Genomic DNA, 115343 nt, shown 5'->3' with positions numbered 1-115343 from the left:
GTGACTCCAGCGCCTTTTCCCCCAGGAGGCGGCGCAGCAGGCCGTCGACGGCGCGCAGCCGGGCGGCCAGCACGGTCTCGGGGGAGGCCAGTTCCCACACCGAGGGCAGGGCGCTGGAGACCAGGTCGTGGCGGAAGTTGTAGAAGGTGGCGGTCACCGCTCCGGGGCCGACGGCGCCCAGGGGAGCGGCGCGGGTGGCCACGTAGACCGCCGCCGGGTCCTCCACCCCGTAGGGCGCCAGCTCGGTGGCGAGTTCGGGGGTGAAGTACACGGCGGAGTGCAGTGGGTTGAGCGCGTGGTGGCAGTGGCGGCCGGCACGGGGCGGGAGTTCGGCGGTCATGGCCGAACGCTACTTGCCGGTAGTGCCCCATGTGAACCGTGGGGAGCGTCGTTCCAGATAGGCCGAGACGCCCTCGCGGGCCTCGGCGCCGTCCCCTTCCTCGCGACGCCAGTGCGCCACCCGCTCGGCACGGCTCTCGGCGTCGGGGAACCCGGCCACGAACTCCTTGGCGGCCCGCTGGGTCAGGGGTGAGCGCTCACTGAGGGTACGGGCGAACGCGGCCACCCGGTCGGAGAGCCGCTCGGCGGGGTGGACCTCGTCCACCAGGCCGGTGCGCAGGGCGTGCGGGGCGTCGACCAACTCCCCCGAGAACAGCAGGTACTTGGCGGTGGCCGGCCCCACCAGGTCGGCCAGCCGGCGGGTGGCGGGTTCGGGGTAGACGATGCCCAGCTTGGCGGGGGTGATCCCGAGCCGGGCGTCCTGGCTGGCGAAGCGCAGGTCGCAGGCCACGGCGAGCTGACAGCCCCCGCCGACGCAGTGCCCTCGTATCGCGGCGAGGGTGGGGTGGGGGAAGCGGGCCAGTGCCTCCTCGGCGGCGATGGTCAGCTCCTGTACGGCCCGTAGGGCTCCCGGCTCCTCCCGCAGGGAGCCGATGTCGGCGCCGGCGCTGAAGGTGTCGCCGGCGCCGGTGAGCACCAGCACCCGTACGGTCCGGTCCCGGGCCAGCTCGTCCAGCACGGTCACCAGGCGCCGCCACATGGCGGGGGTGAGGGCGTTGCGCTTGGCCGGGTTGCTGAGGGTGAGGGTCACCACCCCGTCGGCGTTCTCCGGGCCCCCGGCCCCGTTCGGCAGCCCGGTGCCCCGGGATTCGCTTACCAGCGGTTCTGGCTCCATGCGGAGGATCGTATCCACGCCACCAGTCAGGGGATGCCTACGCTGAGTACAAGTTCGATCACTCTCGCATGACCCTGGAAAACGTTCCGTCAATTGGGGTCGATAGTGCCTGACTTGTGTTCAGCTGGCTGGAACCGAGCTTGCGAGTACCAACACTCGGATGCAAGAACAGATGCAAGAACACTTTGAGGGAGAGTGGGGTACGGGACATGGATGTCCGCGGGAGCGTCTCACCCGGTGCCCAGGCCCGGCTCGCGGCGTCACCAGGGATCGAGACCCACCCCCCTCCGTACGAGGGGAGCTGGCGGTTCTCCGCCGTCGCCGAGGACGCCTCGGTGCCCCGACTGCGGCACGCCGTCCGGGACCTGCTGCGCCGACAGGGGGCGCCGATCGAGAGGGAACTGCTCCAGGAACTCCTGCTGATCCTCTCGGAGTTGGTCACCAACGCGGTGCGGCACGCGGCGTTGCTCTCCCCGGAGGTCGGGGTGCAGGTCTCCCTGGACGCCGACTGGGTACGGATCGGGGTCGAGGACAACCATCCGTACCGCCCCAAGGCCCTGGACGCCGACCCCGACCAGCAGCACACCGGGGGCCGTGGACTGCTGTTGGTGAAGGCGATGACGGCGGAGGCCGGTGGGGTCTGCGACATCGACCAGACCCTCACCGGCGGCAAGGTCATCTGGGCCGCGCTGCCGCTGAGACGGCCCTGAGCGGGAGGCGGTAGGCGATTATCAGCCCCCGTGTTCCGCTTACCACCCGACGGTGTCCCCGGTGACCGCGCGGATTCCCGGGCGGGCCGCGTCCAGCACGGTCAGGAACCAGGCCGAGAACGGGTCCTGGTCGAACCGCTGGGCCAGCTCCTCGGGAGTGACGAACACGGTCTCGGCGATCTCCTCCGGGGCGGGCCGTACCGGTGCCCGCACCTGGCCCGCGAACAGGTGGTTGTACTCCTGTTCCACCAGGCCGGAGGCCGGGTCGGGGTGCCGGTAGCGCACCGTGCCGGCCTCCCGCAGCAGGGCCGGGGCCACCCCCAGCTCCTCCACGATCCGTCGGGTCGCCGCCGCGAACGGCGGCTCCTGCGGGTAGGGGTGGCCGCAGCAGCTGTTGGACCACACCCCGGGGGAGTGGTACTTGGTCAACGCCCGGCGCTGAAGCAACATGCGGTTCCGCTCGTCGAACAGGAACACCGAGAACGCCCGGTGCAACCGGCCGGGAGGCTGGTGCGCGGCCAGCTTCTCCGAGGTGCCGATGGTCTCCCCCCGCTCGTCGACCAGTTCCAGCATGGTCACCGATTCCGAGCTGTTGGGCATGTGTGATCCTCCGCGATCGTCGACGGGCGACCAGTGTGCCCTGAGCCGACCGCGTTCCGTGACGGTCCTCGGTCGCGCTCTCGGCGACGCCGTGGCGGGCGCTTCAGTGGCAGAGTCGGGCCTCGTGCTCGGCGTGGCCGCGCGGCTCCAGTTGGAAGGTGCAGTGCTCCACCGCGAAGTGCTCGCCCAGACACTCCTGGAGTTCGTGCAGGACCTTCTCGTAACCGGCTTCCTCCAACGACCTGCGGGTGACCACCACATGGGCCGACAACACCGGCATCCCGGAGGTGATCGTCCACACGTGCAGGTCGTGCAGCCCCTCCACCCCGTCCACGGCCAGGATGTGCGACCGCACCTGGGCCAGGTCCACGTCCCGGGGCGCCGACTCCAGCAGTACGTCCAGCGCCTCCCGGGCGAGCCTGACCGTACGGGGGACGATCATCAGCCCGATCAGCAGCGAGGCCAGCGGGTCGGCGGCCTGCCAGCCAGTGAGCATGATGATCAGCGCGGACACCAGTACCGCCAGGGACCCCAGGGTGTCGGCCAGCACCTCCAGGAAGGCCCCACGGACGTTGAGGCTCTCCTTCTGTCCCCGCAGCAGCAGGGAGAGCGAGACCAGGTTCGCCACCAGGCCGACGGCGGCGAACAGCATCGCCAACTCGCCCTGGGTCCGCGCCGGGTGGAGGAACCGCTCGATGGCCTCGAAGAGGATGTAGCCGCCCACGCCTAGCAGCAGTACGCAGTTGGCCAGGGCGGCCAGGATCTCCGCCCGGGCGAAGCCGTAGGTGCGCCGCTCCCCGGCCGGCCTGTTGGCGAAGTGGATGGCCATCAGCGCCATGCCCAGCCCCAGGGCGTCGGTGGCCATGTGCCCGGCGTCGGCCAGCAGGGCCAGGGAGTCCGCCAGCAGCCCGCCCACGATCTGGAGCACCAGCACCGAGACCGTGATGCACAGCGCGGTACGCAGCCGTACGCGGTACGCCGCCGAGACCGTCTCCGGCGAGGAGTGCGCCCCGTGCCCGTGCTGGTGCCCCGCGCCCATGCTGTCTCCCGTCCGGTCGTCGAGCCCGCCGATCCACGAGGGCGGGCCCCGCCAGTGAACTACGCTCCCCGGGGGCCGAGCAACACGGGACTGAACACCGTTGTCATTGCTCTGACCTGGAGTTTTGGTTCTCCGGGGAGGAACGCCGGCTCCTGGGACGTACGCCCTTTGTGGGGACCGCGAGGGGGCCGGCCCACCGCCCGACCCGGTGGTGCCGTGGGCACGCCCGTCGGGGGAGCGCCGTGCGTCCCGGCCCGGGGTGGAGCGGCCGGAGTCTCCGAGGCTGACCTCGGGGTCGGGTGCGGCCCCGCACCAGGCCGACGCGGCGTGGCGCGGGGAGGCCCGGGCTCACCGCGAGCAGCCCAGTAGCACACAGCCGTCGGTGCCCTCCGTGCCGTCCTCGGACGCGGCCGATGCCGTACCGGCCGTGGCCAGCAACGACGGTGTGGCCGTCGCCACCGACAGGGTCGTGCTCCTCGGGGGCGGAGGGCCGAGCGGTTTCACGAACCGACCCCCTGAACACCAGTGAGACGCGGTCAGTTCGGACCCTGTCGCGCCGGCCGTCCTTTTCGCGTCTCACCGCACGGTGTTCACCGGTATGTGGCGGACTGGTCACGCGTTCCCATGGTCGGGGCGCCGCTCGCACCGGTGCGCCCGTCCGTGGACGCGCGTACACGTCCTGACCCGACTCCACGCCACGGCTCAAGCGGTGGCCGTCGGGCGGAACAGGAGTGCGCGAGCCCTACGACGGGTGCCACCGTCCACGCACCGCGACGCCCCGGGCATCGGACCAGGGGGCGGCCCGGCACGGTCCAGGCGCGCCCTACCCGTGGCGGAGGCGCCAGCCGGCCCAGGCCGACTCGACCATCTCCCGCACCCCGTACCGGGCCCGCCAGCCCAGGCGCTCACCGATCAGCGCGCAGGAGGAGACCACCCGCGCCGGGTCCCCGGGGCGGCGACCGGCCACCCGGGCCGGCAGGTCCGGCCGACCGGTCACCTCCGCCACCAGGTCGGCCATCTCGCGCACCGAGACACCCACTCCGGTGCCGATGTTGACCGTCAGGTCCTCGCCGGGAACCGCCTCCGGCCGCGCCACGTGGCGGGCCGCCGCCAGATGGGCCCGCGCCAGGTCCTCCACGTGCAGGTAGTCCCGTACGCAGGTGCCGTCGGGGGTGGGGTAGTCGTCACCGAAGATCACCGGAGGCTCGCCGGCGTCGATCCGCTCGAAGAACATCGGGATGATGTTGAACACGCCCAGGTCCGCCAGTTCGGGGGTGGCCGCCCCCGCCACGTTGAAGTAGCGCAGACAGGCCGTGCGCAGCCCGTGCCGCTCCCCGGTCGCCCGCACCAGCCACTCGCCGGCCAGCTTGGTCTGGCCGTAGGGGTTCATCGGTACACAGGGGGTCTCCTCGGTGACCAGGTCCACGTCCGGCATCCCGTACACCGCCGCCGAGGAGGAGAACACGAAGTGGGGCACCCCGACCTCCACCACCGCCTCCAACAGCTCGGTGAGCCCCTGGAGGTTCTCCCGGTAGTAGTGCAGCGGCCGTTCCACCGACTCGCCCACCTGCTTGCGGGCCGCCAGGTGCAGCACCCCGGTGACCTGGTGCTCGGACAGGGCCCGGCGTACCAGGTCACCGTCCAGCACCGACCCCCGCACCACCGGCACCCCCTCCGGCAGCCGCTCGGACACCCCGCTGGACAGGTCGTCGTAGACCACCACTCCGACACCCTCGGCCGTCATGGCACGCACCACGTGTGCCCCGATATATCCGGCGCCGCCCGTCAACATCCACGTCATGCACCGCACCCTAACGGCAGCCCGGGGACGGCGGTTTGTCCCAGGGGCCAAGATCGAAGATGCTGTGTGCCGACAGGGCTACCCACCCTCGGTGAATCCGGGGTGAACGACCGTCTCGAACGATCCGATAGCCTCTGCCGACATGGCGCCCGCCGCTCCACGGAGCGACGGCGGGCCCCACCGCCGCCTGCCGTCCCGGGAAACCCGGGCACCGGGAACGGGCCGGCGGACCACCCGTGCACTCAAGGAGTGAGTTCGACTGTCGACCGCCATCCTCACCGGTCTGCCGGTCACCGGCTCGCCCCTGGAGGACGACCTGCGAGCCCTGGGCTTCACGGTGCGGCACCTGTCCGAACCCTCCGACCCCGCCGCGCTGGCCGCCGAACTCGACGCGCTGCCCGACCAGTCGACCGTCGCCGTGGTCCACCCCGGCTTCGTCGGCCACCGCCACAGCCTGCGCCTGGCCCTCACCGACCCCCGCTTCGACGCCGCCGCCGTGACCGGGGCGCTCACCACCCCGGTCGCCCCGCTGAGGTCCGCGCTGACCTCCCCCGGCGCCCCGGGGTCGCTGGACCCGGACCGACTGGCCGACGCCCTGACCGGTACCGGCACCCCGGTCCACCGCCCCGAGTTGGGGACCCTGGTCGCCGAGGTGCCCTCCGGGGAGGAGGAGCGCCAGGACGCGCGGCGACGGGTGGCCGAGGTCGACGAGGAGGCCGTACGCCTGCGGAGCGCGGTCAAGGCACGGGACGGCTTCTTCACCACCTTCCTGGTCAGCCCCTACAGCCGCTACATCGCCCGCTGGTGCGCCCGCCGGGGCCTGACCCCCAACCAGGTCACCACCGCCTCCCTGCTGACCGCGCTGATCGCCGCCGGCTGCGCGGCCACCGGGGAACGGGCCGGCTTCGTCGCGGCCGGGCTGCTGCTGCTCGCCTCCTTCGTACTGGACGCCACCGACGGCCAGTTGGCCCGCTACGCGCTGAAGTACTCCACCCTGGGCGCCTGGTTGGACGCCACCTTCGACCGGGCCAAGGAGTACGCCTACTTCGCCGGGCTCGCCCTCGGGGCCGCCCGCGCCGACGGCGACGACGTGTGGGCGCTGGCCCTCGGCGCCATGGTGCTCCAGACCGTGCGCCACGTGGTCGACTTCGCCTACAACGAGGCCCACGCCCACGACGACGGCAACTCCAGCCCCACCGCCGCCCTGTCCCAACGCCTGGACAGCGTCGGCTGGACGGTGTGGGCCCGACGCATGGTCGTCCTGCCCATCGGTGAACGCTGGGCCCTGATCGCGGTGTTGACCGCCTGCACCACCCCCCGCGTCACCCTGACCGTGCTGCTGGTCGGCTGCGCCCTGGCCGCCTGCTACACCACCGCCGGCCGACTGCTGCGCTCCGTCAACCGCAAGGGCCGCCCCTACCCGCCGGCCGCCGCCCGCGCCCTGGCCGAACTCGCCGACAGCGGCCCGCTGGCCACCCTGGCCGCGCGACTGCCCAGGCCGGCCGCCCTGCCCGCGCCCGCGCTGGTCCTCCTCGGGGGCGCCGCGCTGGTGGGCGTCAGCGCCTGGACACCGCTGGGCACTTGGTGGCCGGTGGCCGCCGTCGTGGTCTACGCCCTGCTGTCCGGGCTGGCCGTCGCCCGCCCCCTCAGCGCCCCGCTGGACTGGCTGGTGCCGCCACTGCTGCGCGCCGCCGAGTACGGCACGGTGCTGGTCCTGGCCGCCCGTGCCCAGGCGGACGGGGTGAACGGATCGTTGCCGGCCGCTTTCGGCCTGGTTGCGGCGGTCGCCTACCATCACTACGACACGGTGTACCGCATCCGCGGTGGCACCGGTGCGCCGCCGGCCCTGCTGGTGCGGGCGATCGGAGGCCACGAGGGCCGAACCCTGGTGGTCACTCTCGCCGCCGCCTGCCTGCTGGGCGGCACGGGCCAAGGTTTCACCATCGCGCTGACGGCCCTCGCCGTCGCTCTGGCGCTGGCGGTGCTCTGGGAGAGCATCCGCTTCTGGGTGTCCTCTCAAGCACCCGCCGTACACGACGAATCAGGAGAACCCGCATGATCGGCCTCGTGCTGGCCGCCGGCGCCGGACGGCGTCTGCGTCCCTACACCGACACCCTCCCCAAGGCGCTGGTCCCGGTCGGCCCCGAGGGCGACGAGGAGTCGCTCACCGTCCTGGACCTGACCCTGGGCAACTTCGCCGAGGTCGGCCTCACCGAGGTGGCCGTCGTCGTCGGTTACCGCAAGGAGGCGGTGTACGAGCGGAAGGAGGCGCTGGAGCAGAAGTACGGCGTCAAGCTCACGCTCATCGACAACGACAAGGCCGAGGAGTGGAACAACGCCTACTCCCTGTGGTGCGCCCGCGAGGTGCTCAAGCAGGGCGTGATCCTCGCCAACGGTGACACCGTGCACCCGGTGTCGGTCGAGAAGACCCTGCTGGAGGCCCGGGGCCAGGGGCAGCGCATCATCCTCGCCCTGGACACCGTGAAGAACCTCGCCGACGAGGAGATGAAGGTCGTCACCGAGGAGGGCAAGGGCGTCCAGCGCATCACCAAGCTGATGGACCCGGCCACCGCCACCGGCGAGTACATCGGGGTGACCCTGATCGAGCCGGAGGCCGCCGAGGAGCTGGCCGACGCGCTGAAGACCACCTTCGAGCGGGACCCCGACCTGTACTACGAGGACGGCTACCAGGAGCTGGTGAACCGGGGCTTCGCCATCGACGTGGCCTCCATCGGTGACGTGCGCTGGGTCGAGATCGACAACCACGACGACCTGGCCAAGGGACGGGAGATCGCGTGCCAGTACTGACCCGGCTCATCCCGTCGCCGTTGGTGGTCGACATCAACGCCGGCGCCCTGGACGACCTGGCCGGTCTGCTGCACGACCAGCGGATCTCCCACTCCGGCAAGCTCGCCGTCGCCATCAGCGGCGGCTCCGGGCAGCGGCTGCGCGAGCGGCTGTCCCCGGCGCTTCCCGGAGCCACCTGGTACGAGGTCGGCGGCGGCACCCTGGACGACGCGATCAAGCTCGCCGACGCCATGAAGTCCGGCCACTACGACGCGGTGGTCGGACTCGGCGGCGGCAAGATCATCGACTGCGCCAAGTTCGCCGCCGCCCGCATCGGCCTGCCGCTGGTCGCCGTGGCCACCAACCTCAGCCACGACGGCCTGTGTTCACCGGTGGCCACCCTCGACAACGACGCCGGCCGTGGCTCGTACGGGGTGCCCAACCCCATCGCGGTGGTCATCGACCTGGACGTCATCCGACAGGCGCCGATCCGCTTCGTACGGTCCGGCGTCGGTGACGCCATCTCCAACATCTCCGCCGTCGCGGACTGGGAGTTGGCCCACCGGGTCAAGGGCGAGGACATCGACGGGCTGGCCGCCGCCATGGCGCGCCAGGCCGGCGAGGCGGTGCTGCGGCATCCCGGCAACTGCGAGGACGACGGCTTCCTGACCGTCCTGGCCGAGGGCCTGGTGCTGACCGGTATCTCCATGTCGGTGGCCGGCGACAGCCGGCCGGCCTCCGGGGCCTGCCACGAGATCAACCACGCCTTCGACCTGCTGTTCCCCAAGCGGGCCGCCAGCCACGGCGAACAGTGCGGTCTGGGCGCGGCGTTCGCCACCCACCTGCGCGGGGACAAGGAGACGGCCGACCTGATGGTGCGGGTGCTGCGCCGGCACGGACTCCCGGTGCTGCCGACCGAGATCGGTTTCCAGGAGGACGAGTTCGTGCAGGCGGTGGAGTTCGCTCCGCAGACCCGGCCCGGCCGCTACACCATCCTCGAACACCTCGACCTGTCCACCGACCAGATCAGGGACGCCTACGCCGACTATGTCCAAGCCATCCACAGCGCAGAAGCCCACGCTGGCTGAACTCCGCGCCGTCGTCCACCCCGAGGGGGTGAAGGACCGGCGCAGCGGTGAGCACTGGGCGGGCCGTCTGTACATGCGGGAGATCTCGCTGCGCTGCGACCCCTACCTGGTCAACACCCGCATCACGCCCAACCAGTTGACCTATCTGATGGTGGTGGCCGGCATCGCCGCCGGCGCGGTCCTGCTGGTCCCCGGACTGGTGGGCGCGCTGGTGGCGGCCCTGCTGATCCAGCTGTACCTGTTGCTGGACTGCGTGGACGGCGAGGTCGCCCGGTGGCGGGGCCAGACCTCCATCACCGGGGTCTACCTGGACCGGGTCGGCCACTACCTGGCCGAAGCCGCCCTGCTGGTCGGCTTCGGCCTCCGGGCGGCCGACCTGGTCGGCACCGACGGGGAGGGCAACTGGCTGTGGGCCTTCCTCGGCACCCTCGCCGCCCTGGGCGCCATCCTCATCAAGGCCGAGACCGACCTGGTGGACGTCGCCCGTTCCCGCAGCGGGCTGGCGGCGGTACGGGACGAGGCCGCGGTGCCCCGTTCCTCGGGGCTGGCGCTGGCCCGCCGGGCGGCGGCGGCCCTGAAGTTCCACCGGCTGGTCGGCGGGGTCGAGGCCTCGCTGTTCATCCTGCTGGTGGCGATCGCCGACCTGGTGCGGGGCGACCTGTTCTTCACCCGGCTCGGGGTCGTACTCCTCGCCGCCATCGCCCTGCTCCAGACGCTGCTGCACCTGGTGTCCATCCTCGCCTCCAGCAGGCTCAAGTGAACGGGGCACGGGAGATGAGGCTCGGGGCGGTCATCCTGACCATGGGCAACCGCCCCGAGGAGCTGCGGGCCCTGCTGGACTCGGTGGCCGCCCAGGAGGGCGACCCCGTCGAGGTCGTGGTGGTGGGCAACGGCGCCCCCCTGCCGGAGTTGCCGGAGGGGGTGCGCACCGTGGAGTTGCCGGAGAACCTGGGCATCCCCGGGGGGCGCAACGTCGGCATCGAGGCGTTCGGCCCCGGTGGCGGCGAGGTGGATGCGCTGCTGTTCCTGGACGATGACGGGCTGCTGCCCCACAAGGACACCGCACGGCTGTGCCGGGAGGCGTTCGAGGCCGATCCCCGGCTGGGCATCATCAGCTTCCGTATCGCCGACCCGGACACCGGGGTCACCCAGCGCCGCCACGTACCCCGGCTGCGCGCCGCCGACCCGATGCGTTCCTCCCGGGTCACCACCTTCCTGGGCGGCGCCAACGCCGTCCGTACGAAGGTGTTGGCCGAGGTCGGGGGGCTGCCGGAGGAGTTCTTCTACGCCCACGAGGAGACCGACCTCGCCTGGCGGGCCCTGGACGCGGGCTGGATGATCGACTACCGGGCGGACATGGTGCTGCACCATCCGACCACGGCGCCGAGCCGGCATGCGGTCTACCACCGCATGGTCGCCCGCAACCGGGTGTGGCTGGCCCGCCGCAACCTCCCGTACCCGCTGATCCCGGTCTACGTGGGGGTGTGGCTGCTGCTGACCCTGGCCCGCCGGCCGTCCCTGCCGGCGCTGCGCGCCTGGTTGGGCGGCTTCCGCGAGGGGTGGACCACCCCGTGCGGCCCTCGGCGGGCGATGCGGTGGCGTACGGTGTGGCGGCTGACCCGTCTGGGCCGACCGCCGGTGATCTGACAGGCTCGGATCTGAGAGCATCGGGCGGGGCCCACGACGGGGGAGGGGCCCGAACTTCTGATCCCGCTGGGCAGTGTGAGGACGAGAGTTTCAAAGTGAGTGAGACGACGCACGACGGTGCGGTGAGTTCCCCGCGTTCACCCGACGACGGCCTGTCCCCGGCCGAACTCGCGGCGAAGTACGGGTTGTCGCAGAGCGGGGCCCGGCCTCCTCTGCCGGAGTACGTGCGCCAGCTGTGGGGGAGGCGCCACTTCATCCTGACCTTCTCCCAGGCGAAGCTGCACGCCCAGTACAGCCAGGCCAAGCTGGGACAGCTGTGGCAGCTGATGACGCCGTTGCTGAACGCGGCGGTGTTCTTCCTGATCTTCGGGCTGATCCTGAAGGCCGGCCGGGGCATGACCATGACCATGTACATCCCGTTCCTGGTGATCGGGGTGTTCCTCTTCACCTTCACCCAGTCCTCGGCCCTGGCCGGCGTACGCGCCATCTCCGGCAACCTCGGCCTGGTGCGGGCGCTGCACTTCCCCCGGGCGTCCCTGCCGATCTCCTTCGCCCTCCAGCAGCTCCAGCAACTGCTGTACTCGATGGTGGTCGTCTTCCTGTTCGTGCTGGGCTTCGGCAACATGCCCACCTGGTCCTGGCTGCTGATCCTCCCCACGCTGGCCTTGCAGTTCGTGTTCAACACCGGGCTGGCCCTCATCCTGGCGCGGATGGGCAGCAAGATCCCCGACCTCGCCCAGCTGATGCCCTTCGTGCTGCGGACCTGGATGTACGGCTCGGGCGTGCTGTTCAGCATCCCGCTGATGCTCCGGGACCGGGACGTGCCGGTCTGGGTGGTGGACGTGCTCCAGTGGAACCCGGCGGCCATCTACATGGACCTGATCCGGTTCTCCCTGATCGACGGCTACGGTTCGGAGAACCTGCCACCCCACGTGTGGTTGGTCGCTCTGGGGTGGGCGGCCCTTCTGATCACCGTCGGATTCGTGTACTTCTGGAAGGCGGAGGAGCGTTATGGCCGTGGCTGAACCAATGAGCGCCGCTGAACCGAGGACCACCGGGGACCGCGTTCCCACGGTCATCGCCGACGACGTGCACGTGGTCTACCGGGTCTACGGCGGCGGCAAGGGCAGGGGCAGCGCCGTCGCCGCCCTGCGCCGCATCGTGCGGCGTTCGGCACCGGCCGGGATGCGCGAGGTGCACGCGGTCAAGGGCGTCACCTTCACCGCGTACCGGGGCGAGGCCATCGGGCTGATCGGCACCAACGGCTCGGGCAAGTCGACCCTGTTGAAGACCATCGCCGGACTGCTGCCGCCCGAGCGCGGCCGGGTCTACACCGACGGCCAGCCCTCCCTGCTGGGCGTCAACGCCGCCCTGATGAACGACCTGACCGGGGAGCGGAACGTGGTGCTGGGCGGGCTCGCCATGGGCATGTCCCGTGACCAGGTGCGCGAGCGGTACCAGGGGATCGTCGACTTCTCCGGCATCAACGACAAGGGCGACTTCATCTCCCTGCCGATGCGCACCTACTCCTCGGGCATGGCCGCCCGGCTGCGGTTCTCCATCGCCGCGGCCAAGGACCACGACGTGCTGATGATCGACGAGGCGCTGGCCACCGGGGACAAGAAGTTCCAGAAGCGTTCCGAGGCCCGGGTACGGGAACTGCGCGAACAGGCCGGCACCGTCTTCCTGGTCAGCCACAACAACAAGTCCATCCGCAACACCTGTGAGCGGGTGCTGTGGCTGGAGAACGGCAAGCTGCGGATGGACGGACCCACCGAGGAAGTCCTCAAGGAGTACGAGAAGTTCACCGGCAAGTGAGCTGACACCCCCGGCCACGCCAGTGGGCCCGGCCCCCTCACCAGGAGGGGACCGGGCCCACTGCCACGTGTGGCCGTCACACCCCGGCCGGCTCGCGCTTCTCGGCGGCGCCCTCCGGGACCGCCTCGGACAGCCCCACCCGCTGGTGCAGGCGCTTCAGCGGAGCGGGGGCGTACCAGGCGCCGCGGCCGAGCAGCCGCATGGCGGCCGGCACCAGCACCCCGCGCACCAGTACCGCGTCGATGAGGATGGCCAGCCCACTGCCCAGGCCGAACATCTGCAGGAAGCTGATCTGGCTGGTGCCGAAGGCGAAGAAGCTCACCGCCAGCAGCCCCGCCGCCATGGTCACGATGCGGCCGGTGTGGGAGAGCCCGTCGACCACCGCGCGCCGTGGGGCGAACCCGGCGTCGTGGTACTCCTTGATCCGGCTGGTGACGAAGACCTCGTAGTCCATCGACAGTCCGAACACGATGCAGAACATCAGCACCGTCATCGAGGTCTCCATCGGCATCGCGGTGAAGCCCAGGGCCGAGGACAGGTGGCCGTCCTGGAAGATCCACACCATGGCGCCGATGGACGCGGTCAGGCTCAGCGCGTTGAGCACCAGCGCCCGCAGGGGCTGGACCACGCTGCCGGTGAACAGGAACAGCAGCAGGAAGGTGGTCACCGCGATCCAGGTGACGGCGGCCGGCAGCCGGTCGCCGATGGCGGCCCGGGTGTCCACCAGGATGGCGTCGTTGCCGCCCACCAGTGCCTCGGTGTTCTCCGGCGGGGGGATGGCCCGGATCTGCCGTACCAGGTCCTGGCCGGCCGTGGACTTGGGGTCGGCGGCGCTGACGACCGTCAGCCGTTGGGCGTCGGGACGGCCCAGGGCGCGGTTGCCCGGCCCGGGTTCGGCGACCCGTCCGTCGCGGTAGTCGCCGTTGCTGGCGTGTACCCGCTCGGCGTCGTCCAGGCGGGAGACCGCCTCGGCGTAACGGCTCAGTTCGGCCTGTCCGACCGCGCCCGTGGTGACGATCTGCACCGCGTCGCTGTCCTGGGCGGCGAACTGGCTCCGCAGGGAGGTGGCGACCTGGCGGCTCTGCGCGTCCTTGGGCAGCACCCGCTCGTCGGGACTGCCGAAGGAGACGCCCAGCAGCGGGCTGGCGGCCACCAGCAGTACGGCGAGCACCGGCAGCGCGGTCAGCGCCGGACGCCGCATCACCAGGGCGGCCAGCCGACCCCAGGCCGGGGCGTCGGGACGGCGTACCGACTGGGCCCAGGGCAGGCTGCCGCTGTTCACCCGGCGTCCCAGCAGGGCCAGCAGCGAGGGGATGACGATCAGCGCGGCCAGCGCGGCGATGGCGACCACCCCGATGCCGGCGTACGCGAAGGAGCGGAGGAAGAACGGCGGGAACAGCAGCAGCGCGGCCAGCGCGGCGACCACCGTGGCGGCGGAGAAGGCGATGGTGCGGCCGGCGGTGCGCACCGTGGTGACCAGGGCGTCGGGTACCTCGTCCCCGGCGTCCAGCCGTTCCCGGAAGCGGCTGACCATCAGCAGCCCGTAGTCGATGCCCAGGCCCAGGCCGAGCGCGGTGGTGAGGTTGATGGCGAAGACGGAGACGTCGGTGACGCTGCCGAGGACGAACAGTTCGGCGAAGGTGCCGACGATGGCGACCAGCCCGATGGCCAGGGGGAGCAGGGCCGCGACGACGCTGCCGAAGGCGAGCACCAGCAGCACCAGGGTGAGGGGTACGGCGATGGCCTCGGCGACGGCCAGGTCCTTGGACACCTGGGTGCTGATGTCGTTGTTGACGCTGGCGCTGCCCCCGGCCTTGACCTCGACCGCCCCCCGGTCACCGGTCCACTTGTCGATGACCTCCTTGGAGCGGTCGGAGATCGCGGTGCTGTCGCCCTTCACATGGGCCAGCACCAGGGCCTGGTCGCCCCGTTCGGAGGTGAGGGAGGCGCCTCCCCTGTCCCAGTAGGAGGTCACCCCGGACAGGCCCTTCTCGTTCCTGAGGCCCTGGGTGAGGGCCTTGCCCTCGCGGGCGACGGCGGGGTCCTTGAGGTCGCCGTCCTTGGCGCGGACCAGCATCAGGAGGTTGGCCTCTCCGCCGAACCTGTCCTCGATGAGCTGGGTGGCGCGGGTGGAGGGGGCGTCGGGATCCTCGAAGCCCCCGGTCTGGAGCTTGCCGAAGGCACCCGCCCCCGCGGCGCCCATGGCTACCAGGGCGATCACGGAGATCACCAGCAGTGTTCTCGCTCTGCGGAGCGTCAGTTCGGCGAGTGCGCGCAGCATCGGTCTTCCCCTCATGCCATGTTTACGGCGTCAACATGAACTGTGGCGCGGAATGTTAATGCTGTCAACTTGGGGCAGGATGGGGGCATGGCGGAAACGGAGGAGAGCGCCCCCAAGCGGGGCGCCAAGAGCGGTTACCACCACGGCGACCTGAGGAACGCGCTGATCTCGGCGGCCACCGAACTGGCCCGACAGGAAGGGCCGGACGCGGTGGTGCTCCGAGCGGTCGCCCGCCGGGTCGGGGTCTCGCCCACCGCCGCCTACCGCCACTTCCAGGGGCAGGAGGAACTGCTCTACGCGGTGAAGGTGGTCGGCCAGGAGGGCATGGCCGACCGCATGGAGCGGGCGGTGGCCGACATCGACCCCCACGACGTACAGGAGCGGCTGTTCGCCCTCGGCCGGGCCTACGTCCACTTCGCCCTGGACGAGCCCGGCCTCTTCCGCTCCGCCTTCTGCCACGCGGCCATACCGCACGCCGCCCTCGGAATGGAGCAGGGCGGCGACGGCCAGCCCCAGCAGGGCAGTTGGGACTTCCGCTCCTACGGACTGCTGGTGGACGCCGTCGACGCGCTGGTGGCGGAGGGGGTGCTGTCCCCGGAACGCCGCGCGGGCGCCGAGGTGGTGCTGTGGTCCGTGGTGCACGGACTGGTGATGCTGATCCTGGACGGCGCGTTGTCCGGCCTGGACCAGGAGGTGCAGGACCGGCTGGCCCAGCAGGCCATGTCCTCCGTACTGCGCGGGCTGACCTCCTGAGGGCCGGGGCCCGGGCCGTACCGCGTGTCCCGGGAGCACCCCGACCGGCGGCGGTGTAGAAACGGTGCCGTGAGGGCGACGGCGACAGCACCCCGTGCTGACCTCCCCCGAGGGGAGCGACGCGCCCACCGGGTGCGCGACCCGTTCCGTGCCCCGGCCCGCCACACGTACGGCCACCGGCCGGCGAGCGGGACCTCCCACCCACCCCGAGCCACCCCTCCCGGGCGCGGGCCCGGCCTCGCGCGGGTGTGGGTGGCGCCGTGCAGAGAGGCTGACCCCCGATGGCGCGAAGGATCCCGTCCACACCGAGGCTTCCCCGGCCGGTACGCGCGGCGTACGAGCACTGCGCGGCGGTGACCGCCCAGCAGGCCCCCGACCTGCGGTACGGCGTCCGCCTGCTGCCGACCGCCAAGCGGCGCGCGCTGTGCTCCCTGTACGCCTTCCACCGGAGGGTGGACGACATCGCCGCCGCGCCCCTGCGCGCCGACCACAAGCGGGCCCGACTCCGCGCGGCGGCGCAGCTGGTGGTCGACCTCGGCCAGGGGCGGGTGGACTCCCGGCACCCGGACCCGGTCGCGGTGGCCCTCGGGCACGCCGTCGGCCGGTACCGCCTGTCCCACGAGCCGCTGGAGGAACTGGTGGACGCCGCCCGGGACGACCTGGACCGCGCCGGCTACCAGGACTGGGACCAGCTGGGCGAGTACTGCCGGCGGAGGACCGGCGCCCTGGGGCGCCTGGCGGTCGAGGTGTTGGGCACCCGTCCCGGCGCGCGGGACGAACCGCGCGCCGGGGAGTACGTCGACGCCCTGTGCACCGCCGTCCACCTCACCCACATCCTGCGTGACCTGGGGCGGGACGCGGTACACGGTCGGATCGCGCTCCCCCGGGACGAGGTGGAGAGGTTCGGCTGCGCCCACGCCCTGTGGTCGGGCTCGGGCTCCTCGGACGCCGACCTGGCCGGACTGGTCGGGTACCAGGTGGAGCGCGCCCGCTCCCTGTTCGCCCAGGGGTACGCCCTGTTCCCGCTGCTCGACCGGCGCGGCGGTGCCTGTGTGGCCGCCGTGGCCGGCATCCACCGCCGCCTGCTGGAGCGGATCGCCGCCCGCCCCACCGCCGTACTCCGGCGACAGCTCGACGTACCCGCGCCGCACAAGACGCTGATCACCCTGCGGGGCCTCGCCGGCCACCGTCCGCGCCAGCTCGCCCCGCACTGGGGGCAGGACTGAACGCTTGGGGCGACACCGGACGGTGGCTGTTGGGCAGAAGGCGACCCAGGGTGACATCATCCCGGGGACGCCGACCACGGTCCCCGGTGTCCGGCCCCGGGAGACGTGCACCGATACTGGCTGGCCAGCGACCATGAACAGTGCCGTCCGCGACGGGGCCACGCTCGCGACCGGTACCACCGGGCGCACCGCGAGCCGCCCCCGGAACGCCGGTGGGGGACGCTCGACCAGAGCAGAAAGGCAGGGCGGCATGACCAGCACCTCGACCACAGCCCAAGGAGCGCTCGTGACTCCGGCACAGCCCGCATCCGAGGACGTCGGAGTACGTCAACTCCTGGAGCGCGGACGGAGGTTGTCCACCCCGGCACTCCGCTCCGCCGTCGAGCGGCTGGCGGCCCCCATGGACACCGTGGCCGCCTACCACTTCGGCTGGATCGACGCCCACGGCAACCCCTCGGAGGCCGACGGCGGCAAGGCGGTACGCCCCGCGCTGGCGCTGTTGTCCGCCGAGGTCGCCGGGGCCGATGCCGAGGTCGGCCTCCCCGGCGCGGTGGCCGTGGAACTGGTCCACAACTTCTCCCTGCTGCACGACGACCTGATGGACGGCGACGAACAGCGCCGCCACCGGGACACCGTGTGGAAGGTGCACGGACCGGCCCTGGCCGTACTGGTGGGGGACGCGTTGTTCGGGCTGGCCAACGAGGTCCTGCTGGAGCTGGGCACGGTGGACGCCGGGCGGGCCACCCGACGACTGACCCGCGCCACCCGGCGGCTGATCGACGGACAGGCCCAGGACATCTCCTACGAGCACCGGGAACGGGTCACCGTCCAGGAGTGCCTGGAGATGGAGGGCAACAAGACCGGTGCCCTGCTGGCCTGTTCGACCTCCATCGGCGCGGTGCTGGGCGGCGCCGACGACGCCACGGCCGACGCCCTGGAGACCTACGGCTACCACCTGGGCCTCGCCTTCCAGGCGGTGGACGACCTGCTGGGGATCTGGGGCGACCCCAGCTCCACCGGCAAGCGGACCTGGAGCGACCTGAGGCAGCGGAAGAAGTCCCTGCCGGTGGTCGCCGCCCTGGAGGGCCGGGGCCCGGCGGCCGAGCGCCTGTGCCAACTGCTCACCGACGACGCCAAGAAGAGCCAGGAGCAGTTCCAGGAGTTCCAGGAGAGCGAGTTCGCCGAGCGTGCCGCCCTGATCGAGGAGGCGGGCGGACGCGACTGGACCGCCGAGGAGGCCCGCCGCCAGCACGCCACGGCTGTGGCCGCCCTGGACGACGTGCGGATGCCGGACCGGGTGCGTGCCCAACTGGTCGGCCTGGCCGACTTCGTGGTGGTGCGCGAACGCTGACTCTCCCTGGCCGGCCCGGTCCGCGTCAGTGGCCCGCCCATGCCGGGCTTCCGGTCTCCGGTGACTGGCGGGGCGCCCCTCGGTTCGGGGCGCCGGCCGGGGGCCCCGCCACCGCCGGGCTGCGGCAACAGGCCTCGGCGTCAACGGAGTTGGGTGGGGGCGTGTTCGTGGTTGCGGTGGTTGGCCCAGGGGGCCGCGAGGTCGGGGTAACGCGCCGAGGGTCCGGTCCGGGTCGCCGGAGGTCCCGTCACTCCTGGGTGCGGTAACGGGCCTCGGTGTCAACGGAGTTGGGGTCGGGGGTGTTGGTGGTGGGCCCACTCGTATGGGTGTGGGTGGGCTCGGGTTGGTGCCGAACCGGGGACGCCTGGCGTTCCCTGCCCTCCGTCACCTCGGCCCGGGTGACCAGGGGCCCCGGGGGCGCGATCCGTCCCGGGGCGTCGGGTCCCGCCCTGCTGGGGGTCGGCCCCCGGCCCACGGTGCGGGGCACCGAACTGTCCCGAGGGAAGTCCCGCTACCCACGGGTGCGGTAACAGGCCTCGGTTTCAACGGAGTTGGGGTCGAGGGCGTCCCTTCGGCTCCCGTAACGGTTCGCGTGCCGTAGCGGCGCACCGCATCCCGTCCCGCTGGGCCGCGTCGGGCCGGCCCCTCAGCGTTGCTCCCTCGGCCTGGTGGCGGGTGCTCGGGGCGCCGATCAGTTGCTCAGCCCCCTGCCCCGGCCCGTACTCCGCTCGACCCGTACCGTTCGGGCGGGCTCGCCACCCAGGCGGTCGCGCGGCCGGCGGAGGAAGCCGGTCCGGCGGCCCGGGCCCTACGTCCCCTCGGCGCGTCCCAGCATCCCGGCGCCCAGGAACAGCCCGGAGGCCAGGACGGTGACCACCACGAACGAGGCCGACAACGAGGTGGCCTGGGCGATGCCGCCCACCGCCGCCGGGGCGGCCAGCCCGGAGGCGTAGGCCAGGGTCGCCACACCGGCGATGGACTGCCCCGGCGAGCCGCTGGAGGCGCCCATCCGTCCGGCCGCCGCGAAGCACAGCGGCACCACGACCGCGATGCCCAGACCGATCAGGGCGAACCCGACGACGGCCCACACCGGGGTACGGGCGGCCACCACCAGGGCGCCGCCCAGGGTGGCCAGCGCGCCGGTCACCCGTACCGTCCGTACCGGCCCCCAGCGCCGCACCATCACGTCGCCGGCCAGCCGGGCCCCGGCCATGGTGCAGGCGAAGGCGGTGTAGGCGGAGGCGGCCAGGCCCGGGGCGGCACCGGTGACCTCCCGCAGGTAGATGCCGGACCAGTCCATCGAGGCCCCCTCGGCGAACACCGCGCAGAAGCCGACCAGGCCGACGGCCAGCACCCCACGGGAGGGCAGGGCCACCAGCGGCGGCTGGGGCGCGTCCGGGTCGGGGGAGTGGCGGATGTCCAGGGTCCACCTGCCGGCCCACACCGCTCCGGCCGCCAACAGCGGTGCCGCCAGGCCCAGATGGAGCCGCGCGTCCACCTCGAAGTGCGCCGCCAGCGCCCCCACGGCGCCCCCGGTGAGCGCCCCCACACTCCACATCCCGTGCAGCCCGGACATCACCGAGTGCCCGTACCGCTCCTCGATCTGTACGCCCTCGGCGTTCATGGCCACGTCCATCAGCCCCAGCCCGGCGCCGAAGACCAGCAACGCCAGGCACAGGGACCACAGCGAGTCCGCCAGGGCGGGAAGTACCAGCGCCGAACAGCACAGCGCGGACAGCAGCCGCAGCGCCCGCCGTGGCCCCATCCGGTGCGCCACCCGCGCGGCCAGCGGCATTCCCAGTGCCGCCCCGGCGGTGGCGCACACCAGCGCGAGCCCCAGCCATCCGGGACTCAGCGCAAGCCGTTCCTGGATCCAGGGGATGCGGGTCGCGTACCCGCCGCTGACCGCCCCGTGCGCGAGGAACACCGCCGCCACCGCCCACCGCGCCCGGCGTGTGGCGCGGTCGGGAGACCCCGGCACCCCGACCTCCAACTCCCTTGCCTCGCCAGGTGGTTGGCTCTGTGACCGATGCGCCTCGCTCATGCCCTGCCTTCGCCTCGTGGGGTGCGGTCTGGACCAGACTGAGGGTTCCCGGCCGGGATCTCCACCCCGTTTCGCACACCGGAGGGGCCGGTTCGTGGGCTCTCCGTGCCCACTCCTGTGAGTGACCGCACAGGACCCGAACGACCACCACTCCCGACCCCGTGGCAAACTGGGTCCGTATCAGTGACGTCAGCGCACTCCGGGGTCGGTGAAATTCCGAACCGGCGGTTACAGTCCGCGACCCGGCCGCCGCCAGCGGCCGGTTGACCAGGTGAAACTCCTGGACCGACGGTGAGAGTCCGGATGGGAGGCAGTGCGCGGCGGGCCGAGGTGTCCTCAGGCGGCTCGTGACGGTCGCGATGGTCGGAGCCGACCACGCGCGTCGCGTGACCTGTGCGTACCCGGTACCCGCTCGTTCGCCCTCGCGCCCCGGAGTCCGTGCCTTGAAGGCAGGAGGACCGGGTGCCCCTCATCCCCCCGGCAGCGGCCGAACGGTCGGCGATGCGCCGAGCCATCGAACTGGCCGACCGAGGCATGGGTTCCACCAGCCCCAACCCGGTGGTCGGCTGCGTGGTGCTGGACCCCTCGGGCCGCGTCGTCGGCGAGGGCTGGCACCAGCGGGCCGGCGGCCCGCACGCCGAGGTCCACGCCCTGGCCGAGGCCGGGGAGGACGCCCGGGGCGCCACCGTGGTGGTGACCCTGGAACCCTGCGCCCACACCGGCCGTACCGGGCCCTGCGCCGAGGCGTTGGTGGAGGCCGGGGTGGCCCGGGTGGTGGTGGCGGTACCGGACCCGACGGAACGGGCCTCGGGCGGGGCCGCCCGACTGCGGGGCGCCGGGGTCGACGTGACCGTGGGGCTGCTGGAGGAGGAGGCCGCCCGGGGCAACGCCCCCTGGCTCACCGCCCAGCGGCTGGGGCGCCCCTGGGTGCACTGGAAGTACGCGGCCACCCTGGACGGGCGGATCGCGGCGGCCGACGGCAGCAGCCGCTGGATCACCTCCGCCGAGTCCCGGGCCGACGTGCACCGGCTGCGCGCCCGCTGCGACGCGGTGCTGGTCGGAGCCGGCACCGCCCGGCTGGACGATCCCCACCTGGCGGTACGCAAGACCGAGGGCGCCGTACAGCCGCTGCGCGTGGTGCTGGACACCGACGCCCGGGTGGTGCGCCCCGGAGCCCGGGTGCTGGACCAGGCGGCACCCACCCTGGTGGCCGTCGCCGAGGACGCCGACGCCGGCCAACTCGCCGACCACACCGAACTGTTGCGGCTTCCACGCGCCGCCGGGGGCCGGGGCCTGGACCTGGCGGCCCTGCTGGCCGCGCTGCACACCCGCGAGGTGACCTCGGTACTGCTGGAGGGCGGGCCCACCCTGGCCGGCGCCTTCGTACGGGCCGGACTGGTGGACCAGGTCACCGGCTACCTGGCGCCTGTACTGCTCGGCGAGGGACCGGGCGCCCTCACCGACGCGGGAATCCAGACGCTCAGCCAGGCGCTGCGACTGGACGTGACCGACACCGAGCGGATCGGACCCGATCTGCGGATCACCGCGACGCCCCGGGGCGTTCCGGCCGAGGAGGAGAACCGCTAGATGTTCACCGGAATCGTGGAGGAACTGGGAGAGGTCCTGGAGGCCGCCGACCGTGGCGACTCCCGGGTCTTCCGGGTACGTGGCCCCCTGGTGACCGAAGGGGCCCGGCACGGGGACTCCATCGCCGTCAACGGTGTCTGTCTGACCGTGGTGGACGTCCACGACGGGGAGTTCACCGCCGACGTGATGGCCGAGTCGCTGGGTCGCACCAGCCTGGGCGCGCTGACCCCGGGGTCACCGGTCAACCTGGAGCGCCCCATGGCCCTGGGCGGACGCCTCGGCGGCCACCTGGTGCAGGGCCACGTGGACGGCACCGGAACCGTGGAGGAGCGCACCCCCGGCGACCACTGGGAGACCGTACGCGTCGGACTGCCCGCCCGACTGGCCCGCTACGTGGTGGAGAAGGGCTCCATCACGGTGGACGGGGTGAGCCTGACCGTGGTCGAGGCCGGACCGGAGCACTTCACCGTGAGCCTGATCCCCACCACCCTGGAGCTGACCACCCTCGGCCACAAGAAGGTCGGGGCGCCGGTCAACCTTGAGGTGGACGTGCTGGCCAAGTACGTGGAGCGGCTGCTGGCCGCCGGAGCGCCGGTCGCCTCCCCGCTGGCCCAGCCCGAGGAGGCGCACCGGTGAGCGCCCTGGACTGGCTGCACGGCACCGCCTTCGAGGCCGTGGGGCAACCGGTGATCTGGTCCGACATGATCGGCAACCTCATCGGACTGGCCGCCCTCGCCCTGGGCTGGCGCCGCTCGGTGGCCACCTGGCCGGTCCAGCTGCTGGCCGGGGTCATCCTGGTGACCGCGTACGCCTCCGCCCAACTGTCCGGCGGGGTGGGCAAACAGCTGCTGGTCATCGCGGTGGCCCTGTGGGGCTGGCGCCAGTGGCGGCGCGGCGACCGGCAGGCCCAGGACGGCCAGGTCGCCGTCCGCTTCGGCACCACCCGCGAGCGGCTCGTCCTGGTGGCCGGCACCGCCGCCGGCACCCTGCTGGTCGGCGGCCTGTTCACCGCCGTACCCCAACTGTCCTGGAACCCCTGGCCGGACGCGTACATCTTCGTGGGCACCCTGGCCGCCATGGTGGCCCAGGCACGCGGACTGGTGGAGTTCTGGTTCGCCTGGCTGCTGGTCGACGTGGTCGGCGTACCCCTGGCCTTCCACAGCGGACTGGCCTTCTCCGGCCTGGTCTACGTCATCTATCTGGTGCTGGTCCTGTGGGGACTGCGCGACTGGTGGCTCCGCTCGCGCACCCCCACCGCCCGGCCCCTGCCCGAAGGAGCGACCGCATGAGGACCAGCACCGCCCCACCCGCCGAACCCACCACGGTGCGCCCCCCGGACGCGGACGAGGAGTGGGAACGGCCGATGCTGGACCCCGTGGAACGGGCGATCGCCGACATCGCCGCCGGACGACCGGTGGTGGTCGTCGACGACGAGGACCGGGAGAACGAGGGCGACCTGATCGTGGCCGCCCAGATGGCCACCCCCGAGGTGGTGGCCTTCATGATGAGCGAGTGCCGGGGCCTGATCTGCGCGCCCCTGGAGGCGGAGGACACCGAGCGGCTGCGGCTCCCCCAGATGGTGGAGCGCAACGAGGAGTCCCAGGGCACCGCCTTCACCGTGTCCGTCGACGCCTCCGCCGAGTTCGGCGTCAGCACCGGCATCAGCGCCGCCGACCGGGCCGCCACCCTGCGGCTGCTGGCCGACCCGGAGGCCAGCCCCGAGAACCTGGTGCGCCCCGGTCACGTCTTCCCGCTGCGCGCCCGGGCGGGCGGGGTGCTGGCCCGGCCCGGCCACACCGAGGCCGGCGTGGACCTGGCCCGGCTGGCGGGACTGCGGCCGGCGGCGGCCATCGTGGAGATCGCCGACGAGCAGGGCGAGATGCTGCGCCTGCCCCAGCTGGTGGCCTTCGCCCGCAAGCACGACCTGGCCCTGATCTCCATCGAGGACCTCGTCGCCTACCGCAGGTCACGGCAGCCGACCGTACGACGTGAGGCGGAGACCCGACTGCCCACCCGGCACGGCACCTTCCAGGCCGTCGGGTTCCGCTCCACCGTGGACGGGGTCGAGCACGTCGCCCTGGTCGCGGGGGACCTCGGTGACGGCGAGGACGTACTGGTGCGGGTCCACTCCGAGTGCCTGACCGGCGACGTCTTCGGCTCCGCCCGCTGCGACTGCGGCCCGCAACTCCAGGCCGCCCTGGCCCGGGTGGCGGAGCGGGGCAGGGGAGTGGTGGTGTACCTGCGGGGCCACGAGGGCCGGGGCATCGGGCTGATGTCCAAGCTGCGCGCCTACGCCCTCCAGGAGCGGGGACGCGACACCCTGGACGCCAACCTGGAGCTGGGCCTCCCCGCCGACGCCCGGGACTACGGCGCCGCCGCCCAGATGCTCACCGAACTGGGCGTGCGCTCCGCACGGCTGATCACCAACAACCCCGAGAAGACCGCCGCCCTGGGGCGGTACGGGCTACGGATCACCGGCCGCGAACCCACCCCGGTGGAGGCGGGCGAGCACAACCTCCGCTACCTGCGGACCAAACGGGACCGGATGGGCCATGACCTGCCCTGGTTGGAGGACCGGCCGAGGACCGGGAGCCACTGAGCCACGGCCCGTACCACCGCCGCCGACCTGGAGACGGCGCCGGTCCAGCACACACGAGTACCGCAACACGGCAACACAGCACCGCACAGAGGGAGTTCACCGAAGTGAGTGGCGAGGGCGCGCCCCGTATCGAGCCGATCGACGGTAAGGGACTACGGGTGGCCGTGGTCGCGGCCAGTTGGCATCAGAGGGTGATGGACGGGCTGCTCACCGGCGCCCACCGGGCACTCCGGGAAGCCGAGGTCGGCGAGGTCACCGAACTGCGGGTGCCCGGGAGTTGGGAACTGCCGGTGGCCGCCAGGGCGGCCACCTCCGGGCACGACGCCGTGGTGGCCCTCGGGGTGGTGATCCGGGGCGGTACCCCGCACTTCGAGTACGTCTGCCAGGGCGTCACCCAGGGGCTGGCCCAGCTCGCCGTGGACAGCGGGGTACCGGTCGGGTTCGGGCTGCTGACCTGCGACACCGAGCAGCAGGCCCTGGACCGCGCCGGACTGCCCGGTTCCCAGGAGGACAAGGGCCACGAGGCGGTCACGGCGGCCCTGTCCACCGTGGTCGCGCTGCGTGGTCTGACCGGCGCCCGGGGGTGATCTCACAGTGCGGCGCCGCATGTCAGAGGGGCGTGGCCAGGACGTAGGCTAAGGGCACCATGGCGAACAAGACATTCGAGGAGCTGTTCTCCGAGCTCCAGCAGAAGGCCGCCACCGGCGATCCGCTCTCCTCCCGCACCGCCGACCTGGTCACCCAGGGGGTGCACGCGATCGGCAAGAAGGTCGTGGAGGAGGCCGCCGAGGTCTGGATGGCCGCGGAGTTCGAGGGCGAGGACCGCACGGCGGAGGAGATCTCCCAACTGCTGTACCACCTCCAGGTGATGATGATCGCCCGGGGTGTCTCCCTGGAGGATGTCTACGCCCACCTGTGAGCGCGCCCCTCGGCGCGCGAGCACCCTCCCTCCCACCGGTCACGTCCTGGAAAGGTCCCCCATGCTCCGCATCGCCGTCCCCAACAAGGGTTCCCTGTCCGAGCCTGCGACGGAGATGCTCCATGAGGCCGGATACCGCCAGCGCAAGGACCGCAGGGAACTGGTGCTGGTGGACGCCGAGAACGGGGTCGAGTTCTTCTTCCTGCGCCCCCGCGACATCGCCGTCTACGTCGGGTCCGGCAAGCTGGACGTCGGGATCACCGGTCGCGACATGCTGCTGGACTCCGGGGCGGACGCCGAGGAGATCCTCGCCCTGGGTTTCGCCGCCTCCACCTTCCGCTACGCCACCCTGCCCGGCACCGCCAAGGACGTCCGCGAGTTCGAGGGCATGTCCGTCGCCACCTCCTTCTCGGGGTTGGTGGCCAACCACCTTGCCGAGCAGGGCGTCAACGCCACGGTGGTGCACCTGGACGGGGCGGTGGAGACCGCCATCAAGCTCGGGGTGGCCGAGGTCATCGCCGACGTGGTGGAGACCGGCACCACCCTGCGCAACGCCGGCCTGGAGATCATCAGCGAGCCCATCCTGGAGTCCGAGGCGGTGGTCATCTGCTCCCGGGGGGAGGACGGCCGCACGGCCGCCGAGGACCCCAAGGTGCGGCAGTTCCTGCGCAGGCTCCAGGGCGTACTGGTGGCCCGGGGCTACGTGATGATGGACTACGACATCCGGGCCGAACACCTGGAACAGGCCGTGCGGTTGACGCCCGGACTGGAGTCGCCGACCATCTCGCCCCTGCACGACCAGGGATGGGTGGCCGTCCGGTCCATGGTGCGCACCAAGGAGGCCCAGCGCATCATGGACGACCTGTACGACCTGGGGGCGCGGGCCATCCTCACCACCGGTATCCACGCCTGCCGCATCTGAGCGTCCGAGTGTCCGTCGGGGCGCCGGAGCGGCGCCCCCAGCCCTGGAGTTCCCTTGGCGACACAGCCGTTGCCCAGCCTGCCGTACACCTTCCGCCCCACCCGTACCCGGGTGGTGCTGCTGACCCTCGGAGTGCTCCTGGCCGTCTCCATCTCCGGGGTGGGGCTGGTGTCCGACTTCGAACCGAGCCAGCGGGTGGCCTTCGTGTGTACGGGGCTGCTGGCGCTGGGGGTGCTGTGTCTGCTGAGCCGCCCCCGGGTGACGGTGGACCGCGAGGGGCTGTGGGTGGTCAACCTGACGACCCGACGACGGCTGGAGTGGGCCGAGGTGCTCCGGGTCAACCTGCGTAGCGGTGACCCCTGGGTCTCGTTGGACCTGTCCGACGGCACCACCCTGGCCGCCATGGGCATCCAGACCGGCATCGCCAGGGAGCGGGCCATAGCCGATGCCCGTACGCTGCGGGCGCTGTGCGAGGCCTACGGCGCGGGGGACGACCGGGGCTGACCGGACCCGGTTTTCTTTGGGAATCATTTTCATGTAGCTTCGGGTGGTCCCCGCCGGCCCGTCCGAGGAGCGCAGTCATGGCCGTACCCAAGAGGAAGACCTCCCGCAGCAACACCCGCCACCGCCGTGCCCAGTGGAAGGCGAGCCGACCCCAACTGGTGCCGCTCACCCTGAACGGCCGGACCTACCAGGTGCCGCCCCACCTGGTCCCCGCCTACCGCCGGGGCCTGCTGAGCGTCGAGGACCTCCCAGGGCAGAACAGCTAGGGCGTCTCGTTCGGATCACCACGAGGCCCGCGTACGGCACCCTCCTCGCGTACGGCACCACCCCTGGTCCTCCGAGCCCGGAACGCCACTCAGCCGCCGCACCTCACGCGGACGACCCGGGGGCTGTCCGCCGGGCCCCTTCGTGAGAGCGTCGTGCTCATGGGCGAGTCCTGGGTGATCGATGGCGACACGGTGCCGCTGTCGCCCGAGGCGGTGCTGGAGGCCCTCCGGGTGAGGATCGACAGCGGGCTGCGGGAAACCTGGCTGACCAGTTCCGTGGGGCGCATGGTGGTCCTGGTGACCAACACCGAGCGAGCGATGGTGCTCCTGCTCGAAGGAGTGGGCGATCCCGGCGAACACGCCGTGGACCCCGGAGCTCGGGGATGGAGCGAGGGGTTCGTCCTCTCCGACGGGCAGGACGACGCGTACCCGGACGAGGACACCGTTCCCCTCCACCAGGCATACCGGCTGGTCCAGCACCTCGTGGGCACCGGCTCCTGGCCGACGGACGCCCGCTGGGCGGCCGATCGCTGAACGGCGCGTGCCGTGTGCCTGGGCGGGCCGCCGATCCGGTGGGCCTCGAAGCCGGCACCCGCTCGAAGGGGGCCGCGCCCCGGCACCCGCCGCGACCCACCGCCTCCGCCCCCGGCTCAGGCCCAGGTCCAGCTTTTCCGGTCGGGACCGTTTCCCGACCGGAGGTGCTCTCAGGAGGCGCGCCTCGTGGCAGCCGCATCCGGTGGTGGCCGCCGGCCAACTCCCCCTCCCCGACGGGTGGTTGGAGCGGTGGCCCCGCCTCGGTGTGGAGCCGCCGTGATCACGCGGTACCTGATCACTCCCGGTTTCCGATCGGTAACTAGATAATTCCCCTGCAACTCGTGCCCGGACCTGTACCAGAGGGGTGACGTACCGTCAGAGTTCGCTGCCTGGGCGCCTTCCACGGGGGACCGACCACACCAACGGCGCCGCGCAGCACCATGGGGGAGCACGTGTCGTACGTCCACGTCCCCACGGCCCCTCCGGGGGCGGGGGGACCGTCCGCGCAGGCGGGCCGCACAGGGGGAGTCAGCCGGACCGGGGGCGCGCGGAGCCCGTACACCCGGCGATGTCCGCGCGGGGGTGCCGGATGACACCGCCCGGCCCCCGGGCCACCGTGCCGGGGCCCAGCCGGCCGGGTGCCCGCGTCCACGGGGGTGCCGCACGCCCGTTCACCGTGCTGCTGGGGCCCGACTACGCCGGCAAGTCCTCCGTACTCCGCCGCTTAGCCGACGACCCCTCCTGGACCGTGGTCTCCTACGACCGGGGGCTGCTCGACACCGGCTCGCCCCTCGTCGGACGGGTACGGGACGAGTTCCTCGCCGAGGCCCTGTGCGACCCCGGGCGCTACTCCCCGGACCTGGTGCTCAGCCTCCTCCAGGTCGCCGTGGTCCACCTGCGGGACCGGGTGGCCACCGCGCCCCGGGACACCCACGTCCTGGTGGACTCCTACTACTTCAAGATCCTGGCCAAGTGCCACCTGCTGGGCCTGCGCAACGAGGCGCTGTTCTCCTGGTGGCGGGGCTTCCCCCAGCCCGAGCGGGTCCTCTTCCTGGACGTCACCCCGGACCTCGCCTGGCGCCGCAGCGGTCACGGCGCGGACGCCAACAGCCTGGAGCACTACGGCGAACGGCCCACCGCCCAGACCTTCCAGAGCTTCCAGACCGACCTGCGGCGCACCCTGCTCACCGAGGTCTCCCACCTGGACGTCACCACCATCGAACCCGGACACACCATCGAGGAGACGGTCCGCGCCGTCGAGGCCGCGACCGTGGAACGAGTGAACAGGAACCCCCAGCATGTCTGACCGCGCGGACGAACAGTCCCTCTCCGCCTACCGCACCCGGGTACTCGACGAGCGGGACCGACTGCGCACGGCCCTGGGGGACCTGAGGGCCAGCCAGGCCGAGGCACTGCGGCACCTGCTGTCCGCCAACGCCGACACCGAGTTCGGCCGCGAGCACGGGTTCGCCGACCTGAGCACCCCCGACCACTACCGTGCGGCCGTACCCATCCGCGACTACGACGGGCTCGCGCCCTGGATCGAGGCCGCGGCGGCCGGACGCAGGGGCGTGCTCAGCGCCGACGACCCGGTGGTGTTCTTCAAGAGCAGCGGCAGCACCGGGGAGAGCAAGCAGGTCCCCATCACCCGCGCGTTCATGAAGCGGTCCTTCTTCCCCTTCTTCTACGCCGCCTGGGCCCACTTCACCGAGCACCACCCCGAGGCCGTACGACGTCAGGACGCCACCCTCAACCTCAAGCACGACCCGGCCCCGGTGGCCGGTACCACCCGGTCCGGCCGGCCCCATCTGGGCGCCAGCCAGGTGGACTTCGGCTCCGCCTTCGGCGAGCCCCTGGCCGCCGAGCCCGGCAGCCGGGCGCCCTGGCAGCACCTCCCCGAGTTCGTCGACCCGGCTGACCACCTCGCCCGCAGCTACTTCCGCCTCCGCCGGGCGGTCCAGCACGACGTACGGGCGGTCATCGGCATCAACCCCGCCATGGTCGCCGCCGTCCCGTACCAGCTCGACCAGTGGTCCTCCCGGCTGGTGAAGGACCTGTTCGACGGTACGGTCGACGGCCACCCCGGGTTCGAACCCGACCCCGACCGCGCCCGGTTGCTGGAACGGCTGGCCGAACGCGGCGGGGCCCTGCGGCCCTCCCACGTGTGGCCCCGTATGGAGCTGCTGTACTGCTGGACCACCGGGCTGGCCTCGCTCTACCTGCCCCGCCTGCGCGAGTCCTTCGGCCACCGGGTGTCCGCCCTGCCCGCACCCGTCGCCGCCTCGGAGGGCTTCGTCGGCGTCGCCCTCGACCGGCACCCGACCGCCTGCCACCCGGCCGCCACCGGCGCCTTCCACGAGTTCGTCCACGCCGACGAGGAGATCCGGCCCGACAGCGACACCCTGCTGTTCCACGAGCTGGAGGCCGGCCGCGAGTACCACGTGGTGATCAGCCACGTCGGCGGCCTCTACCGCTACGCCCTCGGCGACGTGGTCCGGGTCGTGGACCACGCCGGAGGGGTGCCCCGCGTGGAGTACGCCGGACGCCGCACCCTCTCCGACACCGCCGGGGAACGACTGCGGGAGTCCCACGTCATCCGCGCCCTGCACACGGCGGTCGCCGCCACCGGACTCGACCTGCGCAACGCCACCTGCCGCGCGGTCACCGACACCCCCGACCGCTACGCCTTCGCCGTGGAACCCTTCACCGACGACTGGTCGGAACGGGAGACGGCCGCCTTCGGCCGGGCCCTGGACCAGAGCCTGCGCCGGGACGCGGCCGGCTACCAACGGGCCCGCCAGGAAGGGCGGTTGGGGAACGTACGGGTGCACCGCGCGGCCCAGGGCGCGTTCGCCCGGGCCTGGCAGGAACGGGTCGCCTCCGGCATCCGCCCGGCCCAGGTCAAGGACCGGGTCTTCCAACACGACGACCACGCCTGGCAGGCCCTGGTCACCGGCCGCCCCGCCACCGCCGCCCTCGGCCACGGCGACCTCTGAGCCACCCCAACCCCGCGAGGAGCACCTCCATGGACGGATTCGACGCGGTCGCCCGTACCGCGCTGCTGACCACCGCCCTCAGGGCCCGGGAGACCGCACGCCCCGACCGCCTCTACGAGGACCCGCACGCCGCCCGGCTCGCCGGCGCCATGGGCGTCGACCTCTTCGACCAGCTGGCCGACAGCGGCCCACCCAGCAGCCCCGGGCCGGACGGACAGGTGCCCAACACCGTCGACTACAACGCCATCCGCACCCGCTTCTTCGACGAGTGGCTGCCCGCCCGGGCCGGTGCCCTGGGCGACCGGGCCCAGGTCGTGATGGTGGCCGCCGGGATGGACACCAGGGCCCACCGGCTGCCCTGGCCCGGGCCGGTGCGCCTGTTCGAACTGGACCGCGCCGCCGTCCTGGAGGCCAAGGACGCCGCGCTGGCCGACGTACCCCTCCACCCGCACGTCACCCGGCACACCGTCCCGGCCGACCTGACGCGCGAGGACTGGCCCGAGGACCTGCGCCGCGCCGGCTACCGCCCCGACGTCCCCTCGGTGTGGCTCCTGGAGGGGCTGCTGTACTACGTACCGGAGGAGGACTCCCGCGCGCTGTTGGACCGGGTGGCCCGGATGATGGCGCCCGGCAGCGAACTGGGCGCCGACCTGGTCAGTGCCAGCGCGCTCACCGCACCGGTCATGGCACCCCTGCTGGAGAGGTTCCAACAGTGGGGCTGCCCCTGGGTGTTCGGCCACGACGAGCCCGAGACCTTCTTCGCCGAGCACGGACTGAAGGTCGAGGCCCTCCAACCCGGCGAGGAGGGCGCCGACTACGGCCGCTGGGCCGACCCCGTACCGCCCCGTGACCTGCCCGGGGTACCCCGCGCCTTCTACGTCCACGGCCGACGGGTGTGAACGGCCACCACCGAACGCGCCCGGTGGCCGGGGGCCGACCCCGGCCACCGGCTTCCGCCCGTTCGCGATCCCGGAACCGGCCGGGCCACCCGTCGACCCCAGGTGAGCGCCCGAGGGAGAAGAGACCATCAGCACCACCGCACCACACCCCGACACCCGGCCCCGGGTGCTCATCGCGCCGGTCACCATCACCCCGACCAAGGCCCTCGGCTTCAGCCACCTCAAGGGCCTGCTGTGGGTGGACACCATGTACCGCGCCAGCCGGCTGCTGAACCGGGCGGACTACCTCTACGACGACAGCGCCTTCCACGTCACCCGGCAGACGTCCGGGTTCTGGGAGTACCTGGACCGCACCTGCGCCGACATCGACCCCGAACACTGCACCGAGACCGACGTCGGCCGGCTCTACGTCGACTACCAGCGCCAGCCCGAACACCCCACCGACGAGGCCCTGCGCCCCTACGTGGACGCCGTCGAGGAGCACGGCTGGACCCACCCCGTCAGCCGCCGCGTCCTCGACCTGTGGCGGGACCACCGCCACCACCTGGGACTGGTCGACCCGGAACTCGGCGTGCCCCGCCCCGCGCGCATGAGCCTGGAGGAGACCGTCGACCACCTCGCCACCCGGGGCTTCTGCCTGGACACCCGCCCCGACGGCGGCCCGGTCTACCTCGACCCCACCGCCCTCGGACTGCCCCTGCGCGGCATCGCCTCGCCGAGCGGCCACCCCAACTACCTCGCCTGCACCCTGCGCGGCCTGCTCCCACTGTTGCCGCACTACGACGAACTCGTCCTGGTCCACGACCGCGAACTGACCGAGGACCACGTGCTGTTGCAGAAGGTGTGCGGTGCCCTGGGCACCGTCACCCACCGGATGGCCGTGGACCGCGTCGCCCTCGACGGGGTGGTCCGCTCCAGCCGGCACGGCGTCGACCCGGTCCACACCGTCGCCCACCTCGTCGACGCGGTGAAGGGCACCGCACCCGAGGAGGCGGTACGCCTGGGCCTGCGGCTGTACTTCATCGCCGGCCTCGGCAAGGGCACCGGCCAGTCGTTCCGCATGGACCTGCTGCGCGGATGCGTGGAGCGGGCGCACGGACTGCTGTCCCGCCCGGACCCCGAGCGGGCCGGCGACCTGTCCTCCTTCCTGGACCGGCACACCGGCGGCCGGGGCTGGGTCGACCCCTACCGGCTGACCTCCGCGCTCCTGAGCCGCCACCGCCCGGCACCCACCCGCGCCCTGGCCCCCCGGATCTACGGATGACCCGCCCGGTCACCCCCACCCGCCGGACGCGGCCGGGACGGTACGGGCCGGGGGCGGCCGTACCCTCCGAACCCGGCCGGCCGGCACGGACGGGGGCCGGCCCCCCGCCGGCCCATCGCCACCGCGCCCGTGCCGCACACCAGCCACCGCACCACCCAACAGCCGCCACCACGAGGGGAGTCGCGGATGTTCACCCAGGAGTTCCTGCGCGCACAGGTCGCCGACCGCTTGCTCGCCGCCCGTCCTGACCAGGCCCCGGTCACCGGCGTACCGGACACCACCGCCCTCGCCGAACTCGCCGCCCGGGCCACGGCCGAACCCTCGCCCACCACGGTGACCGTGGTGCTGCGCCGGTTCGCCCCCGCCACCTTCGCGAAGGCGGCGGTCGAAGCCGTCGCGGGCTACCTTGAGCCGCAACGGGACGCCTGGTTCCGCTCCTACACCCGGGCGGTCTTCCTGTGCGGCGACCCGGACAACCTGCGGGAACGCTTCACCTTCGCCCATGTCAGCGAGGACGGTTCCATGGCCTGGACGGCACCGGGGGAGAGGGGCGAACAGACCGCGCTACGCCGGCTGTTGCAACTGTTCCCCGACTCCCCGCTCCCCGCCCTGCCGGGCCGGCAGCCACTGGTCGAGTCCGGCACCACCAGGCCCCCGACCCGTCTGCACCTGGCTACCTCGGGCGTCACCCGCGCCGGATACCTGGTGCACCTACACCACCTGCTGGCCGAGGCGGTGTTGACCGGCCGGCTCAAGAACCCCTCGGAGCTGACCCTGTGTCACCTGCCCCAGCTGGACCCGGCCGAGGGCCCGTACGCCCTGCTGCGGGTCGCCCCCGAACCCTCCGCCGCCGACGGCCGGTTGCGGGCCTTCGCCGGGCTGGCGGCCACCCGGTAGGGAGGGCGACCGGGGCGGGCGCCCCCTCTGGTGCGCGCTCACGAGGGTGACGCCGGGTCCCGAGGAGGGGGGGAGCCTACCCGTAGCGGGGGCCTCCACATGTGAATAACCGCAGGTGAGGGGCTCGCGGCTCGTTAGCCTTCCGCAACGGGGACGTGATGTCCCCGGGCTCTCGGGACGGCACGATGAGCGGATTCACCGTCGGTTCCGAGGAGTCACCCCACATGCCTGGGACACAGGTCCTGTTATCCCACTCCCGCCTCGCGAGGGTGGCGGCCCGGGTATCCGGCGCCCTCCCGGGACTCCTGACGGTGGCGCTGGTGACCGTCCTCGTGACGCTCCTCGGACTCCCCGGCGGCGCCACGGAGGCGTGGGCCGCTGACGGGCGCGCCCCGGGGAAACCGAAGGAGGAGCGGTTCGACCTGAAGGCGCCGGGGACCACCCACCTCGCCCTGGACCGGGTGCGGAAGGAGTCTCCCGAGCCGTACCAGGAACGCCTGGAGGTCAAGGTGCGTACACGGGGCAGGAGCGGTGCCCTCCAGCACGAGGGGGGCCGGATGACGGCGGACATCAGCCAACTCGCCGACAGGGTCCGCTTCAAGGGTTCCTACCGCTGCGAGAAGCCCACGAAGACGAGGATCGACTGCGGTGCCGAAGTCCTCGACAAGCTGGTACGGGCGCAGTTCGACCTGCTGGCCCGGAAGTCGGCACGCGCAGGTGACTCCGGCCCGGTCCGCTTCACCTACACCTCACCCGAGGGCACGGTCCGCACCGCCACGACGACGGTGGTGATCGGCCAACCGCGCCTGGGCGTCCAGAAACTTCCGGTACGGAAGGACGTCGCTCGCGGGGACGTTGTCAGGCTGCCGATGGTCTTCAAGAACACCGGTGAACTCCCCGTCCACGGCGTGGGGGTGTGGATCACGGGCGGGGTGAACATCCCGCCCGAGAAGCGGCACCGCAACTGCCGCTACCACTACGACAGCAGCGGGGTGTGGTGCTTCCTCCCCGACGTCCACGTCAACCCCGGCGAGGTCTGGAGGCTGAGCCCCGGGCCCGGGGTGCGGAACCTGGGCTCCTCGCTGTACGAGAAGTTCGACTACGGCGTCTTCCCGATGAACCACAGGTTCGGCGGGTCGCCGGGCGACCGGACGTACGAGGGAGGCGAACGCGGCCGGGGTGGCCCGGTACGGGCCGTCAGGACCTCCGAGAAGAAGGGCGACGTGTTCCACACCGGCCCCGACGGACCGGACATGTACCAACTGACCCGGGGGAAGGCCGTCCACGCCGACTACCAGGTGCGCGGCACCATGGTCACCGCCCCTCCCGGCGAGACCGTCCGGGTCCGGGTAGGCGCCCGGAACAACGGCCCCGGAGTCTTCGACCCGGAGGACCCGGAGGTGAGCGTCGCCCTGACGGTGACGTTCCCGCCGGGCACCAAACTGGTGCGTGGCCCCCGTGAACTGATCGACAGCGAGGAGCGCTACTCCCCGCTGTGCGAGCGGCACGACAGGTCCTACACCTGCGAGGTCGGGGCCCTGAGGAAGGGGAAGGCCTACACCACCTTCGACTTCCTGGTACGTCCCGGGAAGGACGGCGTCGGCAAGGTGCGACTCAGGAAGGACGAGGGGGAGTTGCCCCGGAACGACCCCAAGCCCGACAACGACACCGCGAAGATCGTCATCCGCACCGGACCGGACCACATCGCCACGACACCCTTCGTCGTGCTCGGGTGCGTGGCGGTCGGCATCGCCCTGCTGTGCACGCGCCGCCACTGGTGGGCGTTCCTACGCCGGACCGTGCGGGGCCGCGCCCCCACCTCGTAGCGGGTGGGGGACCGGTGCCGGTCACCTCGGGCCACGGCTCGCCGCCCCCTGACCTCGCCGGGCCCGGAACCGCACCCGGGCCGGTACGCGCACCGGGAACGGTCACAGCACGTCGTCCGGGCGCCGTCCCTCCGGGCCCCGACCGGAGAGCACCTCACCGTAGGCCTGCATCAGGTCCGGCAGCCGGAGGGTGGCCAGGTCCTCCCGGCCCGGGGTGCTGCCGTAGCCGGACAGCCTCAGGTCCCGGTAGGCGCAGCTCTTCTCGTACAGGGTCCGCAGGAAACGGCCGTTGCCCAGGTCGTCGATCCACCCCTGGTCGACCACGTGGCCGGCGATGCTGCGCAGCTCCTCCAGCGCCTCCTCGTCCCAGCGGTCCCCACCCTCGGAGGCCAACACCTCGCCGATGGCGGTCAGTTCGAGCGGGCGGTAACTGGGGAAGTCGACACGCGTAGTGAAGCGGGAACCCAGGCCCGGGTTGGCGGACAGCAGGCGGTCCATGCCCTCCGGGTAGCCGGCCAGGATCACCACCAGCCGGTCGCGGTTGTCCTCGGCCCGCTTCAGCAGCACCTGGAGCGCCTCGTCCCCGTAGGCGTCGCCCTTGGAGTAGCCGGAGTTGGACAGGGAGTACGCCTCGTCCACGAACAGCACACCGCCCATGGCGGAGTCGATCAGCTCGTTGGCCTTCACCGCCGTCTGCCCGAGGAACTCCCCGACCAGATCGGCCCGTTGGGCCTCCACCAGGTGGTCGCCCCCCAGCAGGCCCAGGGCGTAGAAGACCCGCCCCAGGATGCGCGCCACCGTGGTCTTGCCGGTACCGGAGGGGCCGGAGAAGACGAAGTGCCGCTTCGGCGGGCGGACCGGCAGCCCCTGGCCCGCGCGCAGCCGGGCCATGTGTAACTGGGCGGACAGCGCCCGTACCTGGCGCTTGACCGGCTCCAGGCCGACCATCCGCTCCAGTTCCTCCAACGCCCGCTCCAGCAGCACCGGATCGGACGGCCCCATCGGCAGGCCCTGCGACCCCGGGGGTGGCCCCACCGGTCCGTCCAGCCGCGCACCGGCGACCGGCCCACCGGTGCCGCCGACCTCGGGGGTCCAGCCGAGGGCCTCCAGAGCGGGGTCGGAGGGGGCGCCGGTCGGGTCGCCGGGCTCTCCGAGTCCGCCGAGCAGGCCGGGGCGGGTGCCGTCGGCCGACCCCGGGGCGGTCGTCACACCGCCCCACTCCACCGCGCCCTCCAGGTCGTCGCCCTCGGCGATGGTGGTGAGCCGGGCGGCGGTGTCCATGAAGGCGGCGTCCACGCTGAGCACCGCCCGGTACAGGGGGAGGGCCGCCGCGCTGCGTCCGGTGCCCTCCCGGGCCCGCGCCAGCCAGTAGCGCAGTTCCTTGCGCTGCGGCTGCTCACTGCGGCACCGCATCAGAGCGGCGGCGAGTACCGGTTCGGCCTGGGCGTACATCTCCAGGCGGACCCGAGCCATACCGGCGAAGAGTCCGGCCTCGATGCCCAGCACCGGGTCGTTCAGCAGCGGCTCGGTGTGCCGCAGCAGCTGGTCCCAGTCCTTGGTGAGATAGGCGCGGCAGGCGTGCAGGAACCGCACCTGGGGGTCGGTGTCCACCGGCGGGCACTCGGCCAGGGCGCGGTCCAGCTCGCCCACGTGGCGGCCGTCCAACCAGTGCGAGGCGTGGGCCAACAGCAGGTCACGCTCGTTCTCCAGCACCGGTTGCACCCACCACCCCAGCCAGTACCAGGAGTTGAGGGACCGGTGGTGACGGGACCGCTGCTCGCCGAAGCGCTGACGGCTGGCGTACATCCGCAGCAGCGCCCGGGGGGCGTCCACCCGCAGCGCGTGCAGCCCCAGCCAGGCGTCGGCCATGCCGGGGTCGAGGCGTACGGCGGTGGCGAACTCCTCCTCGGCCTGGGGGTAGCTGCCCACGGTGTACGCGTCGAGCCCCCGCAACCAGGCCAGGTCCGCCGGGCCCGATGCCGCTCCGGCCGTGCCCGACGATTCGAAGTCCCTCTCGTGCCCCACGCGTCTCTCCCCTGTCCTGCCTTCGCACAACCGTCCTGCCTGCCGAGTGCGCGCTCCCAACTGTCGTAGGGGATCGGGGAGTTGGCGCCGGATGAGGGAATCACGGCGCGTCCTGACACCGCTTCGCATCGTACCCGCGCCGGGCACGCCAACGAAGAGCGTGGTAGGGCCACGCGGGGCGGTGGAAGGGGACCCCGGGCCATGGGCCGCGATCACGGAGGGTGAGAGCGGGTGCCCGCCGGTGGGGTGCGGACAGAACGAAGCCCCCGATCACGGGGGAACAACCGGGGGCTCCGCGTCTCTGGGTGCGTATCGGTAAGACCGCACCTAACGAACGTAATCCCGGGGTCGAGGCGCGGTCAAGCGGATGGCGGAACGCCCGGGTGCCCCGGATCCGCCGCGCCACCGGCGCGTTCTCACTCAGCGTGACACTGCTGTGGGGCCCCTTGTCCCACCGGCCCCACCCGCCACAGATACCCCTCCGGGGATTCACGCACCCGCAGCCGCGCGAAGGGTTCACTGGGGTCCTCGGCGAAGTGCTGACGCTCCCGGGGCACCCAACTCGCCCAGAACTCCCGCTGCTCCGCGCCGTCCCGTGCCCGCCCCCGATCCCAGGAGGAACGCGCGTCCCGGTCCATCCACAGCACACAGGCCAGCCACTCCCGCAGCGCCCGGCGCCCCGCGCCCACCCCCTCGACCAGCACCACCTCGCTCACCGGCAGCCGGGCCCGGTGGGTGAAGGCCCTGGCCCGCCAGTCGTACACCTCGTACCGGGCCTCCTCCCCCCGCAACAGGGGCCGGAGCACCTGCTCACGTAGCCGGTCGGTCCAGCCGAAGTACGAGCCGTGGTGGGCCAGTTGGTCCAGGCCCAGCACCGGCGCCCCGCCCAGCGCCTCGGCCAGCCGCCCCGCGAAGGTGCTCTTGCCCGAGCCGGCGTGCCCGTCGACGGCCACCAGCCGCACCGGCCCACAGGACGGCGGCAGCGCCCGCAGCCGCGCGGCCAGTTCCCCCAGGTCGGTACTCCGCTCGCCCTCACGCCACGCCGGACCCGGCATCCCGTCTCCTCCTCGTGGGCCGAGTGTGATCTTCCGAACGTGGACCGGCCACCCGTCGGTGACGACCGGTCGGCGCCCGGTGACCAGTGTGGCAGGAGGGGCAGGTGGGACGTGGTAAGGCTTTCACAGGTCCACTCCAATATTGGGGACGGCCATACGGCTCTATCGCTGGCCCAGCGCAGCTCAAGCCGCGATAGTGGGTTCTTCCTGGAAGGCTCTGCCCGTACCCGATCATCTTGGGGGACCCTCTGCCATGAACAGACCCGCCAGCCGCCGAACCGTACTGGCCGCGGCGCTCGCCGCCACCGCCGGAGCCGTGGCCGTGCCCACGGCCCTCGCCTCCGCCAACACCACCGGTCACCGCCCCACCGGACACCACCACCCGCGGGAGTCGTTCGTGGATTTCCGCGCCTGGCGCAGCAAGGCGGACTGGGCCAAGGGTGAGGGGAAGGGCGTGAAGGCCGCCAAGGGCGCCCGCCCCGGCATCGTGATCGGCAAGTCCCAGGGCACCGTCGAGTACACCGACCCGCACACCAAGAAGAAGGCGGAGTGGGAGTACGCCAGCTGGACCTCACCCAGCTACTCGCCCTCGGTCCCCGCCTCCCAGCTGATCGCCTCCTGGAACGCGCACACCCCCGCGGGCACCTGGATCCGCGTCGAGGCGCAGGGCACCTACACCGACGGCGCCACCACCCCCTGGTACACCCTGGGCGTGTGGACCTCCGGTGACGGCGACGACGTGGTGCGCCGCACCTCGGTCGACGACCAGAGCGACGACAAGAGCAGCGTCGGCACCGACACCCTGGCCATCGACGACCCGGCCAGCGGCGTACGCCTGACCGGCTACCAGCTGCGCGTCACCCTCTACCGCACCCCCAAGAGCGACGCCACCCCGACCGTGTGGCGCCTGGGCGCGATGAGCTCCGACGTACCCGACCGCTTCGAGGTGCCGGCCAGCAAGCCGGGCCCGGCCGCCGGGGTCGAGCTGAAGGTGCCGCGCTACTCGCAGAACGTCCACGAGGGCCAGTACCCCGAGTACGACGGTGGCGGCGAGGCCTGGTGCAGCCCCACCTCCTCGCAGATGATCCTGGAGTACTGGGGCCGCAAGCCCACCAAGAAGGACCTGGAGTGGGTCAACCCCGACTACGCGGACCCCCAGGTCTGCCACGCCGCCCGCCACACCTTCGACTACCAGTACGAGGGCTGCGGCAACTGGCCGTTCAACGCCGCCTACGCGGCCACCTACAAGGACATGCAGGCCGCCGTCACCCGGCTCGACAGCCTGCACGAGATCGAGCTGCTGGTGGCCGCCGGCATCCCGGTGATCACCTCCCAGTCCTTCCTGGAGTCCGAACTGGACGGCGCCGGGTACGGCACCGCCGGTCACCTGATGACGGTCATCGGCTTCACCAAGAAGGGCGACGTGATCGCCAACGACCCGGCCTCGCCGGACAACCCCTCGGTGCGCCACGTCTACAAGCGACGGCAGTTCGAGAACATCTGGCTGAGGACCAAGCGCAAGAACGACGAGGGCGAGGTCGTCGGCGGCTCCGGCGGTGTCGTCTACGTCTACTTCCCCACCGAGCTGAAGGCCGGGCAGGCCAAGGTGCTCAAGAGGCTGGGTCTCCTCTAGGGGCTCGGCCCCCGGGGCCACCGCTTCACCGGGAGGGGCTCCCACCGCACCACGGTGGGAGCCCCTCCCGTACGCGTGCCACGGCCACGCCCCTCGTCGGACGGTGCCCCGGGAGTGGGGGAGGCCGTGGTGCTGGGGTTGTTCCGGGGGCTGTCCCCGGAGAGGAGACGGGTGGCCCGCATACGGACGTGCGCCGGACCGGAGGGGTGCCCCCGGGAGTCCCAGCCGATGCCACGGTCCTGCGACCACGAGCCGGGCTCGCCGGAGCGGGCGTGGTCGGGTTCCGCCGAGGGCCTCATCCCTCCGGGGCACACCGCCCTACCCGGTCCGTGCCCGCGAGGGTGCCGACAGTGCGTGGTCGTACGCGGCCTTGCCGCTACTCCGTGACGAACGGTGCGTACCCGAGCGGGACCTCACTCACCCGACGGTCGGAGAAGAGCAGGGTCAGCTGGTGCGCGTTGGTCTCCACGGACCTCCATCCCGATCCCCCCACGGAGGGCCGCGAGAGCCGCGACGGGGGACAGCGCCGGAGCGGACGAGGGGGCGGGCGGAACCCGGAAGAGTGGCCCCGCCGGACCCGGAAGGGTGGTCAGGCTTCGCGCGGAACGGACTCCAGGAACTCCCGCACGGCCCGGTACGGGGCCTTCCCGGACCAGAGGGCGGTGAGTGGGCGGGAGATCCGAAGGCCCTCGACCGGGACACGTACCAGCCGTCCCGCGCGCACGTCCTCCGACACCGCCAGGGAACTCAGCGCGCCGGGGCCGACGCCGCCCATGACCGCGCTGCGGACCCCGAGCGTCGTGGACGCGACCGCCGCCGGCTCGGCGGCCAGGGGGTGGCCCGCTTCGGCGAGGGCGTCCTCCAAGGCCTGTCGGGTACCGCTGCCGGCCTCGCGCAACACCAGGCCGGTGGCGGACAGTTCCCGCAGCGACACCCGGGCCCTGCGGGCCCACCGGTGTCCCCGCCGTACGACCACCTCGATGGTGTCGTGGGCGACCACGGCGGAGCCGAGATCCGTGGGGAGGGTCGGCGCCTCGATGAACCCCAGGTCGGCGGCCCCCTCCCGTACGGCCTCCACCACGGCGCTGCTGTTCGCCGCCGTGAGTTGGGCGACCGGCCCCGCGTCGCCGACCGCGTCGCGCCAGCGGGCGATCCAGTCCGGTAGGAGGTGCTCCGCGAGCGTCAGGCTCGCGGCGATGCGCATCCTCTTCGCGTGGTCGGAGCGGAGCGACGCCGTGGCGTCCGAGAACTCGTCCACGGCCGCCAGCAGCGTCGTCGCCCACCCCACGATCAACTCGCCGGCGGGCGTCAGCCGGGAACCGCGCGCCGAGCGCACCAGCAGCCGCAACCGCAGTTGCCTCTCCAGGCCCCGGATACGCAGGGAGACCGCCTGCTGACTCACGCCGAGGCGTGCGCCCGCCGCCGAGAGGCTGTTCTCCTCCGCGACGATCGTCAGCGCGCGCAACGCCTTCAGGTCCGGTTCGTCGCCCATGCCCCCTCAATCGGTCAGCCACAAGGATAACTTGTGGCACGCGCGTGATCTGCCCCTACCCGTACGTGATCAGCGGCGGAACGATGAAGGGCATGACACCCACCCGGAGCGACCCGACGACCCGTCAGGAGCGGTTCCGTGCCCTCCTGCCGGGGCTGACCCTGTGCCTGGTCGCGGCCGGGACGTCGTACGGGATCAGCCTGCCGCTGCCGGGGGTGAGTCCGCTCATCGTCGCGATCGTGCTGGGCGTGCTCCTGGCCAACGTCGCACGGGTCCCGCCCCGGGCGGCGGTGGGCGTCGACTTCTCCGCCAAGAAGCTGCTGCGCGCCGGCATCCTCCTGCTCGGGCTTCACCTGGTACTCGCCGACGTCCTCGCCCTCGGAACCCCGACGCTGGTCGTCGTCGCCTGCATCGTCGGTGCCGGACTGTTCGGCACCGTGCTCCTGGGCCGGCTGCTACGGGTCCCGCCCGGGCTCTCGCTCCTCATCGCCTGCGGGTTCTCCATCTGCGGCGCCGCCGCCGTGGCGGGAGCGGCGGGAGTGACCGACCCGGACGACGAAGCCGAGGAGGACACCGTCACCGCGGTCGCCCTGGTGGTGGTCTTCGGGACGCTGATGATCCCCCTCGTACCCCTGGCCGCGAGGTCACTCGGGCTCGGGCCGGAGGCCGCCGGGATGTGGGCCGGCGGGGCCATCCACGAGATCGCCCAGGTCGTCGCCTCTGGAGGAGCCATCGGCGGGGGAGCCCTCGCCGTCGCGGTCGTCGTCAAGCTCTCCCGTGTGCTGCTGCTCGCGCCCGTCGTGGCCACCCTCAGCCTCCGGCAACGCCGGCTCAGCCGGGGTGCGGCCGAGTCGGGCCAGCGGGAATCTGCCGCGAAGTTGCCGCCGGTCGTGCCACCGTTCGTCATCGGCTTCGTCGCGATGGTGCTCCTGCGCTCGTTCGTCCCCCTGCCCGACGTCGTTCCGACCTTGGGCGGGGTGCTACAGACCGGTCTGCTGGCGGCGGCCATGTTCGGGCTCGGCTGTGGCGTGAAGGTCCGCGACCTGGCGGCGGTGGGGCTCAGGCCCTTCGCGTTGGCCGCCCTCTCCACCGCTCTGGTCGCCACCGTCGCCTACCTCGGCGTCACGCTCGTGACCTGACGAGGTGTCCCTATGCCTTCCCCGCCCGGGAGGCGTAGGGACACCTGGGCTGAACGTCGGGCCCGCGCAGGGAAGTTGGGGAGCCGTGGCGCTCCAGCGGCCACGTCCCGACCGACGGGCCGTACTCGTACGGGCGTGAATGCGGGCTGCCCACCTCGGCGGGCCCCCTGGTGAGCCCCGTCGGGGCGCGGACAGGACCGGCAGAGGCCCACACGAAGCCCCGTACCCGGAACCGGAACCCCACTCCCGCGTACTGGCCCGCTGTTCCGGGCTCCGCCGCCGAACGCCTCCCGCCCATGGGTAGAAGCACCGATGATCACCGGAGGCCGTACCGCGCCCACCACCGGGGCCTCGGTCATGCGGAGCGATGGACTCCCGTTGCATAACGGGATCGGTCCGACACCCTCCGTTCATGTTCCCCGACTGGGAATGTTGGATTCCGAGAGCATCCTCCTCCACGTGAGACGTATCGCAGGGATCGTCCTCGCGCTGTTGCTGCTCAGCGGTGTGGTGGTCGCCGCCATCGCGGGCCGGCAGGACGAGGACCAGGGCACGGCAACGAAGACCGTGCGTGCGGTGATCGGTTCGGAGAAGGCCGACTTCTTCGCCGATCCAGACGTGGTGAAGGCCCTCGCCGACAGGGGCTACACCGTGACGACGGAGACCTCCGGGTCCTGGGCCATGGAGGGGCTGGACCTCAGGGGGTTCGACCTCGCGTTCCCCTCCAGCCAGGCGCCCGCCGAGGCCCTCGCCGCCAGGCTCCGGGTACGGCGCCCGCTTCCGAGGCCGTTCCACTCCCCGCTGGTGGTGGTCGCCCATCGTGGTGCCGCTCAGGTGCTCGCGTCGAACGGGCTGGCCACCCTGGACCGGCACCGGGGCGTGCTGCGCATGGGCGCCTACCTCGACGCGGCCCGGCGCGGACGGACCTGGCAGCAGCTCAAGGGGAGTGAGAAGTACGGCGAGTTGACCGGCACGCTCTTCGTCACCAGCACCGACCCGAAGACCTCCAGTTCCGGCGCCCTCTACCTCGCCGCCGCCTCCTATGTGGCCCAGGGCGGGAAGGTGGTGGCGAGCGGCGCCGACGTGGACCGCACCGCCCCGCTGATGCGCCGTCTGGTCAGCGTCCAGGGCGCCCAACAGTCCAGTTCCGACGCCCCGTTCCGGGACTTCGTCAGCAACGCGGGGAACCCGCTGGTCCTGGTGTACGAGTCCCAGGTCGCCTCCCTACTGCTCGGCGAGCGGGACCCCGGCGACCTCACCGTCCTCTACCCGGACAACACCGCCACCAGTGACCGCACCGTCGTACCGCTCACCCGGAACGGCCGGGACCTCGGCGAACTCCTCGCCACCGACCCGGCGTTGCGCGAGCTGGCCGTACGGCACGGGTTCCGGCCCCAGGGCGACGCCACGGAGTTCACGACGGCCACCGCCCCGTACACCTCGTACCTCAACCAGAAGCTGACCGGTGTCCGGCAGACGCCCGTGCCCACCTCGACGGTGCTGCACGAGATGGCGCGCCGGGCCCACGGATGACCAGGGGAAACAGCGATGACCGAGTACCACGTCAGCCCGCACGCCAGCGGGCTCACCCTGAGCGGGGACGACCTGTTCACGCTGACGCCGCCCGAGGCCGTGGAGCCGGTGCCGAAGGGGAAGGCGGGCGGCCTCGTGCCCGTGGACGAGGGGGTGCGCACGGACACGGCACGGAAGGCCGCCGAGTACGTCGAGGGCCTCGCCACCCTCGACGCCCGCTCACCCGAGTTCGCCGGCAAGGTCGGTGAGATCGTGGCCCTCGGCGCCGCCGAGATGCGGACCGCCTCCCAGCAGTCCAACCGGATGCTGGAACGCACCGTCCGCGGCCTGCCGCACAAGGGCGGCGACGCCCAGGCCCAGGTCGCCGGATCACTGGTCGCACTGCGGCGCGTGGTGGAGGACCTAGACCCGGGCGACCTGCCCGCGAACCGGGCCCGCAGGTTCCTCTCCAGGCTGCCCGGCGGCAACAGGCTGCGCGACCACCTCGCCAGGTACGCCTCCGCGCAGGCCACCCTGAACACCATCGTGGGCGCGCTGCGCGGCGGCCAGGACGAACTGCGCCGCGACAACGCCGCACTCCAGACCGAGCGGGTGCGCCTCTGGGAGACCATGGGCAAGCTCCAGGAGTACGTCGTACTGACCGAGGCCCTGGACACGGCCGTCGAGGAGCGTGTGGCGGGGGTCGAGGCGAGCGAACCGCAACAGGCCGACAGCCTGCGCGCGGACGTGCTCTTCCCGGTCCGTCAGAAGCGGCAGGACCTGCTCACCCAACTCGCGGTCTGCGCGCAGGGCTACCTCGCCATGGACGTCGTACGGCGCAGCAACGACGAACTGATCAAGGGCGTGGACCGCGCGGCCACCACCACCGTCTCGGCCCTGCGCATCTCCGTGATGCTGGCCTCCGCGCTCGACCACCAGAAGAAGGTCATCGAACAGGTCGACGCGCTGCGGGGGACCACCGACGACCTGATCCGGGGCAATGCCGAGATGCTGTCCGCCCAGAGCGGCGACATCCAGCGCATCGCCGCCGACCCGGCCGTGAGCGCCGAGACCCTGCGCACCGCCTTCCAACAGATCCACCGGACCCTGGACACCATCGACACCTACACCACGCGGGCGACCGAGGTGATGGCGACGACCGTCGAGAACCTCACGGCCGAACTGCGGAACGCGAACAGCTACCTGGAACGCAGCCGTTCGCGGGAAGCCCAGGCCGGAGGCCTCACATGAGACCACACCTGAGACGGATCGCCCTGGCCCTCGCGGCGGCCACCGCCCTGCTGACCGCCTGTACCTCCGGCCAGCGGCACCAAGACGACCCGTCAGCCACCCCCCGCGCGGACCGCACCCTGCGGGTACTCGCCTCCAGCGAACTCGCCGACATGGCACCGGTCCTGGACCAGGTGCGCAAGGACACCGGCATCACGGTCCGGCCCACCTACACGGGCACCCTCGACGCGGTCGACCTGGTGGCGAGGGGCGAGGCGGACCGGACGTACGACGCGCTGTGGCTGTCGTCGAACGACTACCTGCGGCTGCGCCCGGACGCGGCGAAGAAGGTGGTCTCCGAGACGCCGGTGATGTCGAGTCCGGTCGCCATCGGCGTCAGGGCGGAGGCGATGGACCGGCTGCGCTGGAAACCCGGGAACGTCACCTGGTCCCAGGTCGAACGGGCCGTGCGGGACGGCGAACTGACCTACGGCATGACCGATCCGGCGCGCTCCCACTCCGGGTTCGCCACGCTGATCTCGGTGGCCGCCGCGCTCTCGGGCGCCCAGTCCGCGCTCACCGACGCGGACGTGGCGAAGGCGACTCCGAGGCTGCGGAGGTTCTTCCAGGGGCAGCAGCTGACCTCGGGGTCCTCGGGGTGGCTGGCCCAGGCGTACACACGGCGTGGCAACGTCGACGCCCTGCTCAACTACGAATCGGTGCTCCGGGGTGTAGGCGGCCTCACCGTGGTCCGGCCCCGGGACGGCGTGGTCACCGCCGACTACCCGCTCTCCACCCTCGCGTCGAGCGGCGCCGGCACCCGCGCCGACCTCCGCGGGCTGACCGAGGCACTGCGCTCGGACGCCGTGCAGAAACTGATCACCGACCGCACCCGTCGCCGCCCGGTCGTCCCGTCCGTACCGCCCACCACCGGGCTCGACACCAGCCGACGGCGCGAACTGCCCTTCCCCGGAACCCGCTCGGTGGCCGACGGCCTCCTCGACTCGTACGAGAACAAGCTGCGCCGGCCCTCACGGACGGTGTACGTCCTGGACACCTCCGGCTCGATGCGCGGCGACCGGCTCCGCCAGCTGAAGAAGGCGCTCATCGGCCTCACCGGGGACTTCCGGCAACGCGAGGAGGTCACCCTGATGCCGTTCGGCTCGGTGGTGAAGAGCGTACGGACCCATGTCGTCAGCCCCTCCGACCCACGGAAGGGCCTCACCGCCATCCGCGAGGACACCGACGCGCTCGCCGCGTCCGGCGACACCGCCGTGTACACCTCGCTGGAGAAGGCCTATGAGCATCTGGGCGCGGACAAGGACACCTTCACGTCGATCGTGCTGATGACGGACGGTGAGAACACCACCGGCTCGCCGGCCGGGCACTTCGACACCTTCTACCGGGGACTCACCCGGGCCGAGCGGGAAACACCGGTGTTTCCCGTCCTCTTCGGCGACTCCGACCGGACGGAACTCACCCACATCGCGGACCTGACCGGAGGCCGGCTCTTCGACGCCCGGACCGCCTCGCTCGACGACGCCTTCGAGGAGATCCGTGGCTACCAGTAGCGGGTTCCTGCGGTACCTGGAGTCCCGCAGGAACCTCACCGGCGCCGCCTGCGGGCTGACCGGCCTGGCGCTGACCTTCGGCAAGGTCGCGGGCCCGTACTGGCCCGTCGTCGTGGCGGGACTGTACGGCGCGGGGGCGCTGATCGCCCCACCGGAGCGGTCACCCCGGCCCGAGTTCCCCGACCCGTCCGCCCCACTGGACTCGGTACGCGGCGACTTCGAGACGCTGGAGACCTACCTCAGCGCCGTCACGCTGCCCCCCGAGGCCAGCGGCCGACTCACCGAACTGACCGAACTGCTGGCCGCCCTCCTCCACCCCGACTGGGGTACGGAACTCCTCAGCCACGACCCGGAGGGCGTGCACACGTTGTCCCGGATCGTGCGACAGGACCTGCCGGAAGCGGTCGACACCTACGTCAGGACCCGCTGGTGGACCCGGCTGGCCCCGGGCCAGGACTCCCCGGAGCACCATCTGGAACGCCAATTGGGGCTGTTGACGGACCAGGCCGAACGGTTGGCGGTGGACCTGCGGGAGACCCAGGCCCGCCGCCAGGAGTCCCACACCCGCTATCTGGAGGGCCGGGACCGCCGCAGCGGCACCACCACGTGAGAGGGAGCACCAGCGCACCGGTCCACGGACCCGGGGAGGTCAGGGACCGTGGCCTTCACCACCGGGACCCGCCGGGACGCCGCCCGCCCTGGACGGGGGAGCGGCTACGGAGCCTCGGTCCGCCGAGTGGCACCCCGACCCGGGGAGCGGGGCGCCACTCGGCGGGGGCCGGGTACGACGGTCCGGATCCTCCAATCTGACCCCGTCCAGGACCTCGAATCCGCTCCACCGCCGCAGCTGCCTTCCAGCGCGATCCTTAGTTTCAGCCGAGCCAGCGGCGCACTGAGGCAGTAGTGGATGCCCCGGCCAAGAGCAAGATGCGGATTGGGGCTACGTCCGATGTCGAACCGATCGGCGGTGGGGAAGACCGCTTCATCAAGGAGGGCTGACGTCAGCCAGACGAGGACGATCGCGTCTGGGGGCAACTCCTTGTCTCGCACCGTCGTCTTTCGCATTGTGCGGCGCGGAGCAGCAGGCAACTGCCCTCTGTACGCAGTACCTCCTCAACCGCCGCGGGGAACAGCCCCAAGGTCCCCGCGCAACCTCTTGAGGAGCTCGGGGCGAACGGCGAGGAGGAGTACGGCACTGCCCAGCATCATCGTCGTAGTGATGTGCCCGCCGACGAGAAGGAAACCGCAGACTCCTAGAATCTTTTCGTCCTCAAGTCGCTCTCCGTCACTCTCAACGGTGGCGAGCTTACTGATCAGGTCGGTTCCGGGCTCAGCCTGGCGTGCCCGAATGATTTCCAGGAAATAGGCGTTCATCTCCCCGATCGCCGGCTCCACCGACTCCAGCACCTCATGGGGAGCGACGACGACAGGTTCGTCCGTACGTCCTCGGAAGAACAAGGCGTTGGACCACCGTTTGAAGTGAATGCGTTCGACGAGCGGTTTTCCAGCAGCTCTACCATGACAGTGAGTGGGAGTGGGTATGCGAACTGCTCGATGAGCTCTACCTTCTCAGCGTCCCCCATGGTGTCAAGTAGGTCTTCGGTGATCTGAGAGATGCGCGGACCCGGCTCCTGGATCACACGCGGGGTGAACGCCTTGATGACCAAGTTCCGCAACTTCTTGTGCTGGGGTGGGTCGAACCCAAGAACGCGCTGTTGGCCACTGTGGCGAAGTTTTCGGACTGGGCGATGAGGTCACGCATGTCGGAGGAGAACGTCTCATGGTCGGCCAGCACCGCGGTGGCGTCGTTGTGCCTGAACATATGCCAGTAACCGAGTTCTTCTCGTGGTGCACGGGGGAGATCTTCCGCATACGGGTCCGCCAGGCCACCAGCGCCTCGTACTCGAGTGACTGGTCGGCAAGGTTGGCTCCCTGTACGCCACTGTTGGTCATCACTGCTCTTCTGTCGCACGGGCGAACGGTTGAGGACTTGGTGTGTCCCTGTGGGGTTCAACCGCGGATGATCCCTTCCAGAACGTCGACAGCTCGGTCGATGTCGGTTGCCGAGTTGAGGATGCCGGGGGCAAACCTCACTGCGCTCTCCCGGTAAGGTGTCTGCCCGGCCATGACACGCCGCTCCTCCAGAGCGGCAGCGATTTCTCCCGGTTCTCGGCCTTCGATGTCGAAACAGGTCATACCCGAGCGCATCGCGGGATCGGACGGAGTGCGCACGGTGACGCCATCGATTTGCGACAGCCGTTGGTGGCAGTAGGTGTTCAAGTCTGCGATGCGTGCGGCGACCTTGTCTTTCCCCATGGCGAGTTGGAAGTCGAAGGTTTCGGCCAGTGCCCAGCGGTGCTCGTAGGCGGGAAAGCCTCCAGGAGTGCATAGCCGAGCTCGCGGAGCCTCCGCGTCGGGGGTCCGGCCCAGATACCACGGCCAGAACACCTCCACATCGAAAGAGGTCATGATGGGCTCGACCGCCTTCCATCCCTTCTTGCTCGCCCAGACCAGCCCCGTACCCCGGGGGCCGAAGAGCCACTTGTGGCATCCCGTCATAAAGAAGTCGCAACCGAGCTCCCCGACCGCGAAGTCCTCCACCCCGAAGCCGTGGACGGCATCCACACAAATGAGCACTTGGCGGTCCTCAGAGCGGCCAGCGTTGACCGCCGTCATCGCCTTCCCGATCTCTGCCAGTGGGAGTTTCACTCCGGTGCCTGAGTGGACCCAGGTCAGGGCGAGGACTCGGGTGTTATCTCGGATCTCCCGGACAATGGTGGAGACAATCTCGTCACGTGTTGCGGCCGGTCCGTGGGTGTAGAGGCTCACACAGCGGTGCGTGGCACCGCTGGCAGCCGCCTTGAAGCGCAGGAGTTCGGAGGCCGCATAGTGTTCGTGCCGAGTGCTGAGGATTTCGTCACCGGGCCGCAGCCGCATGCCGGTGTAGACAACGGCCATACCGGCCGTGGTGCTCTCGGTGAGGGCTATCACGTCGGGGTCGGCACCGAGATAGACGCCCGCCCGCTCGAGCACTCGCCGAACGCGCTCGTCTCGCTGGTGGAAATGGAGGGCAGGGTTTCGGTCCAGTCGCTCCCGGTGGTAGGCGATGGCCTCGCGGACGGGACGCGGGTGAGGGGCCAACATCGACAGGGCCAGGTGTATGTAGGAGGAATCCAAGTCGAACTGCTCGCGGGCCCATTCCCAAAGCCGGGCCTCTCCTGGCCGTGCCTCGGTTGCAGATGACAGATCAGAGTTTGTGGGCGTCATCTCGTCCTTCCGTCCCATCACATCGGCCTGATCCGGCCGCATACCTTCAGAAGATGATTGTTCGCAGAATCGGTCCTCCGGGCCCCGGAGGACCTGGCGGACTCAGGTCGGGGTGTGCCCCGTATCGGAGGCTTCCGGCCTCGAAGCGGTGATGTACATGACGGGCGTACGCAGGACGACGTGATCAGCGTGTTCGCTGCGGGCGTTCACTTCGGCCGTGATGGCCCGACTCACGCGTTCCCGTTCGCTCGCAGACACCCGCTCCCAGAGTTTTCGCATGCCATGTGTCCAGGTCCACCGCAGGAACGCATCTGACGAGGCTGTGGTGATGAATGCGGACTCCTCGCCCACCTCGACGTTCGCGAATCCCGCTGCCAGCAAATCGGAACGGACCTGCTGCGGTCCGCCGAAGGCCTCTGCATAGGGATAGATGCCGCTTCCCGAATCGTGGGCCGCACAGAACCGGGCGATCGAGCGCAGACCGAAGACTTCCGGCTCCGGGTGATCAACTGTTGCCGGCGCAGAAAGTCCGAGCCGCCCACCACGACGCAGCAGCCGATGGTAGGTGCGCAGCGCAGCGGGGATATCGGCGAGCATGTGCACACTCATCCCACCGGTGATGGCGTCGAAGGCCCCGGGTGGGAACTGCGGTGACTGTCCCTCCCCCACCACAGCATCAATCTGCCTCATACCCTGCCCACGGGCTTCTTCCTGCACCGCCTCCACCATGGCCGGCGAGAGGTCGATACCCGTGACCCGCCCGCTTTTCCCCACGGCCCTCGCCGCGGGGAAAAGCACGGCCCCTCGGCCGGTCCCCACGTCCAGGACGGTCTGCCCCGCGACGATGCCCACTAGAGCGACGAGCCGTTCACCGACGGGGCCGAAATAGGTGACTCCCGACCGGTCGTATTCCGGGGCTATGTCATCGAAGATGACTTGCACCGCATACCGAGGATCCGTCATCGGGTCGCGCTCCCGCTGCGCAACGGTGCATCGGTGACGGAGACCATCACTCCGAACAGGTCGTGGTGGAGGTTCCTCAAGAGCGTTTCCTTGCCCCCCTCCGATCGATCGATGAGCCCCAGGCGGTCGGCCTTCGCGAGGAGGTCCTCCGACTCCGCCAGGCCGTAGTGCTCAAGGATCGCGGTGACCGAATTCGGGTACCGGCTCTTGTCGATCTTGTGTGTGCGGGTTGGTTCCTGCCGGAAGCCACTGCCGGCCATGCGTTTCAGTACACCGGGGAGAACCTTCATGGTCCGGTCGTATCTCGCCCACTCCGGGACCCGGTAGTTGAAGGGGTCGGGACGTTCCAGGACCTGCTGGCAGACCGTCGCGAAATGACTCTCCGACATCCGGGCGAACTCGTATGGGTTGTCGTTGCTGTGATCTAGGTAATCGACATCCACGAGGCCGCCGTTCGTGTCGTCGATGAAGTACGGGAAGCCATCCCATCGGGGCACCACTGCCGGTATTCCGCAGGCCAGGGCTTCCAGCGGCGACTTCCCATAGGTCTCGAAGATGCTCGTGGCGCCGGAAACGAAAAGGTCAGCCGCGTTGTAGAGAGAGGCCGTCTGCCATTTCTCCAGCCGATGGAATAGGAGCACATCTTCCATCTGCGCCGCCAACCGGTTGTAGTACGGAGGATCAATATGGGTCACGGACATGACAAGAAGCGCACTCGGGTTGTCCTTCCGCAGTAGGTGATAACCAGAAAGGAGGGCACCCAAACCCTTGTCGTTCATGAACCGTCCGGTATACAGCAGGATCTGGCGGTCTTGGGGAAGTCCCAGGAGCTGCCGGCACTCGCTCCTGTCTTGTCTGCCGTACACATCTTTGATTCCGAAGGTGCAGATATTCGCTGCTGGTATCCCGGTGAGGTGCTCATAGGCCCGAACTGCGTTTTCGGAACCGCAGATGACAAGGTCTTGCGGATGAGAGAGCTCCGCGACAAGTAGGAAGTAGAAGAGGAGGTTTAGAGGGTACGGATTGCTGTGGGGGATCATGAGAGCCGGGGCGTTGTAACCGTCCCGCCGCATGAAGTATACGAGCGGCACCGCTTCGACATATTCAGCGATCACAACATCCACGATGGAGAGATCACAGGACGACTTCAACGCCCGGTACATCTCGTAGAAGCGCTCGTATGTATGCTCTGTGGGCGGTAGCGGATGCAACCGGAAGAAGAGTGTATCTGCCTCCTCACAGAAATTTCTGATATCGTCGGATGAGTCCGTGAGAGCCAGGATCTTGGTCACCATACTTCTCCTTCCATCCTTGCTGCGCATCGGTGTAGGTGCCCCGGGGGCTACTGCGGGGCACCCATCCGAACTATTGGGTGGCGGACAGCGTTTCGAAGTACATTTGTGCGCTGCTCATACCCGTCCACTTTCGCGTCGCTTGCGCCTCTCTGGCGGCTTTGACTACGCGGCGTATCCCCTCACGCACATCGACCTCGTGACGGAAGCCGAGGACGTCCACAGTTTGATCTATATTCGCCAGAAGTCGCTCTGCATAGATCGCAATCGGCACTTCCACGAATTTTGGTTCGATTCTCTTTCCCAATTCTTGACCGGCCAGGTCCAGAACTTCATTGAAGGACGTCTCAACCCCCGTTCCCAGGTTGAACTCCTGGGTCTTCAGATCCCGTTCCAAGGCGGCCTGGAAAGCTCGGCCGGCATCCTCGACGTAGATGAAGTCACGAGTCTGGCTTCCGTCCCCCCATACTATCGGTGTGGCATCGTTTAGCAGCGCCCACACGAACAGCGAAATGACGTTCGCGTAACCGCCCTTACTGAACTCATCGTGGCCGTAGACACTAAATGGGCGCATCCCGATGGCCGTAATCCCGTACCTCTCCGAGTACTGCCGAGCCACCTCCTCGTTCCACTTCTTCGACAGTGCCTTGAGGTCCGGGGGGTTCAGTTCCATGCTCTCGACGTAGGGAACAGGGTTCCCCTCGTACACGGCACTGGTGCTCGCGTATACCAGCTTGCGGATGTCCTGCCGGCGCATGGCTTCGAGAAGGTTGATGAACCCGTGCGTCGTTACCGAGGCACCGCCCACCGGGTCCTCTTCGTACATGAGGAAAGAGGACGGCGCGGCCAAGTGAATTACTGCGTCCTTACCTCGCATCACCTGCATCAGCAGATCGAGATTCCGGGTGTCGCCCTGGACCCACTCGACGTGGTCGCGGATGTCTTCGGGGACGTGCTGCCAGCCACCGATCTTGAAGTTGTCCAAGGAAGTGAGGTTGTATCCATCTCCGAGCATGCCCCGGATCATGTTGCGCCCGATGAACCCCGCTCCCCCGGTGACCAGTACATTCTTGGACATCATGGTTCCCCTCAGCTCTCGGTGGTGTGGTGCTCCGACGTACGCAGCCGCCGCCGAAGCGGCGGCTGCGTGGTGTGCGAAGTGCGGCAACGGTCAGGTGAGCGTGCGCTCAGGCATCCACGCAGTGCCGACCGGAGCCCACTGGGTGCGTTCGGACAGCCACGTGGTGCCGACCGGAGCCCACTGGGTGCGTTCGGACAGCCACGTGGTGCCGACCGGAGCCCACTGGGTGCGCTCAGGCATCCACGCCGTATTGACGGGAGCCCATTCCGTGCGCTCGTTGCGCATGTTGCTCTCCAATCCTTTGGAAACGGAGACTGCTGCTACCTCCTCCTCGGAGTTCACCCCACGTTTTGTGATCGCGAGCAGAATCAACTCTCCCGACTGAGTGGCGAACGAAGAGAAAAGGGGAGGTCATCGAGGCGTGGACTTCGAGTGTCCCCATGCCTTCGTAATTGGGCATGAATTCGCCTCGACCTTTGACAGTCTGTGCCCGACAAGAGGAGAAAGTCAATGTTAAGCAGGCGCCTTATTTGAGTCAGTATGCGCGTAACGTGCGTGAAGCAAGATGCCAAAAATACTTGAAGTGACGGGCGCACTTGGGCTGCTTCGGAACACTGCTTGAGTCTCATCCCGTAATGCCCGACGTCAACAACGGTGTGGGGTCGCTGGGTCAAGCGATAGCCCAACTAGGGGCTGAATCTGCACGTTCGGCGCGATGGCTAGCACCGGTACGCTGCCTTTCTGCGGACTCGATCAAAGATCGCCGTAGGTAGATGGGGGCACCGTGATACAAGAAACTTCCTTTGTGAGTAAGAATTCTGAGGTCGGCAGAATCGCCTTCGCCGGCTTGGTGGGAACCACCAGCCAGTACTTCGGATTCTTTAGCTACGCTCTTGCCGCGGTGCTCGTCTTCCCCGATATCTTCTTCCCGGGGTCCGATACCGCTACTGCCTCTCTGACTGCCTTCGCTTCTATAGGCGTTGCCTTTGTAATGCGTCCGTTGGGGGCACTCGTCTTCGGTCATTTCGGCGACCGGTACGGCCGCAGATCGGTGCTTGTGGTCTCCTTGCTGATGATGGCGGCTGCGACCTTCCCAATCGGCCTTCTTCCCGAGTACGCGAGTATCGGCGTCGCGGCCCCTGTCCTCCTTGTCCTCTTGCGTGTGGCGCAGGGGGCGGCGCTCGGAGGTGAGGGAATGGGGGCGGTCGTGCTGGCCGTCGAGCATGCTCCGCCGCGGCGCCGGGGCCTCTACTCGGCGTTCCCTGGAGTCGGCGCATCACTCGGAGCCCTGCTTGCCAATGCGGTTTTCCTTGCCCTCTCCACCGAAATGCCTCCGGAGCAGTTCCAGAGCTGGGGCTGGCGCGTTCCGTTTCTTTTCAGTCTTGCCCTGGCAGCAATCGCCGTCTTCGTGCGGATGTCGATCTCTGAAACCCCTGTGTTCACGTCCGCCATGGCGCGCGAGGAGAGGCTACGAATCCCGATTGTCGAGGTCGTCCGCCGCGAACCGCGGGCGCTGCTCCTCTCAGTAGGTGCGATGGTTGTCGGTAACGTCCTCTACTTCGTGACGCAGATTTTTGCGCTTTCCTACGGCACAACGACTCTCGGTATCTCTGAGGACACGATGCTGGTTGCCACCCTGAGCTCCATTGGCGTGCAGTCCGTCGTCGGTTTCGCATCGGCAGTTTTTTCGGACCGGCTCGGGCGGCGGCGGCTGTGCATCGCCGGCGCAGTGCTTTGCGCTCTGTGGGCCGCTCCTCTGGTCTGGCTGCTCCGAACCCGGACGCCATGGATGATCGTGCTGGGGTTCTGCGTGTCGATGCTCGTCTACGCCATTTACTCCGGGCCGCTGAGCGCATATTTGGCAGGCGTTTTCGAGACCCATTTCCGATTTACCGCTGTCGCCCTGGTCTTCAACACTGGGGTGATGGCAGGAGGCGCCCTGGCGCCCATGGTTTCCGACCGGCTGGTCGCGCTGACGGGGTCTGCGTGGTCGGTGGCCGGATTCGTCGTGGCCACCGCCGTGTTGAGTCTGGGGTCGCTGAGCCGCCTGTCGGAGTTCTACCCGGAACACCTCGGGCCGCAAGAAACAGCCGGAGAGGACGACCCGCCACCCCTGGCAGCGCGGAGAAGCAGCGCACGGAACGACGTCCGCCCGACGCGCTCTACTCGGTCGGCCACTGAGGGGGCCCGACCGGAAAAGGACTGAACTCCCCCTTCTCCTATGAAGGGACAACTCGATGAGCACCGAGTATAGGAACGCTCTTCACTCCCTGGGCGATACGCGCTGCTGTCAGCCTGCGCTTACCCGACCTGATCGCGGAGGCGTTGCCGGGCCCGAGGCCCTGGCCTCACGAACGGGAGCTGATCCGAAGGCTCTGTCCCGTCTCCTGTGCCATTGGCGAACTTGGCTGCTGCGGTGGGAGGAACCCGGGGGCTATTAGTGACATCGTTGGGGGAGGCCCTACGCAGTGACCACCCGGCGGGAGTCGCGGGTTTCCTCGACCAGAGTGATGCTTGGGCACGGGCAGGTGATCGCGTGGTGCCGGGACTGCTGCACTCCGTCCGTACCGGAAGGCCTGCGTGGGAGCACACCTTCGGGGAACCGTTCTGGGACGCGCTCAGCACCGACGTTGAACTCGCGGAGGCACTCGACCGAGCGATGTCGGTGCATGTAACCGGGATCGGTCCGTGGCTCGCCAACACGTGGGACTGGAAGTCCGTCCATCACGTAGCGGACGTTGGCGGGGGCACAGGGAGGCTTCTGTCCGCTGTACTACGCGCCCACCCCCACCTGCGAGGCACAGTTGTGGAGCAGGACCGGACAGCGAAGCGGGCGGGCGCGCTGTTCGCCGAGGAAGGTGTCGCAGAGCGGGCGACCGCCGTCAGCGGTGACTTCTTCGACCCGCTGCCAGGCAACCCAGACGTATGTCTTCTGACGCACGTCCTCCACGACTGGCCCACGATGACGCCATCGCCATCCTGCGTCGCTGCGCCGATGCCCTCCCCGTCCCGGGTCGACTGCTCGTCGTGGACCGGATCCGTGACGACGCTCAGGCGTCCTACGGACAACTCGCGGTGAGTCAGCGGGACATGGCCATGCTTGTCGTCCTGGGTGGTGTGGAGCGTACGAGAGAGGAACTTCGCCGGTTGGTGAAGGAGGCAGACCTTCGCCCAACGGCCACGTTGCCGACCGAGGGGGAGGGGCTGTACCTGATGGAGTTCGTGCCGAAGAACGGCAGTCGTTGAGTTCAGCGTCGGCCCGCCCGGGATTGTCCACCTCGCCCTTCTCTGAGTGGACAATCCTGGACGCGAAGAGGTCAGACCGTCTCCTGCTGCTTCTCCGGTGCCGCAGCGCGGCTCCGCATAGCTGGCAGCAGCGTCACCAGGCCAAGGAACGCCAGGCCCACTGCGGCGGCCGGCACGAGCCCCAGGCCGACCGCGATGACACCGCCTCCGACCGCTCCCCCGAGCGCCGCGCCGACATACACGGAACTACTCTGTACGGCCATCGCCTGCGTCGCCGCCTCCGTCCCCACTCGGGCAAGCATCAGAGACTGGATGCTGGGCGGCACCGCCCACGCGGCTGCCGACCAGACAACGAGCAACACGGCGGTGAGCGCGACGGGGACCGGCCTGACGGTCCAGAGTCCCGCGAAGGCCAGCATCGTGGCGCAGAAGACCAGGCTCGCGAGGGCAAAGACCCGGCCGGGGGCGTATCGGTCGATCAGGCGCCCGGAGGCCTGGGTACCAAGTAGGCCTCCGGCGCCGGAACACACCAACAACACGGCCAACATGGTGGGCGTGACTCCCGAGACCCCGGACAGGAAGGGCGCGATGTAAGTCTGGAAGGCGAGGTTACCGGCAACGGTCAGGACGGTGACCACCAGGATTGCCGTGACGGTGCCGTTGAGCAGCGGGCGGACCATGTCGGCGAGTGCTTTGCGCTCCATGACCGCGCACGCTTCCGCACGCGGGAGCGTGCGCACGAGCAGGAGGAGTGCGGCAACACCGAGAAGGCCGCCGAATACGAAGGTTGCCCTCCAGTTGAGGACCGCGCCGATCCAGGTGCCGGCCGGGACACCGAGCAGCACTGCCCCGGTCAGGCCGGTCATGACGGTGGCCAGGTAGCGGCCCCGACGCTCCGGCGGTGCCTCGGCGCTCGCTGCGGCCAATGCCGTGGGCAGAACCAGGGCAGCGGCCAACGCGGCGAGGACACGCAGCGTCATGAGTGCTGCGTAGGTGTCGACGAGCAGGACCGCGAAGTTCGCGGCGCCGAAAACGGTCAGGGCCACGCACAGTGCGCGCCGTCGTTGAATGCGGAGCGGCAAGAACGCCCACATCGGCGCGGCGAGTGCGTAAGTCAGCGAGTACACCGTCACCAGTTGGCCAGTGGCGGTCTCGGACAGGTGGACGGTGGCCGAGATCGCCGGGAGGACTCCAATGATGATGTAGTCGTCTGTCTGCACGGCGAACGCCGCAAGCGCCAGGGCGAACAGCCACACTGGACGGGCTGTAGTACGGGACTTCATACCGTAAGGGTAACGATCGTTTCTCTAACTGTGGGCAGAGTGCTCCCACAGCACGATGAGGAGGTGGGTCGAAGTGCCCAGACCGGTCAGGCCCGAACGCCGACGCGAGGTGATTGACGCCGTGATCGAGCAGCTCGCCACTACCGGCATCGGCAGCTTCTCCCTGCGAACGCTGGCGGAGGGCATCGGCCAGAGCACTCGTGTGCTGACGCATCACTTCACCGACAAGAGCACCCTTCTCTCGGCCGTCCTCGAACGGCTCGACGAACGGCAGCACGAGGCGCTGCGCTCAACGCCAGGCTGGCACGACCCCGCTGTCAGGGTCAGCTCCCTCGTCCGGTCGGCATGGGAGCGGAACCTCGGCGCCGAGGAGCTGGCCATGACCCGGCTCATCCGGGAGATCGAAGGGCTCGCAGCCGCCGGCCGGCTGACACTGCCCGACGCCGGATTCGTGCGAGGCCGGGCCGAGTTCGTCGCCTCCTGTCTGGTGCACCGAGGCCTGCCCCAGAGCAGTGCGCTGACCAGAGCAACGCTTCTCAATAGCGCCTTTTCGAGTCTGCAGAACGATTACCTCGTCACGGGGGACAAAGCGCGAGTCGAAGCCGCACTCGACGAACTGTGCGTGTGGATCGACGACTGCGTATGGCACGGCACCTGACCGGGACCATGGGCCCCGCGTTCGGCCGGCTCCGAGCATCAGGTCACGGTGCTCCGCCTCCCGTCCCTACCGTCGAGTCCGCTGGTCTCCCCAATGTGGTGGGCAAAGGCACGCACCATGGCTTCGTGCGAGTCCTCGCGAAGGGGCCGCGCCCGGAAGGTCCTTCCAGGCCGCCGTACTACTCCAGTGGTAGGTCTCCGGTTGAACGGACGAGGTCTGACGGCCGGGACAACTGGCTTGGTGCGGATCCACTCAGCAGGTCCGCATTACCTTACGCAACCAGACGGGGCCAGCGTCACCGCTATGAACGGGGCGCCTCGTGGCTACGACGCCGAAATACGAACCACCCGTCGGAACACCTCGATCATGCTTGGTCGCCCCGGCCCTTCGCCGTTGAGGTGTGCGCGAGCGGCGTCGGTGAAGCGGCCGATCGCCTGCAGGGGGAGGCGTGGAGGGGGCCTTCGGGGAGGCCTCCCCGTCGCGGATCCTCTCTAAGACGCCGGACGCAATCGCCTCCCACCGGGCGTTATCAGCTGAGTTGACGATCTGTCGGGCCAAGCCAGCGACATCATCAGGTCCTTCGAGAGCGACGACTGTAGCGACCCTGCTCGCCTCCCTGGGCGATACCGCCCAGCTCGACCGGATCACCGACGCCGGATTGTGCCACGGTGCCGCCAGGCTGCTGCACACCACCCACCGCGTCGCCCACGGCGCCCTGACCACCGGCCGCCGCGCTCGTCCTGGACGCCGAAGCTCGCGGTGGCCTCGCGGTCTTCGGCTGGGACGCCTGCCCGCTCCTCGGCTGGCAGGACACAGTTGGTGGAGCTGATGCTGCCGTACCTGTGGGCTTCCGACGTCGACGGCCTCCCGGCGAACGTGTGCGTGGACGCCTGTCCGACACTGCGGCACGCCTACGGGCAACTGGGGGTGCGGGCCGAACTCCAGCCGGTGGACCTCGTGATCGAGGACGAGGGCGATGACCGGAACCGTTTCGGCAGTCTGGAACCGTCCTGGACAGGCACATCGTGGAACGGGCACTGCGTGTTGGTGCTGCCCGGACTCGCAGCGGATCGTGGACGCCACCGTGGAGCAGTTCGACAAGGTCCACGACTGCGGGCACTACTGCGGGCCGTCGGTGACGCTCCGTACGGGCCGGACGAGGCCCGGGATATCCGGTTCCATCTGCCCGCCGAGGACGGGCAGGAGCGGTGGCTGCGGCTGGATGAGATCCCGCTGCCACCCGCCACGCCCGCCGCCTGGCCCCGACCGTAGCGCGACGGCCAGCCGCAGCATGAGGCTCACCGTCGGTGCGAAAGCCGGCCGGTACTGCCGCCGCTGAGGCGTCCAACGTCGCGCTTGAGCGCCCTCCGAGCTGGCGCGGGTCGAGGCCTTCGACGTCTTCGACCGCCACTGTCATTCCCCGGTCTCGATAACCCACTTACCGGTGATGATGCGGTCCAGGTTCTGGTTATCCCGCTTGGCCTCATCCAGCGCCTGGAGGAACGTGACAGGTAGCGACCACGCGTTCATCATCGCCGCTGACGCCCACGATGGTGTCCGCACGGACGGGTTCGCGTCCGCTCCCGTCGCCCGGCTCGGTCAATACCCATCAGCCACTACCTCCCCTCAACTCTGCGTGGATGACGTGCTGTTCATCCTCACTCTCCGACGCGAACGCGGTGTCATGTTCCACAAGACCCGTGGGGTTCAGTTGCGGGGCCCGACCGTAGCCGTGCAGTCAGCCCCCGCTGGCAGGCGCCGCCTCAAAAGCCTCAGTCGGTTGGCGCCGAAGCCGGGGCACCTCATCGTGCTGGGCAGCCAGCCGGGACAACGCGAGTGGCGACAGCCGACATGTCCTGCCCGCCCCTTTCACGAGCACTCTTTGATGACCTTGAGTGACCGCACTGAGTCCTTTCGTGCATTACTGAAGTACCCACTGAAATGAACCTTGCGGTACTGAAATCCTCAGGGCCATCCGACAACCCGGCTCGGGCCTCCCTTGGACAGGTCGCGGTGCCCTGGGCCGTCGTACTCGGTGCCGTGGACCTCATGCGGACGGTACCGGCCGCTGCGTCGGACCGTCGTAGGAGGCCAGCGGCCTGATGAGGGCGTTGTGGGCGAGTTGTTCGGTGATGTGGGCGGTCCAGCCGGTGATACGGCTCATCACGAAGATGGGGGTGAAGACCGGGATGTCGAAGCCCATCAGGTGGTACGCCAGCCCGGCCGGGTAGTCCAGGTTGGGGTGGATGCCCTTGCGCTGGACCATGGCCTCCCGCAGGGCGGTGTGCAGGGTGGCCATCCGGGTCACCTCCGGGTCACCGGCGCGGGCGACCAGACGGTCCAGGGCTTCCTGCATGATCGGCACCCGGGAGTCGCCGTGCTTGTAGACACGGTGGCCGAAGCCCATGATCTTGCGCTTGTCCGCCAGCGCCTGGTCCAGCCACTCCCCGGCGCGCCCGGGGTCGCCGATCTCGTTGAGCATGTGCATCACGGCCTCGTTGGCGCCGCCGTGCAGCGGCCCCTTCAGGGCGCCGACGGCGGCGGTGACCGCGCTGTAGAGGTCGGACAGGGTCGAGGTGACCACCCGGGCGGTGAACGTCGAGGCGTTGAAGCTGTGTTCGGCGTACAGCACCAGGGAGATCTCGAAGCAGCGGACCACCTCGGGCTCCGGCACGGTGCCGAAGCACATGTGGAAGAAGTTCTGGGCGTAGCCGAGTTCGGGGTCGGGCGGGATCGGGTCGAGTCCGCGCCGCCGCCGCTGGTCGGCGGCCACCACGGTGGGCAGTTTCGCCAGCAGGGTCAGCGACTTGGCCCGGTTGCGGACCAGGCTGTCGTCGTCCTCGGTGGGGTCCTCGGCGCCGATGAAGCTGACGGCCGTGCGGAGCACGTCCATGGGGTGGCAGGTCTCGGGGAGCCGGGCGAGGAGTTCCAGCGTGGCCCGGTCCAGCGGGCGCAGGGCGCGCTCCCGGGCGCGGAAGTCCCGGAGCTGGTCGGGGTCGGGGAGTTCGCCGTACCACAGCAGGTAGGCCACCTCCTCGAAGGAGCGGTGCGCGGCCAGGTCCTGCACCGGGTAACCCCGGTAGGTCAGGGAGTTGGTCTCCTCGATCACGGTGGAGATCTCGGTGGTGTCGACGACGACACCGGCCAACCCCCGGTGGATCTCGGGCGGGACGACGGTCATGGTGGATGTCTCCAGTGGGTCAGGTACCGGGAGTGGGGTCGCAGGTGGCCGGGCGAGCGGGGTCAGCCGCGCGGAGTACGGGGGCACCGCGCGGAGGGCTCGTCGGCGTCCGGCCGGGGTGGTGGGGGTGCGCGGTATCAGAACAGCCCCTTGGGGAGCCGGGAGTCGTGGGCGGCGACCGCCTCGGTGTCCACCGAGGGGAAGAGCCCGCCCAGTTGGGCACCGGTCAGCCCGGCGGCCCCCTCCGCCGCCCGGAGGAACCGCTCCTGGTCGGCCTCGGTCACCACTCCCTCCGCGAGGGTGCGGAACTTGTGGACGTAGGCCGGGCGGTCGAAGGGGCGGGCGCCGGCGGGGTGGGCGTCGGCCACCGCCAGTTCGTCCTCGATCACCGAACCGTCGTCGAGGGTGATCACCGCCCGGCCGCCGAAGGCGCGGCGGTCGGGGTCGGGGTCGTGGTAGCGGCGGGTCCACTCGGGGTCCTCGACCGTGCTGATCCTCCGCCACAGGGCGACGGTCTCGGGGCGGCGGGCCCGCTCGGGGGCGTAGGAGCGTTCGTGGTGCCAGCCGCCGTCCTCCAGGGCGACGGCCAGGATGTAGGGCACCGAGTGGTCCAGGGTCTCCCGGCTGGCGGTGGGGTCGTACTTCTGGGGGTCGTTCGCGCCGGAGCCGATGACGTGGTGGGTGTGGTGGCTGGTGTGGAGCACCACCGACCGCACCGCCGCGAGCGGGCCGACCTTCTCCCGGAGCCGTCGGGCCAGGTCGATGATCGCCTGCGCCTGGTACTCGGCGGAGTGCTCCTTGGTGTAGGTGTCCAGGATGGCCCGCCGGGGCTCGCCGGGTTCCGGCAGGCGCACGGTGTACGAGGACTCGGGGCCGTCCAGCATCCAGGCCAGGAACCCGTCCTCGCCCTCGTAGATCGGTGAGGGGGAGCCCTCGCCCCGCATCGCGCGGTCCACCGCCTCGATGGCGACCTTGCCGGCGAAGGCCGGGGCGTACGCCTTCCAGCTGGAGATCTCCCCCTTGCGGGACTGCCGGGTGGCGGTGGTGGTGTGCACGGCCTGCTGGACCGCCTGGTAGACGGTCGGGGTGTCCAGTTCCAGCAGGGCGCCCAGACCGCAGGCGGTGGCCGCGCTCAGGTGGGCGACGTGGTCGATACGGTGCTCGTGCAGGCAGATGCCCTTGACCAGCGCGACGTGGATCTCGTACGCGGCCACCACGGCCCGCAGCAGGTCGGCGCCACCGCGACCGCTGTGCTGGGCGACCGCCAGCAGGGGCGGGATGTTGTCGCCGGGGTGGGAGTAGTCGGCGGCCAGATAGGTGTCGTGGTAGTCGAGTTCGCGTACGGCGGTGCCGTTGGCCCAGGCCGCCCACTCCGGCGACACCCGCACCCCGGTGCCGAACACCGAGGAACCGGCCACGGTGGCCTGGTGCGCCCGGGCCTGCGCGCGGGCCACGGCCACGGGCCGGCGGTACAGCGAGGCGACGGCGACCGAGGCGTTGTCGATGATCCGGTTCACGGCCATCGCGGCGGCCTCCGCGTCCAGTTCCCCGACGTGCGGGGTTCCGGTGGCCACGGCGGCCAGCTTCCAGGCGAGCTGGTCCTCGCGGGCCAGCTGGTCGGCGCTGGGGTGGACGCGTACCTGGTGGTCGATCACGGGGCTCCTTCGGGGCGCGGCGCTCATGGGGGAACGTGATCGACACTGCCCGTCCGGTACCTGTTCCGCCACCACTCCAATGTGCGGAATCCGTACAGCGAACCGTTGTGAATCTGCGGAATCTGCGGATCGCGCGGATGTTATCTTCGCAAGGTTCCCGAAGGCGGAACGCCGTCCACCGGGGCCCGAACAAGGAAGTGCCTCATGGCCCGACGAGCAGCCGACCGCAAGATCTACGCCCACGCGAAACTGCGCAGACTGCGCCGGGAACGTGGCATGAACCAGGTCGACATGGCGGGCGCGCTGGGCATCTCCACCAGCTACGCCAACCAGATCGAGCAGAGCCAGCGCCCGCTGACGGCACCGGTACTGTTGCGGATCGCGGAGGTGTTCGGCGTCGACCCGGAGTTTTTCTCCGAGGTCGCGGAGGACCGGCTCGCCACCGAGCTTCGCACCGCCCTCGCCGACGAGGCGTGCGGAGTGACGCCGCCTGGGGCCGAGGAGATCGGCGACATGGCCCGCGACCACCCGGACATGGCTCGTGCCCTGGTCGCCCTGCACCGCCGATACCGCGACGCCGCCGAACAGGCCGCCGCCCTCGGCTCGCCCGACGCGGACGGCGTGCTGCTGCCCTCCAGTGAGCCGCATGACGAGGTCCGGGACTTCTTCTACACGCACCACAACCACTTCGAACCCCTCGACACCGAAGCCGAACGGACCGCCGAGGCCCTGGGCCTGCGCACCGGCCAAGCGGCCGAACCCCTCTCCGTGCTGCTCGCGGAACGCCACGGCGTCCGCGTCGTCCCGGCCGCGCCGGAACGGTCCGGCGACGCGCGGCGCTTCGACCCGAACACCGGCCTGCTGTTCCTCTCGCACTGGCTCAGCGACGGTCAGCGCGCGTTCCAACTCGCCACCCAACTCGCCCTGCTGGAACACGGCCCCCTGATCGACCAACTCGCCGACAGCGCCACGGGGTTGACCTCCCCGGCGTCACCGCGCCTGGCCCGTATCGGCCTGGCGAACTACTTCGCGGGCGCGCTGCTGATGCCCTACACGGCCTTCCACACCGCCGCCGAAGAGGCCCGCTACGACGTCGAGTTGCTCTCCGCGCGCTTCGGCGTCGGGTTCGAGACCATCTGCCACCGGCTCAGCACCCTCCAGCGCACCGGCCGCCGAGGGGTGCCCTTCTCCTTCCTGCGGGTGGACCGGGCGGGCAACATCTCCAAGCGGCAGTCCGCCACCGACTTCCACTTCTCCCGGCTGGGCGGCACCTGCCCCCTGTGGACGGTCTACGAGGCGTTCTCCTCGCCCGGCCGGATCCTCACCCAGGTCGCCGAAATGCCCGACGGCAAGCGGTACTTCTGGGTGGCGCGCACCGTGACCCGGGGCGGCTACGGGCACCGGGCGCCACGCGCCGAGTTCGCGGTGGCCCTCGGCTGCGAACTGCGCCACGCCCACCGGCTGGTGTACGCCGAGGGCGTGGCCCTGGACGACCCCCTCGCCGCGACCCCGATCGGCCTGGGCTGCCGCATCTGCGAACGCCGCGACTGCGCCCAGCGGGCCCGGCCGCCCGCCGGCGGCCGGCTCACCATCGACCCGGACCGTCGCAGCTACGTGCCCTACCCGGTGGAGAGCGCGCCCGCGCATGACGCGCGCCCGGCCCACCTCCCCGGCGCCCCCTCCTGAGGTCTCCGCCGCTCGCCGCGAGGGTGACGGTGTCGGGCGTCGGGTCGCCGCGCGGCACCGGCATGGGACTGTTGACAGAGGAGCCGACCGCGCTCAGGACGGCCGGCCGAAGGCCGGTCGTGGCATCGCACGGCGCGAGGAGTACGTATGACGTTCACCGACATCACCATCGTGCCGGTACCGAGTGACCGTAGGGCCGCCTTCCTGGCGTTCTCGCGCCGGATGGCCGAGGTCTACCGCGAGTACGGGGCGACCAGGATCGTCGACTACTGGCAGGCGGGCGCTTCGGCCAGCCCGGACGACTTCCACGCGGAGGGGGTCGACCACGGCCCGGGGGAACTGCGGGGGCTCGCGAGCCTGACCGGTGCGTCAGACCGGGAGTCGGTCGTCGTGACCCTCACGGAATGGCCGTCGCGGGAGGTCCGCGACCGAGGTAACGCGGCTGCCACCAGGGACCCGCGCGTCCTCGCCACCCTCGACGAGGAGCCCGTGTTCGACGGGCGTCGTCTGGTCGGCGAGAGTTTCGAGACCGCGATGAGTCTGCCCGAGGAACGCTAGCCCCTGGTCCGGCGGTGCCCCCCCGACGAACGGTGGTGCCGGGTGCGTGGAGCACCAGTGTCATCAACGCCGGCCGACCTCGACCATGTCGAGGCCTACGGTGCGGTGACGCCGACCGAGCACCGGACCGCACGGGAGGCGGTCCTTGGCCGAACCCCTCTCGTGCGGTGCGGCTCGTGCGAGCGGGGGCGCCCTCGGGTTCCGACGGCGCCCCGCGCGCCCTGCCGTCGTAGGCCGGTTACGCCCCGACGGACAGGTACTCCTTGGTGCGCACGATGCGCTCACGCTCGGCGAACGAGGCCAACCGCTCCTGGACGGCGGAGCTGTCGCCGTCCCGGTTGACGGCTTCCAACGTCTCCCTGACGGCGGTGATCACGGCGCGTTGCAGATCCGAGGGGACGATGATCAGCCGGTACCCCAGTTCCCGCAGTCGTTCGCGGGGGACCATCGGTGTCTTCCCGCCGTGGAACATGTTGATCAGCTTCGGCTGCGGGATCCGCTCGGCGATCTGCTCGATCTGCTCGACGGTCTCGGGCGCCTCGACGAAGATGACGTCGGCGCCGGCGGCGAGGTAGGCGTGGGCGCGGTCGATCGCGCTCTCCAGGCCCTCGGAGGCGATCGCGTCCGTACGGGCGATCACGACGAAGTCGGGGTCCTGCCGGGCCTCGACGACCGCCCGGATCTTGCTGGTCATCTCCTGAGTGCTCACCAGCGACTTGTCGTCGAGGTGCCCGCAGCGTTTGGGGAAGGTCTGGTCCTCGATGTGCAGTCCCGCCAACCCCAGGCGCTCGAAGACCTGCGTGGTACGGACGGCGTTGACCGCGTTGCCGAAGCCGGTGTCGGCGTCGGCGATGATCGGCAGGCTGGTCACGGCGGCCATCTGCGCCAGCCGGTCCGCGATCTCCGTGAGCCCGAGGAGCCCGATGTCGGGCACCCCGCAACTCCGCGCGATGGCACCTCCGCTGGCGTACAGCAGCTCGCTGCCGCTCTCCTCCACGAGGCGGGCGGTGAGACCGTCGTACGCGCCGGGGGCGAGGTGGATTCCGTCGCTCTCGATCATGTGGCGGAGGCGGGTGGTGGGGCGCATGAGATGGAACTCCTCGGGACGGAGACTGCGGTGTGGAGGGGAGCCGAACACCGCAGGGGAGCGGCCGAGCTCACTGTATACAGACGGTATACCGTTCCTGTCCAGGGGCGTTCCCCGGGGAGGATTCGCCACCCGGTCCGCGCCGCCCTACGTTGTCAGGACTCCGAGCACCTTCGCGCCCGCAAGGTGAGCGGCACTCGCGGAGGAGCCATGAAACACAGCACACGAGCCTACGAACAGCTGCGTCAGGAGATCGTCGCCTGGGAACTGCCGCCCGGCACGCACCTGAGCGAGATCCGCATCGCCGAGCGCCTCGGTGTCTCCCGCACTCCGCTGCGAGAGGCCCTGCAACGACTCGCCGCCGACAACCTGGTGAAGGTGGTACCGGGGCGGGGCGCCTTCGTCACGGACATCTCCCTCCAAGACGTCAGGAACCTCTTCCAGCTCCGCGAGGCGCTGGACACCTACGCGGTACGGCTGTGCGCCCGGTCTTCCCGGCGCGGCGAATTCGCCGCGCTGGAACGGGACTTCACACGACAGCACGCCGAACTCGACACCGCCCCCGACGCCGTACGGCTGGACGGCTACTACGAGTTGACCGCCAGGCTGGACCAGCGGATCGACCAGGTCGCCGGCAATCCCTACCTGGCCGCCGCCGCACTGCCCCTGCGGGACCAGCTCCGCCGGTTGCGGAGGATCGCCCGCCGTACGCCGGGCCGGATCGCGCGCAGCGCCGTGGAGCACGCCCACATCTGTGGTGCGGTCGCCGAAGGTGACGAGGCGCGTGCCGCGGACCTGACGGCGACGCACATCAACAACAGCCTCCGCAACATCCTCTCGGCGATGACCGACGGGTTCGGGGACGCGAACGACTCGTGACGGCGGCCGGTCGGGCGTCAGCGTCGGAGCCCGGGTCGAGAGGGGATCGGGTGAGGGGCTCGCGACGGGGGCGCCCGTACCCGTTCCACGGCTTCACGCCCCGCCTCCTCGTGCCCGAGGGGCGCCGGGAGTCCTCCGGCCGCACGCGGGGTGAGCCCCTCGGGTCGGACCTGCCCGCGAGGGTCGCCCCCGCTCCTGCGGGACTTGTCGGAGGCGCCCCGAACCGACAGCAGCGGACCGCGTCTTAGTATGGTGAGCCTTACCTAAGTTCAGAGGTGGATGAGTTCACTCCGGGAGAGACATGGCGACGACGGGGGCACCCGCAGGTGAGGCCGCTGACCAGGCCGCCGACATCAAGGTCCAGCAGAAGGCCGACGCGCGGACCCTCAAGGAACTGATGAGCCCGGTGGCGTGGAACCTGACCGTGGGCCGGCTCCTCGCGGCGCTCTCCGGGCTCCTGGCCGTCGTGCCGTACGTCGCCCTGGTGCACATCGGCGAGGTACTGCTCGACGCGGCTCGCGCCGACGTGAGCGTGGACGGCGACGAGGTCAACCGGTGGCTGCGTGTCCTGCTGATCGCGTTCACCCTGCGGCTGGCCCTCTACTTCCTGGCGCTGCTCGTCACGCACCTCGCCGACATCAGGCTCGGCCACCTGATCCGCCTGCGCATGGTGCGGCGCTTCTCGCGGGTGCCGCTGGTCTGGTTCACCTCCACCAACTCCGGGCGCGTCCGCAAGGCCTTGCAGGACGACATCGGCACCATCCACAACCTGATCGCGCACCGTCCGGTCGAGGCCACCAACGCGGTCGTCATGCCGCTGGGGCTGATGGTCTACGCGTTCGTCATCGACTGGCGGCTCGGCCTGCTCGCCATCGCGACGCTCCCGCTCTACGTCGCGGCCATGGCGCTGTCCATGCGGGGCATGGGCGAGAAGACTGTACAGATGGACGTCAAGCTCGGCGTCGTCTCGGCGCGCATGGTGGAGTTCGTCACCGGCATCACCGTCGTGAAGGCGTTCGGCCGGGTCGGGCGCGCGCACCGCGCCTACCAGAACGCCGCCGAGGAGTTCCAGGAGTTCTACTACGCCTGGGTGCGCCCGCTGATCACCGTCAGCTCGCTGGGCAACTCCCTGCTCGCGGTGCCGCTGATCCTGCTGATCAACATCGGTGGTGGCACCTGGCTGGCGCACCACGGCTCGGTCACCGCCGCCGACGTACTGGCCACCTCGTTGATCGCCCTGCTCGTCCCGTACGGCCTCGAAGTGCTGATGACCTCGATGTGGGCCCAGCAGATGGCTGGGGCGTCGGCCCGCCGCCTCACCGACCTGTTGGAGACGCCGGTCCTGGCCGAGCACGACTCCGAGCACCCGGTGCCCACCGGACACGAGGTCGTCTTCGAGCACGTCAGCTACTCCTACGGCGAGGGCCCGGACGTCGAACTCGCCCTGGAGGACGTCTCGTTCACCCTGCGGGAGGGCACGGTCACCGCGCTGGTGGGACCGTCCGGGTCCGGCAAGTCGACCATCGCGGCACTGCTGGCCCGCTTCGACGACCCCCGCTCGGGAACGATCCGCCTCGGGGGAGCGCCGGTCGACCGGATCGACGCGCTGTACTCGTACGTCGGCTTCGTCCTCCAGGACCCCCAACTGCCGTCCCTCAGCATCCGGGACAACATCGCGCTGGGCCGCCCGGACGCCACCGACGAACAGGTCCGCGACGCCGCCCGCGCCGCCCGCGTCCTCGACGAGATCGAGGAGCTGCCGAACGGCTTCGACACCGTGTACGGCGCCGACACCGGACTCTCCGGCGGCCAGGCGCAACGCATCGCGATCGCCCGGGCCGTCCTGGTCGACGCCCCCGTACTGGTCCTCGACGAGGCCACCGCCCTCACCGACCCCGAGTCGCAGCACCAGATCCAACAGGCGCTGTCGGACCTGGTACGCGGCAAGACGGTGCTGCTGATCGCCCACCGGCCCGAGGTGATCAGCGGCGTGGACCAGATCGTCCTCGTCGAGGGTGGTCGCGTCGTCGCGGCCGGCACCCACGAGGAGTTGCTGGGGCACCCCGGGTACGCCCGCCTGTGGGAATCCACCACGGCGACGCTCGACCGAGGAGTGGACGCGTGAACCTCCCCCTGATCGACATCGTTCCGCGCCTCAGGCGCATGGTCTCCCGACCCCGCGCGCTGCGCCCGGCACTCCTGGTCGCCGTGCTGAGCGGACTGGTCGAGGGCCTCGCCCTGGCGTCGCTGTTGCCCGCGATCAGTTCCCTCGCCTCCGACGACGCCGTCTGGGGACTGCGTATCGGCGGCTGGCTGTGGGTCCTCGGGGTCCTCGCGGCCACCTGCTTCGGGCTGAACTACCTGCAGGAACGCCGTACGTACGCGGTCGCCCTGGACTTCCTCTTCAGCATCCACCGGCTGGTCGGTGACCAGGTGGCCAAGCAGCCGCTGGGCTGGTTCGCCCGGCCGCTGGCCGGACGCCTGTCCCGGATGGTCTCGGTGGAGCTGATGAGCGCCGGGGAGATCTTCGCGCACATGATCGGTCCACTGGTCGGCCGGATGGTCTCGGCCGTGGTCATCGTGGTCGCCGCCTGGTTCTGGAGCCCCCTGCTGGGGCTGGTGCTGACGGTCGCGGCACCGGTCTTCGTCCTGATCACCCTGGCCTCCACCCACTTCATGCGCCGGGGCGCCGCCCTGCACGAACCCGAGGAGGTGAACCTGGCCAACCGCATCGTCGAGTACGCCCAGTGCCAGGGCACGCTCCGCTCCTGTGGTCGCGGCGACGCCTTCCCGCCCCTGACCGCCGCGTTGGAGGACACCCGCGCGGCCAGGACCCGCGCCCAGTGGATCGAGACGGTCGGCCTGTTGCTGAGCGGTGCGGTGACCCAGGGCGTGATCGTGGCGCTGATCAGCGTCACCGGTTCCCTGGCGGTCTCCGGTTCACTGGAGCCGATCCCGGCGCTGGCCTTCATCGGCCTGGCCCTGCGGTTCACCTCGACGCTGTCGACCATCACCGAGAGCGCGATGTCCCTGGAGTCACGCCGTCCGCTGCTGGACGCGGTCGACGAGGTCCTCACCGCCGAGCCCCTGCCCGAGCCGTCCGCGCCGGTCGAGCTGCCGGCTCCGGGGACGGTCGCACTCGACCGCGTGAGCTTCTCGTACGGGTCCGATACCGAACCGGTACTCCAGGACGTGTCGTTGTCCGTGCCGGCCGGCTCCATGGTCGCCCTCGTCGGCCCGTCCGGCAGCGGCAAGACCACCATCGCGCGCCTGGTCAGTCGCTTCCACGACGCGGACTCCGGCACCGTCCGGGTGGGCGGGCTACCGGTGACCGAACAGACCACCGAGCAGCTCATGGGCCAGCTGTCGATGGTCTTCCAGGACGTCTACCTGTTCGACGACACGCTCGAAGCCAACATCGCCGTCGGCCGCGAGGCCGCCAGTTGGGAGGAGGTCCGCGAGGCCGCCGACCTGGCGGGAGTCACCGAGATCGCGGAGCGGCTCCCCGACGGCTGGGCCACACGGGTCGGCGAGGGCGGCCGAGCGCTGTCCGGTGGCGAGCGTCAGCGGGTCGCGATCGCCCGCGCGTTGTTGAAGCGGTCGCCCATCGTGCTGCTCGACGAGGCCACCTCGGCGCTCGACGTGGAGAACGAGGCGAACATCGTCGCCGCCATCGAGTATCTGCGTCAGCGGGCCACGATCCTGATCATCGCGCACCGCCTGGACACCATCGCCGCGGCCGACCAGATCGTCGCCCTCGACCAGGACGGCCGCGTGGAGGCACAGGGAACCCACGAGGAACTGCTCGCGGCGGGGGGAACCTACGCCCAGTTCTGGGGCCGCCTGCACAAGGCGCAGGGGTGGCGGCTCACCGGCTCCGACACCTGAGGTCGGGTCCGCGCCTTCGCCCGGCCCGGGGCCGGCCCGAGAGGGGCGGTGCGTTTCCCCGCGCGGCTGGCGGCGGTTGAGGAGGCCGGTCGGTGCTTCGGCGGCCACCAGAGCTGGTCGCACCCGCCGTACGCGGGTTCGCCCACGGTACGGGGAGCCGGTGGGCGCTTCCCCCGACGAGGGGTACCTCCCGTACGTCCGGCGCGCCCGGTCGCTGTTAACGTCAGCCGGGGCAGGGGGAGTTGGCGGCTTGAAGTGGGGCGCCCTCGCCCCGGCCCAGACGACGACGGCGGCCCGGCCCCCGAGGGGACCGGGCCGCCGTGCGGGCACGTCGCGCCTGACGTACACGGAAGGTCAGGCGAAGGTGGCCTTCCAGGTCTTCTCCCCGACGACGCCGTCGACGGTCAGCCCCTTGGCGCCCTGGAAGTCACGGCAGGCCTCCTCGGAGGCCGGGCCGTACGCGGAGTCGACGCCGATGTCGTAACCGTGGGCGCTCTTCATCCGGCCCTGCCAGGTGCCCACGCTCGGGTGCCGGAAGACCGGGGGCTGCTTGAACAGGACACCGGGCCAGGGCGGCGGGCCGTCGCCGCCGCCGGGCACCAGGGTGCCGTCGAGGACCAGCGGGTAGAGGTTGCCCGGGCAGTCGGTCGACTTGTGGTCGCGGTGCCCGTTGACCGCGGCGCCGGAACCGCCCTGGTCGCGTAGCCGCGTGATCGCCGAGTGGAAGGCGTCGATCAGCTCGTCGGTGATGGGGTCGTAGTCGTTGGTGGTGCCGCCGACCAGACCGCAGACCGCGTACCAGTTCTGGTTGCCGTCGTTGGTGCCGTTGGCGCCGGTGCGGACGCCCTCACCGCGACCCTCGAAGACGTACCCGTGGATACAGACCATGTGGCTGTAGGCCAGGTCCGACCAGCCCCGGTCGTCCATGTGGAAGTTCTGGTGGCCCCGGACCTGGCCGGCGCACTTGGAGTGGTCGCTGGCGGCGACCTTGACGGCGTCCACGTGGTGGACGCTGACGCCCTTGGGGGTGATGTTCTTGCTGACGCTCTTGGGGGCTCGGGCGCCCCACTCGGAGCGGGTCACGAAGGTCGCCATCAGGACTTCCTCCCTGACAACTCGCAGTCCACGCTGGCGTCCAGCGGTTCGCCGTTGAAGGGGTCGATGCCGGCGGCGGTGGAGGACTTCTCCGGGGCGGCGGACGCCGATCCCGAGGTGAGTACCGGTACGGCCACGGCCGCGCCGACCAGTCCTGCGGCAGCGGCGCCGAGGAACCTGCGTCTGCTCGTGGGGGCAGCGGGCGCGGGGGCCTGCTGTGGTCTGTGCTCGGTCACTTCTCCTCCAGCGGAGTGTGTGGGGGGTCTCGGCCAGCCAGAAGCCGGCTCCGATCGCTTAATTCTCATCGGGGTTCCGCTCACGACAAGTGCAAGAACGTGCAGATTCCATAGGCGTATCGACACCAAACCCGCCCATCCCTGGTCTTGACCTCACCGCTCACCACTGCTCTCCCGCTTGTGCGGGGCACTATTCCGGTCGTGGCCGGACATAGCCGCCGTGGCTTCGGCGAACACGGGCTCTCGCGGGTCGAGGTCCGGGAGTCGGGGCCCGGCGCGGTCAGCCCCTGGCCTCGCCCGGATACGTCAACTTCCTCTGTCTGAGGGCGCCTTGTCGTTCGTCAACGGGGCGGGGTGGTGTGCCCGCATCCGAAGGTGGCCGGGACCTCGATCGCGTTCCCCGGTGAGAGCGCGTACGCGGCGCCCGGGTGGCGAGGCTCCATCAGGTCCCCGGGGGCATCCGGGCCGCACAGCTGATCAGCCCCGGGCGATCTCCCCCCGACCCCAGGGTGCTCCGACCCCGGGGTGCTGACCGAACGCCTCCACCCCCCGTACGTCGACCCTGACGGGCAACGCCATGCCCGTACTTCGGCGCCGACCCCGGCTGGCGTCGACCACCCTCGGGGTGCTGCCCGATCACCGTGACCGCCCGCTCTCCACGGTGCCTGTCGTCGGCCGACCGGACCATCGCCCTCGGTGTCCGGCGAACTCTCCCGCCCCGGGGGAGGGTTGGCGAGGACCCTCCGTACCCCGAACGACGGCCCCGCCGCCCGCGACCGCGCCTCCCGGCCGCCCCCACCCCCGAGTTGAGGGCTTCCACGGAACCGGGCGGACCGGTGACCCGCCGAAGAGGCTGAGCGCCGAGGGCGTCCCCGCGTCGACAGCGGCAAGGTCGGGCGCGTCGCCCACCTCGCCCCGTGGCGTCGCCCCGCCCTCTTCCCCGGGGGGGTGACTCCGCCACCTCCGGGGGGCGCTGCCCCCGGCCCCCTCGACGTCGACGCCGAGCGGCCGTCCGAGGGTGGCCGCGTCACCCTCCGGCTCGCCCCCTGATGCCCTCGGTGTCCGCCCCCGGGGAACCCTCAACGAGGTTGCCGCCAGGGGGAGTTGGGGGCGTGTGTGCGCGGGCGTGCCGAAGGTGCGCGTGCCGCCTTTCGCGGGGCGCGCGCACCCGGGGTTCGGCCTCTGCCGGCCGTCGAACTTAGGTATACCTAAATTCTTCTCGCAACACAATATCTGGTGCCGTACACAACGGGGTGCTCTAGATGTAGTGTTGGCGGTGCTGGTGGTTCGCCGGACGTGAGAGCGTGCGGCGTCGCAAGAGGGAACCCGGTGGGAATCCGGGACTGCCCCGCAGCGGTGAGTGGGAACGACCGCCGTCATGAGCACTGGGTCCGCCGAGCGGGCCCGGGAAGCGACGGTCAGTAGGCGTCCTGACTCCCGTCAGGCCGTGCCCGCGAGTTCGAAGACCTGCCACCGGTGCGCGGCGATGCCCGCCGCGCGCTTCGAGGCCCCGAGGGAGGGTCGCGTGGCCGTCGTACGGACCGGGGTCCGGCGTGTTTCCTGTCGCCGCCCGCGGTCCGCCTCGTACGCCACCGCTCCCTGCCCCGGTCCTCGGTCGACGGAGACGGGAACGAGCGAGAGGAGGCGGCGACGGATGAGCGGTCTCGTGTACTTCTCCAGCGTCTCGGGGAACACCAGGCGGTTCGTGGAGAAGCTCGGTCTGGGCGCCACACGCATCCCGCTGCACCCCCACCGCGAGGGGATGCCTCGGGTCACCGAACCGTACGTCCTCATCGTGCCGACCTACGGCGGTGGAGAGCGGGCCGGAGCGGTGCCCAAACAGGTGGTCCGCTTCCTCAACATCGAGGCCAACCGGGCGCTCCTGCGTGGGGTGATCGCCTCCGGCAACACCAACTTCGGCGCGGACTACTGCCTGGCGGGCCGGGTCATCGCCGCCAAGTGCCAGGTCCCGGAGCTGTACCGATTCGAACTGCTGGGCACGGACCGCGACGTCCGCGCCGTGAGGGAAGGACTGCGGAAGTTTTGGACACCACACTCATCAGCGGCGAGGCCGGTGGCGTGAACACCGGGAACGTGAACAGCGCCGAAGCCGCCCCCGCCCCGTCCGCGCGGGAATCGGTCGGCACGCGTCGGGACTACCACGCGCTCAACGCCATGCTGAACATGTACGACTGCGACGGACGCATCCAGTTCGACAAGGACCGTGAGGCGGCCCGTCAGTACTTCCTCCAGCACGTCAACCCCAACACGGTGACGTTCGCGACGCTGCGGGAGAAGGTCGACTACCTGATCGACAACGACTACTACGAGGCGGCCCCGTTCAGGCGCCACGGCTGGGAGTTCGTCGAGGAGCTGTACCGGCGGGCCCACGCTCACCAGCACCGTTTCCGCACCTTCCTGGGCGCGTTCAAGTACTACACCTCGTACACCCTGAAGACCTTCGACGGCACGCGCTACCTGGAGCGGTACGAGGACCGGATCGTGGCCACCGCCCTCCATCTGGCGGCCGGCGACGAGGAGTTGGCCACCCGGCTGGTGGACGAGATGCTGACCGGACGCTTCCAGCCCGCCACCCCCACCTTCCTCAACGCCGGCAAGGCACAGCGCGGCGAACTGGTCTCCTGCTTCCTGCTGCGCATGGAGGACAACCTGGAGTCCATCGGCCGGGGCGTCAACTCCGCGCTCCAACTGAGCAAGCGCGGCGGGGGAGTCGCCGTACTACTGACCAACCTGCGCGAACAGGGCGCACCCATCAAGAAGATCGAGAACCAGTCCTCGGGCGTCGTACCGGTGATGAAGCTGCTGGAGGACTCCTTCTCCTACGCCAACCAACTCGGCGCCCGACAGGGCGCGGGCGCGGCGTACCTCCACGCGCACCACCCCGACATCATGCGGTTCCTGGACACCAAGCGGGAGAACGCCGACGAGAAGATCCGCATCAAGACCCTCTCGCTGGGCGTGGTGGTCCCCGACATCACCTTCGAACTCGCCAAGCGCAACGAGGACATGCACCTGTTCTCCCCGTACGACGTCGAGCGGGAGTACGGCACCCCGCTGTCCGACCTGGCGGTCGGCGAACGCTACGAGGAACTGGTCGCCAACCCGCGCGTCCGCAAGACCACCCTCAGCGCCCGCGAGTTCTTCAAGACGATCGCGGAGCTCCAGTTCGAGTCGGGTTACCCCTACCTGCTGTTCGAGGACACGGTGAACCGGGCCAACCCCATCCCCGGCTGGGTCAACATGTCCAACCTGTGCTCCGAGATCCTCCAGGTCAACACGCCCAGCACCTACGACGACTCCCTCGGCTACGAGACGGTCGGGAGGGACATCTCCTGCAACCTCGGCTCGCTCAACATCGCGGCGGCGATGGCCTCACCGGACCTCGCGGCCACCGTGGAGACGGCGGTGCGCGGGCTGACCTCCGTCTCCGAGCAGTCCGACATCCGAGCCGTACCGTCGGTGGCCCAGGGCAACGCCCTCTCGCACTCCATCGGCCTGGGCCAGATGAACCTGCACGGCTACCTCGCCTCACAGCGCGTCCACTACGGCAGCGAGGAGGGCGTCGACTTCACCAACATGTACTTCTACGCCGTCGCCTACCACGCGCTGCGCGCCTCGAACCGGCTGGCGATCGAACGCGGCACCGCCTTCGACGGGTTCGAGCGGTCCGCCTACGCGGACGGGTCGTACTTCGACAAGTACACCGAGCGGGTCTGGGAACCCGCCACCGCCCGGGTCCGCGAACTGTTCGCCGACGCCGGGGTGCGGCTGCCCACCCGGGAGGACTGGCGCGCCCTGAAGCGGTTGGTGGCCGCACACGGCATCTACAACCAGTACCTCCAGGCCGTACCGCCGACCGGCTCGATCAGCTACATCAACGACTCCACGGCCTCCATCCACCCGATCGCGTCCAAGGTGGAGATCCGCAAGGAGGGCCGGCTCGGCCGCGTCTACTACCCGGCCCCCCACATGGACAACGACAACCTGGAGTACTTCCAGGACGCCTACGAGATCGGCCACGAGAAGATCATCGACACCTACGCGGCGGCCACCCAGCACGTCGACCAGGGCCTGAGCTGCACGCTGTTCTTCCGGGACACCGCCACCACCCGCGACCTGAACCGGGCCCAGATCCACGCCTGGCGCAAGGGCATCAAGACCCTCTACTACATCCGGCTCCGCCAGGAGGCCCTCGAAGGCACCGAGATCGAGAACTGCCTGTCCTGCACCCTGTGACGAGGAACCCACCCACCATGACCACCGCACCACTGACCGACCTGTCGGTCACGCCCCCCTCCTACCGCCACGACCCCACCGCCCGGCTGCGCCCCGTCAACTGGAACCGGGTCACCGACGAGAAGGACCTGGAGGTGTGGAACCGGCTCACCGCCAACTTCTGGCTGCCCGAGAAAGTGCCGCTCTCCGGCGACCTGGGCGCCTGGCAGCAGCGGCTCACCCCCGAGGAACGCACCCTGACCATGCGGGTGTTCACCGGACTCACCATGCTGGACACGGTGCAGGCCACCGTCGGTGAGATCGTCCAGATCCAGGACGCGCGCACCGAGCACGAGGAGGCCGTCTACACCAACATCGCCTTCATGCAGGCCGTCCACGCCCGCAGCTACTCCTCGGTGTTCTCCACCCTGTCCAACACCCCGGAGATCGACGACGCCTACCGCTGGGCCGTGGACAACGACGTGCTCCAGCGGCGCTGCAAGGCCGTCCTCACCCACTACTACGGCGAGGACCCGCTGAAGCGGAAGGTCGCGTCGACCCTGCTGTCCTCCCTGCTGCTGTACGCGGGCTTCTACCTGCCGCTGCACTTCTCCACCCACGCCCTGCTCACCAACACCGCCGACATGATCCGGCTGATCCTGCGGGACAAGGCGGTGCACGGCTACTACTCCGGCTACAAGTACCAGCGCGGCCTGGAGAAGCTCACCGACACCGAGCGGGACCGGATGCGGACGTTCACCCACGACCTGCTGGAGGAGCTCTACGAGCTGGAGCTGCGCTACTCGGGCGAGCTGTACGAGCCGCTGGGCCTCATGGACGACGTGGCCGTCTTCGTCCGCTACAACGCCAACAAGGCGCTGATGAACCTCGGTTACCCAGCACGCTTCGGCGGGGACGAGACGGAGGTCAACCCGGAGATCCTCGCCGCGCTGTCACCCGGCGCGGACGAGAACCACGACTTCTTCTCCGGCTCCGGCTCCTCCTACGTCATGGGCAAGGCCGAGGAGACCTCCGACGACGACTGGGACTTCTGACCCTGGACCAGTATCGGTGGGGAGGAGTCTCTGATGCTCCACCTGCCGGGGCCGGCCTGCCCTGAGGGACGGCCGGCCCCGGCAGGCCCCGAAGCCGCCCCCTCGGGTTCGGCTTCGAGGAGTACGAGGAGTACCGGGCCGACGGCGCCCACGGCTGCGGGAAGGCCCGGGGTGAGGGGCTGACGGTCTCACGGTGGAGCCACGTCGGTTCGTCTCCCGGCTACCGCCCGGAGGCGAACCGTACGTGGACGGCCAGGGGTTGGGCCGCAGCCGGGCCCGGACGCGTACCGGCACCCCCGGTGGGAGCGACCGCGTCCGTACCCCTGGCGGGTTGGAGCCACGGCCGGTGGGCTCGTCGAGTTGGGCGGACTGACCGACCGTCCCACGGGATCCCACCGCCTCCTGACCTTGGCGGGCGTCCAGCGCGTCGCGGTCAGGGGAGGTCCCAGGTGTCGAGGGGGAGTTCGGCCAGGCGGTGGACCATGTGGCGCAGGGCCGTCTCGTTCGACTCGGCGGTGGGGGCGGGTGGGCCGGAGGGAATGCGGCCCAGGGAGGTGGGGAAGGGGTCCGCGCCGTCGTAGGCGGTCATCAGGTCGGCGGCGCGCTGGATGACGCTGGGGGTGGCGGTGCTGGAGGCGCGGGCGAGGACGGCCTTGATGACCGTGTCGGCGACGGCGGGGTCGATGAGGCGGGTACGGAAGACGCTCTGGTCGATGTCCCGGCGTTCCGGGTCCCGTTGGGCGCGCTCCGCCGAGACGTCGCTGGCGATGTCGATGACCCGTTGCATCGGCAGGGCGGCGGGGCCCGCCGTGAGCCAGTGCTCGCCGTGCGCGTGCTCGTCACGGGCGAGTGCGGCGAGGGCGGCGGCCACGGTGTCGCGCGGGACGAGGTCGACCAGGGTGCCCGGCGCGCAGGGCAGGAAGGGCATCTGGCCGGACAGGGCGACGCCGAGCAGGTAGTGGAAGGCCTGGAGCCGGGTGACCTCGCCCGAGCGGGAGTCGCCGATCACCGTGGAGATACGCGCGACGCAGTGGGGCAGCCCGGACTCCCGTACCAGCGTCTCGCCGGTGGCCTTGGACTCGGCGTAGGCGCTGAAGGGGGTGCCGTCGCCGGCGCGGGCGATGAAGGCGGTGGAGCCGTGCACCAGGCGGGCCTTCGCGTCCTCGACGAAGCGCAGGACGTGACCGGTACCGGTCACGTTGACCCGGTGCAGGTGCGCGGGGGTGGCGGAGAAGTTGACGTTGGCCGCGCAGTGCACGACGACGTCCACCCTCTCGGCCAGGTCGCGGTAGTCGGCCGGGTGGAGGCCGAGCCAGGGCCGGGTCACGTCCCCGCGAACCGATTCCCCGGCGACCGGCTTGTGATGGGTGAGCGCGACGGTGTCGTGCAGCGTGCGCGGCAGTGCGGAGCCGACCAGGCCGGACGCTCCGGTGACCAGGATCATGAGGTCCTCACAGTGGCGCTGTCGTCGTCCACCTGCACGCCGTCGAGGTCGGTGACCCGGACGGTCCCCGGGTGGACTCCGGTGGTTCGGGCGAGGTGTTCCTTGAGTGCGATGTGCGGCAGCCAGTCGGTGGCGCGGGTGTCCGGGGGAAGGTCGTAGAGCGCGTTGGCGGTCCCGGGCAGGGCGTCGATCCGCTCCACGTCACGCCGGTGCAGCACCCCGTCCGCACCGGTCAGCAGCAGCCGGGGGTCGGGCCGGCGGTCGCGCAGGTAGGCGCGGCGGTCGCGGCCCGGTACACCGGCCAGGGGACCGGCGTCGACATGCACCTCGAGGACGCGGAAGGCGACCAACACCCGCTCCTCCCGGCACAGTTGGACGTCGACCGCCACCAGGTCGTCCGGCAGCGCACCGGCGTACCGGGCCTCCACCTCGACCTCGCCCTGGTCCGGCAGGGGCTCGAACACCGCGAGCCGGGCGAGCCCGTGCGGGAACGCCAGCCGGCCGGGCCGGATCGTCCGGTCCCAGTGGTGTAGGTCGTTGTGCGGGATGACGTGCAGCGCGGCGTCCAGCAGCCCCTGGTGCAGCGTGCCGCGCGGCACCAGTCCGCGCCCGGCGTCGAGGACGCCGCTGGAGCCGGTGGGAGCGGTGCGCAGTGCCGTGAGGTACTGGAAGCTCCGTCCGTGGAAGAGGTCCGCGTTGCCGTACGGGTCGGGTACGTCGACCAGGTCGGGCAGGGGCGCGAAGCGCGCCGGGCGGGGCGGCGGTACGAAGCCGACCGTGGCGGCGGCCACCGGCGCGTACCGGGAGAGGTGGCCGGCCTCGTGCCAGACCGCGAGCCGGGCCGTGCCCTCCTCGCAGGTGGTCCGCAGCCGGGTCGGCCCGGTCACGGGCAGCCACCGTCGCACCGACAGGTCGCCCAGCACGCGGACCGGGCGCCCGGCCTGGTCGCCGGCGGCCCGGGCGAGCAGGTCGGCGGTCGACATCAGCGGCAAGGCGGGAACCGTCCAGGTGGGGCAGTGGTCCGACAGCCAGGTGTCCGCGCGGGGGTCGAGCACGGTGTCGACGGTGGCCGGTGCCTCGGGTGCGCCGGGGACCACGCGTACCCGCAGGCGGGGTACGTGGTAGGCCCGGCGGCCGTCCACCCAGAGCCGGGTCTCGGCCTCGGCGTACCCGCCGTCCTTCCCCAACTCGACCTCCCGCACGTCGAGTTCGACGGTGACGAGGGTGTCGGTGGGGACGACCTGGCCACGGTAGGTCCAGGTGTCCGGTACGACGGGCTCGAACCGGAAGCCGTCGCCGACCCCGCGTTCGACGAGGTACCAGCACAGCAGCTGGCCCATCGCCTCGATGCCGAGCGAGCCGGGCTGCACCGGGTCGTTGAGGAAGTGGGCCTTGAAGTACCAGGCGTCGGGGCGGACGTCGCACTCGGCGCGCACCGATCCCAGGCCGGCGGGGCCGCCCTGGGGCCAGTAGCCGGTGATCCGGTCGAGCACCAGCAGCATCGGGCCCGGCAGGCGGGCGGAGTGCCCGAAGTACCGCGCGGGCCGAGCCCTCAGGTCGATGACCGGGAGGTCACAGGGACGGGCCAGACGGGCGCGGTCCTCCGGCGTGACCGGTAGGCCCATCTGGTCACCCAGCTCGGTTCCGGGGGTCAGGGCGAAGACCGTGGTGCCCTCCAGTACGGGTGCGCCGTCGGCCTCGCAGTACAGCTGGAACGTCTCCAGCACCGTGCCGTCCCAGCGGTCCGACGCGACGAGTTCGACGGAGGTGCGCAACGACCGTACGCCCGGGGGCACTTGGCGGACCGTGGTCAGCCGGCCGTCGAGATTGCGGATCCGCAGCTGTCGGTTGGCGTCCCCGTCGGTGAGGAAGGCGGCGAGGAGGCCGCAGGGCTGGAGCGCGGCCTCCAGCAGTACGGCGACCGGCACCGTCCCGCTCTGCTCGCGGAACCACACCCGCTCGGGCACCTCGTACTCGGCGACCAGACGGGACCCGGTACGGGGCGCGCCCCGGGTGGCGGACACCTCGGTCAGCCTGGTGACGAACAGGTACGGAGGCCCCGGCAGCCGGAACCCGTCGTCGCTCGCCCCGGGGAAGGCCTCGGCCAACGACCCCCACGCGGTGGCGAGCAGGGTCGCGTGGTCGTACCGGACACCGTCCACGGTCACGGCGGCCGGATCGTCGTGGCCCCGCAGACCGGCGAGGACGCCGTACGGCACCGGATCGCCGGTGTGCTGGACGGCGGGCGGCCCGAGGAGGCGCCAGTGGGCCAGGGGCGTGTCCGGTACCAGACGCAGCGCGAGCCCCTCGACCCGCAGCACCACCCGGTCCCCGACCGTACCGACCACGTCCGCCTGGACGGACGTGTCGGTGAGCGACCGGACCGACAGGTGGTAACGGGGGGTGCCGGCCGGCGGGTTGAGGACGCACCGCAGGCGGACGGTCTCCCGAGGCAGCGGTTCGAACCGCCAACCGTCACGGGTCGCCGTGCCGCCGGTCGCCGTGAGCTGGAAGGCCAGGGCCTGACAGCAGCCTTCGAACAGCGCGGCGGGGGCCCGCCAGACAGGGGGGAGCGCACGCCCGGTCGCGGTAAGTCCGCCCTCGGGGGTGAACCCGGTGACCTCGCGCAGCAGCAGGGTGCGACGTGTCCCCAGGCCGGGGCTGCGGACATGACTGTGCGCCACCGTCCAGGCGGGGCCGGGGAAGCAGTCGGCCGGCCGGCCCTCGGCGAAGGCGGCGACCGCCTCGGCGCCGAACGTCTCGCCCGACCGCTCGGCCGGTGGCCGCTGGTCCAGTGCGTCCACCAGGTCGCCGCGCAGGGACAGCCGCCCGTCGACGGTGCCCCGTACCGTCGGCCCGGTGACGGTCAGCGAACTCGCCAACCTCTCGCCGGGCGCGGGGAGTTCGCCGGTGAAGGTGAGCGCGGCGTCGAGTACCCCGTCCTGGTGCGGCCACAGCTCCAGCACCTGGTGCAGCACGGTCCCGGCCGTCATCCGACCCGCCCGGTCCAGATACCAGCCGTGGGGGTCCACGACCGTGGACGCGGTACGCGCCGGTGCCGGGCTCGGGGTGCCCGGGCCCGCCCCGGCCTGGGCGGCGAGGAACCGTTGGTGCAGCTCGCCCGCCCGCTGCAGCTGCTCCAGGATCAGGGACGCCGCGTCCACCGGAGCCGGAGCCGGAGCCGGAGTTGGGGCCAGGGGAGCGGGGACGGCCGGCTGGTGCGTCCGTGGGGGACGGGGCATGACCTCGGCGTCGTTCAGGTCATCCACGGGCCACCTCCCGCAGCCGCGCCAGCGCCCGGCCGGCGGTGAGCAGCACCTGAGGCCTCTCCGCCGTCGAGGTCAGCTCCTCGGCGAAGGAGCGTGCCCCGACCGGGAGCGGGATGAGGTCGACCCCGCCGAACCGGAACACCTCGGCCAGCTCGGGGGTGACCATGCCGCCCTCCCAGGGGCCCCACAGCAGGGAGCGGACCACCGCCTCGGGGCGGGCGCTCCGCTCGGCGGCGAGCACGTGGTGGAGGGTCTCGTTGGCCATCGCGTAGTCGCACTGCCCGGCGTTGCCCGTCGCGGCGACGACCGAGGAGAACACGCACAGCAGTTTCAGCGGGTCCTCACGGGTCGCGGCCAGCAGCGCCCGTAGTCCCTCGACCTTGGTGCCGAACACCGCGTCGAACTGTTCCTCGGTCTTGTCCTCCACCCGCTGGTCGGCCAGTACGCCGGCCGCGTGCACCACACCCGTGATCGGCCCCCACCGCTGTCGGACCTCGGCGAGGGCGGTCCGTACGGCCCCCTCGTCCCGTACGTCGACGCGCAGGTAGTGGGCCCGGTCGAGGCCTTCCACCCCGCGGGCGGGACCACGGCCCAGCAGGACGAAGCGGGTCGGGTGACGGGAGCCGAACTCCCGCAGTGCCGCCGAGGTGACGGCACCGGCCCCGCCCGAGACCACGATCACCGGGTCGGGCCCGAAGCCCTCGGCGGTACGTGGACCGGGCACCGGGGCCGGGCCCTCGGCGAGGTCCAGGGTCCAGCGCGTACCGTCCGCGTCCAGCGCGACGTCCACCTCCGGCCCTCCGCCCAGGAGTTCGTCGACCAGGGCGGCGGCGACCTCGGTCGCCGTCCGGTCCCCGCGACGGCAGTCGACGGCCTTCACCGAGGCTGACGGCCACTCCCAGCGGACGGTGCGGGCCAGCGCGGCCAGGCCGCCGAGCCAGGGGCGCCGCGCGTCCCGGAGGCCGAACCCGCCACCGGTGTCCTGCACCGTGACGAAGACCCCGCCCTCGGTACGCAGCCGGGGGGCCAGAGCCCGCGCGGCCCGGAAGGCGTCCCGCTGGATCGCCAACGCCTCGTCGACGGAGTCGACTTCGGCTAGTCCGCCCAGGTACAGCAGGCCGGTCGCCTCGGCCAAGGCCACCTCGTCGGTGGCGGTGACCTGCGCGTGGACGCCGCGTTCACCGAGCAGCCGGACGACCTCCTCGGCGACCCCCGCGCCGTCGTCGGTGACCACCAGGGGCCCCAGGCCCCGTGGGGGTGTGCCCGACGCGGGCGTACGCCGCAGGGCCGGTACGTGGCGGCGGACCGTCCGGTCCGGGGCGGCTGTCGACGGGGCGGCGGGGGACGGCGCGGGGGCGTCCAACAGGGCGCGTAGCCGCTCGGCCACCTCCCCGACCGTACGCAACGTCAGCAGCGGGGCGAGCTGGGCCCGTTCCACGGCTTCGAGCTGGGGGAACTCCGGGCGCAGCGCCGCGAGCACCTGGGTGCGGGTGATCGAGTCCAGGCCGAGGTCGGCCTCCAACTCCATGTGCGGCGCCAGGATCTCCACCGGGTAGCCGGTCTTCTCCGCCACGGCGGCCAGCACCACGGTCTCCAACTCGTCGGTGCCGCGCGGCGCGACGGGTGGAGGGACCGGCTCCACGGCGGGCGTCGGCGGCACGTCCGGGAGAGCGGGCGAAGGAACGGCGGGTTGGAGTGGCGCGGTGCCGGGTGCCGGCTGGGGGAGGGAGCTGGGTGCGCCCTCCAGCGCTCTCAGGGCGTCCACCGACTTCTCGGCCAGACTCAGATAGGCCGCGTGCGCGCGGGCGATCTCCTGCTGGGCGCGCGCGACCGCGAGCAGGGTGTCACCGCTCGCGGCAGGGCCGGGGGAGTCGGTGGCTGGTGGGGAGGTGAGGACCGGTGCCGGCGGGAACGCCGCAGTCTCCTCGCCCGGGGGGTAGCGCCTGCCGAGGTTGCCGCCGCTGATCCGTACCGGCATCGCCGGCCGTACCGGCTCCGGCCCGCCGGGGCCGGGCCACAGCGCCGTGAGGTCCAGCGGTACGCCCAGGGCGCACAGCCGGCCCAGCGCGTCCATCAGCCCGGTCACCCCGTGGTGCCCCGCCCGGTCGAGGGCGACCGCGTGGACGTCGTCCAGGATCTGCCCGACCAGACTCGTCAGGGCACCGCCGGGGCCCACCTCAAGGAACACCCGCACCCCGTCGGCGCGCATCGCCCGGACCACGGCGTCGAACCGGACCGGTGCGGCCAGGTGGTCGGCGAGCGCCCGCCGGATCGCGTCCGGCGCCACCGGATGGACCCGCCCGGTGGCGTTCGCGTACACGTCCAACAGGGGCGCGTGGACGGTCAGTTCGGACAGGTACCGCCGCAGGGGCTCGACCGCCGAGGCGACCAGAGGGCTGTGGAAGGCGGCCGAGGTGTCCAGCGGCCGTGCCGTGATCCCGGCCTCGGCAGCCCGCTCGCACACCCGCCCGCCCGCTTCGGTGGTGGCGGCCACCACCACCTGACGCGGGCCGTTGTGGTTGGCGATCCAGGCCCCGTCGAGGTCGGGGCCGGCGAGCAGCCGGGTCACCTGGTCGGCGTCCGCCTCCAAGGCGATCATGACCCCGGAGGCGGTACGCATCAACTCGCCCCGGCGGGCGGCCAACCGCATCAGGGTGTCCTCGTCGTACGCCCGTGCCGCGTGCAGGGCCACCAGTTCGCCGAGGCTGTGCCCGGCCACGCAGTCCGGGCGCACCCCCACCCGCTCCAGCACGGCCAGGAGGGCCAGGCTGTGCGCGGCGACGGCAGGTTGCGCGGCGGCGGTGTCGGTCAGCGCCCCCTGCTGGTCCCGCCGCTCGGCGTCGGTGAACGCCGGTGGCGGGAAGACGAGTCGGGACACCTCCCGCCGGTCCCACACCGCGTGGGCCGCCGGGAAGTGCGTGGCCAGTTCGGCACCCATGCCGACGTACTGCGCGCCCTGCCCGGGGAAGAGGAAGGCGACACGGCCCGGGGGGCGTCCCACGCCGTAGTGCACGCCCGACGGCGTCGAGAAGGGTTCGGCTCCCACCAGGCCGCGCACCTGCTCCACCTTGGCTGACAGGTCCTCGGGGGACGAGGCGGTGACCGCCAGCCGGTACGGGTGGCTGGCGCGGAAGGACTCCTGGCCGCGCCGCGCGACCGTGGTCAGGTCGCCCGACAGGTCGTGTGCGAGGAGTTCCCCGGGCGTGGCGGCCGACAGCACCACCAGTTCGACCGGGCGGGCGTCGCAGCGCGGCGAGGGGCGGGTGGAGACGTACTCCTCCAGCGCGACGTGGAAGTTCGAGCCGCCGAAGCCGAAGCTGGAGACCGAGGCCCGCCGGGGGTGGTCGGCCGAGTGGATCCACGGCCGGGTCCGGGTGTTGAGGTGGAAGGGACTGTCCGTCAACTCCAGCGCGGGGTTCGGCCGCTCGACCTTGATGGTCGGTGGCAGTACCCGGTGGGACAGCGCCAGGGTGGCCTTCAGCAGACCGGCGGCACCGGCGGCGGCCTTGGTGTGCCCGATCTGCGACTTGACGGACCCGAGCGCGCACCACTGGCGGTCGGTCCGGCCGCTCCCTTCGAACACCGAGCGCAGGGCGGAGAGTTCGGCGGCGTCACCGGCGGCGGTGCCCGTGCCGTGCGCCTCGACCAGGCCGACCGTCTCCGGGCCGTACCCGGCGGACGCGTACGCCCGGCGCAGGGCCCGCGCCTGCCCACTGTCCAGGGGCGCGTACACCGAGGTGCCGCCACCGTCCGAGGAGGAGCCGACACCCCGGATCAGGGCGTGCACCCGGTCGCCGTCCCGTTCCGCGTCGTCGAGCCGCTTCAGGGCGAACAGCGCGACGCCCTCGCCCAGCATCGTGCCGTCGGCCTGTGCGTCGAACGGTCGGCAGTCACCGGTGGGGGAGAGGGCCGGGGTCTTGCTGAAGCACTGGAAGGTCACCGGGTCGTTGAGGGTGTCCACCCCGCCGGTGACCACCAGGTCGGAGCGGCCCAGCAGCAGGTCGTCGACCGCGACCGACAGGGCGGCCAGCGAACTCGCGCAGGCCGCGTCCACCGTGAAGTTGGCGCCGCGCAGGTCGAAGCGGTTGGCGATGCGACCCGCGACCACGTTGCTCAGCAGGCCGGGGAACGTCGCCTCCTGCCACGGCGCCGAGTAGGAGGTGATCCGGTCGCAGACGGCCTCCGCGTCCGCCTCGGACAGTCCGCTGTCCAGCATCGCCCGGCGCCAGTGCGGTCGCCCGGCCCGACCCGCCATCTCTCCGAGCAGTTGCAGGGAGGCGCAGCCGAGGAACACCCCGACCCGCTCGCCGTCGACCTCACCGAGGCCGGCGCCGGCCAGGCCGGTCAGCAACCGTTCGGCGGCGACCAGGGCCAGCAGCTGGGCGGTGTCGGTGGAGGGCAGGTTGCGCGGCGGCACACCAAGCGCCATGGGGTCGAACTCGACCTCGGGCAGGAACGCCCCGCGTCGGGCGTAGGTCTTGTCCGGCGCGGCCGGGTCGGGGTCGTAGAAGTCCTCGATCAGCCAGCGGTCGGCCGGTACGTCGGTCATCAGGTCGCGGCCCTCGACGACGTTGCGCCAGAAGGCGTCCACGTCCGGGGCGCCGGGCATGATCGCGCTGACGCCGACGATCGCGATCCGGTGGTCGATCCGGGGGTCTGGGCGCATCTGCGGTTCCTCAGCTCAGGGGGCGGGGCCGGAAGGCGAAGGCCTCGGCCGGAAGACGGACACCGAGGGTGCGCAGCTGGTGCGCCCGGGTCACCACCGCCGCTCCCTGGAGCAGGTTGCGGGCGATCTGGGTGACGGTGCGCCGGGCGGGGTCGGCCAGGAAGCTGCCGGCGACCCAGGTGTTGAAGGCTCCGGCTGCGGGGCCGCACCACAGCTGGTAGTCGCCGCGCCGGGACGCCTCGCCCTCGGTGGCCCAGGCCGCCGCCATGCCGAGGTACCAACGGAAGGTCAGGGCCATCCGGTGCCTGGGGTCCTCCCGCGCCCGCGTGACCTCCGCCGGGCGGCGCCGTGACCAGTACTCCTCGGTCAGCTTCTCCACCTCGTCCAGCGGCCGGCCGAACACCTCGTGCTCCAACGTTCGCCTGGTCGTCTCCGGGAGGGACTCCAGCGACGGGTGGGTGGTGTACAGCTGGTGCAGCCGGGCCGCTCGGGCGGCGAACATCGTTCCCCGACGCAGCACCTGGACCCGGGCCCCCAGCTCGAACATGTCGCCCGCCGGCGCCATCGCCACGTCCGCCACCCCGGCCCGGGCGAGCATGGCCTTGGCCTCGTCGCTGACGGCCGCCTCGACCGCCATCTGGTTCACCGACCCCGTCACCACGTACGCCGCCCCGAGGGCGAACGCCGCCGCCACCGAGGCCGGATCGCCGAGCCCGCCCGCCGCGCCCACCCGTACCCCCCGGCCGCTCCGGCGGGCCAGGGTGAGTACGGCGGGCAGCACCGCCACCAGGGGGCGGTTGTCGGTGTGCCCACCGCTGTCCGCCTCGACGGTGATGTCGTCGGCCACCGGCACCCGGGCCGCCAGGTGCCCTTCCTCGACGGTGAGTTCACCGCGCTCCACCAGCCGGCGCACCAGGTCGGCCGGGGGCGGGGACAGGAACAGCTCCGCCGTCTCGGGCCGCGACACCTTGGCGAACACGGCCCTGTCCCGTACGACGCGGCCCGTCGGGTCGGTCCGCAGCCCGGAGGCCGCGCAGCGCACCACCGCGGGCGTGATGTCCATGAACGCCGACAGCGACACCTTCGGCACCCCGGCCCGTAGCAGGCGTAGGGCGACCTCGTCCTCCAGCGCCGGGTCCTGTGGGTGGTGGATCAGGTTGACACCCCAGTTGCGCCGCCCGGCGAGGGAGGTCCGTAACCGTGCCAGTTCCCGGTCCAGCCGCCCCGGTTCGAGCCCGGCCGCCCCGAAGAACGCCAGCATCTCCGCTCGCGCCATCGCCTCCACGAGGGCCACCCCCGCGATGCCGCCGGCCATCTCGCCGGCGACATAGGGGAACCGGACGCCGTGCGCTTCGGTGAAGGACCTCTCACCCAGCCACTCCGGGTACAGGGCCGGCAGGGTGCCGACGCTCGTGGGCGCCGGCACCTCCGAGAGCCCCAGCGTGCCGTCCCGCTCGTGGGGCACCAGGTGTACGGGCCTGGTCACCCGCTGGGCGAGTGGGACCAGGTCCGCGTCGCCGAGCGTCCCCGCCATCCCTGACACCGCGTCAGACACGTCCGAGCGCCCGGTTGCCCGGGGCCTGCGGGTCGGTGCTGATGATGAAGTCGGTGACGGCCGTGAGCATCTCGGAGTAGCCGAGGTAGCCGTCCCCGTTGGCGTCGAGCACCGTCCACGCGTACTCGGCCTGACGCCGGCGCACCCGCAACACCTCGGTGACGAGGCGGATCGCCTCGTCCCTGTCGACCCGCCCGTCGTTGTCGGTGTCCGACATCGCGAAGGCCAGGTTGGTCACCACCCCGATGTACTGCAGGGTCTTGTCCGGGGTCTCCGCCACACTGTTGGCCATCACGGTCACGAACTGCTCCGCGTCCAGCCGCTTGGGGTCCTCCACCCACGCGGGCTTGACCACCAGCGCGTGCCAGATCCGGTCCACCGTCGCCACCAACTGCCGCGCCCGGGGGGAGTCCTCGGCGTGGCCGGTCAGCCGGGCCAGCCGGTGCGCGAACCGCATCGTGTCGGCGGGGGTGACGGCGCCGTCGCCGTCGTCGTCCAGCACCTCGAACATCCACAGTTGCTTGCGCCGCAGATACGGGTCCTGGTTCGCCGCCAGCCGCTCGGCCGCCGCGATGGTGGTCGCCGCGTCCCGCCTGGACGCGGCTGTCGCCTCGCCCGCCAGCGCCGCCGCGGACACGGCACCCGCCGTCAGTCCCGCCGTACCGCGCAGCACGGCCCTGCGGGTCATGTCCGTCGCTTCGTTGTCCTTCGGCGCTTCAGCCACCACGAGCCCTTCGGTTCACCCTGTCGTCACGGCACTCGGGTCCGTGATCTTGCGTCCCAGAAGCTAGCAGTGCCACTTGCTCCTTACGTCCTGAGATTCACTCAATCCATCTACTTCGCATAAGATTTCGCAGGTTTCGGGGGAGGACGGTGGGCGCCCGTCACACCGGCGGACCCGGGAACCGTCCACGTCCCAGGGGCCCGTGACCGGTGGTTCGCCCCAGGGGGCGGCCGTACGGTGGGAGGAGTCAACTCGCCCTGGAGAACGTGGAGTTCCGGCCCCGAACAACAGCGAGGGAGCGTCCTCCCGCCGGGAGGGGGAGCCCCTCGGTCAGGGGCCCGGCTTCTCGTCAGGCGGGCAGCAGGGGCCGGGCCGTGGGGAGGCGTAGGTCGGGGAAGCTGAGTGTCCGGTAGACGGCGACGCCGCCGTGCAGCGTGGCGCAGGCCGAGGCCGCCTCGGTGGCCCTGCGGGTGCAGGAGGGGTCCCGCGAGTCCAGGAGTACGCCGAGCATGGTGCCGCTGTGTCCGACCACCACCCCGAGTCCGCCGACCTCGCGGCAGATCTCCATCAGGGGCTCCAGTGACGGCTTGTGGCGGCGCGACTGGTTCATCAGCGCGCTCCGGGTCGCGACCCGTCCGACCTCCGCCAGGTCGTGACGGGAGACGGCGTGGCTGAGCCTGTCCAACAGGTGCGCGTACGCGTGACCCTCCGCCGTGGAGAAGGACCTGGGGACGCGGTTGAAGGCGACGGTGTCCACCGAACCGCCCTCGTCGATGCCCACCACGGTCATCGGCGGAAGGGAGCCCAGGACCGCCCGGAGTCGGACCGCACGGTGGTGGAACGCGACGATTCCCGGGTACAGCACGCCGTCCGTCGGTTCGATCCGCCCCAACAGCCGCTCGATCCTTCGGGGTGGCATGGGGGTGCCGAGGGCCTTCGCCACCGCTCGGGCGGTGGCGACCAGGTCCGCCGACGAACTGGCCAGTCCCTTCCCCTCGGGGATCACGCTGCTGACGGTCAGGGTGCCTCGGACCGGGCGGTGCTCCTCGGCGGCGATCAGCCGCGCTAATCGCAGGGCCTTCCTCTTGTGCGCCGGCCGTACGGCGATCCCCTGGGCGTCCGGGTCCTGTCGGAAGGTCGCCATGCTCCACCGCGCGACCGGCAGGGTGACCAGGAAGTCGCCGTCACCGCCCGGCAGGGTGCCCTGGAGCAGTTCGCCGAAGGTGCCGAAGGCCGTTCCCGTACCGACCAGGCCGGTACGCGTCGTCCCGTCGTGGGGGCGTTGCACGTTGCTTCTCCTTCTCTCGTCGTTGCTTCCGTCCGGGATGCCGCCGCGTGGTTCCACGGGTGCGCGCCAAGTGCGTGGGGTCCGGCGTGAACGGCGTGACGGGGCGGAGCGTGGCGCGGGTTCCGTGGCGTCGTCAGGAGTCGTACGCGGAGTCGGCGAGGCGCGGGTGCGGGCCGAGGGGCCCAACTCGCCCGGGGGGAGGGCTGGTTGACGGTCGGGCGGCGCTGTGGGGCGGGCTCGACGAACGCTGGATGAAACTGGTGATCGTTTTAATCTATCGAGAGCGTGCGCGGCAAGTCGACTCCGTCCGCGCGCGGGGTGGTCGGGGGGTCGGGTCGCGGATACTTTCGCTCTTGACAATCATTTCCATCTGATCAATGCTCGCTCACGCAGGGCAGTCGCCCGGGTACAGCGGTCGTACGCCGCGAGGACCTGGGCGACCCCCGCGTGAACCGGGGCGGAGCGCCAGGGAGTTCACCCTCCGTGGGCGATGCCCCGTGCCAGCGCGGCCAGCCGGACGTGTCCGCAGAGGAAGCACCCGAGCAGGAGGAGCCATGGGCGAGGGGAACCGCACGCGAACGGCGACGTCCGAGGAGGAGGACGCGGCGTGGGCGCTGTGCCAGAGCCTGCCGCCCACACTTCCCGCCGGCGAGATCGTCGCCCTCAACACCCCCGGGGCGGACCTGCACACCCCACGCGCCTACACCTACCGGGACTGGTCGTTCGAGGCCCCACCCGGCGTCTTCCTCCCGGGAGAGACGAGCCGGATGATCCACGACCGGCTGCTGGACGGGACCATCCCGGTCGCCGGCCGTTCGTACGCCGCGATGGGCTCCGGCCTGGGGGTCGAGGCGGTCGCCGCCGGGCTGCGCGGGGCGAAGGAGGTCCACGCGATCGACGTCGACCCGGAGAGCGTACGGGCGACGACGGAGGCCTACGCGCGCCTGGTGGGCGACCGCCCCGGCACCGTCTTCCGCCCGTGGGTCTCGGACCTGTTCGCCAGGGTGCCCGACGGTGCGCGGTTCGACCTCGTGACCTTCAACCCGCCCGCCGTGCGGGAGACGGTGAGCGAGGACCCGGCCGTCGTACGGAACGTGTGCGTGGGAAGCGGCATCGTGCGCCGGTTCTTCGAACAGGTCGTCCTGAGAGACCTGTTGGCGGAGGACGGGGAGGTCTACCTCGTCGTCTCCAACACCTCCGAACTCCGGGACATCGTCGCCCACGCCATCGAGTCCGGCTTTCTGCCCCGGGTGATCCACCACCAGACCTGGGACACCGACGACGTGCAGACCTTCCTCTTCCGGTTGCGTCGCGCCGTGGCGATCTGACGGGCCGCGATGTACGCACACATAGCGGAAGTGATGAAGCGGCCCGCCCTGGTCCGCCTCCAGCCGGATCTGGTCTGCCTGCGTTTCGAGACCATGAAGATCTACTCGGCGCTGGGGGCGGTCCGTCACCTGCTCGACTCCGGCGCGGTGAAGCCCGGTGACACCCTCGTCGACAGTTCCAGCGGAATCTACGCGCAGGCACTCGCGCTCGCCTGCCACCGCCACGGCCTCCGGTGCCACATCGTGGGCTCCACCACGGTGGACCGTACGCTCCGCCTCCAGCTGGAGATCCTCGGCGTCACCCTGGAGCAGGTCGAGCCGTCCAACGACCTCCGCCTCGACCAGGAACTACGGGTGCGCCGACTCACCGAGATCCTCCGGGAGAACCCGTCCTACCACTGGATGAGGCAGTACCACGACGGCATCCACTACCACGGCTACCGCGAGGTCGCCGAAGCCCTGGACCGGGAGCTGCCCCCGGGCGGCGTCTCCCTGGTCGGCGGCGTCGGCTCCGGCGCCTCGACCGGCGCCCTCGCCACCTACCTCCAGGAGGCCGGCCGGGACGTGTCGTTGGTGGGCGTCCAGCCCTTCGGCAGCGTGACCTTCGGGTCGGAGAAGGTACCGGACCCCGACATGATCATCGCGGGCATCGGAAGCGCCATCCCGTTCGAGAACGTCCGGCACGAGCTGTACGACCGGATCCACTGGATGAACTTCGCCTGCGCCCTGTCCGGGTCCGTCGAACTCCTGCGCGCCACCGGGATATTCGCCGGCCTGTCCTCCGGCGCCGCCTATCTGGCCACCCACTGGCAACGGCGCGAGAACACCTCCCGCACCCACGTCTTCGTCGCGGCCGACACCGGCCACCGCTACGTCGAGGCCTACGCCCAGCACCGACAGGCCCAGAGCCTCGAAGCCCTGAGCCCCCGGGAGATCACGTCCCTCGACGAGCTGAAGCCCCCCTGGTCGACGGCCTCCTGGCCGGACGTCTCCCCCAGACCGCGAAGCGGCTGACCTGACCCACCCCGAGCGGCCCCCCGTACGCGACCTGCCGCCCGAAGAAGAGCGTCCATCCACCCCCAGACGAGAGAACCGAGAATGCCACACCCCAAGCCGCACAACGTCGCGGAACTGATCGAGGGAGTACGGAAGGGGGCCTACGGACCCGATCCGAGGGACCTGACGGTCACCAGCGCCTTCTGGCTCTACCACACGACGCGGCTGGCGAACGGCGAGGTCACCTACCACAACCACTACCTCCTGCTGCGGGTGGGAGACGGGTTCGGAGCCTGTTCCTTCGAGGCGGGCGAACTGAGCCCCGACTTCTGCGAGAACGCCTCCGGGCACACCCTGGAAACCCTTCTCCGCAGCGACAACTCCCCGGTACGGATCGCCGCGTTGGACGCCTACCTCTCCCGCGTACGGCCGCACCGGGAAGCCGCCGAGGCGGAGCGGGTGACCCTCCCCACCGGAAGCCCGGAGACGCGGGCACGAGCGCGGGACGCGGCCATCGCCGGACTCCTCGACCTCGCGCCCGGTGCCCGGGTCGCCCTCATCGGAGTGGTGAACCCCCTGGTCGAGGCGATAAGGCAGCGGGGCGGAACCTGTCTGCCGTGCGACTTCAACCTCCGCACCACACAGTGGGGCGAGCCGGTCTCGGACGACATGACCAAGGTGCTGGAGCGGGCTGACGCCGTGGTGGCCACCGGGATGACGCTCAGCAACGGCACCTTCGACCTCATCCTGGAGCACTGCCGGCAGCACGCGGTCCCGCTCGTGGTCTACGCCCAGACCGGCAGCGCCGTCGCCCGCGCCTTCCTGCCCAGCGGCGTCACCGCCCTGTCGGCGGAGGCCTTCCCCTTCTCGCAGTTCAGCGCGGACGCGACCGTGCTGTACCGCTACCGGGCCGACAACCTGGCGCCCGAGCTCGAGGAGGCGTCGTGAGCGCCGGCCCCACCACCCCGCCGAGGAGCCACGAGGACCAGGGAACCGGGGAGCGGATGCCGAGCGACCTGCGGATGACCCGTACCCTCTGGCCGATCCTGCTGGCCTCCGCCGTCGGCCTGCTGCCCTTCACCATCTTCAGCACCTACCTGGTGCCCATCGCCGACGAGTCGGGAAGCAGCGTCGCGGCGATGGGCGGACTCCGGGGACTCGGGGGCCTCGCCGCTCTGCTGGTGGGCGCGGCACTGGCACCGCTGATCGACCGCTTCCCCAAGGAGTGGGCCGCCGCCGCCGGCCTGGGAGCGCTGGCGGTCTCCTCCGCCCTGGGGGCCAGCGGCCGGTACGTCCTCCTGGTGACGTTCTGCCTCCTCGTCGGGGCCGGCACCGCCGTACTCAACCCGGCCCTGACCGCGGCGGCGGCCGACCGGTTCGGTACCGGCAAGGCGGCCAGCCGGGCGGCGACGCTGGTCACCGCCACGCAGTCGATGACGGCCATGCTGGCGGCACCCGTGATCGCGCTGCCCGCGCTGTTCTGGGGGTGGGAGGGCGACCTCCTCGCGGTCACGGTCGTCTGCCTGCTGCTGGCGGCGGTCCTGCTGTCCAGGCGTGGCCGTTCCGCTGCGGAGGAACCGACCGCCAGCGGTGGGAAGTTGAGCTACCTCGCCTCCTTCAAGGCCCTCGCCTCGGTGCCGGGAGCCGTTCCGCTGCTGCTGATCTCCCTGCTGCGCACGGCCGTCTTCATGGGGTACCTGGCCTACCTGGCCGCCTCCTACGACAGCCGCTTCGACCTCGACCCCGGGCTGTTCTCCCTGGTCTGGACGCTCAGCGGTGCCTCGTTCTTCGTGAGCAACCTGCTGACCGGACGGCTCACCAACTCCGCCCGACCCCGGGTACGTACCGAGAACCTGCTGGTACTCGGGCTCGTCACCGCGCTGGTGTCCGTCGTCGGCTTCTACTTCACCCACTGGCTTCCGCTGGCCCTCGGCCTCACCGCACTGCACGCGGCGAGCCACGCGGTCGTCGCCGCCTGCGCGGTGAGCCTGCTGGTACGGCGTTGCGGTCCGCTTCGCGGATCCGCGCTGAGCCTCAACGCGGCGGGAATGAGCCTCGGCGTCTTCCTGGGCGCCTCCCTCGGCGGCCTGGGCCTGGGCCTGGCCGGTTATCCGGGCGTCGCGCTGGTCTTCGGCGCCCTCACCCTGGCGGCACTGGGCGCCGCGCTGCCCCTCGCGCGTCTGACGGACGGCCACCACGGCCGAGACGAGGGCGACGAGGCGGAACCTCCCGGCCCGCCCACGACCTCGTGACCCGCGCTCCCGGGCCGTCCCCCGCGAGGGCGAACGGCCCACGCCCCTCGTCCCGGAACGGCCACGCCACCGGCAGACGACCTCGCCGAGGTGGTCCCCCAGCAGCGAGGGAGTCCGCCTCCCCACCGGCGGTCGCGTCCCCCGCGCGGCTCCGCGTGGCGGAGCCCGTCGAGCCTCGGCGCGCGCGGGAGCGCCGTACCCGGAACCCCCGGGCCCTCCGACCTGACGCAGGCCCAGAACGACCACCCCGGAAAGGCAGGACCACGTATGCGGTCAGTACCCACCGAGTCGACGGTGGGCCGTGACTCCCGTCCACCCCGGGGGAGCACCGGGAAGGCTCCACCCGAGCGCGACTCCCGGCCCCGCGCCTCACGCGGACGCCTGGTCCCGCTCTGCGTCGGCCTGTTCGTCCTCCTCCTGCTGTCCGTGGTGGTGGCGATCGGCTTCGGGGCCGCGGTGGTCACGCCCGGCGACACCGCCCGGTACCTGTGGGCCGCCCTCAGCGGGGGACGGATCGCGGCGAGCGAGGCGACGACGTACCAGATCATCTGGGAGATCCGCACCCCGCGCGTGCTGCTGGCCGCCCTGGTCGGGGCGGGGTTGAGCGCCATAGGCGTCGCCATCCAGGCCATGGTGCGCAACGCGCTGGCCGACCCGTACGTCCTGGGGGTCTCCTCGGGAGCCTCCGTCGGCGCCGTCAGCGTCACCGTCACCGGAGGGCTCGCCGGACTGGGCCTCCACGCCGTGTCCGCCGGGGCCTTCCTGGGGGCGCTGGCCGCATCCGCCCTGGTGTACGCCGCCTCCGCCAGCCGGGGCGGGATGTCACCGCTGCGCCTCATCCTCACCGGCGTCGCCATGGCACTCGGCTTCCAGGCCGTGATGAGCGTGATCATCTATCTGGTCCCCAGCAGTGAGGCCACCAGTACGGTCCTGTACTGGACGATGGGCAGCTTCGGCGCCGCCACCTGGGGCTCCCTCCCCGTCGTCGCCCTAGCGGTGGTGGGCGGCGTGGTCGTCCTCACCCGCTGTGGCCGCGCCCTGGACGTGATGGCGCTCGGCGACGAGACGGCGGCGAGCCTCGGCGTCGACCCCGACCGCCACCGCAAGGGGCTGCTCGTCCTGGTCTCGCTCGTGACCGGTGCCATGGTCGCCGTGAGCGGTGCCATCAGCTTCGTCGGCCTGGTGATGCCGCACCTGGTCCGCATGGTCGTGGGGTCGACTCACGCACGTGTCCTGGTGGTCAGCCCGCTGGTCGGCGCGGTCTTCATGGTGTGGGTGGACCTGGTCGCCCGGACCCTCGTCGCCCCCCGCGAGCTGCCGCTGGGGGTCATCACCGCACTGGTCGGCGTACCGGTGTTCGTGACCCTGATGCGCCGTCGGGCCTACATGTTCGGAGGCCGTTGACATGGACCTCACCCTCGACCGGCTCTCCGTCGTCACCGATGGCAGGAAGCTGCTGCGCGAGCTGTCCCTGCACGTGCCGGACGGACGGTGCGTGGGCCTCATCGGCCCCAACGGCAGCGGCAAGTCCACCGCTCTCAAGTGCGTCTACCGCGCCCTGCGCCCCAGCTCGGGCACCGTACGGATCGGCGCGGAGGAACTCACGGCACTGAGTATGCGCCGCAGCGCCCAACTCGTCGCCGCCCTCACCCAGGACGGAGAGATCGACCTCGACTTCACCGTGGAGGAGGTCGTCGCACTGGGGCGCACCCCCCACCTCCGGGGCAACCAGCTCCTCGGCGCCCGGGAACGTCAACTCTGCGAACGGGCCATGGAACAGGTCGACATCGGCCACCTGGCCGGACGCGGAGTGCTGACGCTCTCCGGGGGCGAACGGCAACGCGTCCTGGTGGCCAGGGCCCTCGTCCAGGAACCCCGGATCCTGGTCCTGGACGAGCCGACCAACCACCTCGACGTACGGCACCAGGTGGAACTGCTGTCACTGCTGCGCCACACCGGCCTCACCACCCTGGTCGTGCTCCACGACCTCAACCTCGCGGCGGCGGCCTGCGACCAGCTCGGCGTGCTGTCCGAGGGGCACCTGGTCGCCACCGGGAGCCCCGAGAGCGTCCTCACCCCGGAACTGGTGCACGAGGTCTTCGGGGTGCGCACCACGGTCGTCCGCCACCCGCTGACCGGCGATCCGCAGCTGCTGTATTCCCTCACCCCTCCATCACCGAACGGGAGCGACACCCCATGACCTCCACCAGGCCACCGAGTTCCGCACGGCTGGGTCGCGTACGAAGGCGCGCCGTGGTCGGTTCGACCGCCGTCGCCGCACTTCTGCTGAGCGGCTGCGGAGCGGACGTCGCCAGCGACGGCAAGAGCGCGGAGAGGACCACCGTCGACCGGTGCGGCGAGCCGGTCGAGTACACCACCCCCCGGCGCACCGTCGCCTACGAGGGGGGCAGCGCCGACAAGCTGTTCAGCCTCGGACTGACCAAGCACGTCCACGGTTACGTGATGCCCCCGGCCAACCCGCCGGTGAGCCAGTCGCCGTGGGCGTCGGAGTACGCCAAGGTGAAGAAGCTCAGCGACGACCTGCTCAACAAGGAGATCGTCGTGGACGCCAAGGCGGACCTCGTGGTGGCCGGCTGGAACTCCGGTTTCAGCGACCAGCGTGGCATCACGCCGGAGATCCTCGACAAGTTGAAGATCCAGAGTTTCCTGCACACCGAGAGTTGCTACAACTACCCGAAGTACCCGGAGAAGAAGGCGCCCTTCGAAGCGCTCCACACCGACCTGCGACGGCTCGGGAAGATCTTCCGGGTGGAGGAGAAGGCGAAGAAGGTCGTCGGCGAACTCGAACGGCGCGAGAAGGCCGTGACCGCGAAGGCCCCCGAGGGGAGTCCCGTACCGGTCTTCCTCTACGACTCCGGCACCGACCAGCCCTTCACCGCCGGAAACCAGGTCCCACCCCACGACATCATCCAGAAGGCCGGCGGAAAGAACGTGTTCTCCGACCTCGACGAACGCTGGACACAGGTGAGTTGGGAAAGCGTCACCAAGAGCGAGCCCGAGGTCGTCATCATTCTCGACTACGGCGACAAGCCCGCCAGCAAGAAGATCGAGTTCCTCAGGAAGTCACCGAAGACCAGGGAGCTGCCCGCCGTGAAGAAGGGCAACTTCTTCGTTCTGAACTACAACGAGGGCATCAGCGGCCCGCGGAACATCGACGGTCTGGAGAAGTTCGGCAAGTACCTCCGCGAGCTGGACCGCTGAGGGACCACGGAGCGAGGCCCGGCTCCTCGGCCTCGATCCCTGACCGGACGACGAGGAGGGCGCGCCCCCGGACGTCCACCGCCCCGGAGCCGGGGAGGACTTCGCGGGCGACGGGTCCCGGCGGGTCCGACAGGTGCGTGTTCTCGGAGTGCCGTGACCGGGCCGTGCGCCGTCGGCGCGTCCACGCGCGTCACGCCCCGAAGGGGAGCGGCCCACCGGCAGGTGGGGCGCGGTGGTCGGTGACGAGGTGCGGGGGCCGCGGGGGTTCGGGAATGCCCTGCGGCCCCGGGGTACGGACGCCCACCCGCTCCCGACCTCCACACCCGTGGCCAGCCTCGGCCCCGGGCGTCGGACGGGCGGGCCCGACGGTGGCGCCCCCCGTCCCCCTGGGCGGGGGATACCCTGCCGGGGTGACGGAGCAGCCCGGGGCCGAGGTGCGGCGCCCCGCGAACCAGGGGCGGAAGGTCGCCGCCCGTAACCGGGCCGCTGTGATCGCCGCCGCCCGGGAGGTGTTCGCCGAGCAGGGGCTGACGGCGCCGCTGTCCGTGATCGCTCGCCGGGCCCGGGTCGGGCAGGGCGTGCTGTACCGGCACTTCCCCGACCGTACGGCCCTGGTGGAGGCGGTGTTGGAGGAGAACGTGCGGCAGGTCGAGCAGGCCGCGGCGGCCGAGTCCGCCACGTTCGCCGGGCTGCTGGGGGTGCTGACCTGGCACCTGGCGGAGTCGGCGGCGTTCATCGGGCTGCTGCACGTCGACCAGGTGGCCGGCCGCTCGGGGCTGGGGGCGCACGCGTCGGCCCTGTCCGAGCGGGTCCAGCACAGCCTGCGCGCGCACCTGCCGGCGGACCACCGGCTGAACGCCAAGGACCTGGAACTGGCGGTGGCCATGGTCTCCGCCACCGTCACCGGCCCCACCCGTGAGGAGCGGGAGCGCCGGGCGCGGGACGCCTGGCGGCTGTTGGGGGTCGAGGTGGGGCCGGTACGACCCTTCGAGGGGTGAACGGGCCCGGGTTCAGCCGCCGTTGGACTGCCGTACGCCCTTGGCGAGGGCGTCGAAGGTGTAGAGGTAGCCGCCGGCGGGGCCGCTGACGGTCAGGTACGCCCTGGTGCCGCCGGGGGTGATGGCCACGTTCGTCGCCGACTCCAACCCCTTGCTCCCTCGGGGGAGTTCGACGGTCGCCCGGCGCTCACCGTGCTGGTCGTACACCGCCATCGCCGGCCGGCCGTGCAGCCCCTGGTACAGGTTGCCGTCCGCGTCCACCGCGATCGAGTCGGTCTGCGCGATGCCGGCGTTGATACGGAGGGCGATGTGTCGGGAGGTGACCCGGCCCTTGCCGTCCAGGCGCAGGTAGGAGACGCGGTTCCGGGTCAGTTCGCTGAACCACAGGCCACGGTAGCCGGTGTCGAAGGAGATGCCGTTGGGCGCGGCCAACCCGCCCGCCAGCACCGTGGCGTCGTCGCCGTCCCGGCTGATCCGCACCACCCTCCCGTGCGCCTTGCCCTCGCTGAGGCCACGGGAGTCGCTGAGGTAGAGGTTGCCCTTCCGGTCGAAGGCGAGGTCGTCCGGGTTCATCCTGGCGCCGTCCACCGGACCGGAGAAGAAGGTACGTCGGTCGCCGCCGTCCGGCGCCATGCTGACGATCTCGCCGTGTGCGAAGTCGGTGAGGTAGAGCCGGCCGTCGTGGGGGCTGAACTGCGCCGAGGTGTAGGCGGCGTCGCCGCTGGAGGACAGGGGCCGGGACGTCCTGTCCTCGACGTTGACCCGTATCACCTTGGGCTCGCCCTCGGGCGCGGTGACGTCGACGACCACCAGGTGCCCCCGTCGGTCGAACACCGGCCCCTCCAGCAGGGTCATCCCGGTCTCCTGGTGGGGCGTGGTCAGCCGCATGACCTGGCGCGCGCGCAGGGTGCGGTCCGGGTCGGTGGCGGCCCGGTCGCCGGGGGTGGCCGTCTCGGTACCGCATCCGGTCAGGACCACCGCGCTCAGCGCCCCGAGGACGGCGAGGGCGCGAACCGGGTGTCGTCGCATGGGAGTTCACTCTTCCTGGTCGTGGGTGGGCGCGCGGCCGGGTGGATCACGTCGCCCCGAGGGGGAGCGCGCGGTGGCCGGAAGTGGTGGCTCACCGACGCCCAACCGGACAGTGGTGTCCGGTAGTTGTTACGGTAACGCCCGCACCGCTCGTCCACAGCGCCAACCGGTAGGACAGAGGCCCTCCATGACGTTCCCTCAGCCCCCCACCCCCGAGGAACTCGCCGAGTTGAGGAGGCGGTACCGCGCCGAACGCGAACGCCGGATGCGCCCGGACGGCGCCAGCCAGTACCAGGGCGCCGAGGCCGAGTTCGGCTACTACGCCGCCGACCCGTACACCGAGCCGACCGAGCGCCCGGCCGTGCGGGACACCGTCGACGTGGTCGTGGTCGGCGGCGGGTTCGGCGGCATCCTCGCCGGGGCGCGACTGCGGCAACGGGGCGTGGAACGCGTACGGATCATCGAGACGGGCGGCGACTTCGGCGGCACCTGGTACTGGAACCGCTACCCGGGTGTCCACTGCGACATCGAGTCACACGTCTACCTGCCCCTGCTCGACGAGACCGGCTACGTACCCGAGTGGAAGTACGCGCCGGGGGAGGAGATCCGCCGTCACGCGGTGCGGATCGCCGAGCGGTTCCGGCTCTCCTCCGACGCGCTGTTCTCCACCGAGGTGACCTCGCTCGACTGGGACGAGGAAAGCGAGACCTGGACCGTCTCCACCGACCGTGGCGACACCGTCCGGGCCACCTACGTCGTCACCGCCACCGGCACCCTCACCCACCCGAAGCTGCCCGGCATACCCGGCATCGAGACCTTCCGGGGCCACACCTTCCACACCTCCCGCTGGGACTACGCCTACACCGGCGGAACCCCGCAGGGCGGCATGACCGGTCTCGCGGACAAGCGGGTCGGCGTCGTGGGCACCGGCGCCACCGGGGTCCAGGTCATCCCGAAACTGGCCGAGGACGCCGGGCACCTGTACGTCTTCCAGCGCACTCCCTCCACCGTCGACGAACGCGGCAACCGCCGCACCAGCCCGTGCGACGTCGGCGCCGACCACGAGGGCTGGGCCCGCGAACGCCGCGAGAACTACCTGCGCATCGTCTCCGGCGAACCGGAGCCCCGGGACCTGGTGGCTGACCAGTGGACCGCCTCGGCCGGCCTGCTGGAGAAGCTGCTGCCGAGCTTCCGCCGCCGGGGCGACCGCGACACCTTCGAGGCCGCCTACGAGGTGGCCGACGCCGTCAAGATGAACGAGCTGCGCGCCCGCGTGGAACGGAGCGTCCACGACCCCGGGTTGGCGGAGAAGCTCAAGCCCTGGTACCGGTACGCCTGCAAGCGCCCCACCTTCTCGGACACGTACTACGCGGCGTTCAACCGCGCCAACGTCACCCTGGTGGACACCGCGGACACCCACGGCATCGAACGTGTCACCCGGAACGGTGTCGTGGTCGGCGACCGGGTCCTGGAGATCGACTGCCTGATCTTCGCCACCGGATTCTTCGTCGGCGCCTCCGGCGTCCACTCCGGCCGAATCCCCGTCCACGGCCGTGGCGGCGTCGCCCTCCAACGCCTCTGGGCGGACCAGGGCCCACGAACCCTGCACGGCTTCACCAGCCGGGGCTTCCCGAACCTCCTCCAGATGGGCAGCCTCCAGAACGCCAGCAGCGTCAACTTCACCCACGTCCTGGACGAGCAGGCGGTCCACATCGCCGCCCTCGTCGCGGCGGCCGAAGCCACCAACGCCCTCGTCGAGCCCTCGTCCGAGGCGGAGGACGCCTGGATGGCCCTGTTGGCCGAGGGCGCGCCCGACCACGAGTGGTTCCACGCCGAGTGCACCCCCGGCTACTACAACCGCGAAGGGCGGGGCCGCCCCAACGGCCCGACGGCCTACCCGCACGGTGCCGTCGCCTTCCACCAGCTGCTGGCCGACTGGCGCGAGCACTCGCCGTACGAGGCCCTGCGCGCCAGGACCGTACTGCGACCGGATCCGGCCACCCCGGTGGGGGACCCCTCGCCCGCCTGACGCGCCGCCGGTACGGGCTGGCGTGCCCGCACCGGCGGAACCAGCCTCGTACCGGCGCCACCGGGATCACTCCCGGGTGCCCGCGCCCGGCGACCACGGCCGCCCGGTGATCACGGTCGCCGGGTACGCCCCCTCAGGGCGCCGACGGCGCCGACGGCGCTGCCCGGTCGGCGAGACGCCAGCCGCCGGCGCTGTCCTGACGCCTCCAGAAGTCGGCGAACCGGCCGCCGGCGGCGAGCAGTTCGTCGACCGTGCCGTCCTCGACCACGCGGCCGTCCTCCAGGAAGACCACCCGGTCCGCGACCCGGATGCTGCTGAGGCGGTGCGCGACGATCACCCGGGTACGAGGGGTCGGGTCGGTGGTCAGGGCGGCCGTGACGGCGGCCTCGTTCTCCGAGTCCAGGGCGCTGGTCGCCTCGTCGATCAGCAGTACCGGCGCGGACTTCAGGAGCGCCCGGGCGATGGAGACCCGTTGGCGTTCGCCGCCCGAGAGCGTGGTGCCGGCCTCGCCGACCCGGGTCGCCCACCCGTCGGGCAGGCGGTCGACCAGGGCGTCGACGCGGGCCAGGCGCGCGGCCAGTTCCACCGCCTCCTCGTCGGCGGTGGGGTCGCCGGCCAGGACGTTGTCCCGGATGGTGCCGTCGAACAGGTACGGGTCCTGGAAGACGACGCTGACCAGGTCGCGTCGGGACCGGGGGGCGAGGGTGGCGCTGTCCACCCCGTCGATGAGCACGGCGCCGGTGGCGGGCTGGTGCAGGCCCGCGACGAGGGTGAGGACGGTGCTCTTGCCGGAGCCGGACGGGCCGACGATCGCGGTGGTGGTACCAGGTTCGAGGACCAGGTCGAGGTCGGCCAGCACCGGCTCCGCCTCGTCGTAGCCGAAGGTGACGTTCCGCAGTGCGATGCCCGGGGCGGCGGACGGCTCGACGTGGCGGTCACCGGCACCGGTGGTGGGCGCCTCCAGCACCTGGCGGATGCGGCGCAGCGTACCGAGGCTGGACTCGACCCCCGGTGACAGTTCCGCGACCGTGGTGAACGGTTCGAGGTAGCGGACGATGACCACGATCAGGGCGATCGCCTCGGGGGCGGTCAGCGTGCCGTTCACGTGGAGGGCGACCGTGGTGCCCGCCAGCAGGAGCAGGGCGAGCTGGCTGGCCAGGCCGAAGATCACCTGACCGGGAACCTGGAGCAGCAACAGCCGGGTGGACGCGCCGTGTTGGGAGGCCAGGGCGGCCCCGGCGTGACTGCGGGCCGGCTCGACACGGCGAGCCGCCCGCAGCGCCTGCTGGGTACGGGCGAACTCCATGACGCGTTCGGTCAGCGCGCTGTTGGCCTCCTCGGCTGCCCGGTCGGCGTCGCGCCCCAGGCGGCCGGAGGCCCAGAACGCCGCGAGGAGTACGGGGACGCCGGCCAGCGCCGCGAGCCCGAGCTGCCAGGACACCGGCAGCAGCGCCACCGCGATCGCCACGGGCAGCAGCACTCCGCCGAGGAGCGGGGTGACCAGGTAGATGACCAGTCCGACGAGGTCGGGGCCGGTGGCCGCGACGGCCTGCCGACTGGTCGCGGTGTTCTCGGCGGTGAACCAGGTCGGGCGGATCGTGGCCAGGCGGTCCGCGACCGTGCGCTGGCCGGTGTCCAGCAGCCCGAACCCGAGGGCGAAGCCGCGCCGGGCCGCCGCCGAGTCGACCGCCCAGCCCGCGAGCGTGACCAGGGCCAGCGCCCCCAACCAGGGCCAGGCCTCGCCCGGTTCGTCACCGAACAGCGCGGAGACCAGGGGGATGAGGAGTACCGAGCCGACCGCGCGCAGCACCACCCCCAGGGAGGTCAGCGCCAGGTGGACGGCGATCGCCCGGCGGCTGCCGGCGGGCAGCAGGGACAGCAGGGTGCGGATCATCGGTGGGCTCCCGTCGTGTCGACGCCCGCCGTGGCGGCGTCCCAGAGTTGGCGGTACCGGCCGTCCCGGTCGAGCAGTTGGGCGTGGGTGCCGGTCTCCGCGATCCGCCCGTGGTCGAGCACCACGATCCGGTCGACGCCGGTGACGGTGTGCAGGCGGTGCGCGATGACCAGTACGGTGCGCCCGGCCGTCAGCTCGTTCAACGCCCGCTGGACCAGGTACTCCGACTCGGGGTCGGCGAAGGCCGTGGCCTCGTCGAGGACCAGTATCGGGGTGTCCGCGAGGATCGCCCGGGCGATGGTGAGCCGCTGCCGTTCCCCGCCGGAGAGGGCGGCGTCCGGGCCGAGGACGGTGTCGTAGCCCTGGGGCATCCGCGTGATCCGGTCGTGGATCCGCGCCGCGCGGGCGGCGGTGTGGACCCGCTCGTCGCCGGCGTCGGGAACGGCCAGCGCGATGTTCTCCCGCACCGTGCCGTGGATGAGCTGTGTCTGCTGGAACACGAACCCGACCCGGGAGTACAGCTCGTCGGCGGTCAGTTCCCGTACGTCCCGTCCGCCGATCCTGATCGCGCCGTCGGTGACGTCGTGGAAGCGGGCCAGCAGCGCGGCCAGGGTGGACTTGCCCGAACCGGAGGGACCGACCAGTGCCGTCACGGTGCCGGGTTCGAGCGTCAGGGTGATGTCCTCCAGCACGGGAACCCCGTGGCGGTAGGCGAAGCCCACCCGGTCGAACTCGACTCGGCCCGCCGGGCTGGGAGTGGTGGCCGGCTGGCTCGCGGCCGTCTCCAACTCGGGCTCGTCCAGGGTCACCTGGAGCCGACGGGCGGCGAGGAGTCCACCGCGCAGCCCGGACAGCCCGTAGCCGATGCCCAGCAGGCGGGCGCCGAAGGTCGTGCCCAGCAGCAGGAAGGGCAGCAGGGAGACCGGGTCCATGCGTCCGGTGGTGATCAGCGGGGTGCCCAGCGCGCAGATGAGCAGCAGGAAGGTCGCGGGCCGGGTGGCCAGGTCGATGAAGGTCTTCTGCCCGCTGAGGGGCCGCTGCCAGGTGTCGAGGAAGCTGATGTACTCGCCGAGGCGGGTACGGAAGGAGGAGGCCGCCGCCCCGCCGAACACGCGGATGACCGGCTGCCCCTCCAGGTAGGAGCCGGCCTCGACGTTCATACGCTCCGCCCAGCGCAGCGCCTCGGTGGTGCGGGGGCCGGACTGTACGACCATGATCGCCATGGCCACCACGTAGACCAGCACGGGCAGGAGCAGCAGCAGGGCGATCCGCCAGTCGATGGCGAACAGGTAGACCAGTACCGCGACCGGTGCGACCACCGCCGCGACCGCGTCCGGTACCGCGTGGGTGACGAGGTAGTGCAGCGCCAGGGTGTCGTCCTGCACGGTCTGCTTGACCTGGCCCGAGCCCCGGCTGTCGAACCAACCCAGCGGCAGGCGGGCGAGTTTGGCCAGCAGCCGGTGGCGCAGGTCCCGGGCGAACCGGGCGTCGACCCAGTGCAGCCACAGCAGTAGGGCGGTCGCCAGCAGTACCCCGGCGCCCATCAGTCCGACGGCCCACGCCCCCAACGCCCACAGCCGGTCCGTGTCCTGCCCCGACGCGAGCCGACGGGCCAGCTCCACCATCAGGACGAAGGGCGCGAGTTGGACGAGGGTGACCAGCGCCTGGGCGATGCCGGCGGCGACCAGCGTGGGTTTCAGAGGGCTGAGGAGCCGGCCACCGGCCCGGGCACGCCAGGTGCCCTGACGTGGCTCGGGTGCGGGCGGGTCCGACGTGGCCGTCGGGGCGGTCTCCGCCGGGGTGGCCGGGGTCGCTTCCGCCGGTTCCCGGGCGGGCACCGGTTCCTCGACGGCCTTGCGGCGGTTGGAACCGAAGGCCCGCCCGTAGTACCAGTACGCCTGCGCGTGCATCTCGCTCCGGGGGAAGCCGAACTCGTCGCGCAGGCGGGTGCGCAGGTGCTTGAGCGAGCCGGACTCCGGTGTGACCCAGACGTACCAGTCCGACCAGTCCCGGGAGGGGAGCGCGGCGGCGAGTGAGGTCTCGCCCCGGCGCGGCACCCAGTGGACGGCCGCCCGGGGGTGGTCGACGAGCGGGATGAGACGGTCGGTCTCCCGGTGCTCCTCCAGGTACAGCTCCACCGGCACCTCCGGCGGCAGTACGTCGAGGATGCCGTTGATCGCCGGTACGGAGGCCGCGTCACCGATCAGCAGGTACCCGGCGGGCGGCTCGGGCCGGAGGTCGAACCGGGTGGAACCCAGCGAGGTGATCCGTACGGTCGTTCCCGGTTCCGCCCGCCGCGCCCAGGTGGAGGCCGGGCCGGCCGGGTCGTGGAGGACGAAGTCCACCGCGAACTCCCCGGTGGCGGGGTCCGCCTGGGCGAGGGTGTAACCCCGCTGGTGCTCGATCTCGGGATCGTCCGGGTCCGGCATCCAGAACCGCAGATGGGCCGCCGGAGCGACCACCACGTCCTGGAGCAGGGTGGGGGAGGACATGCGTATCCGCAGGAAGTGCGGGGCGAGCAGCTCCGTTCCGATGACCGTCGCCTCGTGGTCACGCGCGCCGTAGGCGCGCATGATCACCCCGTTGAAACCCCGTTTGGCCATCACTGTCCCTCTCCGGCGACACGCAGCGCCGCCCTGATCTCGTCCACGGGTCGTCCGGGGGGAGCGGCCTGTACGAAGCCACGGATCGCGGCCCCCAACCACAGCCGGACGTACTCGTCCGGGCCGATCTCCGGCAGGGCGCGGTGCGCCTCACCGAGGCGGGCGTCCGCCAGGAGCGCCTCCTCCACGCCCCGGCGCTGCGCGTCGAGTTCGTCGGCCCGCTCGCGTTGGGTCTCCTCGGTCGCCGCGTATCCGATGGCCACCGACGCCACGGCGGCCGAGAGCACGATGCCGGCCTCCGTGGAGTACCCCCGTCGCACCAGTGAGTCGGCCGCGGTGGCCAGCAGTCGCCGGCCTCCCTCGCCTCGGGGGAACAGGGTCTGTACGTACCAGGTCAGGCCAGGGTGCCGCAGCATGAAGGACCGCAACTGCAACGCGGTGGACAGCAGATGGGGGACCGGGCCGTCGTCCGGGTCGTCCTGGAGGTCGAGTTCGGCCAGCAGGCTCTCGCCCACCAGCCGCTCCAGTCCCCACCGTCCGTCGACGTGGCGGTACAGCGCCGTGGACGACACCCCCAGGCGTGCCGCCACGGCGTTCATGCTCAGGTTGCGCAGCCCCAACTCCCGTCCGACCCGGACGATGTCCTCGGGTTCGATCTGACGAGGTCGGCCACCGATACGTGCCACCCGTGTTCTCCCAGCAAGCTAAGTTACCGCCACCAACTAAGGGCAACCTAAGTCACGGTGAGGGCGAAGGGCAACCCGAAGTCGGCGGCCCGTTCCGGGTCTTGGGGTGCGCGCCTCCGCTGGCGCAGCTATTGAAAATGATTATCGACGCGCATAGCCTGAAGGGGTCCGGCTCTCTCCACCGGAACGCTGGAGGTCCAGCACTCCGCCGTTCCGGTACCCGCTTCGCGGGGTGGGGGAGGGTCGGACGACCACCGACTGGTTGTCATGCGTGGGCACCAGGAGGTGGGCGGTGGGGTGGGCTTTGAGCGGCCCACCCAGTGTGGGGTGGGGGGCGAGGCGGCGGTTTCGCCCCCCAACTCTTCGTCGCTACGGCTTGGTTCGGGGCGCCCTTCACCGTCAGGGCTCGGCCCTCCCGCGCGGCGGTGGCGAGGTCGACCTGTCGACACGGCATCTTGGGGGAGGGGTGGGCGCCATGGCCTCCGACGTTCCGCGCGCACCGCACCTGACCGCACTCGCTTCTCCAGGGACACGCCCCAACCGGCGGCTGGCCCCGGGCGCCGAGACGACCTGCGGCGGTGGGAGGGAGGACGCCCTACCGGCCGTGCCCGACGACAACGCCACTGAAGAACGGCGGAACCTCACACCTCGGGGGCGAGTGCGTCGCCTGGCGGAGTCCCGCTCTCCGGCACGGGTCGTCGACCATGAGGGCGCGGAGAGGGGCGAAAAAGACTCCCGCAGGTGAATCGACCTCGGAAGGGGACCAGGTGCAGAGTGACCCCGAAGGATCCTCCCCCCCCCGTACGGACGCCAGACCCGGAAAGGTGACCGCGAAGAATGGCCAGGCTCAGGTTCGGTTGCGAACTTCCGATCTCGGCGGAGGCCGCCTGCGCGTTGGCGGGTAAACCGGAGACCTTCCTCTACGTGGTCTGGCCTGTCCTTCGGATCTACCGTCTGGACATCCCGGACCGCCTGGTACCGGGTGCAAAGGTGAGCGGCCGTCTGTGGTGGTTCGGAATCGTCCCCTCCTGGCGGCACCACCTGAAGCTCGTGCGGTGGCAGGACAGGGAGATATCCACCGAGGAAGGGGGCGGGCCCGTCCAGAGGTGGAACCACCACCTCACTTTCGTGCCCACCGGGGAGAACCGGTGCCGCTATGTCGACGAGATCGACATCGAGGACGGGGTGAAAGGGATTCCGGTCCGACTCTTCGCTCGCGTCATGTTTCCGTATCGGCATCGGAGATGGAGGAAGCTCGTCAGCGCGGGCACCGCGCCGACTCCTCGGGGGCGCTGAGGTCGTCCTGTTCTGGCGTCACCACCGCTGACGATCCCTTCCCCGCAAGTCCCCTGCCGGGCCGGCGAGTTGGGGCCCCGGCCGGAAGACCCGAACGCGGGGTCAGACAGCCGTGACGGCGTTCTGGAAGGCGGTGACGGCGGGGTTGTCGCCGCTGCCGGCGCGGATGGACAGGGTGATGGTGCGGGCGTGTCCGGTCGGGACGAGGCGGATGCCCGGGGTGGGGTCGTGGCCGAGCCGGGGGAGGAACGCGGCGGTACGCCCCCTGGCGACGATCGCCGCGTGGAGGTGGAGGTCGGCGGTCTCGTACCGGACGCGGGGTTCGAAGCCGGCGGTGCGGCAGGCCGAGGTGGACCAGGTGCGGGCGGCGGTGCCGGGGTGCTCCATGACCCAGGGGACGTCGGCGAGTTCGGCTAGTTCCCGGGCGGACCACCGCGCGGGGACCGCGAGCAGGAGCGGGTCGGTCGTGAGCGTACGGGTGGTCACGCCGGGGTGGGGCGCGGACGGGAGGCCCGGGTAGTCCTCGGACAGGACGAGGTCGAAGTCCCGGGCCAGCAGCGCCGGGACGGCGGCCTCGGCGTTGAGGTGGGCGAAGGTCACGGTCAGCTGTGGGTGTGGGTCGGCGAGCCGGTCGATGGCGTCCAGGACCAGGGTGTGGGCCGCGGTCTGGAAGGTGGCCACCCGGACCGTGCCGGTGACCTGGCTGCGGCTGGCCGCGATGTCGGCTTCGGCGCGTTCCAGTTCCCGCATGATCGCCTCGGTGTGGGCGACCAGCCCGGTGGCGGCGGGGGTGAGGCGTACGCCGCGCCCCGCTGGTTCCAGCAGCGGCACACCGGTTTCCCGTTCCAGGATGCTCAGCTGGTGGGAGATGGCCGAGGGGCTGTAGCCCAGGGCCTCGGCGACGGCGGCGAGGGTGCCGCGATGGCTGAGTTCCCGGAGCAGCCGGAGCCGGTGCAGGTCGTACACGCGGCCTCCCCACCCGGGCCCGAATCATCAGTTTTCCTCACTGGTACCCGTCGGAATGATGCTATCGCTCATCGAGTCACGCGTTCGTAGCCTCGGGGACAGCACCGCTCAGCGACTCCGCCACCAGGTCGGGGCCGTCTCGACAGGGGAGGACACCATGACCACTTCGTCCGCGACCACGGCTGCTTCCCGCCGGCTCGCCATCGACGGGGACCGGCTGTGGGCCTCGTTGACCGACCTGGCGAGGATCGGGGCGTACACCGACCAGACGACCGGTCTGGTCGGGGTGAACCGGCAGTCGCTGACCGACGAGGACGCCGAGGGCCGACGACTGCTGGTCCGGTGGATGGAGCGGGCCGGCCTGGAGGTCACCGTCGACGAGATCGGCAACATCTTCGGCCGCCGCGAGGGAGAGGACCCGGCACTGGCCCCGGTCATGGCCGGTTCCCACATCGACTCGGTCGGCACGGCGGGGGCCTTCGACGGATGCCTCGGCGTGCTCGGCGCCCTGGAGGTCGTCCGCTCGCTCGACGAGCGCGGCCTCACCACCCGGCGTCCCCTGGTGATCATCGCGTGGACCGAGGAGGAGGGCGTCCGCTTCGGTACGGACATGCTCGGCTCCGCCGTCGCCGTGGGCCGGCTGACCCTGGACCAGGCGTACGAGCTGACCGACTCCTCGGGGCTGGCGTTCGGCGACGAACTGGCCCGCATCGGCTTCCGGGGCGAGAGGCCGGTGCGCCTGGAGCCCCCGCACGCCTACGTGGAGTGCCACATCGAGCAGGGGCCGGTGCTGCTGCGTCAGGGGCTGGCCCTCGGCGTGGTCACCGGAGTGCAGGCGATCTCCTGGCAGAAGGTCACCCTGTACGGCCGGGCCGCGCACGCCGGGACCACGCCGACCGAACTACGGGTGGACCCCGGCCTCGCGGCGGCGCAACTCGTGGTGCGGGTCCGGGAGATGGTCGACTCCGGCCGGTACGGCAGGCTGCGCGCCACCGTCGGGCACCTGGTGACCTCGCCGGGGCTTCCCAGCGTGGTGCCGGAGCGGGCCGAGCTGACCGTGGACCTGCGGAACCCCGACGACGCGCACATGGCCGCCGCGGAGGCGGACCTGGCCGCGTTCCTGGAGGGCCTGCCCCAGGCGCAGCCGGCGCCGGGGCTACGGGTGGAGACCCGGAGGATGGCGCGGACCCGGCAGGTACCGTTCGATGAGCGCATCCAGAAGACGATCACCGAGGTGGCGTCGGACCTCGGGCACGAGACCATGCGGCTGATGTCGGGCGCCGGCCATGACGCACAGGAGATGGCGGCGATCACCCCGACGGCGATGGTGTTCGTGCGGGGTCAGTACGACGGCATCAGCCACAACCCGCGCGAGTTCTCCACCCCCGAGGACTGCGCGGCCGGCGTCACGGTGCTCGCGAACACCCTGCTGCGGCTGGCCGACGAAACGAGTGACGCATGACCACCCCCACCCTCGCGCCGTACTTCAACCCGGCCGCACGAGCCTGGCGGACCGAGCCACTGAAGGAGTCCCCGGTCGGATTCCACCGCTCGCTGCCGGGCTACGCCCCGACCCCGCTCACCTCCCTGCCCGCCCTCGCCGAGAGGCTCGGGGTCGGGATGGTGCTGGTCAAGGACGAGTCGCGGCGACTCGGACTGCCGGCGTTCAAGATCCTCGGCGCCTCCTACGCCATCGCCCGCGCGCTCTCCGCCCGCCTCGGCGTCGACGAGGCGCTGCCGCTGGAGGTGCTGCGCGACCGGCTTCGCACCGTCGAGGGGCTGTCCCTGGTCGCGGCCACCGACGGCAACCACGGTTGCGCCGTCGCCCACGTCGCCGGTCTGCTGGGACTGGCCGCGACGATCTACGTACCCCCGGGCGTCTCCGCCCCCGCCAAGGCGGCGATCGCCTCCGAGGGCGCGGAACTGGTGGAACTGGACCTGCCCTACGACGCCGTGGTCGCCCACGCCGACAGGCGGGCGGGCGGGGACGCGCTGCTGATCCAGGACACCTCCTGGCAGGGGTACGAGAACGTGCCGCAGTGGATCGTGGACGGGTACGCCACCCTCGTGCGGGAGATTGACGAGCAGCTCGCCGCGACCGGTACCGACCGGCTGGACCTGTTGGTGGTGCCGGCCGGAGTCGGGTCGCTGGCCCACGCGGTCGTCCACCACTACCGCTCCGGCGTACACGCCCCCGCGCTGCTGGTGGCCGAGCCGGCCGCCGCCCCGTCGGTGACGACGGCCCTGCACGCGGGGAAGGTCGTGCCGGTCGACACCGGTGACACCGTGATGACGGGGCTGAACTGCGGCACCGTCTCCGAGATCGCCTGGCCCACGCTCCGGGACGGGGTCGACGCGTCCGTCACGGTCACCGACCCCCAGGCCCTGAACGCGGTCACGGAACTGGTCGACCTCGGCGTGGACTCCGGCCCCTGCGGGGCGGCCACTCTCGCGGCCCTGCGTACGGTCCTCGCCGACCACGAGCGGGGCGTGCCGCTGGGCCTCACCGGGGAGTCTGTCGTGGTGCTGCTCAGCACGGAGGGCCGGGCCGCGAATCCGAAGGGGACGGAATGACGACGGAACACCAGACGGACACGGCGGAGACGGGACCGACCGCCGTACCCCTGACCTCCTGGCGCCACCGGCTGCACCAGATCGCCGAGACGGCGTTCACGGAGCACCGTACGGCGGAGTTCGTCGCCGACACCCTGCGCTCGCTGGGTGTCGACGTGACCACGGGCGTCGGGGGGACCGGAGTGGTCGGCAGCCTCACCCGGGGCGGGTCGGGCCGGTCCGTCGGCCTGCGGGCGGACATGGACGGGCTGCCGCTCCAGGAGGCCACCGGGCTGCCCTACGCCTCCCACCACGAGGGCAGGATGCACGCCTGTGGCCACGACGGTCACATGACGATGGTGCTCGGGGCGGCGGCCGTACTCGCCCGTGACGGCGGCTTCGACGGGACCGTGCGGCTGCTGTTCCAACCGGCCGAGGAACCGGGCCGGGGCGCGGCGGCCATGATCGCGGACGGACTGTTCGACCGGTTCCCCATGGACGCCGTCTACGGGCTGCACAACGTCCCAGGGCTCCCCGCCGGGCACCTGGCCACCCGGGCCGGCGCCTTCATGGCCGGGGAGGACAACTTCGCCATCACGGTGACCGGCCGGGGCGGGCACGCCTCCGCCCCGCACCACGTCGTCGACCCGCTGGTGGTGGGCGCGCAGATCGTCCTCGCGCTCCAGACCATCGTGGCGCGCTCCGTCGACCCGATGGAGTCCGCCGTCGTCTCCTGTACGGACCTCACCACGGACGGCGCCCGCAACGCCATCCCGACAACCGTGCGCATCACCGGTGACACCCGCACCTTCGACCCGGCGGTGAGCGGGCTGCTCGAACGACGTGTCCGGGAGATCGCCGAGCACACCGCCCGCGCGCACGGCGCGAGCGCCACGGTCACCTACACGCGGGAGTTCGCCACCACGGTCAACCACCCCGAGGCCACCGCCGAGGCCGTCCGCGCGGCCCGCGCCACGGTGGGCGAGGACCGGTGCGACCCGGAGGCGCCGCCGATCACGGCCAGCGAGGACTTCGGGGTGTACGCCCGCCACGTACCGGCGAACTTCACCGCGATCGGCAACGGCCTCCAGGGCGAGCCCGGGGGCACCCCGCTGCACAGCCACGACTACGACTTCAACGACGGCATCCTGCCCACCGGGGTCCGCTACTACCAGCACCTGGTCCAGGGGGCGTTGCCCCGCTGACGTGGCGGGTGGCGCCGAGCCAAGGGGATCCCCGACCCCACCGGACCGGACCGCGTAGGCCGCGCGGGCGGGGCAACGCCCCCGGCGGGCGCCGTGACGCAGGTGCGGCGTCCGATGGCGCAAGGTTCCCGATGGCGTCGACGACGGCCACGACGACGCTCGGTCGCAAGGGCCAGCAGTGTCGGAAGCTGCCCACCGGGCGCAACCACAAGAGGGCGCGTGGGCACCCGCAAGAAGTTCGCGGGCGCCGTGACCCGCTGCCGGAGGGCCGGCCCGTACGGGGGTGAGCCGGGGCGTGCCGACGGCGCGCGGTGGAGCGGACCTCTCCCGCGTGTGGTGGATCGCCCGGTTCGCGCCCGGGTCGGGGGAGTCGGCGCCCGGGTCGTGCCCGCCCGTCTCACGGCCACGATGGGTGTGTCACCACCTCGTCACCGCCCTTCCCCCGGGCGCCTCGGATCGTCCAGGCTCAAGATCAACCAGGCGTACCGCACGGTGCGCTGAGGGGCCGTCACACATCCGCACACCATGGGGGAACGACACCATGCTTCACCACCAGCGCCGCAGCACCGTCCTCACCGCCGCCGCCCTGATGGCGACGACCGCGCTGCTCACCTCCTGTCAGAGCGGCTCGGACGGGGGGAAGAAGTCGTCCCACTCCCAGTCGTCGACCTCGGACTCGGGCACCGAGAAGAAGTCCGGCGACTCCGACGACGCCGGCGACGGCACCAAGCCGCAGACCGGCACCGACCGGGGGTCGGGGAACAAGGGGGTGACCGGTACCTGGTTCGGCACCGTCTCCTACCTG

90 protein-coding genes, 2 pseudogenes and 2 riboswitches (2 of these 94 running past the window's edge) are annotated in these 115343 nt (G+C 71.2%); of the genes and pseudogenes, 59 read left to right on the top strand and 33 right to left on the bottom strand.

Features of this window, described 5'->3' with window-relative positions:
* Both ABZT14_RS15455 and ABZT14_RS15450 read right to left on the bottom strand, forming a co-directional pair.
* On the bottom strand, nt 1-340 hold the start of the coding sequence (locus ABZT14_RS15455; protein WP_356301924.1) for a hypothetical protein. Its footprint begins 527 nt before the window's first position; only the first 340 of its 867 coding nucleotides appear in the window; its start codon is at nt 338-340; the stop codon falls past the left edge of the window.
* A gap of 9 nt (nt 341-349) precedes the next feature.
* Entirely contained in the window at nt 350-1174 is an 825-nt protein-coding gene (locus tag ABZT14_RS15450) for an enoyl-CoA hydratase/isomerase family protein (protein WP_356301921.1), read from the bottom strand.
* Nucleotides 1175-1383: 209 nt separating this feature from the next.
* Here ABZT14_RS15450 and ABZT14_RS15445 point away from each other — a divergent pair, with 209 nt between their 5' ends.
* Nucleotides 1384-1884: an ATP-binding protein gene (locus ABZT14_RS15445; RefSeq protein ID WP_356301918.1), complete on the top strand. Its 501-nt coding sequence runs from the start codon at nt 1384-1386 to the stop codon at nt 1882-1884.
* Between the two features lie 39 nt (nt 1885-1923).
* Here ABZT14_RS15445 and idi read toward each other — a convergent pair whose 3' ends face one another.
* The 3 genes from idi to galE form a co-directional block, all read right to left on the bottom strand.
* A complete protein-coding gene (gene idi, locus ABZT14_RS15440; protein WP_356301915.1) occupies nt 1924-2484 on the bottom strand; it encodes an isopentenyl-diphosphate Delta-isomerase in 561 nt (186 codons plus the stop codon).
* Between the two features lie 103 nt (nt 2485-2587).
* A complete protein-coding gene (locus tag ABZT14_RS15435; RefSeq protein ID WP_356301911.1) occupies nt 2588-3523 on the bottom strand; it encodes a cation diffusion facilitator family transporter in 936 nt (311 codons plus the stop codon).
* 823 nt (nt 3524-4346) lie between these two features.
* Nucleotides 4347-5324 (bottom strand): UDP-glucose 4-epimerase GalE, encoded by a 978-nt coding sequence (gene galE / locus ABZT14_RS15430; protein WP_356301909.1) that lies wholly within the window; start codon nt 5322-5324, stop codon nt 4347-4349.
* Nucleotides 5325-5583: 259 nt separating this feature from the next.
* Here galE and ABZT14_RS15425 point away from each other — a divergent pair, with 259 nt between their 5' ends.
* The 7 genes from ABZT14_RS15425 (at nt 5584) to ABZT14_RS15395 (ending at nt 12664) form a co-directional block, all read left to right on the top strand.
* Complete coding sequence (locus ABZT14_RS15425; RefSeq protein WP_356302265.1) at nt 5584-7383, top strand: DUF5941 domain-containing protein; 1800 nt, start codon at nt 5584-5586, stop codon at nt 7381-7383.
* Entirely contained in the window at nt 7380-8132 is a 753-nt protein-coding gene (locus ABZT14_RS15420) for a phosphocholine cytidylyltransferase family protein (protein WP_356301906.1), read from the top strand. The genes ABZT14_RS15425 and ABZT14_RS15420 overlap by 4 nt, the downstream gene beginning before the upstream one ends.
* Entirely contained in the window at nt 8120-9199 is a 1080-nt protein-coding gene (locus ABZT14_RS15415) for an iron-containing alcohol dehydrogenase family protein (RefSeq protein ID WP_356301903.1), read from the top strand. The genes ABZT14_RS15420 and ABZT14_RS15415 overlap by 13 nt, the downstream gene beginning before the upstream one ends.
* Nucleotides 9159-9959, top strand: coding sequence for a CDP-alcohol phosphatidyltransferase family protein (locus ABZT14_RS15410; RefSeq protein WP_356301900.1), 801 nt, complete (start codon nt 9159-9161; stop codon nt 9957-9959). The genes ABZT14_RS15415 and ABZT14_RS15410 overlap by 41 nt, the downstream gene beginning before the upstream one ends.
* Before the next feature lie 14 nt (nt 9960-9973).
* Nucleotides 9974-10846 (top strand): glycosyltransferase, encoded by an 873-nt coding sequence (locus ABZT14_RS15405; protein ID WP_356302262.1) that lies wholly within the window; start codon nt 9974-9976, stop codon nt 10844-10846.
* Between the two features lie 95 nt (nt 10847-10941).
* Nucleotides 10942-11871 carry an ABC transporter permease gene (locus ABZT14_RS15400; protein WP_356301897.1) on the top strand — a complete coding sequence of 310 codons (930 nt, stop codon included), beginning with the start codon at nt 10942-10944 and terminating at the stop codon, nt 11869-11871.
* Nucleotides 11858-12664, top strand: a complete 807-nt coding sequence (locus tag ABZT14_RS15395; RefSeq protein ID WP_356301895.1) for an ABC transporter ATP-binding protein — start codon at nt 11858-11860, stop codon at nt 12662-12664. The genes ABZT14_RS15400 and ABZT14_RS15395 overlap by 14 nt, the downstream gene beginning before the upstream one ends.
* Before the next feature lie 76 nt (nt 12665-12740).
* Here ABZT14_RS15395 and ABZT14_RS15390 read toward each other — a convergent pair whose 3' ends face one another.
* Nucleotides 12741-14945, bottom strand: a complete 2205-nt coding sequence (locus tag ABZT14_RS15390; RefSeq protein ID WP_356301892.1) for an MMPL family transporter — start codon at nt 14943-14945, stop codon at nt 12741-12743.
* 87 nt (nt 14946-15032) lie between these two features.
* Between ABZT14_RS15390 and ABZT14_RS15385 the strand changes: the two genes are divergently transcribed.
* The 3 genes from ABZT14_RS15385 (at nt 15033) to ABZT14_RS15375 (ending at nt 18275) form a co-directional block, all read left to right on the top strand.
* Entirely contained in the window at nt 15033-15698 is a 666-nt protein-coding gene (locus ABZT14_RS15385) for a TetR/AcrR family transcriptional regulator (RefSeq protein ID WP_356301889.1), read from the top strand.
* Nucleotides 15699-15979: 281 nt separating this feature from the next.
* Nucleotides 15980-16924, top strand: coding sequence for a squalene/phytoene synthase family protein (locus ABZT14_RS15380; protein ID WP_356301886.1), 945 nt, complete (start codon nt 15980-15982; stop codon nt 16922-16924).
* 250 nt (nt 16925-17174) lie between these two features.
* Nucleotides 17175-18275: a polyprenyl synthetase family protein gene (locus tag ABZT14_RS15375; RefSeq protein WP_356301883.1), complete on the top strand. Its 1101-nt coding sequence runs from the start codon at nt 17175-17177 to the stop codon at nt 18273-18275.
* A gap of 808 nt (nt 18276-19083) precedes the next feature.
* On the opposite strand, the gene ABZT14_RS15370 is transcribed toward ABZT14_RS15375, so the two are convergent.
* Nucleotides 19084-20319 carry an MFS transporter gene (locus tag ABZT14_RS15370; RefSeq protein ID WP_356301880.1) on the bottom strand — a complete coding sequence of 412 codons (1236 nt, stop codon included), beginning with the start codon at nt 20317-20319 and terminating at the stop codon, nt 19084-19086.
* 190 nt (nt 20320-20509) lie between these two features.
* Nucleotides 20510-20640, top strand: a riboswitch (FMN riboswitch).
* A 180-nt stretch (nt 20641-20820) separates the two neighbouring features.
* On the opposite strand from ABZT14_RS15370, the gene ribD reads away from it, so the two are divergent.
* From ribD to ABZT14_RS15290, 16 genes are all read left to right on the top strand, one after another.
* Nucleotides 20821-21906: a bifunctional diaminohydroxyphosphoribosylaminopyrimidine deaminase/5-amino-6-(5-phosphoribosylamino)uracil reductase RibD gene (ribD, locus tag ABZT14_RS15365; protein WP_356302259.1), complete on the top strand. Its 1086-nt coding sequence runs from the start codon at nt 20821-20823 to the stop codon at nt 21904-21906.
* Entirely contained in the window at nt 21907-22542 is a 636-nt protein-coding gene (locus tag ABZT14_RS15360; RefSeq protein WP_356301877.1) for a riboflavin synthase, read from the top strand.
* The gene (pnuC, locus tag ABZT14_RS15355; protein ID WP_356301874.1) at nt 22539-23195 is read left to right on the top strand and encodes a nicotinamide riboside transporter PnuC; all 657 of its coding nucleotides are present in this window, start codon (nt 22539-22541) and stop codon (nt 23193-23195) included. Before ABZT14_RS15360 ends, pnuC begins: the two co-directional genes overlap by 4 nt.
* Before the next feature lie 74 nt (nt 23196-23269).
* Complete coding sequence (locus ABZT14_RS15350; RefSeq protein ID WP_356302257.1) at nt 23270-24505, top strand: bifunctional 3,4-dihydroxy-2-butanone-4-phosphate synthase/GTP cyclohydrolase II; 1236 nt, start codon at nt 23270-23272, stop codon at nt 24503-24505.
* Between the two features lie 104 nt (nt 24506-24609).
* Entirely contained in the window at nt 24610-25092 is a 483-nt protein-coding gene (gene ribH / locus ABZT14_RS15345; protein WP_356301871.1) for a 6,7-dimethyl-8-ribityllumazine synthase, read from the top strand.
* Between the two features lie 59 nt (nt 25093-25151).
* Entirely contained in the window at nt 25152-25424 is a 273-nt protein-coding gene (locus tag ABZT14_RS15340) for a phosphoribosyl-ATP diphosphatase (protein WP_356301867.1), read from the top strand.
* Nucleotides 25425-25485: 61 nt separating this feature from the next.
* Nucleotides 25486-26346 carry an ATP phosphoribosyltransferase gene (hisG, locus tag ABZT14_RS15335; RefSeq protein ID WP_356301864.1) on the top strand — a complete coding sequence of 287 codons (861 nt, stop codon included), beginning with the start codon at nt 25486-25488 and terminating at the stop codon, nt 26344-26346.
* Nucleotides 26347-26400: 54 nt separating this feature from the next.
* Entirely contained in the window at nt 26401-26850 is a 450-nt protein-coding gene (locus ABZT14_RS15330; RefSeq protein WP_356301862.1) for a PH domain-containing protein, read from the top strand.
* Between the two features lie 77 nt (nt 26851-26927).
* Nucleotides 26928-27116, top strand: coding sequence for a 50S ribosomal protein L32 (gene rpmF, locus ABZT14_RS15325; protein ID WP_356301859.1), 189 nt, complete (start codon nt 26928-26930; stop codon nt 27114-27116).
* Nucleotides 27117-27275: 159 nt separating this feature from the next.
* Entirely contained in the window at nt 27276-27650 is a 375-nt protein-coding gene (locus tag ABZT14_RS15320) for a hypothetical protein (RefSeq protein ID WP_356301857.1), read from the top strand.
* A gap of 589 nt (nt 27651-28239) precedes the next feature.
* Nucleotides 28240-28956, top strand: a complete 717-nt coding sequence (locus ABZT14_RS15315) for a hypothetical protein (protein ID WP_356301854.1) — start codon at nt 28240-28242, stop codon at nt 28954-28956.
* Nucleotides 28949-30646, top strand: a complete 1698-nt coding sequence (locus ABZT14_RS15310; protein ID WP_356301851.1) for a GH3 auxin-responsive promoter family protein — start codon at nt 28949-28951, stop codon at nt 30644-30646. Before ABZT14_RS15315 ends, ABZT14_RS15310 begins: the two co-directional genes overlap by 8 nt.
* A 29-nt stretch (nt 30647-30675) precedes the next feature.
* Nucleotides 30676-31545 carry an SAM-dependent methyltransferase gene (locus tag ABZT14_RS15305; RefSeq protein ID WP_356301848.1) on the top strand — a complete coding sequence of 290 codons (870 nt, stop codon included), beginning with the start codon at nt 30676-30678 and terminating at the stop codon, nt 31543-31545.
* 166 nt (nt 31546-31711) lie between these two features.
* Nucleotides 31712-32809 carry a hypothetical protein gene (locus tag ABZT14_RS15300; protein ID WP_356301845.1) on the top strand — a complete coding sequence of 366 codons (1098 nt, stop codon included), beginning with the start codon at nt 31712-31714 and terminating at the stop codon, nt 32807-32809.
* A gap of 186 nt (nt 32810-32995) precedes the next feature.
* Nucleotides 32996-33706 carry a DUF6182 family protein gene (locus tag ABZT14_RS15295; protein ID WP_356301842.1) on the top strand — a complete coding sequence of 237 codons (711 nt, stop codon included), beginning with the start codon at nt 32996-32998 and terminating at the stop codon, nt 33704-33706.
* 224 nt (nt 33707-33930) lie between these two features.
* On the top strand, nt 33931-35532 hold the full coding sequence (locus ABZT14_RS15290; protein ID WP_356301839.1) for a hypothetical protein: 1602 nt from the start codon (nt 33931-33933) through the stop codon (nt 35530-35532).
* Between the two features lie 102 nt (nt 35533-35634).
* Here ABZT14_RS15290 and ABZT14_RS15285 read toward each other — a convergent pair whose 3' ends face one another.
* Both ABZT14_RS15285 and ABZT14_RS15280 read right to left on the bottom strand, forming a co-directional pair.
* Entirely contained in the window at nt 35635-37557 is a 1923-nt protein-coding gene (locus tag ABZT14_RS15285; RefSeq protein WP_356301836.1) for an AAA family ATPase, read from the bottom strand.
* A 416-nt stretch (nt 37558-37973) separates the two neighbouring features.
* Nucleotides 37974-38612, bottom strand: a complete 639-nt coding sequence (locus tag ABZT14_RS15280) for a hypothetical protein (RefSeq protein WP_356301833.1) — start codon at nt 38610-38612, stop codon at nt 37974-37976.
* Between the two features lie 253 nt (nt 38613-38865).
* Here ABZT14_RS15280 and ABZT14_RS15275 point away from each other — a divergent pair, with 253 nt between their 5' ends.
* The gene (locus tag ABZT14_RS15275; RefSeq protein WP_356301831.1) at nt 38866-40245 is read left to right on the top strand and encodes a peptidase C39 family protein; all 1380 of its coding nucleotides are present in this window, start codon (nt 38866-38868) and stop codon (nt 40243-40245) included.
* A gap of 589 nt (nt 40246-40834) precedes the next feature.
* On the opposite strand, the gene ABZT14_RS15270 is transcribed toward ABZT14_RS15275, so the two are convergent.
* A complete protein-coding gene (locus tag ABZT14_RS15270) occupies nt 40835-41737 on the bottom strand; it encodes a LysR family transcriptional regulator (RefSeq protein WP_356301828.1) in 903 nt (300 codons plus the stop codon).
* Nucleotides 41738-41829: 92 nt separating this feature from the next.
* On the opposite strand from ABZT14_RS15270, the gene ABZT14_RS15265 reads away from it, so the two are divergent.
* From ABZT14_RS15265 to ABZT14_RS15245, 5 genes are all read left to right on the top strand, one after another.
* Nucleotides 41830-42876, top strand: coding sequence for a putative sulfate exporter family transporter (locus ABZT14_RS15265; protein ID WP_356301825.1), 1047 nt, complete (start codon nt 41830-41832; stop codon nt 42874-42876).
* A gap of 459 nt (nt 42877-43335) precedes the next feature.
* Nucleotides 43336-44409 (top strand): hypothetical protein, encoded by a 1074-nt coding sequence (locus tag ABZT14_RS15260; protein ID WP_356301822.1) that lies wholly within the window; start codon nt 43336-43338, stop codon nt 44407-44409.
* A gap of 15 nt (nt 44410-44424) precedes the next feature.
* Nucleotides 44425-45639, top strand: a complete 1215-nt coding sequence (locus tag ABZT14_RS15255) for a toxic anion resistance protein (RefSeq protein ID WP_356301819.1) — start codon at nt 44425-44427, stop codon at nt 45637-45639.
* Nucleotides 45636-47189, top strand: a complete 1554-nt coding sequence (locus ABZT14_RS15250; RefSeq protein WP_356301816.1) for a substrate-binding and VWA domain-containing protein — start codon at nt 45636-45638, stop codon at nt 47187-47189. The genes ABZT14_RS15255 and ABZT14_RS15250 overlap by 4 nt, the downstream gene beginning before the upstream one ends.
* A complete protein-coding gene (locus ABZT14_RS15245; RefSeq protein ID WP_356301814.1) occupies nt 47176-47799 on the top strand; it encodes a hypothetical protein in 624 nt (207 codons plus the stop codon). Before ABZT14_RS15250 ends, ABZT14_RS15245 begins: the two co-directional genes overlap by 14 nt.
* Nucleotides 47800-47903: 104 nt before the next feature.
* On the opposite strand, the pseudogene ABZT14_RS15240 reads toward ABZT14_RS15245, so the two are convergent.
* From ABZT14_RS15240 to ABZT14_RS15215, 6 genes and pseudogenes are all read right to left on the bottom strand, one after another.
* A pseudogene (locus ABZT14_RS15240) lies at nt 47904-48563 on the bottom strand (cytochrome P450).
* Nucleotides 48564-49199: 636 nt separating this feature from the next.
* Nucleotides 49200-50498 (bottom strand): aminotransferase class V-fold PLP-dependent enzyme, encoded by a 1299-nt coding sequence (locus ABZT14_RS15235; protein ID WP_356301812.1) that lies wholly within the window; start codon nt 50496-50498, stop codon nt 49200-49202.
* Nucleotides 50499-50558: 60 nt separating this feature from the next.
* Nucleotides 50559-51398, bottom strand: a complete 840-nt coding sequence (locus ABZT14_RS15230) for a methyltransferase domain-containing protein (RefSeq protein WP_356301809.1) — start codon at nt 51396-51398, stop codon at nt 50559-50561.
* Between the two features lie 17 nt (nt 51399-51415).
* On the bottom strand, nt 51416-52711 hold the full coding sequence (locus tag ABZT14_RS15225; RefSeq protein ID WP_356301806.1) for a glycosyltransferase family 4 protein: 1296 nt from the start codon (nt 52709-52711) through the stop codon (nt 51416-51418).
* Between the two features lie 73 nt (nt 52712-52784).
* Nucleotides 52785-53789, bottom strand: a complete 1005-nt coding sequence (locus ABZT14_RS15220; RefSeq protein ID WP_356301804.1) for an NAD-dependent epimerase/dehydratase family protein — start codon at nt 53787-53789, stop codon at nt 52785-52787.
* Between the two features lie 93 nt (nt 53790-53882).
* Complete coding sequence (locus tag ABZT14_RS15215; protein WP_356301801.1) at nt 53883-54134, bottom strand: hypothetical protein; 252 nt, start codon at nt 54132-54134, stop codon at nt 53883-53885.
* Nucleotides 54135-54597: 463 nt separating this feature from the next.
* On the opposite strand from ABZT14_RS15215, the gene ABZT14_RS15210 reads away from it, so the two are divergent.
* Nucleotides 54598-55998 (top strand): MFS transporter, encoded by a 1401-nt coding sequence (locus tag ABZT14_RS15210; protein WP_356301798.1) that lies wholly within the window; start codon nt 54598-54600, stop codon nt 55996-55998.
* A 183-nt stretch (nt 55999-56181) separates the two neighbouring features.
* Nucleotides 56182-57038: pseudogene (locus ABZT14_RS15205) on the top strand (methyltransferase).
* 71 nt (nt 57039-57109) lie between these two features.
* Here the strand turns inward: ABZT14_RS15205 and ABZT14_RS15200 are convergent.
* Nucleotides 57110-58321, bottom strand: coding sequence for an MFS transporter (locus ABZT14_RS15200; RefSeq protein ID WP_356301795.1), 1212 nt, complete (start codon nt 58319-58321; stop codon nt 57110-57112).
* 121 nt (nt 58322-58442) lie between these two features.
* Here ABZT14_RS15200 and ABZT14_RS15195 point away from each other — a divergent pair, with 121 nt between their 5' ends.
* Entirely contained in the window at nt 58443-58979 is a 537-nt protein-coding gene (locus ABZT14_RS15195; protein WP_356301791.1) for a TetR/AcrR family transcriptional regulator, read from the top strand.
* Between the two features lie 819 nt (nt 58980-59798).
* Entirely contained in the window at nt 59799-60251 is a 453-nt protein-coding gene (locus ABZT14_RS15190) for a hypothetical protein (RefSeq protein ID WP_356301788.1), read from the top strand.
* Nucleotides 60252-61026: 775 nt separating this feature from the next.
* On the opposite strand, the gene ABZT14_RS15185 is transcribed toward ABZT14_RS15190, so the two are convergent.
* Together ABZT14_RS15185 and ABZT14_RS15180 are read right to left on the bottom strand one after the other, a co-directional pair.
* Nucleotides 61027-62160, bottom strand: a complete 1134-nt coding sequence (locus tag ABZT14_RS15185) for a bifunctional 2-methylcitrate synthase/citrate synthase (protein WP_356301786.1) — start codon at nt 62158-62160, stop codon at nt 61027-61029.
* 137 nt (nt 62161-62297) lie between these two features.
* On the bottom strand, nt 62298-63815 hold the full coding sequence (locus ABZT14_RS15180; RefSeq protein ID WP_356301783.1) for an MmgE/PrpD family protein: 1518 nt from the start codon (nt 63813-63815) through the stop codon (nt 62298-62300).
* A gap of 204 nt (nt 63816-64019) precedes the next feature.
* On the opposite strand from ABZT14_RS15180, the gene ABZT14_RS15175 reads away from it, so the two are divergent.
* Both ABZT14_RS15175 and ABZT14_RS15170 read left to right on the top strand, forming a co-directional pair.
* Nucleotides 64020-65501 (top strand): short-chain fatty acyl-CoA regulator family protein, encoded by a 1482-nt coding sequence (locus tag ABZT14_RS15175; protein WP_356301780.1) that lies wholly within the window; start codon nt 64020-64022, stop codon nt 65499-65501.
* A gap of 147 nt (nt 65502-65648) precedes the next feature.
* Complete coding sequence (locus ABZT14_RS15170) at nt 65649-66059, top strand: DUF1428 family protein (protein WP_356301777.1); 411 nt, start codon at nt 65649-65651, stop codon at nt 66057-66059.
* A gap of 238 nt (nt 66060-66297) precedes the next feature.
* On the opposite strand, the gene ABZT14_RS15165 is transcribed toward ABZT14_RS15170, so the two are convergent.
* Complete coding sequence (locus tag ABZT14_RS15165) at nt 66298-67146, bottom strand: isocitrate lyase/PEP mutase family protein (RefSeq protein WP_356301775.1); 849 nt, start codon at nt 67144-67146, stop codon at nt 66298-66300.
* A gap of 210 nt (nt 67147-67356) precedes the next feature.
* Between ABZT14_RS15165 and ABZT14_RS15160 the strand changes: the two genes are divergently transcribed.
* From ABZT14_RS15160 to ABZT14_RS15150, 3 genes are all read left to right on the top strand, one after another.
* The gene (locus tag ABZT14_RS15160; protein WP_356301772.1) at nt 67357-68025 is read left to right on the top strand and encodes a GntR family transcriptional regulator; all 669 of its coding nucleotides are present in this window, start codon (nt 67357-67359) and stop codon (nt 68023-68025) included.
* A gap of 301 nt (nt 68026-68326) precedes the next feature.
* Nucleotides 68327-70150 carry an ABC transporter ATP-binding protein gene (locus tag ABZT14_RS15155; protein WP_356301769.1) on the top strand — a complete coding sequence of 608 codons (1824 nt, stop codon included), beginning with the start codon at nt 68327-68329 and terminating at the stop codon, nt 70148-70150.
* Complete coding sequence (locus tag ABZT14_RS15150; RefSeq protein WP_356301766.1) at nt 70147-71913, top strand: ABC transporter ATP-binding protein; 1767 nt, start codon at nt 70147-70149, stop codon at nt 71911-71913. The genes ABZT14_RS15155 and ABZT14_RS15150 overlap by 4 nt, the downstream gene beginning before the upstream one ends.
* A 354-nt stretch (nt 71914-72267) precedes the next feature.
* Here the strand turns inward: ABZT14_RS15150 and ABZT14_RS15145 are convergent, their stop codons facing one another.
* Together ABZT14_RS15145 and ABZT14_RS15140 are read right to left on the bottom strand one after the other, a co-directional pair.
* Nucleotides 72268-73008 carry a peptidoglycan-binding domain-containing protein gene (locus ABZT14_RS15145; protein WP_356301763.1) on the bottom strand — a complete coding sequence of 247 codons (741 nt, stop codon included), beginning with the start codon at nt 73006-73008 and terminating at the stop codon, nt 72268-72270.
* Nucleotides 73008-73244 (bottom strand): twin-arginine translocation signal domain-containing protein, encoded by a 237-nt coding sequence (locus ABZT14_RS15140; protein ID WP_356301759.1) that lies wholly within the window; start codon nt 73242-73244, stop codon nt 73008-73010. The genes ABZT14_RS15145 and ABZT14_RS15140 overlap by 1 nt, the downstream gene beginning before the upstream one ends.
* A gap of 1266 nt (nt 73245-74510) precedes the next feature.
* Nucleotides 74511-74734, top strand: a riboswitch (cobalamin riboswitch).
* Nucleotides 74735-74898: 164 nt separating this feature from the next.
* Between ABZT14_RS15140 and nrdI the strand changes: the two genes are divergently transcribed.
* The 3 genes from nrdI to nrdF are packed head-to-tail and all read left to right on the top strand — an operon-like array spanning nt 74899 to nt 78535.
* Nucleotides 74899-75327: a class Ib ribonucleoside-diphosphate reductase assembly flavoprotein NrdI gene (gene nrdI, locus ABZT14_RS15135; RefSeq protein ID WP_356301756.1), complete on the top strand. Its 429-nt coding sequence runs from the start codon at nt 74899-74901 to the stop codon at nt 75325-75327.
* 11 nt (nt 75328-75338) lie between these two features.
* The gene (gene nrdE, locus ABZT14_RS15130; RefSeq protein WP_356302254.1) at nt 75339-77501 is read left to right on the top strand and encodes a class 1b ribonucleoside-diphosphate reductase subunit alpha; all 2163 of its coding nucleotides are present in this window, start codon (nt 75339-75341) and stop codon (nt 77499-77501) included.
* Between the two features lie 17 nt (nt 77502-77518).
* Nucleotides 77519-78535: a class 1b ribonucleoside-diphosphate reductase subunit beta gene (gene nrdF, locus ABZT14_RS15125; RefSeq protein ID WP_356301753.1), complete on the top strand. Its 1017-nt coding sequence runs from the start codon at nt 77519-77521 to the stop codon at nt 78533-78535.
* Nucleotides 78536-78968: 433 nt separating this feature from the next.
* Here the strand turns inward: nrdF and ABZT14_RS15120 are convergent, their stop codons facing one another.
* From ABZT14_RS15120 to ABZT14_RS15095, 6 genes are all read right to left on the bottom strand, one after another.
* Nucleotides 78969-79979: an SDR family oxidoreductase gene (locus ABZT14_RS15120; RefSeq protein ID WP_356301750.1), complete on the bottom strand. Its 1011-nt coding sequence runs from the start codon at nt 79977-79979 to the stop codon at nt 78969-78971.
* Complete coding sequence (locus tag ABZT14_RS15115; RefSeq protein WP_356301747.1) at nt 79976-83248, bottom strand: hypothetical protein; 3273 nt, start codon at nt 83246-83248, stop codon at nt 79976-79978. The genes ABZT14_RS15120 and ABZT14_RS15115 overlap by 4 nt, the downstream gene beginning before the upstream one ends.
* Nucleotides 83241-87914: an SDR family oxidoreductase gene (locus ABZT14_RS15110; RefSeq protein ID WP_356301744.1), complete on the bottom strand. Its 4674-nt coding sequence runs from the start codon at nt 87912-87914 to the stop codon at nt 83241-83243. The genes ABZT14_RS15115 and ABZT14_RS15110 overlap by 8 nt, the downstream gene beginning before the upstream one ends.
* Nucleotides 87915-87924: 10 nt before the next feature.
* Nucleotides 87925-89448: a PfaD family polyunsaturated fatty acid/polyketide biosynthesis protein gene (locus ABZT14_RS15105; protein ID WP_356301741.1), complete on the bottom strand. Its 1524-nt coding sequence runs from the start codon at nt 89446-89448 to the stop codon at nt 87925-87927.
* Nucleotides 89449-89461: 13 nt separating this feature from the next.
* The gene (locus ABZT14_RS15100) at nt 89462-90193 is read right to left on the bottom strand and encodes a hypothetical protein (RefSeq protein WP_356301739.1); all 732 of its coding nucleotides are present in this window, start codon (nt 90191-90193) and stop codon (nt 89462-89464) included.
* A 349-nt stretch (nt 90194-90542) separates the two neighbouring features.
* Nucleotides 90543-91481 (bottom strand): kinase, encoded by a 939-nt coding sequence (locus ABZT14_RS15095; protein WP_356301736.1) that lies wholly within the window; start codon nt 91479-91481, stop codon nt 90543-90545.
* 554 nt (nt 91482-92035) lie between these two features.
* On the opposite strand from ABZT14_RS15095, the gene ABZT14_RS15090 reads away from it, so the two are divergent.
* The 8 genes from ABZT14_RS15090 (at nt 92036) to ABZT14_RS15055 (ending at nt 100277) form a co-directional block, all read left to right on the top strand.
* Entirely contained in the window at nt 92036-92809 is a 774-nt protein-coding gene (locus ABZT14_RS15090; protein WP_356301734.1) for a methyltransferase, read from the top strand.
* Nucleotides 92810-92818: 9 nt separating this feature from the next.
* Nucleotides 92819-93823, top strand: a complete 1005-nt coding sequence (locus tag ABZT14_RS15085; RefSeq protein WP_356301731.1) for a pyridoxal-phosphate dependent enzyme — start codon at nt 92819-92821, stop codon at nt 93821-93823.
* Nucleotides 93824-93907: 84 nt separating this feature from the next.
* On the top strand, nt 93908-94753 hold the full coding sequence (locus tag ABZT14_RS15080) for a DUF364 domain-containing protein (protein WP_356301728.1): 846 nt from the start codon (nt 93908-93910) through the stop codon (nt 94751-94753).
* The gene (locus ABZT14_RS15075; RefSeq protein WP_356301724.1) at nt 94750-96057 is read left to right on the top strand and encodes an MFS transporter; all 1308 of its coding nucleotides are present in this window, start codon (nt 94750-94752) and stop codon (nt 96055-96057) included. Before ABZT14_RS15080 ends, ABZT14_RS15075 begins: the two co-directional genes overlap by 4 nt.
* A gap of 267 nt (nt 96058-96324) precedes the next feature.
* A complete protein-coding gene (locus ABZT14_RS15070) occupies nt 96325-97461 on the top strand; it encodes an iron ABC transporter permease (RefSeq protein WP_356301721.1) in 1137 nt (378 codons plus the stop codon).
* Between the two features lies 1 nt (nt 97462).
* Nucleotides 97463-98257: an ABC transporter ATP-binding protein gene (locus tag ABZT14_RS15065; RefSeq protein WP_356301718.1), complete on the top strand. Its 795-nt coding sequence runs from the start codon at nt 97463-97465 to the stop codon at nt 98255-98257.
* Nucleotides 98254-99279: an ABC transporter substrate-binding protein gene (locus tag ABZT14_RS15060; protein WP_356301715.1), complete on the top strand. Its 1026-nt coding sequence runs from the start codon at nt 98254-98256 to the stop codon at nt 99277-99279. Before ABZT14_RS15065 ends, ABZT14_RS15060 begins: the two co-directional genes overlap by 4 nt.
* Nucleotides 99280-99689: 410 nt before the next feature.
* Nucleotides 99690-100277, top strand: a complete 588-nt coding sequence (locus ABZT14_RS15055; protein ID WP_356301712.1) for a helix-turn-helix domain-containing protein — start codon at nt 99690-99692, stop codon at nt 100275-100277.
* A 12-nt stretch (nt 100278-100289) separates the two neighbouring features.
* Here ABZT14_RS15055 and ABZT14_RS15050 read toward each other — a convergent pair whose 3' ends face one another.
* On the bottom strand, nt 100290-101306 hold the full coding sequence (locus ABZT14_RS15050) for an SMP-30/gluconolactonase/LRE family protein (RefSeq protein WP_356301710.1): 1017 nt from the start codon (nt 101304-101306) through the stop codon (nt 100290-100292).
* A 187-nt stretch (nt 101307-101493) separates the two neighbouring features.
* Here ABZT14_RS15050 and ABZT14_RS15045 point away from each other — a divergent pair, with 187 nt between their 5' ends.
* On the top strand, nt 101494-103335 hold the full coding sequence (locus ABZT14_RS15045) for an NAD(P)/FAD-dependent oxidoreductase (protein ID WP_356301707.1): 1842 nt from the start codon (nt 101494-101496) through the stop codon (nt 103333-103335).
* 133 nt (nt 103336-103468) lie between these two features.
* Here ABZT14_RS15045 and ABZT14_RS15040 read toward each other — a convergent pair whose 3' ends face one another.
* Genes ABZT14_RS15040 through ABZT14_RS15030 form a run of 3 tightly spaced genes read right to left on the bottom strand, consistent with a single transcriptional unit; the run spans nt 103469 to nt 108518 of the window.
* Entirely contained in the window at nt 103469-105229 is a 1761-nt protein-coding gene (locus tag ABZT14_RS15040; protein ID WP_356301704.1) for an ABC transporter ATP-binding protein, read from the bottom strand.
* Complete coding sequence (locus tag ABZT14_RS15035; protein ID WP_356301701.1) at nt 105226-107832, bottom strand: ATP-binding cassette domain-containing protein; 2607 nt, start codon at nt 107830-107832, stop codon at nt 105226-105228. The genes ABZT14_RS15040 and ABZT14_RS15035 overlap by 4 nt, the downstream gene beginning before the upstream one ends.
* Nucleotides 107832-108518 carry a hypothetical protein gene (locus tag ABZT14_RS15030; RefSeq protein WP_356301697.1) on the bottom strand — a complete coding sequence of 229 codons (687 nt, stop codon included), beginning with the start codon at nt 108516-108518 and terminating at the stop codon, nt 107832-107834. Before ABZT14_RS15030 ends, ABZT14_RS15035 begins: the two co-directional genes overlap by 1 nt.
* Before the next feature lie 837 nt (nt 108519-109355).
* Between ABZT14_RS15030 and ABZT14_RS15025 the strand changes: the two genes are divergently transcribed.
* Complete coding sequence (locus ABZT14_RS15025; RefSeq protein WP_356301694.1) at nt 109356-109814, top strand: hypothetical protein; 459 nt, start codon at nt 109356-109358, stop codon at nt 109812-109814.
* Between the two features lie 102 nt (nt 109815-109916).
* Here ABZT14_RS15025 and ABZT14_RS15020 read toward each other — a convergent pair whose 3' ends face one another.
* Nucleotides 109917-110780, bottom strand: coding sequence for a LysR family transcriptional regulator (locus ABZT14_RS15020; RefSeq protein ID WP_356301692.1), 864 nt, complete (start codon nt 110778-110780; stop codon nt 109917-109919).
* 157 nt (nt 110781-110937) lie between these two features.
* On the opposite strand from ABZT14_RS15020, the gene ABZT14_RS15015 reads away from it, so the two are divergent.
* From ABZT14_RS15015 to ABZT14_RS15000, 4 genes are all read left to right on the top strand, one after another.
* Nucleotides 110938-112242, top strand: a complete 1305-nt coding sequence (locus tag ABZT14_RS15015; protein WP_356301689.1) for a Zn-dependent hydrolase — start codon at nt 110938-110940, stop codon at nt 112240-112242.
* Nucleotides 112239-113354: a diaminopropionate ammonia-lyase gene (locus ABZT14_RS15010; protein WP_356301686.1), complete on the top strand. Its 1116-nt coding sequence runs from the start codon at nt 112239-112241 to the stop codon at nt 113352-113354. Before ABZT14_RS15015 ends, ABZT14_RS15010 begins: the two co-directional genes overlap by 4 nt.
* Complete coding sequence (locus ABZT14_RS15005; RefSeq protein ID WP_356301683.1) at nt 113351-114538, top strand: amidohydrolase; 1188 nt, start codon at nt 113351-113353, stop codon at nt 114536-114538. The genes ABZT14_RS15010 and ABZT14_RS15005 overlap by 4 nt, the downstream gene beginning before the upstream one ends.
* A 541-nt stretch (nt 114539-115079) precedes the next feature.
* Nucleotides 115080-115343: the 5' end (the start) of a hypothetical protein gene (locus ABZT14_RS15000; protein ID WP_356301680.1), read on the top strand. The gene runs 504 nt beyond the window's last position; the window shows 264 of its 768 coding nt (coding positions 1-264); the start codon lies at nt 115080-115082; its stop codon lies beyond the right edge, outside the window.

It is taken from the genome of Streptomyces sp. NPDC005438 (assembly GCF_040606315.1).
Taxonomy (GTDB): domain Bacteria; phylum Actinomycetota; class Actinomycetes; order Streptomycetales; family Streptomycetaceae; genus Streptomyces.
Note: the sequence above shows the minus strand (reverse complement) of the source record. Positions and strands in the feature narration are given on the sequence as shown.

Coding starts and splice junctions, on each gene's coding strand:
- ABZT14_RS15450 (WP_356301921.1), bottom strand. CDS start 1,174: ATGGAGCCAGAACCGCTGGTAAGCGAATCCCGGGGCACCGGGCTGCCG.
- ABZT14_RS15445 (WP_356301918.1), top strand. CDS start 1,384: ATGGATGTCCGCGGGAGCGTCTCACCCGGTGCCCAGGCCCGGCTCGCG.
- idi (WP_356301915.1), bottom strand. CDS start 2,484: ATGCCCAACAGCTCGGAATCGGTGACCATGCTGGAACTGGTCGACGAG.
- ABZT14_RS15435 (WP_356301911.1), bottom strand. CDS start 3,523: ATGGGCGCGGGGCACCAGCACGGGCACGGGGCGCACTCCTCGCCGGAG.
- galE (WP_356301909.1), bottom strand. CDS start 5,324: ATGACGTGGATGTTGACGGGCGGCGCCGGATATATCGGGGCACACGTG.
- ABZT14_RS15420 (WP_356301906.1), top strand. CDS start 7,380: ATGATCGGCCTCGTGCTGGCCGCCGGCGCCGGACGGCGTCTGCGTCCC.
- ABZT14_RS15410 (WP_356301900.1), top strand. CDS start 9,159: ATGTCCAAGCCATCCACAGCGCAGAAGCCCACGCTGGCTGAACTCCGC.
- ABZT14_RS15405 (WP_356302262.1), top strand. CDS start 9,974: ATGAGGCTCGGGGCGGTCATCCTGACCATGGGCAACCGCCCCGAGGAG.
- ABZT14_RS15395 (WP_356301895.1), top strand. CDS start 11,858: ATGGCCGTGGCTGAACCAATGAGCGCCGCTGAACCGAGGACCACCGGG.
- ABZT14_RS15390 (WP_356301892.1), bottom strand. CDS start 14,945: ATGCTGCGCGCACTCGCCGAACTGACGCTCCGCAGAGCGAGAACACTG.
- ABZT14_RS15385 (WP_356301889.1), top strand. CDS start 15,033: ATGGCGGAAACGGAGGAGAGCGCCCCCAAGCGGGGCGCCAAGAGCGGT.
- ABZT14_RS15380 (WP_356301886.1), top strand. CDS start 15,980: ATGGCGCGAAGGATCCCGTCCACACCGAGGCTTCCCCGGCCGGTACGC.
- ABZT14_RS15375 (WP_356301883.1), top strand. CDS start 17,175: ATGACCAGCACCTCGACCACAGCCCAAGGAGCGCTCGTGACTCCGGCA.
- ABZT14_RS15370 (WP_356301880.1), bottom strand. CDS start 20,319: ATGAGCGAGGCGCATCGGTCACAGAGCCAACCACCTGGCGAGGCAAGG.
- ribD (WP_356302259.1), top strand. CDS start 20,821: ATGCGCCGAGCCATCGAACTGGCCGACCGAGGCATGGGTTCCACCAGC.
- ABZT14_RS15360 (WP_356301877.1), top strand. CDS start 21,907: ATGTTCACCGGAATCGTGGAGGAACTGGGAGAGGTCCTGGAGGCCGCC.
- ABZT14_RS15350 (WP_356302257.1), top strand. CDS start 23,270: ATGCTGGACCCCGTGGAACGGGCGATCGCCGACATCGCCGCCGGACGA.
- ABZT14_RS15340 (WP_356301867.1), top strand. CDS start 25,152: ATGGCGAACAAGACATTCGAGGAGCTGTTCTCCGAGCTCCAGCAGAAG.
- hisG (WP_356301864.1), top strand. CDS start 25,486: ATGCTCCGCATCGCCGTCCCCAACAAGGGTTCCCTGTCCGAGCCTGCG.
- rpmF (WP_356301859.1), top strand. CDS start 26,928: ATGGCCGTACCCAAGAGGAAGACCTCCCGCAGCAACACCCGCCACCGC.
- ABZT14_RS15320 (WP_356301857.1), top strand. CDS start 27,276: ATGGGCGAGTCCTGGGTGATCGATGGCGACACGGTGCCGCTGTCGCCC.
- ABZT14_RS15315 (WP_356301854.1), top strand. CDS start 28,240: ATGACACCGCCCGGCCCCCGGGCCACCGTGCCGGGGCCCAGCCGGCCG.
- ABZT14_RS15310 (WP_356301851.1), top strand. CDS start 28,949: ATGTCTGACCGCGCGGACGAACAGTCCCTCTCCGCCTACCGCACCCGG.
- ABZT14_RS15305 (WP_356301848.1), top strand. CDS start 30,676: ATGGACGGATTCGACGCGGTCGCCCGTACCGCGCTGCTGACCACCGCC.
- ABZT14_RS15295 (WP_356301842.1), top strand. CDS start 32,996: ATGTTCACCCAGGAGTTCCTGCGCGCACAGGTCGCCGACCGCTTGCTC.
- ABZT14_RS15290 (WP_356301839.1), top strand. CDS start 33,931: ATGCCTGGGACACAGGTCCTGTTATCCCACTCCCGCCTCGCGAGGGTG.
- ABZT14_RS15280 (WP_356301833.1), bottom strand. CDS start 38,612: ATGCCGGGTCCGGCGTGGCGTGAGGGCGAGCGGAGTACCGACCTGGGG.
- ABZT14_RS15275 (WP_356301831.1), top strand. CDS start 38,866: ATGAACAGACCCGCCAGCCGCCGAACCGTACTGGCCGCGGCGCTCGCC.
- ABZT14_RS15270 (WP_356301828.1), bottom strand. CDS start 41,737: ATGGGCGACGAACCGGACCTGAAGGCGTTGCGCGCGCTGACGATCGTC.
- ABZT14_RS15265 (WP_356301825.1), top strand. CDS start 41,830: ATGACACCCACCCGGAGCGACCCGACGACCCGTCAGGAGCGGTTCCGT.
- ABZT14_RS15255 (WP_356301819.1), top strand. CDS start 44,425: ATGACCGAGTACCACGTCAGCCCGCACGCCAGCGGGCTCACCCTGAGC.
- ABZT14_RS15250 (WP_356301816.1), top strand. CDS start 45,636: ATGAGACCACACCTGAGACGGATCGCCCTGGCCCTCGCGGCGGCCACC.
- ABZT14_RS15235 (WP_356301812.1), bottom strand. CDS start 50,498: ATGCGGCCGGATCAGGCCGATGTGATGGGACGGAAGGACGAGATGACG.
- ABZT14_RS15220 (WP_356301804.1), bottom strand. CDS start 53,789: ATGTCCAAGAATGTACTGGTCACCGGGGGAGCGGGGTTCATCGGGCGC.
- ABZT14_RS15200 (WP_356301795.1), bottom strand. CDS start 58,321: ATGAAGTCCCGTACTACAGCCCGTCCAGTGTGGCTGTTCGCCCTGGCG.
- ABZT14_RS15185 (WP_356301786.1), bottom strand. CDS start 62,160: ATGACCGTCGTCCCGCCCGAGATCCACCGGGGGTTGGCCGGTGTCGTC.
- ABZT14_RS15175 (WP_356301780.1), top strand. CDS start 64,020: ATGGCCCGACGAGCAGCCGACCGCAAGATCTACGCCCACGCGAAACTG.
- ABZT14_RS15170 (WP_356301777.1), top strand. CDS start 65,649: ATGACGTTCACCGACATCACCATCGTGCCGGTACCGAGTGACCGTAGG.
- ABZT14_RS15165 (WP_356301775.1), bottom strand. CDS start 67,146: ATGCGCCCCACCACCCGCCTCCGCCACATGATCGAGAGCGACGGAATC.
- ABZT14_RS15160 (WP_356301772.1), top strand. CDS start 67,357: ATGAAACACAGCACACGAGCCTACGAACAGCTGCGTCAGGAGATCGTC.
- ABZT14_RS15155 (WP_356301769.1), top strand. CDS start 68,327: ATGGCGACGACGGGGGCACCCGCAGGTGAGGCCGCTGACCAGGCCGCC.
- ABZT14_RS15145 (WP_356301763.1), bottom strand. CDS start 73,008: ATGGCGACCTTCGTGACCCGCTCCGAGTGGGGCGCCCGAGCCCCCAAG.
- nrdI (WP_356301756.1), top strand. CDS start 74,899: ATGAGCGGTCTCGTGTACTTCTCCAGCGTCTCGGGGAACACCAGGCGG.
- nrdF (WP_356301753.1), top strand. CDS start 77,519: ATGACCACCGCACCACTGACCGACCTGTCGGTCACGCCCCCCTCCTAC.
- ABZT14_RS15120 (WP_356301750.1), bottom strand. CDS start 79,979: ATGATCCTGGTCACCGGAGCGTCCGGCCTGGTCGGCTCCGCACTGCCG.
- ABZT14_RS15110 (WP_356301744.1), bottom strand. CDS start 87,914: ATGCGCCCAGACCCCCGGATCGACCACCGGATCGCGATCGTCGGCGTC.
- ABZT14_RS15105 (WP_356301741.1), bottom strand. CDS start 89,448: ATGGCGGGGACGCTCGGCGACGCGGACCTGGTCCCACTCGCCCAGCGG.
- ABZT14_RS15090 (WP_356301734.1), top strand. CDS start 92,036: ATGGGCGAGGGGAACCGCACGCGAACGGCGACGTCCGAGGAGGAGGAC.
- ABZT14_RS15085 (WP_356301731.1), top strand. CDS start 92,819: ATGTACGCACACATAGCGGAAGTGATGAAGCGGCCCGCCCTGGTCCGC.
- ABZT14_RS15080 (WP_356301728.1), top strand. CDS start 93,908: ATGCCACACCCCAAGCCGCACAACGTCGCGGAACTGATCGAGGGAGTA.
- ABZT14_RS15070 (WP_356301721.1), top strand. CDS start 96,325: ATGCGGTCAGTACCCACCGAGTCGACGGTGGGCCGTGACTCCCGTCCA.
- ABZT14_RS15065 (WP_356301718.1), top strand. CDS start 97,463: ATGGACCTCACCCTCGACCGGCTCTCCGTCGTCACCGATGGCAGGAAG.
- ABZT14_RS15060 (WP_356301715.1), top strand. CDS start 98,254: ATGACCTCCACCAGGCCACCGAGTTCCGCACGGCTGGGTCGCGTACGA.
- ABZT14_RS15050 (WP_356301710.1), bottom strand. CDS start 101,306: ATGCGACGACACCCGGTTCGCGCCCTCGCCGTCCTCGGGGCGCTGAGC.
- ABZT14_RS15045 (WP_356301707.1), top strand. CDS start 101,494: ATGACGTTCCCTCAGCCCCCCACCCCCGAGGAACTCGCCGAGTTGAGG.
- ABZT14_RS15040 (WP_356301704.1), bottom strand. CDS start 105,229: ATGATCCGCACCCTGCTGTCCCTGCTGCCCGCCGGCAGCCGCCGGGCG.
- ABZT14_RS15035 (WP_356301701.1), bottom strand. CDS start 107,832: ATGGCCAAACGGGGTTTCAACGGGGTGATCATGCGCGCCTACGGCGCG.
- ABZT14_RS15025 (WP_356301694.1), top strand. CDS start 109,356: ATGGCCAGGCTCAGGTTCGGTTGCGAACTTCCGATCTCGGCGGAGGCC.
- ABZT14_RS15015 (WP_356301689.1), top strand. CDS start 110,938: ATGACCACTTCGTCCGCGACCACGGCTGCTTCCCGCCGGCTCGCCATC.
- ABZT14_RS15010 (WP_356301686.1), top strand. CDS start 112,239: ATGACCACCCCCACCCTCGCGCCGTACTTCAACCCGGCCGCACGAGCC.
- ABZT14_RS15005 (WP_356301683.1), top strand. CDS start 113,351: ATGACGACGGAACACCAGACGGACACGGCGGAGACGGGACCGACCGCC.